This is a genomic window from Mycobacterium sp. SMC-16, from assembly GCF_046250085.1.
Lineage (GTDB): Bacteria > Actinomycetota > Actinomycetes > Mycobacteriales > Mycobacteriaceae > Mycobacterium > Mycobacterium phocaicum.
Genome location: NZ_CP176427.1, coordinates 285,033 through 400,375 on the forward strand (window position 1 = coordinate 285,033; position 115,343 = coordinate 400,375).

Genomic DNA, 115,343 nt, shown 5'->3' on the forward strand with positions numbered 1-115,343 from the left:
GCCGATTATCGATGTCCTCGAGGAGGAAAAGGCATCGACCACGCAACGTTCTGCAGCGGGGGCTGGTCAAGCGCAGGAATCCACTGAATATGGGCCGCGTTACTTGTCCGAACGGGTGGGCGGCAAACACGATGCCTAATGGCCTGCTGCTATTGATCGCGGCAGTGTCTGTTGGCGCTGCCGGATGGTCGATGATCAACCGAACGTCTGCGGCTGCGCCGGCGGTGGCGTTATCACTCGTTATGTTGATCGCGGCTCTCGGCGGGCCGGTGTGGGAGTGGGCGAAGTTCGTTGGTGGTGCAGGCCTACCGCCGAATATCAGTGCAGCACCGTTCGGCGAATCACTGGCGGTGAAGGCTTTCCTGTGGGCGTGTATTGGTAGTGCCGTATCGACGTTTCTGATTCCTCGAGTACCGGATGCATTTCGTCAGTCCGCGGTTGATTGGCGTCCCTCGCAGCGTATGACGACCATTACGTTGGCGGCACTGGCGGTGACGTTTGTGCTATTTGTTGTTGGCAGCGGCCCCAGCTTCTTCAATCGTCAGTTGTACCTTGAGCATGATGGCAACCTATTTCTGCTGCGAGCTACGTTTCCGGTGGGAATCACCTTGGGCCTGGTATCACTGGTGCAGTCGACGGCCGAACGTCGCCGCGGAGTGCGTATCGCAATTTACTGTATGTCGATTGTCTGGTTCATTGGCTTGGCCGGTATTGGCAGCCGTTCTTCCCTGGCTTTTCCGCTGCTGGGCGTGGTACTTCTCATCGGTCGAAGTATCAAATCGCGCCGCATCCGTCCGGCGTCTCTGGCACTCGCTGCCGCATTGATTGCATTGTCGATTTTCACTTTTGGGGTCGTATTGAAAGCCCGAGAAGTCCCGCACGGATTGTTGAACCTGCCAACGTTGGCCGCAACATTTGTACACGATTCATCGACCTCCGCCGTTTCGCTGCTGACGCCGGTGAAACAACTATTGGCGTCAATATTCGTGTCATATCCGTTGGCTGAGCAGTCGGTCATTTACGACGTCGGCCTGCCGGTGCTGATTGCGAACGCCAATATCCTTCCGGGCACCAGTCAGCCAATGGAACTTGAGCGCTATTGGCCGTATGAATGGGCGCCGTTGTCATTTGCGGGAAGTTGGTATGGCGCAACGGGTGCACTCGGGCAATTTGCACTATTCGCCGTTTTTGGTTGGGTGTGTTGTTATACCTCCTACAACCTCCAGCGCAGTAGGTTTCGTGCTATGGAATACGTGCCACTGGCGCTGGCCCTATTAATTGCTGTCCTATCAATTGAGTATTCATCGCGGGGGGTATGGCGGACGTTCTCGCTGGCTGAATTCGGAATGATTGCATCATTCCTAGTGCGTGATCGTGTCGTGGGTTCTGCGCTAGACGTCGGCAACGTCAGCGGCCGTGTGGCCGCTGACGGTTTCGTGGGTCTACGATGACCTTTGCCTTCAGGTCTTCCATCTGCGCCTGATCGTGCGCCGGTCGGCCCGCGATGTTCTTCACATGCCTGCGAGGTGCCGTACCGTTCCGCGAGAATAGTGAACCGCCGAAAAGTTCGCTCGCCCATTGCAGGACAGGCACTTTCGCGTAGCTACATGCTCTCGCACACGGTGTTTCGCGAAAAATCTTGGGGTTTGGTCAGGGTGAGTCAGTCGCGGGTTCGTCAGCGTCGACTTTCTGCGGCGCTGGCGCGACCGTTTGCGAAGCGGACTCGACCGTTTGCGAAGCGGACTCAACTGGCGGCGGACTGGAACTGACGGTCTGGGGGGCGGGCTCGACAGTCTGGGATGGGGAAGTGGCCGCCTGGGACGTGAAGGCGTCCTCGCATCCTTCAACGGGCTGCTTGAACCACTCGGGATGCTGCTCTTTCGCTTGGCGACAGTCCTCTGGGTGTTGTTGACGCCATCTGACGGTTTCGTCGTGCTTCTTTGCGGCGTTACCCTCTGGGCTTGCGGCTGAGCGCCCGGGATTGCCGGCTGTCGCGACCTTTTCCTCGCAGTACAGAGACAAATAGATCCTTGCTGTCTTCGCTTCTTTCCGCCACGAAGTAACGATGCACTTTTTCATGTCGGCGGGGTCGCCGATAATGGTCGAATAGACAGGATGCATCTTCCACTTGTTGATCTGCGCGGACGCATCCCCATAAGTCAGCCCGACGAGCGGGTCTCCGGCTGAAGCGATTCCACCATTGTTGAGCGAGGCTGCGGAAGCTGCCAGCAGCACTCCAAGTGTCGCCGCGAAGCGTCCAAATGGAAGTGTCATAGCGCCACCTTCGGGCTCATAACGGATACGACCACCTGATGCCTGCCGGGCACGGCCGATGTGCATCAATAGTTGTCGGCCGAGGCTCGAGCATGAGCCGATGCTACGTTCCCGCAACGGCCCAGGGACGCGAATCGCCAAAATATTTGTCGGCGACGTCAATACCGCCAGTTCATCGACGAGGCCGTATCCACCGCAAGCGCAAGTCCCTCAAGCCTCACGTGAGCAGCGTGCACGCTGCGGTGGCCGTGAGTTACTGGATCGAAGCCCAAACGGGTTGGAGCATTAAGGAATTCGTAGATACCCTGCGCCGCTACCTTGCCGTCCAGGTTCAAGCCGGCACGCAGGTCCTGACTGCCATCATCGATGTCTGGATCTGGCAGCAATCGGCGACCGTACAGTGGACGTCTCAGCTACCGCAGCACTCAGGACGATTAGCTTGCGTTGTCGCGCTTCTTTATGTAGATGAACAGCATCGGCTGGAAGGCGGCTGGTAGATGTTTGTCGAGCCATCGAACGCTTCGGTATACGATCGGGCTCCCGAAATGATATGCGGGTTCTGAGGAACCGTACGTGATGAACACCTCAGAGGAATGGCCGAACGCTTTCCGCAATGTCGAGCGAGTGTTCAGTTGGTAGCGCGTTGGAAAGACGTCTTGAGGTTTACGTCCAGGTTGCACCGATGCCAGCATTCGCGTGTGCAACCCGTTCGGAACTGATCTGGCCGCGAGTGCAATGTGTCCGAACTTGTTGGGTGTAATCGCCGCGATCAGTCCACCGGGCTTGAGGACTCGAAGCAATTCATGAGCAGTAGCCTGTGGATCGTCGACGTGTTCGAACACCCAACGCGCGACGATCAGGTCAAATCGAGCGTCCGGGTATGGAAGCGGCGCACCAGGTTCGATGACGGTGGCGGCGTCCAGGAAGGGGTTTTCGAGGATTGCTTCATCGATGTCGCACCCGTCTAGGTGCGCGCATTTCCCCTGCAGGTTCGACAGGTTACGGCGAAAGTCAACATCATCGTCCTGCAGCGGCTCGCCTCGGCCAGCCCCGAAATCGAGGACGATATCGCTTGACCGAAGGGCTGAAGTAATTTGGGTATAAAAGCTAACCATGCCATCGACATGGCTGAATCCGCTTACATTGGATTCGGGGTAAAACCGGTGAAGCAATTCGCGGCTGTTCACCTTACTCATGGTACGTATGCGACTCCCCGAATTGCCCGGCACGCGAATATTGGCTATCGACATTCCGGCACACTGACGTCAGGCGTAACCTTGTCCACCAGCGGCTGAATCGGAACCCGTGCGGCGCCGGGGGATGTCGGCTCGGTTAGGTGAAAGGTGAGGACCCCAGACTGCTTGGGAGGGATGACTACTTGAAGTTCGAACACTGGATGCCCGCGCTCGACGCCTGCGAAGACCGGCGCCAATTGGCCGTTCGCGAATGCGGTCTCCAACTTGGAACCTTTTGTCGCTATCAGTTTGATAGAAGTCAGCATTGAGCCCCTTGGCATCGTCAGCTTGACGTTAGAGCTCAGACCTCCAACGCCTGCAACGTAATCCGGTAATTCCGTGTCGGGGGCGTCATTTGTCAATTTGAGTGTTACGGTGGAGTTTCGCGTGGGCCCTCCGCATTGATCGGCCGTGTAGGTGATCTCTCTCTTCAGGTAGTAGTCCATCTTGTTGCCGGCCAGGTTGTTGGCAACGAACTCAGCGTAGGGTGCTGCGTCATCGGGAATCTGGTGTGCCAGGGGCGTCTGCTCTAGGAGTGCCTGAGAGATCTCGGAGGAACTCCAGACTGCGATCCGCCGTTCGCCCACCGCTTTTCCGAGAGCGGCGAGCAGCTGGTGTGGCGATTGTATGGAAGAAGTCATCTTCTTCACGATTTCGGCGGCGATGTCCTGCAGGTACTGCTTGCGCGCGCTCTGGTCCAAAGGAAAGCGGCTGTAGGCGGTCGACTCCGTCAACTGGACCACGTTGTCTTTCGTTATTTCTTCGCCGTCAGGCATCGTGACGTGGCCGATGGCGCCGAGGATGTAACTCAATGCGACGGGGTCAATCGCGATTGCGCCGTCAACGTTCGATCCCGACTTCTGTGCCCACATCGACCGCCAAATCTGCGCCGCGTATGGAAAGTGCGAGCTCATATTGCTATTGCGGATGTCAGTGCCGGCATTGGCCCACGCATATTCGGCCGAGTACTCGGGCCCTAGGTCGACTGGCTGGAATAGGCCGGAAAGATCGTTGTCAGGGCCGAGTGTGCTGACGCTTGGTGCGCCGTCGTCGAAGTGCAAGATGCCAAAACCGCCTGTAATGCCGCCCGTGCCACGGGCCTCAGCGTTCGTCTGGAATCCCATGAAATAGGTGGTAGGACCATCTGCGCCCATCATCGCCGGTGCTATACGTGCAGCGAGCGCGGCGGTATCCAGAATCCTCGCAACCGTGGAGATTTGACTTTGTAGTTTGTCTCGGGCGTCGGCGACTTCGGAGAGATATGCGGGCTTGGTGACTGCCTTTGCCTCCGCGTCAAATCGTTTGGCTTCCAACGATAATCTGGCAAGCGTGGGCTCTTCGTTCCGCAGCGTGTGTACGTCCAGACGACTGCCTGCAAATAGCTTGTCCGGTGCCAGGGCCAGCCCGATGTGTGAGGCGGGTGTCAACACGTCATTGGCAAATCCGAGGATGACTTTCGACATCTGCTGGCCGGTTTCGAAAGGGCTGCCCAACCACGGCAGTTTGGCGGCCAACGCCCACGGAATGGACTCTGTGGCATCGCTGGCTTTCCGGGCGTGAGCCTGTACGGCGTTGGCATGCTGCACAGCTGCGTCGGCATGCCCCTTCGACAGGGCGTCTTTAGCCTGCATTGCTTCCGACCGCGCTTGCTGCAAATTCTGTTTTGCCGAGAAGGCTTCCACTGCCAACCAGCTCACGAGGCCCAACAACAAGCCGAGTGTCAACACCGTCAAGACGACCGAGCGGCGATGTCGCTGCAACCATTTCCTGTGGTTGGGGGTTTCCGGGGCGTCAGCCACCGCGGAGTCAGCGTTGTCCGGCACTCATTGGCACTTTCCTCAGCGGGGCGCAGGCGAACAGTCGCAGGAGGTATTTAGGGTGAATCACCGTTATCTGGCGTCCCCGCTGCGTCTAGCAGCCTCGTGTCAGGGAAAGAGTGACCGTGCCGTAGGGCCCGACTTTCAATCCCGCGCCGAGGAAGCACGCCGAGAAATTGATGTTCTGCGTCAGCCGCTTCCACGGATCCTGCAGGAAACCGGGGATGATCGAGAGCGGGGTAAATGTCCCCACCAGGATGGGTGCCCCTGGGCTCGGGTTCGACCCGGGTCCAATCCACCACCACGGATCGTTCTGCCACCACGTGTTGAGGGGTGCGAACGCCAGCGGTGACTGGGCGATGTTGTCCAGGATGTGTGTCACTGGCGCGAGCGGCGCCGGCGCGGAGATATCCGCTTGCGCTACCGGAGTCAGGACGGCGGCCCCAGCGACCGCGCAAGCGGCAGCGCCGACCTGCAGCTTGGTCTTGGTGTTCGAAACATGCATCGCGAGAACAGACATGGTCCGAGCCTTCCGCCGATGAGATCGATCCTCATAGGAGTGTGACAGAATTGGCGGTGCACGTCAATAACTTATTGACGCGGGTGTGGACAATTTCTGACCAGGTCTGGCGGGGCTAACGGCGCGGCCGGAGGGCGTGCACGCGGCCGGGTCAGACCGCGTGCACACCCGTCACAGTTGTCACTCCTGTGCGGCAGGCGCCTCGGGCTCGGCCTCGCCGACGGCCTCGGCAGGCGCCGCAACCTCCGCGGTCGAATCCGCCTCAGCCGACGCCTCAACCGCAACCTCCGGCGCATCCGACGGCGGCAACTGCGACGCCAGGTGCCCGGCGAGTTCGCCGAGGGTCGGGTAGTCGAAGATCGCCGTCGGACTGATGTCGAACTTGCCGCCGAATTGACCGAACAACCGGTTGCGGAGCTCGACCGCCATCAGCGAGTCGGTGCCCAGATCGAGGAACCGGCTTGTCGCCGCGGGCGGCTGCGCCAGGCGCAGGAAGCCCTGCACCTCCTTCTGCAGGAATTCGGTGATGAACCCGGCGCGCTGGGCGTCGGGAATCTCCTGCAGTTGGCGGAGCAGCTCGCTGTCGCCGGTCGCTGCCGCGTCGCTGGTCGGCAACACCTGGTCGAGCAGCGGCGGACGGATGCCGCCGAGCATCTTGGCGGCCCGTTGCCAATTGGCCTTGAGGACCGTCGCCTGCGCGGCGCCGTGCCGGATCACCTCGCCGAGGGCGGCCAGGGCCGCCGACGGCTCAAGCGGCATCATGCCCTGCGCGCTGAGGTTCGCGGTGGCCGCCTGCGAGCTGGCCATGCCGCCCCGGCCCCACGGACCGAAATTCACGGCCGTAGCCGGCAGACCCAGCGCCCGGCGGTGCGCGACGAGGCCGTCGAGCAGCGCGTTGGCCGTGGCGTAGTTGCCCTGCGCCGGTGAACCGAGCACTGCCGAAGCCGACGAGTAGACGATGAAGAAGTCGAGATCGTCGTCCTGCGTCAACTTGTGCAGGTGCAGCGCGCCATAGGCCTTGGGGCCCAGTGTCTTCCGGAAGCGCTCCAGATCCTGCTGGGGGAGCAGCGCGTCGTCGAGCACACCCGCCAGGTGCGCCACACCGGCCAGCGGTGGCAGTTCCGTGCGAATCCGGTCGAGCAACGCCGTAACCGAGGCCTCGTCGCCGACATCGCCGGAGAAGACGTGCACCCGGCAGTGGAAGCGCTCCATCATCGCGTCGATGGCGCGCTGCGCCTCGCCATCGGGCTCGCGGCGGCTCGTCAGCACGATGTCGCCGGCACCCAGCTGGGCCAGGTACGCCGCGGTGTGCAGACCGAGCGCGCCGAGACCGCCGGTGACCAGGTAGGTCCGATCGCCGTGCGGCTGTAGCGGTTTCGGCATCTGCACCACGATCTTGCCGATGTGCCGGGCCTGCTGCATGCGGCGGAACGCGGTCTTGGCCTCGGTCAGCGGGTAGACCTCGGCAGGCACCGGAGTCCACTCACCCTTGGCCAGTCCGTCGGCGACCTCTTCCATGAGCCGCTGGATGTGCGCCGGATCGGTCATCATCGTGACGTCGAGCGCGACGATCTCGTAGTTGATGTCCGGCCGGACCTCAGCCATGCGCTCGGGGGTCCAGATGTCGCGCTTGGCGATCTCGGCGAACCGGCCGCCCTGGGCGGTCGCGCGCACCGTGGCCTCGACGAAGCCCTCGTTGGTGAGGCTGTTGAGCACCACGTCGACGCCCTCGCCGTTGGTGTCGGCGAGAATCTGATCCGCGAAATCGGTTGTGCGCGAGTCGTAGACGTGCTCCACACCCATCTTGCGTAGCGTCGCGCGCTTGTAGGTGCTGGCGGTGGCGAAGACGATCGCGCCCTTCTGGCGCGCCATCTGCACCGCGGCCAACCCGACACCACCGCTGGCGGCGTGGATCAGCACGCGGTCGCCCGGCTTGAGCTGCGCCCAGTCGAACGCCAACCGGACCGTCAGTGCAGCCGCCGGCAGGGTCGCCGCATCGACGGGGCTGATGCCCTCGGGGACCACGGCGAGCAACTGCTCCGGCACGTTGAGCCGGCTGGAGAAGGCGCCCTGCATGGAGCCGAAGACGCGCTGCCCGACCTCGAATCGGGTGACCTCCGAACCCAATTCGGTGATGACACCACACAGGTCGCCACCGATGGGTCCCGGATCGCCGGGGTAGAGACCCAGCACGTTGAGCACATCGCGGAAGTTGAGGCCGGCGGCCTCGATCCGGACCTGCACCTCGTGCGGCGCCGGCGGCGTCACGTCTTTCTCGGTCAGCCGCAGGTTGTCGATCGCGCCGCGCTCGGTGGGGGCCAGCACGTAGTCGTCGGACCGTGGCATCGGCAGGTGGCCGCTGCGCGCCCAGTGCATGAGCCGCGGCACGAGGAACTTTCCTTGCCGCAGCGCGAATTCCGACTCGGTCACCGGAGTGCCCAGCACACCGGTCAGCCAGTTGGTGGCGTTGTCGTCGGCGCCGTCGAGGTCGACGAGCTTCAGCCGCAGCGTCGGCTGCTCGTTGATGACGGTGCGTCCCAGGCCCCACAGCGCGGCCTGCACGGGGTCGACGGGCTCGCCGGGTTCGGTGGCCACCGCGCGCTCGGTGACGATCCAGAGGCCGCCCGTGAGGTTCAGCTTCTCCTCGGCGAGCGCGGTCTTTATCGCGCTGAGCACGGTGCCGACCTCGGTCTCCAGGCGTGCCGCGACGTCGGCGTCCTCGTAGCCTGAAGCGCGCCAGACGATTCCGGTGACGGGTGCGCCGCTTTCGGCGGCCGTGGTGATCGCCTGCTGCCAGGCGGCGGCGTCCAGCGTCTGGTCGAGCTTGACGGCGCCGGGGAGGCCGGCGGCCAACTCGTCGAAGCCGGCCACCAGCCAGGTGCCCGCGGGCTTGGCCTCGGCCTCGTCCGCCGCGGCCGGCGCGGCACCTTCCTGCCAGCCCAGCGTGTAGAGCAGGCGGGTGGTGTCGCCACCGAGTCCGCGCAGCAGCGCCTCACGGGGTGCCCGCTTCACGGTGAACTCGGTGATACCGCCGAGACGTTTGCCGTCGCGATCGAGGAAGTCGATGTCGAAGACCTGCGTCTCGTTGGTCAGCTCACTGGTGTGCCAGCGGGCCCGGGCGTAGAAGCGCCGTGGCATCTTCTCGCGCAACTCGACCTGGCCGTACCGCAGCGGCAGGAACAGGTCGTGCATGCCGTGCTCGGCGGCCAGCAGCGCCGGGAAGGCCGGGAAGGCCACACCGGTGCAGAGGTCCAGCAGGACGGGATGGATGGGCTCGGTGCTGAGGTGCTCGGCGAGCTCGTCACCGACCGACACGTCACCGATGGCCATGCCGTCACGCACCCACAGCGACTTGAGCGACGTGGACCACGTTGGGCCCCAGGCCAATTCCATGTCGTTGAAGGTCTCGAACAGCTGCTGCGGACGCAGCCGCTCCATGCGCTCGACGACGTCCTCCATCGAACCCGGGATGTTGTCCGCCGCATCTTCTTCAGAGGCGCCGGCGAGCAGGGTGCCGTCGGCGTTGAGCGACCACTCGGCCTCCCGGACGCCGTTCGGCCGGCTGTGGACCTGGAACTTCCAGCCTTCGCCGTCATCGAGGGTCCGGATGGTCAGCTGTGTCTCGCGAGACGCCTTGTCGGGCAGGATGATCGGCTCGTAGAAGAAAACTTCCTTCACCCGCGCCGGCGCTCCGACCGACGCCAGGGCCATGGCCGCGTACGTCGCGCCCGGCACCACGACGGTGCCGTAGATGACGTGATGCGACAGCCACGGCTGCGTCTTGACCGACAGCACATTGCTGTAGATCGTGTCGCCGGTGGCCAGATCCTTGGCACTGCCCAGGATTCCGGACGTGGCGGCGGCCCCGCCGGAGCTCATTCCCACGACGTTGGCGGTCTTGGGCCAGAAGCGGCGCCGCTGGAACGGGTACGTCGGCAGCTCGACACGGTGTCCGCGGTTCTTGACCGAGAAGTCCGGCCGGTGCCCGCAGATGTACGTCGTGGCAAGCGCTTCGGTGATCTGCCGCTGCGCGTTGGCGCCCTTGCGCAGGGACACGATGGCCCGCGGGGTCTCGGCGCCCTCGGGCCAGCACTGCAGCGCGGCCGCAGTCAGGATCGGCTGCGGACCGATCTCCATCAGCACCGAGCACCCCAGCGCCGCCACGGTCTTGACGCTCTCGGTGAACTGCACGGGCTGACGGGAATGCCGCCGCCAGTACAGCGCGTCGATCGGCGTCTCGGCGTTGAGGACGGCGCCGGTGCGGTTGCAGATCAGCGGCAGCGTGGGCGTCGCGAACTGGAACTGCGTTGCGAAGGACTCGAATTCGTCGAGCACCGGGTCCAGCAGCTCCGAGTGGAACGCGTGGCTGGTCTCGAGCCAGGTGCAGCGCGTGGCGTCCTCGCTGCAGGCGGTGACGATCTGCTCCAGATCCTCGGCCGGGCCCGACAGCACGGTGTTGCGGCCGTTGTACGCACCGACCGACACTCGCGGGTACGCCTCGGCGGCGCGTTCCACGTATTCGGGATCGGCGAACACCGCCACCATGCGACCACCGGCCGGCAGGCTGGCGAACAGCCGGCCGCGCTCGGCGATCAGCCGGGCGCCGTCCTCGAGGCTGAACACGCCGGCCACACAGGCCGCCGCGTACTGACCGACGCTGTGGCCCAGCACCGCGTCGGGCTCGATGCCCCACGACTGCCACAACCGGGCCAGGCCCATCTCGACGGCGAAGATCGCGGGTTGCGCGAACGCGGTGTTGCGCAGCGTCTCTGCCGCTTCCCGATCGTTGCCGAACATGACCTCCAGCAGCGGGCGCGGCAGGATCGGATCGACCGCCTGCGCGCACCGGCGCACCACGTCGGCGAAAACGGGTTCGGTGTCGAACAATTCGCGGGCCATGCCCGGGTACTGGCTGCCCTGGCCGGGGAAGAACCACGCGGTGGTCGGCGGGTCGGTGCACTCGCCCTTGAGCACGCCCGGCCGCAGCTTGTTCGCCACCAGGTCTTCCAGCAGGTTCTTGGCGTCGTGGACGGTGTTGGCGACCACCGCGGCGCGGTGCTCGAAGTGCGAACGTCCCGAGCCGGCGGTGAAGCACACGTCGGCGATCGAGGCGTCGGGGTGTGCTTCGAGCCAGTCGCGGTACTTCTGCGCCAGGGCCGTCAGGCCCTGGGCCGAGCGGGCCGACAGCGGCAGCACGCTGATCGGTTCGGCGGCAGGGGTTTCCGGAGTGACGTCGTCGGCGGCATCCTCGTCAGACACCACGACCGGCGCCTCTTCCAACAGCACGTGTGCGTTGGTGCCGGTGAACCCGAAGGAGCTCACGCCGGCGCGACGCGGACGGCCGTCGGTGTGCCACGGGGTGGGCTTGTCGACGACCTGGACGGGCAGCGAGTCCCAGGGGATGTGCGGCGACGGCTTGTTGAAATGCAGCGTCTGCGGGAGCATCTCGTGCTCGAGCGACAACACCACCTTGACCAGACCGGCGACGCCGGCCGCGGACTCGAGGTGTCCGATGTTGGTCTTCGCGGTGCCCATGAGCAGCGGCCGGTTCGCATCCCGGCCCGCGCCGTACGCGGCCGCCGCGGCCTGCACCTCGATCGGGTCGCCGAGCGGCGTGCCGGTGCCGTGCGCTTCCAGGTAGTCGACGTCGCCGCCGCTGAGGCCGGCCCGGGCCAGCGCGGTGTTGATGAGTCGTTGCTGCGCACCACCATTGGGGACGGTGAGGCCGCTGGACGCGCCGTCCTGGTTGACCGCGGTGCTCCGGATGACGGCGGCGATGCGGTCACCGTCGCGCTGCGCGTCGCTGAGCCGCTTGAGGACCAGGACGCCGCAGCCTTCACCGCGGACGTAGCCGTCGGCACTGGCATCGAACGTCTTGCAGCGGCCGTCGGGCGCCAGCATCCGCGCGCGGGACGCCGCGACGATGGACGCCGGGCTCAGCAGCACGTTGACGCCACCGGCCAGCGCCATGTCGCAGTCGCCCGCGTGCAGCGCCTGCACGGCCTGGTGGACCGCGACCAGCGACGAGCTGCAGGCGGTGTCGACCGCCATGGCCGGCCCTTCCAGGCCCAGCGTGAACGACACACGACCGGCGATGGCGTTGAGCGCGTTACCGGTGATGAAGTGCGGTTCGAGATTCTCGACCGAACCGCCCGAGAGCAGATGCGAGTATTCGTTGGCGCCGACGCCGATGAACACGCCGGTTCGGCTGCCGCGCAACGCCGCCGGGGCGTAGCCGGCCCGCTCCAGGCCCTCCCACGCGATCTCGAGCATCAGCCGCTGCTGCGGGTCGATCCACACGGCCTCGCGCGGCGAGATGCCGAAGAACTCCGGATCGAAGGTGTCGACGCTGTCGAGGTAACCACCGGAGCGCGTGTAGATCTTGCCCGGCGTCATGGCGTCGGGGTCGTAGAACTCGTCGACGTCGAAGCGGTCCTCGGGAATCTCGCTGATCGCGTCGACACCCTGAGAAAGCACCTGCCAGAACGCATCCGGATCGGGCGAACCCGGGAAACGGCACGCCACCGAGACGATGGCGATGGGCTCGTCGGCAGCGGCGAGCGACTTGAGCTCGGTGACGGCCTTGGTGCCGGCCTTCTCGCTGAGGTTGAGGATGTCGCTGAGCAGGTAGTCCGCGACGTCGGTGAGGCGCGGGTGGTCCATGGCGAGGGTCGCCGGAAGTTCCTTGCCGACACCCTGTTCCAGGCGGCGACGCAGTTCGACAGCCATCAGGGAGTCCATGCCGAGGTCGAAGAACCCGGTCTCCTCGCGGATCTCGGAGGCCTCGATGCGCGTCACCTCGGCGACGGCGTCCCGCAGGTATTCCAGGACCAGCTTCTTGCGCTGCTGCACCGGCGCGGCGATGAGCTGCTCGACCAGTCGCGTGTTGCCGGACGCACCGACAGCACCTGCGGCGCCGGCGGATTCGGGTACCTCGCGGGCGACCTCGGCCAGCAGGGCCCGGGACCCGGCCTGCGAGTAAATGGGCAGGAACTTGGCCCAATCCATGCGCGCCACAACGGCTTCCGCGGGGTCGCCACCGGACACCATGACGTCGGCCATGCCGGTCAGGGCATCAGCGGGGGAGAGGGTGCGGACACCGCGGCGCTCCAGCTGAGCGCGGGCGTCCGGGTCGGCCATACCGGCGGACCAGGGCCCGAAGTTGACGCTCATGCCGGGCACACCCTGCTCACGCAGGCGCCAGGTCAGGCCGTCGAGGAACGCGTTGGCCGCGCTGTATGCCGTTTGGCCGTAGCTGCCCCACACCGCCGAGATCGACGACGTCGACAGGAAGAAGTCGAGGTTCTGGTCGGCGACCGCCTCGCTGAGGTACCAAGCACCCCAGACCTTTCCGGAGAACACCCGCTCCAGTTCGGCCTCTTCCAGCGTGGCCAGCGGCGTCGTGCTGTTCTCGCCGGCGGCGTGCACGACACCGGCCAGCGGCGGCAGTTCGGAACGCAGGGTCGACATCAGGCGGGCGACGTCGTGCGGATTGGCGACATCGGCGGTGATGACCCGGGTCTCGCAGCCGTGCTGCTCGCGCAGCGCGTCGATGCGCTGCTGAACTGCCTCATTCGGCGTGCGGCGGCTGGTCAGCACCAGGTTCCGGGCGCCGTGCTGGGCCAGGTAGCCGGCGATCTCCAGGCCGAGCGAGCCCAGGCCGCCGGTCACCAGATACGTGGCGTCAGTGCGCAATTCCAGTTGCGTCGGGTTCGGCTGCCCGGTGCGGCGGACCAACCGCGGCACGTACACACCTTCGGCGCGCAGCGCGATCTGGTCCTCACCGCGCGGCGCGGCGATCACCTGGGTCAGCAACCGCGACCATTCGTCGCTGCCGGCATCGGAGAGGTCGGCCAGACCGCCCCACACCTGCGGGTACTCCAGCGCAGCCGAGCGGCCGAAGCCCCACAGGCCGGTCTGCTCGGGTGCGACGGCATCCGTGCCGGTAACCCGTTGTGCGCCACGGGTGATCACCCAGATCGGCGCCCGCAGCTCGGCGGCGGCCGCGGCGCGGAACAGGCGCTGCGTGCCGCTGAGGACGCGGTGCTGGACCCGCAGCAACGATTGCATCGTTGCCCGGGCCGTGCTGTCACTGTCGAGCCCGGCGACGTGCAGGATGCGCAGCGCCGGCTCCTCCTCGACGGCCGCGCGCAGGTCGGCCTCCAGCTGTTGCTCGTCGGCGTCGGACCCCGGCAACCCGAGCACGCGGTGCCGGTGGCCGAGCCGGGTCAGGGCCTCGGTCAGCGGCGCGAGCACCGTCGCGTCCGCACCGATGAGGACCCACGCCGAGCCTTCTCCGACTTCAGCGGACGTCGCGGCGGTCGACTTGTCCCAGCGGATCTCGTAGCGGGCGTCCGATACGGACTGCGCGGTGCGCTGCCGGTTATGTTGTGCCGCAAGCTTGTTCAGTACCGCGGTGGTCGACTCGTCGGTGCCACCCAGCAGGGTGGCGAGCTCGTCGATGCGGCCGTCTTCGAGTAGCCGGACGGCTTCTGTCGTCGCCCCGCCCATGTGCGACGTGGCGGACGGTGCGACGCGCTCGTCGCGGAACCAGTAGGCCTTGCGCTGGAACGGGTACGTCGGTAGATCGACCTTGTGCGCCGAGCCGGGCCGGACGGCTGCGAAGTCCGGCAGGTGGCCGGCGGTGTAGGTGGTGGCCAGCGCCTCGGTGATCTGCCGGTGGTCAGCGCCCTTGCGGCGCAACGACGCAATGGCCCGCGGCGCGGTCGCCGGGTCGGGCCAGGCGCGCAGAGCCGCCGCGGTCAGGATCGGCTGCGGGCCGACCTCGAGCAGCACCGCGCAACCGAGCTTCGCGAGCGTCTCGACGCCCTTGGAGAACTCGACGGGCTGACGTGCGTGCCGGCGCCAGTACTGGCCGTCGAGCTTGGCGGTGCGCCCCAGGGTGTCACCGGTGCGGTTGCACACCAGGATGCGCTGCGGCGCGTTGAACGTGAATTGGTTTGCGTACGACTCGAATTCGTCGAGTGCCGGGTCCAGCAGCGCCGAGTGGAAGGCGTGGCTGGTCTCCAGCCAGTCGCACCGCACACCGTCGCCCGTCAGCCCGGCGACAGCGCGTTCCAGGTCGGCGCCCGGACCGGACAACACGGTGTTGGCGCCGTTGTACGCGGCGACCGACAGGCTCGGGTATTCGTCGGTCAGCCGCTCGACGCGCTCGGGTGCGGCGAAGATCGCGGCCATCCGGCCGCCCGCGGGCAGGTTCCCGAAGAGGCGTCCGCGCTCGGCGAGCAGGCGCATGCCGTCTTCGAGGCTGAACACGCCCGCGACGCACGCCGCGGTGTACTGGCCGACGCTGTGGCCGAGCATCACGTCGGGCTCGAAACCCCACGACTGCCAGAGGCGCGCCAGGCCCATCTCGACGGCGAAGATCGCAGGCTGGGCGTAGCTGGTGAGCCGCAGCGTCTCATCCGGACCTTCGAAAATGACGTCCAGCAACGGCTTTTCGAGCACATCGGCGACCGCGGCAGCGCACTGCTTCACCGTCTCGGCGAACGCCGGCTCGGTCTCGAACAGCTCCTTGGCCATGCCGGCGAACTGGCTGCCCTGACCGGGGAACAGCCAGGCGGTCTTCGGCTTGTCCGCGGACGTGCCGCGCACCAGGCCCGGTGCCGGACGGTCGTCGGCCAGCGCGCCGAGCAATTCCCGCGCGGACTCCAGGGAATTCACCACGAGCGCGGCGCGGTGCTCGAAGTGGGCGCGGCCCGCGCCCGCCGTGATGCAGACGTCCGAGAGGGTGGCCTCGGGGTGCGCGGTCAGCCAGGTGCGGTAGTCCTCGGCCGACTGCAGCAGCGCGGCCGGGGTTCGGGCCGACAGCGGCAGCACCATGAAGCGCCGGTCGTCAGGCTCCTCGGCCGGTGCCTGCGCCGGCGCGGCGGCGGGTGCTTCCTCAAGCAGGACATGGGCATTGGTGCCGGAGAAGCCGAACGAGCTGATGCCCGCGACGCGCGGCCGGTCGCCGCGTTCCCAGGTGGTGGCCTCGTCGACGACCTTCACCGGGATGCGGTCCCACGGGATGTGCGGCGACGGGTTCTTGAAGTGCAGGTGCTTGGGCAGTTCCTGATGCTCGAGCGACAGGATGACCTTGATGATGCCGGCGACGCCCGCGGCGGCCTCCAGGTGCCCGATGTTCGTCTTCACCGAGCCGATCAGCAGCGGGTTGTCGGCGTCGTGCCCGGTGCCGTAGGCCGCGGCCGCGGCCTGCACCTCGATCGGGTCACCCAGCGACGTGCCGGTGCCGTGCGCCTCCAAGTAGCCGACGTCGGCAGGCGACAGGCCCGCGCGCTCCAGCGCTTCGGCGATAACACGTTGCTGCGCAACACCATTGGGGACGGTCAGGCCACCCGAGGCGCCGTCCTGGTTGATGGCGCTGCCGCGGATGACGGCCCGGATCCGGTCGCCGTCGCGCACCGCGTCTTCCAGTCGCTTCACGACGATGACGCCACAGCCCTCGCCGCGCACATAGCCGTCGGCGGAGGCGTCGAACGTCTTGCACTTGCCGTCCGGGGCCAGCATGCGCGACTGCGAGAAGGTGATCATGGTCGCCGGGCTCAGGATGACGTTGGCGCCACCGGCCAGCGCGAGATCGCACTCACCGAGCTGCAGCGCCTGGCACGCCTGGTGGACGGCCACCAGCGACGAACTGCAGGCGGTGTCGACGGTGACGGCCGGACCCTGCAGGCCCAGCCGGTAGCTGATGCGGCCGGCTGCCGCGGCGCCTGAGGTACCGATGGCCATGTAGGCCTCGATCTCCGGGTAGGTCAGCTCGCCCGAGGCCATGCCCAGGTAGTCGTGCGTTGCCAGACCGATGAACACGCCCGTCTGCGTGTTGGCCAGGGCGGACGGCGCCGTGCCTGAGTGTTCGACGGCGCGCCACGCCATCTCCAGCAGCAACCGCTGCTGCGGGTCCATCATCTTGGCTTCGCGGGTGGACACCCCGAAGAAGGGAGCGTCGAACCCGACGGCGTCATCGAGGAAGCCGGCGCGGCGCGTGATGATCTTGCCGCGGGCGTCCGGGTCGGCATCGAAGAACTCGTCGACGTCCCACCGGTCTTGTGGCACCTCGGATACGGCGTCCCGGCCTTCGCGCAGCATCTCCCAGAAGGATTCGGCGTCGGTGGCTCCGGGGAAGCGGGCGGCGTACCCGACGATCGCGAAGCTGGACGTTTCCGGACCTTCGATCGTTGCCATGAAAAAGCTGTCCTCCGCGTTTTGCCGGTGACGTCCGATCCCGCGCAGGAGACCGTGTTCAGCGCCAGAATTTATGTTGCGAACGGCCGGCCTCGACGATTGGTCGGCAGATCTACTTGACGGCCGGCTCAGTCATGAATGGCCAGTTGATCTTCCGAACGGCCACGGCCAGCTCATCTTCTGCGGGCCAGTATTACATGTAGGTTGCTGAAGCACGAGGATTATGTGCGCCGGTGGTGGTTGGTCAGCGCGGACCGCCCCACCAGGCGTAACGGCGCCGGCAAAGGTTGCCGGGGTATGTTGATGGCGCCAACAGTGTTGCCGGGCCTCTGTGTGCCCAAACCTGGGAGGAAAGTAATTGCGAATCGGGAAGATCACGATCGGAAAGATCGATGATTGGACGCCGATCCCAGGTGTTCTGACCTCCTGGCACCCCACCGAGGCGGCTCGCGAAGTGGCCCGGCGGGCACCTGTGAGTTCGGTGCCGGTCAGCTACATGCAGGGCCAGCACATCCGCGGTGTCGTCGAGCGCACGGGCTCGGGCCTGGAGTACTCCCGGCAGATCATCGCGACGTGCGAAGTCCCTGGTCAGTGCGACATCGCGGCCATGAACGAAGCGCTGAACTCCTATCTGCGCAGGCACGACACCTACCGCAGCTGGTTCGAGTACACCGGCGACGGCGACATCCTCCGGCACACCCTCACCGACCCCGATGACCTCGAGTTCGAGCCCGTCAACCACGGTGAACTGGCGGTCGAGGACGTCCGCAAGCACCTCGTGGACATCCCGACACCGCTCGAGTGGGGCTGCTTCTCCTTCGGCATCGTCCAGAGCGAAGACAGCTTCAACTTCTACGCGGCCATCGACCACGTCCACGGCGACGCGGCGCTCATCGGCATCACGATGCTGGAGGCTCATGGCCGGTACACAGCATTGACAACAGGTGGCTCAGCGTTTGCTCTGCCCGACGCCGGCAGCTTCGACGAATGGTGCGTCCAGGAGCACGAGCGCACCTCGGCGCTGACCGTCGACTCTCCCGAGGTGCAGGCCTGGATCGAGTTTGCTGAGAACAACAACAACAGCATGCCGGAGTTCCCGTTGCCGTTGGGGAACGCCATGGAGCCGTCGGTCGGCGACATGGTCGGCGAATCGCTCATGGACCCCGAGCAGACGGCACGGTTCGAGTCTGCCTGTGAGGCGGCCGGTGCCCGCTTCGTCGGCGGCCTGTTCGCCTGCATGGCCCAGGTCGAGCACGAATTGACCGGTGCTGCAACGTATTACGGGCTCACCCCGCGTGACACCCGGCGCACGTCGGACAACTTCATGACGCAGGGCTGGTTCACCGGACTGGTGCCCATCACCGTGCCGATCGCCGCGGCGACCTTCAACGAAGCCGCCTGGGCGGCGCAGGAGTCGTTCGACGGCAACCTCAACATGGCGCGGGTTCCGTACTACCGCGTCCTGGAGCTCGCACCGTGGCTGGACTGGCCGCGGCCCAACTTCCCGGTGTCGAACTTCCTGCACGGCGGCGCGGCGCCACTCAACACCATCCTGGCCGCCACCGAGATGGGATACGCCAACAACATCGGCATCTACTCCGATGGCCGGTACTCCTACCAGCTGACCATCTACGTCTTCCGCTACGAGGGCGGCACGGTCATGGAGGTCATGTACCCGGACAACCCCATCGCCAAAAAGTCCGTGACCCGGTACCTGGAGGCGATGAAGTCGGTCTGCACGCGGATCGCCGACGGCGGGAACTGGTGACCTGACTTGCGACGGCTAGCCGATTTTGTGGTGCGGTGGCCTTGGGCGGTGATCGGCCTGTGGATCACGCTGGCGGTGGCCCTGCCCCTGGCTGTCCCCAGTCTCAACGAGATGGCCCAGAAGCATCCGCTGGCGATGCTGCCCGCCGATGCGCCGTCGAACGTCGCCGCCCGGCACATGACCGAGGCCTTCAAGGAACCCGGTACCGACGACCTGCTGCTCGTGGTCCTGATCAACGACCGCGGCCTGGATCGCAACGACGAAGCCACCTACCGCAAGTTGGTGGACGCCCTGCGCGACGACCCGCACGACGTCGTCATGATGCAGGACTTCATCAGCACCCCGCCGCTGCGCAACTTCATGACCAGCAAGGACAAGAAGGCCTGGGTGTTGCCCGTCGGCCTGGCCGGCGCGCTGGGCACGCCGCAGTCGTACGCCGCCTACAACCGGGTGGCCGACATCGTGCGGCACAGCACCGCCGGCAGCCCGCTGAAGATCCACCTGTCCGGCCCCGCGGCCACCGTCGCCGACCTCACCGTTGCCGGTGAGAAGGACCGGATGCCCATCGAGATCGCCATCGCGGTCCTGGTGCTCCTCGTGCTGCTGGTCGTCTACCGAAATCCCGTGACCATGATGTTGCCGCTCGCGGGCATCGGCATGTCGTTGGTGATCGCGCAGGCGACGGTCGCCGGGTTGTCGCAGCTGACCGGGCTGGGGGTGTCGAACCAGGCCATAATCCTGTTGAGCGCCATGATCTTCGGCGCAGGCACCGACTACGCGGTGTTCCTGATCAGCCGCTACCACGACTATGTGCGGCAGGGCCTGGGATCCACCGACGCCGTCCGGCGCGCGCTGGGTTCCGTCGGCAAGGTCATCACGGCGTCGGCCGCGACCGTCGGCGTCACCTTCCTCGGCATCAGCTTCGCCAAGATGGGCGTCTTCTCCACGGTTGGCGTCTCGTCGGCCATCGGCATCCTGGTGGCGTTCCTCGCCGCGGTCACGCTGCTGCCCGCGATCATCACGCTCGTCGGGCCGCGGGGCTGGATCAAGCCGCGCAACGAGATCACCGCGCAGCTGTGGCGCCGGTCCGGCGCGCGCATCGTCCGCCGACCGAAGCTGCACTTGGTGGCCAGCCTGCTCGTGCTGCTCCTGCTGGCCAGCGCCGCGGGCTTCGCGAAGTTCAACTACGACGACCGCAAGGCCGTCGCAGCGTCGGCCCCGAGCTCCATCGGGTACGCCGCGCTCGAGAGCCACTTCAACGTCAACCAGTCGGTGCCGTCCTACGTCCTCGTCCAATCGCCGCGCGACCTGCGCTCCCCGCAGGCCCTCGCGGACCTCGAGCAGATGGCGTCGCGCATCAGCCAGTTGCCGGACGTCGCCATGGTCAGCGGCATCACCCGTCCCCTCGGCGAAGTGCCGCCGGAGTTCCGCGCCACCTTCCAGGCCGGCCTGGTCGGTGACCGGCTGACAGAAGGCGCGGGCATGATCGGCCAGCGCACCAACGACATCAACCGGCTGGCCAAGGGCGCCGACACGCTCGCGACCAACCTCGCCGACGTACGCGGCCAGGTCGGCCAGATCGCCACGCAACTCCAGACGACGCTCGACGCCTTCACCGCGATCCGCAGTCAGTACGGCGGCAACAAGCTGGTGCAGAACGTGGAAGTCGCGGCCAAGCTCGTCAACAGCGTGAGCAAGCTGGGCAACACCCTGGGGCTGAATTACACGGCGGCCAAAGACATGTTCGGCTGGGTCGGCCCCGTGCTGGCGGCGCTGCAGAACAACGCGGTGTGCGACCTCGACCTGTCGTGCGCCGAAACCCGCGGCCACTTCCAGCGTCTGGAAGAAGCGCGCCAGGACGGCACCATCGACGAGATCAACAAGCTCGCCGGGCAGCTGCAGACGATGCAGGACCAGAAGACGCTCAACGCGTCGGTGCAGCAACTCCAGAGTGCGATGACCAACCTGACCAAGGTGATGCGCACCATGGGGATGGACAGTCCCGCGGGCGCGCAGGCCAATCTGACCAAGCTCCGCCAGGGTGCCGATCGGTCGGCGAGCGGCAGCCGCGAAGTCGCCAACGGGGTCGACGAGGTCGTCGAACAGATCCAACTGATGCGGTCGGGCCTCGACCAGGCCGGCGCCTTCCTGCTGTCGATGAAACAGAACGCGGGCGGCCCGACCCAGGCGGGCTTCAACATCCCGCCCGAGGTGCTGCAGCTCGAGGCCTTCAAGTCGGCGTCCAAGATGTTCATCTCGCCCGACGGGCACTCGGTGCGCTACCTCGTGCTCACCAAACTCGACCCGTTCAGCGCCGCGGCGATGGACCAGGTCAACACCATCCGCGACACCGCCCGCGGCGCCCAGCCGAACACGTCGCTGTCGGATGCCACGGTGTCGATGGGCGGCTATCCCGTGGCGCTCAAGGACACCCGCGACTACTACCAGAACGACATCCGGTTCATCATCATCGTCACCGTCGCGGTGGTGCTGCTGATTCTGATGCTGTTGCTGCGGTCGCTGATCGCGCCGCTGTATCTGGTTGGCTCCGTGGTGCTTTCGTACTTCGCGGCGCTCGGCATCGGCGTCGTGGTGTTCCAGTACCTGTTCCACCAGCCGCTGCACTGGACCGTTCCACCACTGGCTTTCGTGGTGCTCGTCGCGGTCGGCGCCGACTACAACATGCTGTTCGTCTCGCGCATGCGTGACGAATCGCCACACGGCATGCGGTACGGCATCATCCGCACGCTGTCGTCGACCGGCGGCGTCATCACCGCGGCCGGCCTGATCTTCGCGGCCTCCATGTGGGGTCTGCTGTTCTCCAGCATCGGTACCGTGATCCAGGGCGGCTTCGTCATCGGCGCCGGCATCCTGCTGGACACCTTCCTGGTGCGGACCATCACCGTGCCTGCCATGGCCACGCTCGTCGGAGAAGCGAACTGGTGGCCGTCCCGCCCGAAACCGCAGGGGAGCAACGTATGAACAAGCGACTTGCCAGCTCGTTGGCGATTGCCACCACGCTGTTGACGGTCGGTGCTTCCGGGCCCCTCGCCGACTGGATCGCGACGGCCGACGAGCCCTGGACCGGTCCCGGTTCCAGCTCTGACGCCGGCTCCGGCGGCCCGCTCGTGCCGGCCATCCCGCCGATCGGCACCCCCGGCCGTGGGTACGCGCTCGGCGGCGCGCACGTCATGGGCATCCCGTACGACGAGTACATCCGTCGCACCGGCGCCGACTGGTTCCCCGGTCTCAATCGAGAAATCGTCGACTACCCCGCCGGCCAGGTACAGGGCCACGTGCTCAGCGTCATCCCGGGCATCGACGAGCTACATCAGAAGATGCCCGAGATCGGCTTGAACGGACCCAGCATCGGTGAGTCCGTCGAGGTCGGTAAGAACAACGTCATCAACCGCGTTCAGGCCGGCGGCCCCGGCACGGTGATCGGCCTGTCCGAAGGCGCCATGGTCGTGCACGCCGTGCAGGACCGGCTCGCGTACGACCCGGCCGCGCCGCCACCGAACGAGCTGTCGTTCGCCACCTACGGTGACCCGCTCGCCATCAACCCGTGGACGCAGAGCTTCCTGCGGCAGACCTACCCCGTCGGCAGCACCGTCCCCGCGCTCGACTTCCTGATGCCGCCGGTGGTCGACAGTCAGTACGACACTTACCAATTCATCTCCGCGTACGACAGCATCGCCGACTGGCCGGACCGCCCGGACAACCTGATGGCGCTCGCGAACGCCGTCGTCGGCCTGGCCACCGGCCACACCGCGGTGGCGTTCACCAACCCGAAGAACGTGCCGCCGCAGAACATCATCAAGACCGTCAACTCCCGCGGCGCGACGACCACGACGTACATGATCCCCGAGCAGCACCTGCCGCTCGTCGTGCCGTTCAAGTACCTCGGCATGTCCGAAGCGGACATGAATCACCTCGACGCCGTGATGAAACCCATGGTGGATGCCGGATATTCGCGCAACGACGACCCGGCGACCGCACCGGTCACCGTTGATCCCGTCAACGGCTACGACCCCGCCGCCGCCACCGCCCCGGCGACGCAGGCCGCCTTCGGTGGCGCCGCCGACCCGGTGTCACAGCTGATGTCGGGTATCAACTACGTGCTGAGCCACGGGCCGAGCGCGCACTAGATCCCCAGCGCACCCGCCGCGACCAGTACGACACCCACCACCGCCAGCAGGCCGGCGACTTCGTGCCGCTGCCGGGCGCGAATCCAGTTGTGCAGGTTGCTCATTGCGGTGCGCGTGCGTTGCGGGGCGATCAGGTAGGCCAGCAGGGGTATCTCGACCAACGAGAACGCCACGACGTTGAAGGTCACCAGCGCACCCATCCGAACCCCGGCCTCGAGGTGTGCGGCGGCGATCACGGCCAGCGCCGCGAGATAGTCGACCGAGGGCAGCGCGATGCCCAGGCCCGCGACGCCGGCGACCCACAGCGACCGGCCGGTGAGCAGCCGGGTCAGCCAGGCCGGGACGGTCCGCTCGCGCCCCTTCGTGACGGCCAGCAGCACGGCCGCAACCAACGCCAGTACGCCGATCACGATCTGGACCGTCGGCAGATTGAAATGTGCTGAGGCCCAAGCGGGTAGCCGCGACTCGAGGAAGAACAGCACCACCGCGCCGACGGAGAGGCCCATCAGGAAACCGCCGCACAGGAACGCGGCCAGCTGCAGGTGCGGGCGCGGGCGGTTCAGCATGACGACGGACATGCCGATGCGGAACGGCTCCAGGCTGACCGCGACCGCCATCACCAGCAGGGTGATCCACATAGGGGGTGCGGGCTAGCCGTCCAACCGGACGAACTGCCCTTGCCGGTACTGCTCGGCACAAGCCGACCGGCGCATCTTGCCGCTCGTGGTGGTCGGGATGGACCCGGCTTCCACCAGCACGACGTCGGCGACCTGCAACCCGTGCGCCCGCGAAATCGCCGCGACCACATCGTTTTTCAGCCCATCGAGCTCAGCGGCGTCGGCGCGCGACTTGAGTTCGATGATGGTGACCAGCTGGTCGGTGTGGTCGTCGGTCACGGCGATCGCCGCCACCCGGCCGCGGCTGATCTTCTGCACCGTCGCTTCGATGTCGTCGGAGTAGTGGTTGCGGCCGCGCACGATCAGCATGTCCTTGATGCGGCCGACGATGAACAGGTCGCCGTCGGAGAGGAAGCCCTGGTCCCCGGTTCGGAGCCAGCCCGTCTCGGGCGTGCCCTCGGGGGCGTCCACCAGGGTCGCGCCGAAGGCGGACCCGGTCTGCTCGGGCTTGCGCCAATACCCGGCGGAGACGTTGTCGCCACGGACCCAGATTTCGCCGACGACGCCGTCGGGGCACGGCTGGCAGGTGTCGGCGTCGACGATCTCCAGCAGCGGCGACGGCGCCCGGCCGTACCGCATGAGCGGCGTCCCACCCGCTTTGCGCAACGCGATTCCCTGCGTGAGTTCGTCTGCGGCGAACTCGACGACCTCTGGCGGCCGGCCGTGCGCACCGCTGGCCACGTAGAGCGTCGCCTCGGCCAGGCCGTACGACGGCACCATCATCTCGGGCCGGAAGCCGACGGAGGCGAAGCGTTCGTCGAACTTGATCAGGGTGGGTGGGTGGATGCGTTCGGCGCCGTTGTTGATGCCGATGACGCCGCTGAGATCGAGCTCGGCCATCTCCTCGTCGGTGACGCGGCGCGTCGCGAGGTCGAACGCGAAGTTCGGGGCTGCCGACCATGCGGGGTTGTTCCGCGACAGCGCCTGCAGCCAGCGGACCGGGCGCGTGAGGAAGGCGATCGGGCTCATGAGGTCGCCCTTGTGGCCGGAGAAGATCGGGACCGCGATCCCGAGCACCAGGCCCATGTCGTGGTAGAAGGGCAGCCACGAGACCAGCGTCGACCCCGGCGGCAGCTCTCCACCGTGCTGCGACAGCAGGTCGGCCAGCAACTGCTCGACGTTCACCCGCAGGTTCCGGTGCGAGATCATCACGCCGGCCGGCAGCCGCGTCGACCCGGAGGTGTACTGCAGGTAAGCGATGTCGGGACCCGGCGGGACCTCTTCGTCGAAGTCGCGGTCGGCGTCCAGGTCGAGGGTGTCGACGGCGATCACGGCGACCATGGAGGCGCCGTCGTCCACGTTCTGCGCGGCGATGTCGAACGCGGCCGCGGTGGTCAGCACGACCGTCGGCGACGTGTCGGTGATGACGGCGCTGACCCGCTCGTCATGCGAGCCGGGTAGCGGGACCGACAGCGGCACCGCGATGAAACCCGCCTGCATGGCGCCCAGGAACCCGACGATGTAGGCCAGCCCTTGTGGCGCGATGATCAGCGCGCGGTCGCCGGGAACGCCGTGCATGCGGAGCTCGTGTGCCACGTTGAGCGTGCGCCGGTACAGCTGGGCCCAGGTCAGGCTCTCGGTGACGCCGTCCCAGTCGTGGTCGTAGTCGGTAAAGGTGTAGGCCACGTCGTCGGGAGTCAGGCCGGCGCGCTCGCGCAGCACGGACAGGATCGACGCATCGGGCATGGCGCCAGGTTACTCAACTCACATGTGACCGGTGGTACCTGGTTTGCCGGTCAGGTGCTGCATGCGATGCGCGGTGCTATGACGAGTGTGCAGGTTTGGCCCGCAAAACCGTGAAATCTCAATCCGAACATGCACATTCGTCGTAGCAACGCGGTCCGGATGGTTGTGGAGACCGGCAGCGCCAGGGGGCGACAGCGCCTGCCCTGTGGATAACCACTGGTCGAAGAATCGGATCTGTCGGTGGTCACAGCGATGCTCGCCGCATGAACAGACCGTTTCTCGGCAGCGCCGCCGTGCAGACCGGACTCCTGACCAGACAAGCGCTCCGCACCGGCTACCGTGCCGTCTACCGGGGTGTCTACCTTGCGAACGAGGTGGCATTGACGGCGAGGCTGCGCGCCGAGGCGGCGTGGTTGTTCGCCGGGCCGGATGCGGTGGTGTGCGGATTGTCAGCGGCGGCCGTCTACGGGACCGAATGGCTCGACGCGGACGCGCCGGCAGAGGTCGTGCGGTCCAACCGGCACTCGCCGGCCGGACTCACGGTGCATTCATATGCGCTCGCTCCCGACGACGTCTGCATGGCCGGCGGCATGCGGGTGACATCTGCGGCGCGGACGGCATTCGACCTGGGCCGGCTCCTACCCGAAAACCAGGCGATACCGACGCTGGATGCATTGTTGAACGTGACCGGCTTGGACCCGGCACACGTGTGGGCGCTGGCCGAAGCCAATCGGGGTATTCGGGGTGTGGATCGACTGCGGATTGCGCTGGGACAGGCCGACGGCGGTTCTGAGTCTCCGTTGCAGACGCAGACCCGGCTGTTGCTGCGCCGCACGGGCATTCCAGGACTGCGAACGCAGATCCCGTTCTACGACGAGTGGGGATTGGTCTGCACTCGGGCGGCATTGGGTTGGCCGCGGTGGCAGGTAGCCGTCGAGTGTGACGAGGACGCCGATATGCCGGGATATCGCGAATGGGTGCACAGCCACACCGCCGAGCTCGAATCGCGGGGATGGAGCGTCATCTGGGTGACGAAGTCGACGGCGGAGGGTCGAGGAAGCCCCGGAACCGTGGTGCTGCGGGCACAGGAGAAGTTGTGGGCCGCCCAGCGGAGGCGAGCGAGCCGAGCGGTGCGTGTCCCCCGATCGGGGGACGCCGATTTCGTCCGGTCGAGAGCCCGATCAGCGGACTGACCTGGGCCGTCGTTTCCGCGAAGGTTGTTTCAACGCCAAAACGGCCCACAACCTTCAGGAGACGATATGACCACCACGACCGTGACCACCCGCTCCCGCTTCACCCGCCGTATCGCGGCCGCCGCCGCCCTGGTGGTAGCGCCGGCGCTGGCGTTCGGTCTCTCACCCGCAGCCCACGCAGAGACGGGCACGCAGCATTTCAAGGAGTGCGACATCACCCACAAGGACGACAAGATCTGGGACGGCGTGAAGCCGCCGGCGCACGGCGTGGGAGAGCACTCGCCGACGCACCCCGGTCACAACTTGCAGGTCCAGTGGCCGGGCAATGACTCGACCCGGGGCTTCGCTGTGCACCCGGGCAAGCAGGACATCAAGGCGGTCCAGGATCTGCTGGTGGTGCCGACGGTCCGGGAGACCGGGATCGAATGCCCCAACCTGCTGCGCTCGGACGCCCCGAACTACTTCAAGGACGCCTACGACTCGATCCACTTCGGGAGCTCGCCGGACTGGGCCCTCGGCATCAACTCGAAGGACGGCCGCGGATACGACCAGCTGCACATCCATCTCACCCGGCTCTACGGCGCCGCCCGCGAAGACATCGACCGGGCCGTCAAGGCCGGCAAGGTCAGCAAGGACGAGCACAAGTGGGTCGACCAGGTCATCGAGGTCACCGACCACGACAAGACCTTCGTCCAGACCAGCAAGCACGCGTACCGGGCATGGAACGCGAACAGCATCGACACCAACTTCTTCGCCAAGCTGCAGGACAACGTCATCACGCCGCTGGTGAAGCAGGGCAACAAGCAGGCCGACATGGCCCACGAGACCATGCTGGTCACGCTCAACCACGAGGGCAATGGGCTCATCGTCCTGGCCAGCGACACCAACAGCGGCATCCACGGTGTCAATCAGATCGAAGGAATCATGGACAAGAGGTAGGGCCCGCGTCGAAAAGGCGGCCATCCGAGATCGTCTCGGGTGGCCGCTCTTTCGCGTTCGGGCCGTTACGATCCGACCATGTCGCTGCCCGATGGTTCGGTCTTCGCCGGATTCACCGTGGTCAGGAAACTGGGCGCCGGCGGTATGGGCGAGGTCTACCTGGTGCAGCACCCGCGGCTGCCCCGCACCGACGCACTGAAGGTCCTGCCGGCGTCGTTGTCGGCCGACGCCGAATACCGGCGCCGTTTCGAGCGTGAGGCCGATGCAGCCGCGACGTTGTGGCACCAGCACATCGTCGGGGTTCACGACCGCGGCGAATACGACGGGCGACTGTGGATCTCGATGGACTACGTCGACGGTTCAGATGCCGGAAACGTGCTCCGGACGCAGTGCCCCGGCGGCATGCCGCGGGACCAGGTGCTCGCGATCGTCAGCGCGATAGCCGACGCGCTGGACCATGCGCACAGCCGCGGCCTGCTGCACCGTGACGTCAAGCCCGCGAACATCCTGCTGGGCTCCGGAGGCCCGGGCCGTGGCCGGGTGCTGCTGGCCGATTTCGGGATCGCCCGACGTGTGGACGATTTCGACGCATTGACGTCGACCAACATGACGCTCGGCACACCGAACTACGCGGCGCCGGAGCAGTTGCTCGGTGAGAAGCTGGATGGCCGCTCCGATCAATACGCCTTGGCCGCCACCGCTTTTCAGCTGCTGACCGGCCGGCCACCGGGTGGCGATTCGACGCCTGTGGTGCTCATCAGTCAACGCGTGAGCGGGGTAGTGCCGCGGCTGGCGGAGCTCCGCCCGGATCTCGCCGACCTGGACCCCGTGATGGCGATCGCGATGGCCCGCCGGCCTGCCGACCGCTTCGCGTCGTGTTCGGATTTCGCCGCGGCGCTGGCACGCGGGGCGGCGGCGACGCTGCCTCCGGTCGCTGCGGCCCCTGCGGTACCCGGTGCGCCGACGCAGCGGTCGGCGCCGCCCGTCGCGCCCATGGGCCTTGTGCGCCAACCGGATCCGCCGACGGCGGCACGATCCGGCATGAGCCCGACGGCCTGGGCACTGACCGGAGTGGGCATCCTGCTGGTGGTGGCGCTGGTCTTCGTCGGCGTGATGCTGATGCGCGGGCATGACGGACGCAGCGGCCCAACGACTTCGGCGGAGGCCACGACGACCGCGCCCGAGACGACGGGTGTGACCGTGACGTCGGTCGAGTCCACCGAGCCGGAGACGTCCACCTCGCTGGTGCCCACCACAGCACGAATGGTGCTGCCCGACGCCGACACCCACGGCTTCACCACCTACAACGGCGCCGCCCGGTGCACCGGAGCCGACGAGGCCGCGATGATCCTGCGTACCGCCCAGTCGGCCGTCGTGATCTGCCGCAGCAGCGTCGGGGTGCTGTATTACCTGGGCTATCGGCTGTCCGATGACGCGACGATCCGACTGGGAACCGTGAACGAGTCCGGCGACGGCTTCGTCGCGTTCAACGATCCCGATTCGGCGGAGTACCACGTCTCGTCGTCAGGCCTGGAAATCGTGCAGAACGGCAAGACACTGGCGTCCGAGCCCGCGGTGGAGTCTGCTCGGTGAGCACCTGACGCGGTGCGCGTATGTCAGGATGGCCGGGTGAAAGGCATCATCCTGGCAGGGGGCGCGGGCACGCGACTACACCCCGTCACCGCCGGGGTGTCCAAGCAGCTCATCCCGGTCTATGACAAGCCGATGATCTATTACCCGTTGTCCACGTTGATGCTGGCGGGGATCACCGACATCCTGGTCATCACGACGCCGCTCGACGCGCCGAGTTTCGAGCGGCTGCTCGGCGACGGATCGCAGTATGGCGTCTCGATCAGCTACGCCCAGCAGCCCTCGCCGGACGGACTGGCGCAGGCCTTCACCATCGGCGCGGACTTCCTCGGCGGCGACAGTGTGGCGCTCGTCCTCGGCGACAACCTGCTGTACGGCCCGGGCCTGGGCACGCAGCTGCAGCGGTTCAACAGCGTCGACGGCGGCGCGATCTTCGGCTACTGGGTCGCCGAACCCTCGGCCTACGGCGTCATCGAATTCGACGATGCCGGGCAGGCGGTTTCGCTCGAGGAGAAGCCGGCGGTGCCCAAGAGCAATTACGCCGTGCCGGGTCTGTACTTCTACAGCAACGACGTGGTGTCGATCGCGCGTGAGCTGAAGCCCAGTGCCCGCGGCGAGTACGAGATCACCGATATCAACCGAACGTACCTGGCGCAGAACCGGTTACGGGTGCAGGTGCTGCCTCGCGGCACGGCATGGCTCGACACCGGGACGTTCGACCAGATGACGGACGCCGCCGAGTTCGTGCGGACCATCGAACGCCGTACCGGTCTGAAGATCGGCGTGCCCGAGGAAATCGCTTGGCGGCGTGGCTATCTCAGCGGTGACGAGCTGCGGGCACGCGCCGAGCCGTTGGTGAAGTCCGGCTACGGCACGTACCTGCTGGACCTGCTGGACAGGGGATACTGATGGCACGCCTGCTGGTCACCGGGGGCGCGGGGTTCATCGGGGCCAACTTCGTCCGCTACGTCCTGGACCACACCGACCATCACGTGACGGTGCTGGACAAGCTGACCTACGCGGGCAACCGGGAATCCCTTGCGGGCCTGCCCGAACAGCGGATGACGTTCGTCCTGGGGGATATCGCCGACGCCGCGTTGGTCGACGAGCTGATGGCGACGACCGACGTCGTGGTGCATTTCGCCGCAGAATCGCACAACGACAACTCTCTGCGTGACCCGGAACCGTTCCTGCACACCAACGTGGTCGGGACGTTCACGCTGCTGGAGTCGGTGCGCAAGCACGGCACCCGGCTGCACCACATCTCGACCGACGAGGTCTACGGTGACCTCGAACTCGAAGACTCCGCCAAGTTCACCGAACGCACGGCCTACAACCCGTCGTCGCCGTACTCGTCGACCAAGGCCGGCAGTGACCTGCTGGTGCGGGCGTGGGTGCGCTCGTTCGGCGTCCGCGCCACAATCTCCAACTGTTCCAACAACTATGGGTCCTATCAGCACGTCGAGAAGTTCATCCCCCGGCAGATCACCAACGTGCTGTGCGGCATCCGGCCGAAGCTCTACGGCGCCGGCCGCAATGTGCGCGACTGGATTCACGTGGACGATCACTCGTCCGCCGTGCTGACGATCATCGAGCGGGGCCGCCTCGGCGAGACGTACCTGATCGGTGCCAACGGCGAAAAGGACAACAAGACCGTCATCGAGATGATCCTGACGCAGATGGGGCAGCCGGCCGACGCCTACGACCACGTCGCCGACCGAGCCGGTCACGACCTGCGCTACGCCATCGACTCGACCAAGCTGCGCACCGAACTCGGTTGGCGGCCAAAGTATGTCGACTTCGCCGACGGGTTGAGTGCCACCATCGCCTGGTACCGCGACAACGAAGCCTGGTGGCGTCCGGTCAAGGATGCCACCGAGGCGCGCTACGCCAACCAGGGTCAGTGAGCGGTGGGCAACCCGTGACCGAATACGGAAAACCGTTGTCCGCCAATGCCACACCGATTCCCGGCCTGACCATCTGGGACCTGCCGGTGCATGGCGACAACCGCGGCTGGTTCAAGGAGAACTGGCAGCGCGAGAAGATGACGGCGCTCGGACTGCCGGATTTCGGGCCCGTGCAGAACAACATTTCGTTCAACGACGCGGCGGGCACCACCCGCGGCATCCACGCCGAACCGTGGGACAAGTTCGTCTCGGTGGCGACCGGCCGGATCTTCGGTGCCTGGGTCGACCTGCGCGACGGCCCGACGTTCGGGGCGGTGTTTACCGCCGAGCTGGATCCGTCGCGGGCGGTGTTCGTGCCCCGTGGGGTCGGCAACGCGTTTCAGACCCTGGCGCCCGACACCGCGTACGTCTACCTGGTCAACGACCACTATTCGCCTGACGCGCAGTATGTTTCGGTGAACCTGGCCGACGAGACGCTGGCCATCGACTGGCCGATTCCGCTCGAGCGCGCCGAGCTCTCGGCCAAGGACCGGACGCATCCGCGGCTGGCGGACATCCAACCGGTCGCACCGCGAAAGACGTTGGTATTAGGCGCCAATGGCCAAGTCGGCCGGGCCCTGCGCGCTGAATACGGTGACGACCCCAGCTTCGAGTTCGTCAACCGCGAGCAGGTGGACCTGTCCGGTGACCTCGAGTCGGGGTTGCGGTGGCAGGACTACGACACCGTCATCAACGCCGCCGCGTACACCGCCGTGGATGCGGCCGAAACCCCGGCCGGGCGAGCCGACGCTTGGGCCGTCAACGTCACCGCCGTTGCGGCGCTGGCCCGTATCGCGACGGCCCGCGGCCTCACTCTGGTGCACATCTCCAGCGACTACGTCTTCGACGGAACCTCCGACTCCCCGTACCGGGAGGACGACCCGATCGCCCCGCTCGGGGTGTACGGCCAGACCAAGGCCGCCGGCGACCAGATCGTCGCGACGGTGCCGCGGCACTACATCCTGCGGACGTCGTGGGTGATCGGGGACGGCCGCAACTTCGTCCGGACCATGGCGTCGCTGGCCGAGCGCGGCGTGGACCCGTCCGTGGTCGACGACCAGGTCGGGCGGCTGACGTTCACTTCCGAGCTGGCTCGGGCGATCCGGCACCTGACCACAACCGGCGCCCCCTATGGGACGTACAACGTCACCGGCTCGGGTCCGGCGACGTCATGGGCGGACATCGCCCGCCGGGTTTTCGAGCTCACCGGCCACGATCCGGCGCGGGTCACGGGCGTCAGCACCGAGGCCTATTTCGCCTCGGCGACCAGCGCGGTGGCCCCCCGGCCGCGCAACAGCGTGCTCGACAACCAGAAGCTGGAATCAGCGGGATTCATATCCGAGGCGGTCGAAGACTCGCTGGCGCGCTACCTGAGCCACTAGCAGCGCGTTCCCGCCAAGCGGACGCTTGCTCGGGTGTCTCGGGGAGTGCCGTGTGAAGATGGACGGACTATGAGCTCTACAGATCTCAGCCCGGCATCCCTGCGCGCGGCGTTCGGCCACTTCCCGATCGGCGTCGTCGCCATCGCAGCCCACGTCAACGGCGAGAAGGTCGGCCTGGCCGCCAGCACCTTCGTGCCCGTGTCGCTGGAGCCGCCGCTGGTGTCGTTCTGTGTGCAGAACACGTCGACCACCTGGCCGAAGCTCAAGGACCTGCCGGCCCTGGGCATCAGCGTGCTGGGCCAGCAGCACGACGCCGCGGCGCGCACCCTGGCAGCCAAGACCGGCGACCGGTTCGCGGGCATGGAAACCGAGTTGCGCGACAACGGCGCACTGTTCATCCACGGCACCAGCGTGTGGCTGGAGACGTCGATCGATCAGCTGGTCCCCGCCGGCGATCACACCATCGTGGTGCTGGCGATCAGCGACATCGTCATCAACCCCGATGTCGAGCCGATGGTGTTCCACCGCAGCGCGTTCCGCCGCCTGGAGGCCTGAGTCAGGGCTTGGCGGCCAGCTCCTGCCGATACTTCGCGACCCGCGCCTCGAGTTCGGCGGCATCGTCAGGCCGCCCTTCCTTACGGGCCAGTTCGGCGCGCAAGGAAAGCTCGCGGATGGCGGTCCGAATGTCGTTGACGCTGTGCGTTTCTGATTGGCCCATCTGGCTGCCTTTCGTCACGGATTGGCTGCCCTTCCGAGCCTACGCTGAAACCTAGCGCCGGAAGAGCTTGTTCCCCAACCAGACGATCGGGTCGTACTTGCGGTCGGCGACGCGCTCCTTCATCGGGATCAGCGCGTTGTCGGTGATCTTGATGTGCTCGGGGCAGACCTCGGTGCAGCACTTGGTGATGTTGCAGTAGCCCAGGCCGAACTCGTCCTGCGCCATGTCCTTGCGGTCCAGGGTGTCGAGCGGGTGCATGTCCAGCTCGGCCACCCGCATCAGGAAGCGCGGCCCGGCGAACGCCTGCTTGTTCTCCTCGTGATCGCGCACCACGTGGCAGGTGTTCTGGCACAGGAAGCACTCGATGCACTTGCGGAACTCCTGCGACCGCTCGACATCCTCCTGCTGCATCCGGTACTCGCCGGGCTTGAGGTCCTTCGGCGGCGCGAAAGACGGGATCTGGCGCGCCTTTTCGTAGTTGAACGACACATCGGTCACCAGGTCGCGCATGATCGGGAACGCCCGCAGCGGCGTGATGGTGACGGTCTCGGCCGGATCGAACGTCGACATCCGCGTCATGCACATCAGCCGGGGACGGCCGTTGACCTCCGCCGAACACGAGCCGCACTTGCCGGCCTTGCAGTTCCACCGCACCGCGAGGTCCGGGGCCTGCGTGGCCTGGATGCGGTGGATGATGTCGAGCACCACCTCACCGTCGTTGACCTCGACCTTGAAGTCGTCGAGACCGCCGCCGGTGTCGTCCCCGCGCCAGACCCGCAGATTGGCTTGGTAGCTGTTGCTCATCGCTAGCTCCGTTCCGGATGGGCGGCCAGTTCGGCGTCGGTGTAGTACTTCTCGAGCTCGGACAGCTCGAAGCAGGCGAGCAGTTCGGCGGGCATGGGCACCTGCTGCTCGGGGGTGACGGTGACGTTCGGAACAAGGGAGTCGCCGGCCCCGTCCATTTGGGCGCTGCACACCAGCAGGATGTTGCGCCAGTCGGCGCTCATCTCCGGGTAGTCGTCACGGGTGTGGCCGCCGCGGCTCTCGGTGCGGGCCAGGGCGGCCTTGGCGACACACTCGCTGACGAGCAGCATGTTGCGCATGTCGATGGCCAGGTGCCAACCGGGGTTGAACTGCCGGTGGCCCTCGACGGTGACGTTGTGCATCCGGCGCTTGAGGTCGTCGAGCTTGAGCAGCGCCTGCTCGATTTCTTCCTTGGTGCGGATGATGCCGACCAGGTCGTTCATCGACTGCTGCAACTCGGTGTGCAGGGTGTACGGGTTCTCGGCGCCGACGTGCTCGTCGAACGGCTCCAGCGCCTCCCGCGCGGCGGTGGTCAGCGCCTCATCGGAGACGACGGGCCGCGCGGGCAATGACTTGACGTACTGCGCGGCCCCGAGGCCCGCCCGTCGGCCGAACACCAGCAGGTCGCTCAGGGAGTTACCGCCGAGCCGGTTGGAGCCGTGCATACCGCCCGAGCACTCGCCCGCGGCGAACAGGCCGGGCGTCCGGGCCGCGCCGGTGTCGGGGTCGACCTCGATGCCACCCATGACGTAGTGGCAGGTCGGACCGACCTCCATTTCGTCCTTGGTGATGTCGACCTCGGCCAGCTCCATGAACTGGTGGTACATCGACGGCAGGCGCTTCTTGATCTCCTCGGTCGGGATGCGCGAGGCGATGTCGAGGTAGACGCCACCGTGCGGGGTGCCGCGACCGGCCTTGACCTCGGAGTTGATGGCGCGCGCCACCTCGTCGCGCGGCAGCAGGTCAGGGGTGCGCCGGGCGGAGTCGTTGTCCTTGAGCCACTGGTCGGCTTCTTCCTCGGTCTCGGCGTACTGGCCTTTGAACACCGAGGGGATGTAGTCGAACATGAACCGCTTGCCCTCGGAGTTCTTGAGCACTCCGCCGTCGCCGCGCACACCCTCGGTGACGAGGATGCCCTTCACCGACGGCGGCCAGACCATGCCGGTCGGGTGGAACTGGATGAACTCCATGTTGATCAGCGTCGCGCCGGCCCGCAGTGCGAGGGCGTGCCCGTCGCCGGTGTACTCCCAGGAGTTCGACGACACCTTGAACGACTTACCGATGCCGCCGGTGGCCAGCACCACGGCGGGCGCTTCGAACAGCACGAACCGGCCCGACTCGCGCCAGTAGCCGAACGCGCCGGCGATGCGGTCCCCGTCCTTCACCAGCTCGGTGATGGTGCACTCGTGGAAGACCTTGATGCGGGCCTCGTAGTCACCCGTCTCGGCGAAATCCTCCTGCTGCAGCGAGACGATCTTCTGCTGCATGGTGCGGATGATCTCCAGGCCGGTGCGGTCACCGACGTGCGCCAGCCGCGGGTAGGTGTGGCCACCGAAGTTGCGCTGGCTGATGCGGCCGTCCTTGGTGCGGTCGAACAGCGCGCCGTAGGTCTCCAGCTCCCACACCCGGTCCGGTGCTTCCCGGGCGTGCAGCTCGGCCATGCGCCAGTTGTTGAGGAACTTGCCGCCGCGCATGGTGTCACCGAAGTGCACCTGCCAGCTGTCCTTGGAGTTCGCGTTGCGCATCGAGGCGGCGCAGCCGCCTTCGGCCATGACGGTGTGGGCCTTGCCGAACAACGACTTACACACCACCGCGACCCGCAGGCCCTGCTCCCGGGCCTCGATGACCGCACGCAACCCCGCCCCGCCGGCTCCGATTACGACGACGTCGTATTCGTGCCGTTCGAGTTCAGCCATGAAATAACTCCAAATTGTCGTGAATAGCGTTGAAAATCAGAACGTTTCGTTGACCACGAAGCTCATCCCACAAACCTGAGGTCGCCCCACCACCCGGCCGACACCGCCATCACGTAGAAGTCCGTGAACATCAGGGTGCCGAGGGTGATCCACGCGTACAGCTTGTGGCGGGTGTTGAGCTTGCTGACCTGGGTCCAGATCCAGTAGCGCACAGGGTGTTTAGAGAAGTGCTTGAGCCGGCCGCCGGTGACGTGCCGGCAGGAGTGGCAGGAGACCGTGTAGACCCACAGCATGATGACGTTGCCCAGCAGGATGATGTTGCCGAGCCCGAAGCCGAAACCGCTGGGCGAGTGGAACGCGACGATGGCGTCGTAGGTGTTGATCACCGAGATGATGACCGCGATGTAGAAGAAGTAGCGGTGCGTGTTCTGGATGATCAGCGGGAACCGCGTCTCACCGGTGTACTTGGCATGCGGCTCGGCGACGGCGCAGGCGGTGGGGGACTGCCACACCGTGCGGTAGTAGGCGCCGCGGTAGTAGTAGCACGTCAGCCGGAACAGCAGCAGGAACGGCAGGGACAGCGCCGCAAAGGGAATCAGTGACAGCGGTCCGTCGGCCGGCAGGATCTGGGGCCAGAACTCGCTGGCCGCACCGCACTTGACGCTCAGGCACGGCGAGTAGAACGGCGTCAGGTAGTGGTAGTCCGCGACGTAGAAGTGGTCCCGCTGGAAGGCGCGCACCGTCGCGTAGATGACGAACGCGGCGAACCCCAGGTCGATGAGAATCGGGGATTTGAGCCAGTTATCGGTCCGCAGGGTGCGCTGCGGTATCTGCGCACGCGTGGGGGAGAAGACGCCGGTCCCGGGACGGTTGGCGGCGGGTGCGCTCACGAAGACAGCCTCGATTTCGGTTGGGGGCAGGGTCTACCTATGAAGTTGTGGGTATGGGCCGGTGATGGGCACGACGGACCGCCGTGCCCATGTCGGTCAGCCGCCGACGCCACCGTCGTGGTCGTGCCAGAACTCGCTGGAGTAGTCGTGATCAGGGATCACGATCTTTTCCTTGGCCGGGCCCTGCTGCTTGATGCCGCGGCTGAATTCCAGCTCTTCGATGTCGATGTCCAGCCGCTCGATGTCGACGGCCAGGCGCTCGGCGTCATTCGCGATGCGGCGGGTGGCGGGGGAGTCCCCGTATTTGGCGGCCAGCGAGCTGACGGACCGACGCAAATTGCCGATCAACTCGTGCAGTTCGGTGAGCTCAGTGGTGGTGGACATCGGGCGACCTCCTTGGGCTGAAGGGTGTCATAAATCACAGTACGACACCGGATGCTAGTCAGATCCGGAGATGAAAGTGAGACAGGTCACGTTTGTGGGGACGGTGTCGGCATGTCGTCGCAGTGGTGGTCGGTACGGTATGACCATGTCCGACGCGGTTCTGGCGCAGCGCGCCGAAGCACTATTGGCCCTGCACCAGCCGGGGAACCCGGTCGTCCTGCCGACCGTGTGGGACGCCTGGTCGGCGAAGCTGGCGGTGTCCGCCGGGTTCGTCGCGCTGACGGTCGGTAGCCACCCCGTCGCCGACTCGGTCGGCAAGCCCGACGGTGAGGGCATGTCGTTCGACGACCTCACCACGCGCGTCAGCCAGATCACCGCGGCCGTCGACGTGCCGGTGTCCGTCGACATCGAATCCGGTTACGGCGAGGCCCCGAGCCGTCTGATCTCCGGACTGCTGGCCGCGGGCGCCGTCGGCCTGAACATCGAGGACACCGTGCACAAGGACGGGGGCCGCATCCGCGACGCGCAGGAGCACGCCGACCTGGTCGGTGAATTGCGCAGGGCGGCAGACGCTTCCGGCGTCCACGTGGTGATCAACGCCCGCACCGACCTGTTCCTGCGCCAGATCGGCGACGAAGCCGACCGGTACGAGCGCGCTGTCCAGCGACTGAAGCTGTGTGCCGATGCCGGGGCCGACTCGCTGTATCCGGTGGGCCGCCACGACGACGACACCTACCGCCGCCTGGCCGCCGACCTGCCGTTGCCCATCAACGCCATCGCGATCCCCGAGTCCGACGACCCCGCGTCGTTCGGTCCGTTGGGGGTCGGCCGCATCAGCTTCGGGCCGTTCCTGCAGCGGGCTCTGGGCACGGTGGCCGCCGACATGCTGGCGCGGTGGCAGTGAGCGACTCCGAGCACGAGCGCGGTGCCGACGAGAACTACGGATTGTGGTGGGCCGCCGGCGTTGCCGCCGCGATCCTGCTGATCATCCTCATCTATCAGGTGGTCCAGACCTCCGAGGAGTCCGAGCAGCCGTCGGGTCCCGTCGGTGACTCCACCGTGCTGACGACGTATCCGACCACCAAGCGGACGACGACCCGAACCACCACCACGACGACCACCACAACCACGACGACGACAACGACGACGACGGAAAGCACGTCGGAGACGTCGACGACGGACGAGACGTCGACGACCACCAGCACGTACACGCCGTCGAGCACCTCCGGTTACGGGACGACGACCACCACGACGACGATCTACAACCCGTACACGACGGCGACCACGGCCCCGCCCGCCGGCGTCGGATAGCTTTCCGCAGGTCTGTGACCCGGACCACTCACTTCACGGGCGTTTGCCGAGGCCTGTGAGAAGAGCGTGACGGTCGATTCACACGCGGCAACACAATTCGCAATATCGGCTCCCTACCTTTTGGGGCATGGACGCGAAGAACCTTGTGGTCGTGGGCCACGGAATGGTCGGCCACCGCCTCGTCGAGGCGCTGCGCTCGCGGGATGCCGCGGGCCAATGGCGCATCACAGTGCTGTCCGAAGAAGCGGACGCCGCGTATGACCGGGTGGGGCTCACGGGTTACACCGAGCACTGGGACCGGTCGAAGCTGGCGCTGCCGGGCAACGGGTATGACGGCGACGGGCTCGTGGACCTCGTGCTGGCCGACAAGGTCGGCGGTATCGACCGCGCCACCAAGACGGTGGTGACTGAGTCGGGCCGCGGCATCGCGTACGACAAACTGGTGTTGGCCACGGGCTCTTACGCTTTCGTGCCGCCGGTGCCTGGTCACCAGCTCGACGGCTGCTTCGTCTACCGCACCCTGGACGACCTCGACGGCATCCGCGCCGCCATGCAGCGATCGGCCGACCACGGCAACAACACCGGTGTCGTCATCGGTGGTGGTCTGCTGGGCCTGGAAGCGGCGAATGCATTGCGCCAGTTCGGCATGCAGGCCCACATCGTCGAGCGGGCGCCCCGTCCGATGAACCAGCAGCTCGACGACGCCGGCGGTGCGCTGCTGGCCCGCATGATCGGCAAGCTGGGCATCTCGGTGCACCTGGATGTCGGCACCGACGCCATCGAGCCGCTCGACGAGGGCATCCGCGTGCTGCTCAGCGACGGCACCCTGATCGACGCCGGCCTGGTCATCTTCGCCGCCGGTGTGCGTCCGCGCGACGAGCTGGCCCGTGACGCCGGCCTGGAGCTGGCCGAGCGCGGCGGCGTCCTGACGGACCTGTCCTGTGTGACAAGCGATCCCGACATCTACGCAATCGGTGAGGTCGCGGCGGTCGAGGGCCGGTGCTACGGCCTGGTCGGCCCCGGTTACACCACCGCCGAGGTGGTCGCCGACCGCCTGCTCGGTGGCGCTGCCGAATTCCCCGAGGCCGACATGTCGACCAAGCTGAAGCTACTCGGCGTCGACGTCGCGAGTTTCGGTGACGCGCAGGGCGTTACGCCCGACTGCCTGCAGGTCGTGGTCAACGACCCGGTGAAGCAGACCTACGCCAAGCTGGTGCTGTCCGACGATGCCCAGACCCTGCTGGGTGGCATCCTGGTCGGCGACGCGTCGGCGTACGGTGTGCTGCGCCCGATGGTCGGTGAGGCGCTGCCCGGCGACCCGCTGGCGCTCATCGCCCCGGCCGGCTCCGGTGACGGCGCAAGCGCTCTCGGTGTGGGCGCCCTGCCCGACGCCGCCCAGATCTGCTCCTGCAACAACGTCACCAAGGGCGACCTGTGCGGTGCGATCGAAGGCGGTTGCTCCGACGTCGCCGGCCTGAAGGCCTGCACCAAGGCCGGAACGTCCTGCGGCTCTTGTGTTCCGCTGCTCAAGCAGCTGCTGGAAGCGCAGGGCGTCGAGCAGTCCAAGGCACTGTGCGAGCACTTCCCGCAGTCGCGGGCCGAGCTCTTCGAGATCATCTCGGCCACCGAGATCCGGAAGTTCTCCGGCCTGATCGAGAAGTTCGGCACCGGAAAGGGTTGCGACATCTGCAAACCCGCCATCGCCTCGATCCTGGCGTCGACCAGCAGCGGCCACATCCTCGACGGCGAACAGGCCGCCCTGCAGGACTCCAACGACCACTTCCTGGCCAACATCCAGAAGAACGGCAGCTACTCGGTGGTGCCGCGCGTCCCGGGCGGTGACATCACGCCGGAGCAGTTGATCCTGATCGGCGAGATCGCCAGGGACTTCGGGCTTTACACCAAGATCACCGGTGGCCAGCGAATCGACATGTTCGGTGCCCGGGTGGACCAGCTGCCGGAAATCTGGCGGCGGCTGGTCGACGGCGGCATGGAGTCCGGGCAGGCGTACGGCAAGTCGCTGCGCACCGTCAAGAGCTGCGTCGGTAGCGACTGGTGCCGCTACGGCCAGCAGGATTCGGTGCAGATGGCCATCGATCTGGAGCTGCGCTACCGCGGCCTGCGGTCGCCGCACAAGATCAAGATGGGTGTCTCCGGCTGCGCCCGGGAATGCGCCGAGGCCCGCGGCAAGGACGTCGGCGTCATCGCCACCGAGACCGGCTGGAACCTGTACGTCGGCGGCAACGGCGGTATGACGCCCGCCCACGCGCAGCTGCTGGCCGGCGACCTCGACGACGAGACCCTCGTCCGCTACATCGACCGGTTCCTGATGTTCTACATCCGCACCGCGGACCGGCTGCAGCGCACCGCCCCCTGGGTCGACCAGATGGGCCTCGACCACGTCCGCGACGTCGTGTGCAACGACTCTCTCGGTCTGGCAAGCGAATTCGAAGCCGCCATGGAACGGCACGTCGACGGCTACTCCTGCGAGTGGAAGGGCGTGCTGGACGACCGCGCGAAGCTGTCGCAGTTCGTCTCGTTCGTCAACGCCCCCGATGTCGCCGACCCGACCATCGAGTTCACCGAACGCAACGGCCGCAAGGTGCCGATCGGCATGCCCACCGTCCCGCCCGCCAAGAGTTGATCAGGAGGACACGATGACGCTCAACGACCTTTCCGAAGTTACGCAGTACCAGGACCGTTCGGAGTGGACCGCGGTCTGCTCGTACCACCGGCTGGTGCCGGGGCGCGGCGCCGGTGTCCTGCTGCCGGACGGCACGCAGGCGGCTCTGTTCCGCCTGCACGACGGCTCGCTGTACGCCGTCGGCAACATCGACCCGTTCTCCGGTGCTGCCGTGATGTCCCGTGGACTCGTCGGTGACCGCGCGGGCCGGGCCTGCGTGCAGAGCCCCATCAAGAAGCAGGCCTTCGCGCTGGATGACGGTGTCTGCCTTGATGATCCTTCGGTGAGCCTGCCCGTCTACCCGATCCGGGTGTGGGCCGGGCTGGTCGAGATCGGCCCGCTGGGCGTCGACGTGGCGGCATAAGTATCGAATGTTGGCTTGTGTTCGAGGATTCGCGAGATTCTCGAACACAAGCCAACATTCGTCAGCAAGTCGATACGAGCTTGTGCACAGCGGACATCTTCATCACCAGGCGACGATCGTTTGGCAGCCGACGAAAGCCGAATTGCTCGTAGTACGGCACGAGGCGTTCGCTCTCCGCGTCGACGACCAAGAGCTGGAAGGATGCCTGGGCGTGAACAGTGGCTGCGACGTCAAAGACCTGCTGTACTACCTGCTTTCCGACTCCATTCCCCTGGAGGTTGGAGCGCACACCCATTTGGGCGAGCAATAGCCCTGTTGCCTGGCCGTTGGCATCCCCTGATTGGCGCAGTCTCGACGAAGTTCCTTCGAGACTGACGATGATGTGCTTGAGGGCGAAGAACGCCACAATATCCCCGTTGTCGGAGACGCATAGGTGGGTACGAACTCGCCCGGCGTTTTGCTCGTCTAAGGCATTCGCGCCAAACCACTTGTCAACTGAAAGCAGACCGGTTGTGAACGTCGACACGTTGTGGCGTCCGGCTAGAAGCTCTACGCGCGACCATGCTGGTGTCGTCAACGCAGCGCTTCAACCGCCCGCGCAACGATCTCGTCCTCATCCTTGTCGAGTTCGTCAAGGATCGCTGGGTTCATGACCACAACATTGGGGTGCAAGACACGTTCATTGACAGCAACTTCGGCTCGGAAATATTCGGCCATCGCTTCGTCTGGAATGGCCTTGCGGAACGCGCCGGGCTCGTAGTGGTCCATCCATGGACGCTGGGAGTGTGTCAGATTCCAGAGCTCGGTGCTTGACCAGTCTTTGTACCGGTCCCACACGGCGTCGAGAAACGCGCGCGCATCACGCGGCACGGTGGTGAAGTTGCACTCCGTACTGGCCGGAGCAATCACAGAATCTGCGAAGGCTGAGTATGCCTTTAAGACTCGGTACACCACAGGCCCGTTATCAAAAGCCTCCACCGACGCAGAAAAGAGCCGATGACCGGTTGAAGCCAGATAGTTGGCCTGCGCCAGATACAGCAATTTCTGGAGCTTAAGTTGCGTCACGTCGGGCTTGGGTCGGGCGGCATCGAGCGTGAGGATGTAGCGCGCGACTTGCGTCGCGTCCAGGTCATATGAAAATTCTGGCTTCGCTATTGCATCGGCCACGGCTGCACCTCCTTCTCGGCCGTCGTATCGATTGTACTCAGCGGCTCTGACAGCGGCTCCCGGTTATTCATGCGTGTGTCGGCCGGCCGCTCATCGCGAGCAGCTGTTGTCCTCGATGGTCTGCAATACCCAGTACGCCGTGAACTCGAAGATCAGCGCGATCTCCGCGATCAGCACCGCATGATTGAAGCCGTCGAGGACCAGGTGCAGCACCACGGCGGTCACCAAGGTGGCGGCCATCAGCAGTGAGATCGCCTGGTATGCGCCACGGTAACGACTTCCACAAGCCGGCGCGGTGCCGAACGCCGAGCTGAACACCGTCAGCACGATCGCGGCGAACATGACGGCCGCGGCGATGCTGTGGGCGTTGATCCGGAACCAGTCGGGCGCCACGATCAGCACCGCCACGCCGGTCCCGAGCACCGCACGCTGCAGCCACTTCGCGGCGGCACCCAGCATGGTGCCGGCCGGGCTGGGCCGGAACAACAACCACGACGCGGCGCGTGAACCGGCAAGCACCACCGCGACCGTCCAGGCGTTGAAGAGCACGGCCGATCCGGTCGTGACGGCCACGGGATCAGCTGTGCCGCACTGCAGTACGGGCCGCGTCGTGGGGACGACGGCGATCACGAAGGCCAGCACGCCGGCCAGGTTGAGCAGGGTGTTCTCGGTATCGCTGGCACCCTGGTAAACGATGAGCATGGCACCGATGGCGAACAGCACTCCGATGAACACGGCATGCGCGGTGGTGAAGTAGTAGGCGCTGATCGAGGTCTGCCAGCACGTGGCGTTCGCGCGCTCGACGGCGAGCGCCGCGCCCAACAGGACGGCCATGACCACCATGCCGCCACGGAGAAACCGGTAGGTGTCCAGCGCTACGTCGTTGCCCGTCCGCTTGGCCATGTCTCCAGTATGGGCCGCGATATCCCCCACGAATGGGCGGTACCCGTTGAGTTTCGGCGGAAAACCTACGCAGCCAGTGACAACCGGGCTGTCCGGAACCGGTGCGCCACCAGCTTTGCGACGCCCGGGTGCCGGCCCAGCGGGTCGGTCACCACGTCGGCGCCGCACGTGTACAGCCGGTCCTGAAAGAGGCCGTCGGCCAACAGGTACGACGCCACGGCCACCCGCTCGGCACCGCGCCGACGCAACCGGGCCACGACATCGCCCACCCAGTACGTGCCACTGATCGCGAACGCGAGCTCGACACGGCTGCCCAGCGTCGCGGACAGCATGGCGCACGTCCGGCGCAGGTCGCCGGCGGCGCGCGGGTCCGAGGTCCCGGCAGCGGCCAGCACCACGGAATCCGATGGACGCCAGCCCGATTCGATCAGCCGGTCGGCAAGGACGCGGACCATTGCGGTCGAGGGCCCGAGCGCCGGTGTCACCGTGACATCCCGGTGGCCGCTTTCGGCGATACCGGCGGGGATGTCCTGGTGGACGTGGTACCCCGACGACAAGAAGGCCGGAACGACCACGGCCGGGCCGTGCGGCAGCCCCGACAGCACCTCGGCCGGTGTGGGTCCGAGGACGTCCACGAACGCGGTGTGCACGCGACGGTCCAGCAACTGGCTGACCTGCTCTGCCAGGTCACCGATCATCGCGACACCTGAACCCTTGCGGGTGCCGTGCGCGACCAGGACGGGGTTCACAGCGCACCCACCGAGTAGTCGTCGACCGCGAGCCGGTAGCCGCGTTTCACCACTGTCGCGACGATCTCCTTGTCGCCCAAGGTGGTTCGCAGGCGCAGCACCGCTGTCTCGACGGCATGGGTGTCCGAACCGCTACCCGGCAGCGCGGCCAGCAGTTCCTGCCGTGACACCACCGCGCCGGGCCGCAGCGCCAGCGCACGCACGATGGACATCCCGGCCGGAGACAGATCTTTGACCACACCGTCGACCACGACGCAGGTGCCCCGGATCTCGAGATCGTGGCCGGCAGCCCGCAGCTTCCGGGTCTGCAACACCGGCAGCTCGTCGGCGATGTGGCGAGCCAGCGCGCCCAGGCGCATGCGCTCGGGGGCGGAGGTCGGCACACCCAGCCGAGCCAGCGGCCGCGCCGTCACCGGGCCGACGCACATGGCGTGCACCTGGCTCCGGAACGCTTCCAGCACTTGATCATTGATGCCGAGTTCGGTCGCGCGCATGAGGGTCGCCGCCACCGCGGGCGCCGAGGTGAAGCTGACGGCGTCGAGCCGGCGCTCCGCGATATCGCTGACCAGTGAGTCGAAAGCACCGCCGGACGGCACCGGCTGCCACCGGTAAACCCTGATCGGGACGACGTCGGCGCCGGCGCGGCGCAGTTCGTCGAGAAACTCGGGAAACGGGTCCCACTCATCCGTGGCACCGTGCAGCTGAACGGCGATCCGCATGCCGGAAATGCCACCCTGCAACAGGTAGCCCAGCACCTCGCGCGACGACTCGGAGTCGGGTGACCACTCCTCGGGCAGGCCGGCTGCCCGCAGCGCGCCGGTGGCCTTGGGGCCGCGCGACACGATGCGGGCGCGGCTGAGCGCCTCGGTCAGCTCGCCCGATACGCCCCAGTCGTCGGCGGCGGACATCCAGCCGCGGAATCCGATGCCGGTCGTGGCGATCAGGACGTCGGGCGGCACTTCGAGCAGCGCCTGGGTATTGGTGCGGAGCTCGTCATCGTCGGGCAGCGGCACCATCGAGATGGCAGGGGCGGCAATCACCGTCGCGCCACGGCGGCGCAGCAGGGTGCACAGCTCATCGGCACGTCGTGCGGAGGTCACCGCCACCCGAAATCCGGTGAGCGGGGCCCGTTCGGGATCACTCATGCGTTCAGTGAAGGGACAACGTGTTTCCGGCTGGTTACCCAGCCATTGCTCAGCGGTGTCGCCAACCCGGAAATGGTGACGTTTGCGTCACATGCCGCGCTGAGCTGGGCATTTGCGATCCAAAACCTCACAAGCCCTCACCAGACGTCGCCCTCACGCCAGTCGCAGGTGATATCGGCGGTGGTGTCGACCTCCACCGAGACCGGCAGCACGAACAGCGAATGATCGTCTTCGGGCGTGCGATTGAGACCGGCCGGCGCCAGCACGGACGTCGTACCCCGCCACGGCAACCAGCCGCGCGCGGTGTAGATCGGGCGTCCCGCATCCGAGGAACTCAGCGCGCCGATCTCGTAGGCACCGCGGATCACCTGCTCGACGGCATCCAGGACCGCCGTGGCCAGCCCCTGGCCCCGCCAGTCCTCGCGGACCGCAACGGCTTCCACGTAGCCGCAGCGCAGTGCGGTGTTGCGGTACATGAGCCGGCGCTGCACGACGGCGCCGTGCGCGATGATCGCGCCGTGGCGGCAGATCAACGCGTGCATGCCACCCAGTGAGTGCTCCCAGTCGGCATCCGAGAAATCGCCGTCGTAGGCGTCGATGACCATCTGCCGCGCACCCTCGCGGGTCTCGGCATCGAGATCAGCGGTGTGGACCAGTCGCGCCGTGTGAACGTTGTGTACGCGGGTGAGATCCGTGGGGTGCACCCCCTCGTTCTACCAGGATTGCGCAGCCCGCGCTGGTGCCTGTGCGGGTTCAGGCGCCGAACGGTTGACGCGGCCTGGACCAGTGCATGCGCACGTGCTGTCCGGGCCGGATCTGCCCCACCTTGTCGATGTCGTGGTCGGCGACGACACCGATCACCGGGTAGCCACCGGTGACCGGATGGTCAGGTCCGAGGATCACCGGTAAACCGTTGGGCGGCACCTGAATTGCGCCCCTTGTCGCGCCCTCGCTGGGCAGCTGACGGTCGGGCCAGCGGTGTTGCAGTGGCCGCCCGTTCAGCCGCATGCCGACGCGGTCGCTGCGATCGGTGACGATCCACTCCGTGTGCACCAGGGCATCGGGGTCGACGAACCAGTCGTCACGCGGACCGGGGACCACCAGCAGTTCCAACAGGTCCTCTGCGATGGCCGCCACGGGCGCCTGATCCAGCTCAGGGAACTCGGCGGTGTGCTCACCGATGGTCAGCATGTCTCCGACCTGCAGCGGCCGCGGGCCGATCGCGGACATCACGTCGTAGCTGCAGGATCCGAGCACGCGGTCCACTTTGAAACCGCCGCGGACCGCCACATAGCTGCGCATGCCGGTGTGGGGTGCACCCAGCGAGATGACGTCACCGTCATGGGCGTAGTGGATGCTGTTGGTGCCGAAGAGCTTTCCGTTCGCAGACGGGTCGGCGTCGGCGCCCGTGACGGCAACCGCCACGCCCTCTTTCCCGCCACCGTGGACCCGGGCGGAGAAACCGCCGAACGTCACCTCGATGGTGGCGCGATCGTTCGGGTTGGCCACCAGCCGGTTGGCCAGCGCGTGCGAGCGGCGATCGGCGGCGCCCGAGCGGCTGACGCCCATGTGGGCCAGGCCGGGCCGGCCCAGATCCTCGACCAGCGCGAGCGGGCCGGTCTTCAGGATTTCGAGTGTTGCGGTCATGGTCGCGCTCCTAACCGATCGCCCGGAATTGCACGTGCATACCCGGAATCAGCAACGCCGGCTGCTCCCGCTCGAGGTCCCACAGCGTGGCGTCGGTGCGGCCGATCAACTGCCAGCCGCCCGGGGTCTCCCGCGGGTACACGCCGGCGAACTCTCCGGCCAGCGCGACCGAGCCGGCCGGGACCCGGGTGCGCGGTTCACTGCGCCGCGGCACCTGCAGTCGCTCGTCGCCACCGACCAGATAGGCGAATCCGGGCGTGAAGCCGCCGAACGCGACGCGCCACAGCGATCCGGTGTGGGCGGCGATAACCTCGTCGGGAGCCAGCCCGATCAGCTTGGCGACTTCCTCGAGGTCCATCCCGTCGTACACGACGTCGATGGTCACGTCGGGTTGCTGCGGGGCGCTGGCCTCGGAGTTGTCGAGCTCCTTGAGGTGCAGCTTCGACAGCCGCTGTGCGGTCGGAATCTGATATCGCGGTGCGGCGAGCTTGATCAAAATGGTCCGGGACGCCGGGACGATGTCGAGCACGCCGGGCAAACCCGCGGTGCGCAGCGTGTCGGTCCACGCCAGCACCTCGGCGGTGCTGTTGAATTCCAGGAGCAGCGCCTGGTCGCCGTAGTCGCGGATACTGCCGAGCGTTGGCGATGTTGCCGTGTCAACGTCTTGAACTGTGACCGTCATCACCCTAACCTACCCGCGGGTAGCCGCTAATTAACGCGTCCTTAAGCACTCGCCAGAAGAGCCTTAACGAGCGCTCAGACAGCAAATTCGTACGTCGGTTCATGGCGCTTGATGTAGCTGATCACCCGGTACGTCACCGGCAGGAAGATCACCTCGACGGCGGTCTTGTACAGCCAGCCCTGTCCGGTGTAGATGACGAAGTCGTGGACGGTGCTGATGCCGATGGCGTTGGCGGCGATGGCGCAGAACACCAGCGTGTCACCGAGTTGCCCGGCGAACGTCGAGCCCACCAGCCGCGCCCACAGGTGCTTCTCCTTGGTGCGCTCCTTGATGGCCACCACGACCCACGCGTTGATGGTCTGCCCCACGATGAAGCCGGCGAGCCCGGCGATGATCAGCTGCGTGTACGAGTGCACGACGTTCTCGAAGTGCGCCTGGTTCGGGTAGAAGTCGGCGGCCGGCAGATAGATCGTCGCCCAGAAGGTCAGGGCGGCAAGGATGTTCATGGCGAAGCCGAGATAGATCGCGCGCCGCGCGGCCTTGAAGCCGTACACCTCCGACAGCACATCGCCGATGATGTAGGTGAGCGGAAAGACGATGAAGCCGCCGTCGGTGATGATCGGACCGAAGGCCACACCCTTGGTGGCGGTGACATTGGAGATGATCACCAGCGCCGTGAACACCGCGATCAGGACCGGATAGTAGGCCGATCCGACCTGCGCGAAGCGGGCGTGCTGTTCGGGGCGCTCGGCGACGGTCACGTCGAACATCTTGGCAGGCAGGGCAGCGAGTGCAACCTCAGGCCAGCGCCGCGGTCAGCAAGGGCGGCAGCTGATCGGCCACGGCGGGGTAGGACAGCACCGAGGCGAACGTGATCGCCGCGGACAGGTCCTTGTTGGGGAAGACGATCCGGTTGGCCTTGGCCTGGCTCAATTGTGCGACCGTCGGGTCGGCCAGCACCGCGGGCCGCTGTTCGTCGGCATCGAGCGTCCAGATCAGTACGTCCGCGTCGCGGAGCGCCGTGGCGATCTGGTCGCGGGGCACGAAAGCGTGTTGCCCCTTGGTGAACGAATCCAGGCCGCCCGGGATCGAAATGCCCATCTCGGTCAGGAAGTCGGTGCGCCAGCCCGCCGGTGTGATCTCGATGCCGTCCGCGGTCGGAAGACCGTTGACGATCAACATCTTTCGGCCGTTGAGTCTCGGGTTGGCCTGGCCTGCGCCGGTGAACTTCGCATCGACGCCGTCGATGAGCCGCTTCATGTCGTCGGCCTTGAAGACGGCCTGGCCGATGACGGTGGCCTGCTCTTTCCAGGGTTCGAAGAAGGCGTCCTGGCCGGACTGGGCGATTGTCGGGGCAATCGCCGACAGCTTCTTGTAGGTGTCGGCGTCCAGTCCGGCGTTGGTGGCGATGATGAGATCGGGCTTCAGTGCGGAGATTTTGTCCACCTGGATGCCGTCGTTGAGGTTCAGGACGGCAGGCTGGGCCGGCCCCAGCGCAGGCTGGGCCCACGGCCACACCGCGAATGGCTGGTTTCCGAACCATTCGGTCACGGCGATCGGCACGACGCCGACGGCAAGGAGTTCGTCCTGCCCGGTGAGGCCGGCGCACACCACGCTCTTCGGTGGTGCCGGAACCCGTGTGGAGCCGAACGCGTGATTGATCGTGACCGACCCGTCGCCGGCGACGGTGCCCGAGGCCGGCGGCTTGGAGCACGCGGCGACGACCGCGGCGCCGGCCGCACCGGCGGCCAGTGCCAGGAAGCTGCGGCGCGAACGGATCGGGTGCACGTCGTGAGTCTCGCATCTGCCCCGGGGAAAGGCGCTGCCAACACGCAAACGCACGCGGCGGTGCTCGTGTGCGCCGTGACGCGGTGCCGTTTGCGCCGGTGTCCCGGACGTGGTTTGCCGACAACGTAAATATCGGTGGCGGGCGAGTGGTGAGATGATCGGCGACGCGCAGCATACCTTGGGTATGTACTTTCTTGGACTATTAGCTGAGTGCCAGCGCGTCACCGACGGGATCAATTGCGTCGTGCTGGGCAATTACGTGTAGTGATGGTCAATAATGCCTGGTAAACGCTTACGTGTTACCCGCGTTTCCCGTGGGGCGGACGTTTCAGGCGGTACGTAAGAGCAGGCCTATGAGATTAGCGAGAACTGCCCAATGTCAGTCGTTTGACGTATCGTCCGGCCACCTTCGCCCGTGCTCTAATGGGGGTGGACGTCGTTCTTTGGCGGACAAGAGGGATTTGCTGGGAGGTTGCTATGACGATGGATTCCAGTGGACTGCGCACCCCGCGCCGACATACTCGGGCCGAGATACGTCAGGGGCTCGGTCCGAAGCGGCCGGAGCGCGTCGTGACTCGGCATCTCCCCGAACTGCTCGTCGGTATGCGGTGGTTGTTCGACACGGCCCAACCGGACGGCGCGATGGTGAGCGCGGGCGGTCAGGTCATGCGGTCCGGCCGACGGACATTGCGGTTCCGGCCGATGGACTGGCAGGGCCACGCGGTGATCGAAATCGTCGGCCCTGCCGCCGCCGGTGACCCGACGCCCCGGGCCGAGTTGGAGGCGTACGTCCAGGCCCTCGACGACATGGGTGAAGACGTGGTGGCCAGCTGGATCGGCCGCCGCGGCCAGGTGCGCAGCATCGCGTTGGCCCGTCCTGTCCATCCGACGCTTCGCGCCGCCGTCGATCGTTATGTGGCCGGCTGCGCCGAGCACCCTGGTCAGCAGTGCGCGTGTGGCCGTCGGGCCCGCGACTGCAGTGTGTCGTTGCGCGCGGTGGAGCGGGCGGTGGGGCGTCATCAAGTGGAGTTCGATGCGCTTTCGGGGCCGTGGCCCGACGCGCTCGACCCGTCGGGGGAACTGGGTATGGTCGCCGCCGGGCTGGTGCCCCAGCTCGCCGAGCAGATTGTCGCCCCGAGCGCGGTCTGACCGTTTCGCCGGTATTACGGCCATAGGTCGTTAAAGCTTCATTTCCCGTTCGGTTATCGCAATGCCCGAACAATCTTTACTATTCCGTTACGGACACTGCGGGGGCAGTGCCGGGCATTAATTGACGGAAGCGTCTTATATGGCGGTCGGGAGGTGTCGTTGCGATGACTGCGCGTGTGATCACCGGTCAGTTGTTGGCGGCTCTGGCGGTGGCTGTTCTAGGCATTTCTGCCCCCGCGTCGGCTGATGTCGGAACGGGCCAGATGGCGGCGTGCGCCGAACGGGGCAACCCGCTCGACTGCGTGCCGACGAATGCCGCTGCCAACGCCGCGGAGCTCGCCTATCTGACCGAGCTGCACGGCCGGATGCAGAGCAGCGATGCCGATCTGCTCAAGACCGGGCGCTTGACCTGCAACATGTTCGTGTACGCCGGTCAGCCGACGGGCGATGCCGTGAACGACATCTCCAAGTCCCTGAAGGTGAACAAGGCCTCCGCCACTTTTGTGATGGACATGGCGATGGTGCACCTGTGCCCCGGCCTGAACATCGGCGCGGACGGAGTGCCCCGCCCCCGCTATTGACATGGCACCTGAATTCACGCTGAACCCGCGTGAAATCGGTGTAGGTAAGCGGGCCAGTCCCAGGTATTCAGGAATTCGTTTGCGGCGGCGTAGCCGTTGTCATAAAGCCGCTTCCGATCGGCCTGGGAAATGTCGAAATTCAGATACCCGATGCCGGCCGCGTCGACCACTATCGTGCGCGCCGCGACCGATGGCTGTCGGAGATAAGTCTGGTCGTGACCGAGCAATGCGGTGTTGATGAGATTCTCCAGGAGGCGCGGAGCGCCGGGCAGATCGATCACCGGCGCCAGCCCTGGGCTCGGGTCGCCGTCACCCTGAGCCGGTCGCTGGGCCGTCACGGTGATGCCGAAGCTGGGCCAGCGCGGGACCTTGCCGTCGGTGCGGTCCAGCGAGTACATCGGGAAATTCGACAGCAGTCCGCCGTCGATCAGCGTCGACGTCGTGCCCGAGGCGCTGGTGATGGTGACGGGGCGGAAGAAGAACGGGATGGCCATGGACGCGCTGACCGCGTCCGCGACGGACTGCTCGTCGGGGTCGAGGCCGTACATCCGGCGGTAGTCCCACGGCAGCCGGACGAGTGTGCCGCGGGTGATGTCGGCGACCGTGACGACCAGGCGATAGCGCTGCTCCGGCGGCAGCTCGCGGTCGTCGAACGCCAGATCGCCGAAGGTACGCACGCCCAGGTTCCGCAGCTCGCCGTCGACCCAGTCGTGAATGGCGTCGCCCCGGTACATCCCCTGGCCGTGGAAGGCGGTCCAGTACTTGCCCAGCACCGGGATTCGGGTGGTGCCAACGGGATCCAGGAATGTGCGGTAGGGCAGGGACATCGCCAGCTCCCGGAGCTGGTCACCACTGAGTTGGCATCCGGCCGGCTGACGCCGGTTCGCGGCGGCGATGACGGCGCCCACCAGGGAGCCGGCCGATGTGCCGGAGACCCGGCCGACGTGGTAACCCGCGTCGCCGAGCGCGACGACGGAGCCGACCAATCCGATGGCCTTGACGCCGCCTCCCGACAGCACCAGATCGGCGGTCTTGACCGGGACCGCGGGGGAGTCGTCGGGCCTGTGCGCCATTGGTGACGATGCTAGGGGAACGCCCACGGTTCGCATTGAACCGCAACGGATTGTGACGGTCGGTGCGGCCCTGGCGGCGGTGTGGCGCGCGTTACCGGCGCACTCAGCCGATTCTTAGGCGCAGACTAAGCCGCCCTCAGTACCCGTCCCTAATGTTGCTGGCACATCGAAGGATTCACCGGAGAGGGGGTGACGAATGGAGCATCGGTACTGTGACCGCATGTTGGCGGCACGCGCACTGGTAATAGCAATGTCCACGGTCCTTCTCGTCCCCACCGCGGTGGCATCCGCAGACGACGATGCGCCCCCGCCGGGGCCGCCGCCGGTCTCGTTCACCATGACCTCCGGGGCGCCCATCCGTGACGGCGCCACCTACGGCGTCGGCACGGTGATCGTCGCGCACTTCGCCGCGCCGGTCGACGAGGCTGCCGCCGCGCGGGATCTGGTGGTGACGGCGAACCCGCCGGTGACCGGGTCCTGGCACTGGGTGAACAACACGACCGCGCACTGGCGTCCGCCGCAGTACTGGGCACCGGGCACCGTGGTGTCGGTGGCCGGAGGCCCGACGTTCACCATCGGCGCCTCCCATGTGTCGATCGCCGACGACGCGACCAAGAAGGTCAGCGTGTACGACGGTGGCGCGCTGGTGAAGACGATGCCGACCTCGATGGGGCGCGGCGGCACCGAAACCGTCAACGGCAAGACGCTGAGCTTCTGGACCCAACCGGGGGTTTACACCGTGCTCGACAAGAGCAATCCGGTCGTCATGGATTCGTCGACGTACGGTCTGCCGATCAACAACCACCTCGGGTACAAGGAGACCATCCCGTACGCCGTGCGCGTCAGTACCGATGGCGTGTACCTGCATCAGCTCGACGCGACGGTGTGGGCCCAGGGCAACACCAACACCAGTCACGGCTGCCTGAACCTGAACCACGACAACGCGCAGTGGTTCTACAACTTCTCCGTGCCGGGCGACGTGGTCGAGGTGCGGAACACCGGCGGCAAGCCCCTGCAGTTGTGGCAGAACGGCGACTGGAGTGTGCCGTGGGACCAATGGTGATAACGATGCGATCAATCTTGAATCTCGGTCGCGTCGATGTGACGCACACCACAGTGCATTAGGTACACTGGTCAGTGTCACGGCAAAAGGCCTAGTCACGACCGGTACTTAGCCGATAAAATTAGATAGCTGGAAATATCAGTTTGAGGTCAGGAGTGGTCGTGGGAGCAGTAGCGCATTTGCCGAACCAGTTCGAGTCGGCACAGCCGCCGGCGGCGGACGCATCGTTGATGGAGTTGCTGTCGACGTGTTCGGGCATCATCGAGTCGACCTTCGCCGACCGCATCCGCGAACTCGGTGGCACGGAGGCCGAAATCCACCAGCTGGCCGGTTCGGCGGCCTACGCGGTGTTCGCGTGGTCCACGGGCCGCGGCTTCGGCGCCTGACTCCGTAGCCCGGTAGCGCCCGCGCGGCGCTGCCAGGGGCTCGGCCGGCCCCGCCATTCCAACCCCTACTCACGCTTGTGCCCGCCTCGGTGCGACAACCTCGTCGCACCGAGGCGGGCATTTTGCGTCCACGGGGCGGGTGGGCCGCGTGTGCTGCGTCGCGCCCACAATCGGTACGCCCCCGCGATGTGTGGACGCGGAGTGCGTGAGTTCAATCGTGACGGCAATCTGACGCCGGCGATTGAACCCAGGGACCGCTGGGGTTCTGGAAAGGTCCCTGGCTTCAACCGGGACCACGCCGGCGCTCGGTGATTGAAACGGCGTACCCCGCCATGCATGTGACGGGTCGCGTGCGCCGAGCACGTGGTCGGAATTCCCTGGCGCAGTTGAGATTGCGTTGATGCAGAAGGTCGAGGCCTACGCGCAGACGAAAACGCCGCGCTGAGAGACGATCTCAGCGCGGCGCTTTCGGTTACGACGGGTCAGACGGTCGCGTCGACCTTCTCGGCGGGGGTCGGCCACGGTACCGGCTTCGGCCGCTGACGCACGATCTGCGGCCACCAGAACCACTTGCCCATGAGGGCGGCGATCGACGGCATCATGAACGACCGGACGACCAGAGTGTCGAACAGCAGGCCCAGGCCGATCGTGGTGCCCACCTGGCCGATGATGCGCAGCTCGCTGATGATCATCGACGACATGGTGAAGGCGAAGACCAGGCCGGCGTTGGTGACCACCGAGCCGGTGCTGCCCATGGCGCGGATGATGCCGGTGTTGAGGCCTGCCTGGATCTCCTCCTTGAACCGGGCCACCAGGAGCAGGTTGTAGTCCGCACCGACGGCCAGCAGGATGATCACCGACATCGGTATCACCATCCAGTGCAGTGGCAGGCCGATCAGGTACTGCCAGATGAGGATCGACATACCCAGCGACGCACCCAGGGATATCGCCACCGTCGCCACGATCACCGCGGCGGCCACCACGGCTCGCGTGATGATCAGCATGATGACGAAAATCAGTGCGAGAGCAGAGATTCCGGCGATCATCAGGTCGTAGTCCGAACCCTCGGCCATATCGCGGAACGTCGCTGCGCTACCGGCCAGGTAGATCTTGGAGCCCTCCAGCGGGGTGCCCTTGATCGCCTCCTTGGCGGCCAGCTTGATCGAGTCGATGTGCGAGATGCCTTCGGGCGTAAGCGGATTGCCCTCGTGCTGCACGATGAACCGCACCGACTTGCCGTCGGGCGAGATGAAGTTCTTCATGCCGCGCTTGAAGTCCGCACTGTCGAAGGCCTCCGGCGGCAGGTAGAACGAGTCGTCGTTCTTCGACTTGTCGAAGGCCTCACCCATGGCGCTGGAGTTCTTCTGGCCCTCGGCCTGCTGATCCAGCTGCCCCTTCTGGGTGGCGTACATCATCTGCATGTACTTCTTCATGTTCTTCATGGTCTCGATCTGCGGGGGCATGACCTGAACCATCTGCTTCGTCAGCGCGGACATCTTGTCCATGTCGGGGATGACGGTCTGGAAGTCGTCCGTCATGGTGTCGATGCCGTCGAGGGTGTCGAACACCGACCGCATCGACCAGCAGACCGGGATGTCGTAGCAGTGCGGTTCCCAGTACAGGTAGTTGCGGATCGGCCGGAAGAAGTCGTCGAAATCGGAGATGTGGTTACGCAGATCTTCGATGTCGTACAACATGCCGTGCATCTTGCCGACCATGCTGTCCATGACGGTCGACATCTGGACCGTGATGGCCTGCATCTTGGTCATGGTGTCGATGCTCACCTGAATGTCGTTGACCTGCTTGAGCATGTTGGCCATCATGTCCTGCTGGTACTTCTGGTTCATCACCTGCGTGGTGCTCTGCATGCCCAGCTGGAACGGGATGGTCGAGTGCTCGATGGGCGTGCCCTCGGGCCGGGTGATGGCCTGCACCTGAGCGATACCGGGAACGGCCACAACGGCTTTCGCGATCTTGTTGATCACGAGGAAGTCCGCCGGGTTACGCAGGTCGTGGTCGGTCTGGACCAGCAGCAGATCAGGGTTCATGCGGGCCGGCGAGAAGTGCCGGGTGGCGGCCGCATAGCCCTCGTTGGACGTGAGGTCCGCGGGCATGTACTGGCGATCGTCGTAGCTCGTCTTGTAGCCGGGGATCGCCAGCAGGCCGACCAGTGCCACCGCGATGGTGGCGACCAGGATCGGGCCCGGCCAGCGCGTGATCGCCGCGCCGATCTTGCGCCAGCCGCGCACGCGCATCGCGCGCTTCGGCTCGAGCGTCTTGCCCCACTTGGTGACCACGGTGATGAGGGCCGGGCCGAGCGACAGCGCGGCCAACACCACGGTGACCATGCCGATGGCCAGCGGGATGCCCAGCGTCTGGAAGTACGGCAGCCGCGTGAAGTGCAGGCAGTACGTCGCGCCGGCGATCGTCAGACCCGAACCGAGAATGACGTGCGCCGTGCCGTGATACATGTCGTAGTAGGCGTCGTCTTTGTCCATCCCCGCGGTGCGCGCCTCCTGATACCGCCCGATCAGGAAGATGGCGTAGTCGGTGGCCGCAGCGATGGCCAGCATCGGCAACAGGTTGGTGGCGAACGTCGAGAGGCCGATGACCTTGTAGTAACCGAGCACGGCGACCAGGCCGCGCGCCGCGCCCACCAGCACCATCACGATGAACAGCTCGATCAGCACCGTGACGATCGACCGGTACACCAGCAGCAGCATGATGATGATGACCGCGAACGAAACGGCCTCCATGATCTTCAAACTGCGGTCGCCGGCGACGTTCATGTCGGACGCCTGGGCGGCCGCGCCGGTGACGTAGCTCTTGACGCCCGGGGGAGCGGGGATGCTCTTGAGGATCTTGTCGACGGTCTCGACGGACTCGTTGGCGAGCGATTCGCCCTGGTTACCGCGCAGGTAGACCTGCACGTAGGCGGACTTGCCGTCCGCGCTCTGGGAGCCCGACGCGGTCAGCGGGTCGCTCCAGAAGTCCTGCACGTGCTCGACGTGCGCGGTGTCGGCCTGGAGCTTGGCGACCATCTGGTCGTAATACGCGTGGGCGGCGGCGTCGAGCGGCTCCTGCCCTTCCAGCACCACCATGGCCGAGCTGTCGGAGTCGAATTCCTTGAAGTCGGAACCGACCTGCTTCATCGCGATCATCGAGGGCGCGTCGTGCGGCGACATCGAGACCGATCGCATCTTGCCGACCTCATCGAGCCCCGGCACGATCGTGCTGAGCATGACGACGATGCCGATCCAGGCCAGGATGACCGGGATCGCGAGCGTGCGGATCAGACGGGGGATCAGCGGCCGGTGCGGCGGCTGCCCGGCCTTGGGGAACGAGTCCGTCGGAGTGTCGAGGCTGTGGTTGCTCATGCAGATTTCACCAGGCAGAAGGTCTGGGCGTGGACGCCCGTGGAGGTTCGGGTGTCTTTGAGTTCGTCGTCGACGTGGACGGTGCAGGTGATGGAGTCACCGTCGCCCTGGGCGACGATGTTGGGGGAGGCCGCCGGTGCGGTGGTGGACAGGACGAGTTTCCAGGGCAGCATCGCGTGATCGACGCGCTGGGGTTTGGCGTCCAGGTCGAGGTAGTTGATGTCGGCGTAGGCGCCGGGTTCGCCGGTGATCTCGTAGGTGACGACCTTGGGTTTGAACGGTTTGGCGTCGTCGGCGAAGTTGCGCGGGGTGACGATGACGGGGTTCTGGCCGAAGTAGGTGCGCACGCGCTGCACGGTGAAACCGGCGACGAGGGCCACGGCGAGGATCAGCAACGGGATCCACGCCTTCTTGAGCGCATTGCCGATCACGCGGCGATCTCCTTGGTCATGCTGACCTCCCCGTCCTTCGATTGCTCGACATACCTCGGCGGACCCTGTGACCTGGGACGCTGCGTACCGTTTGTGCGGCGCCCACAGGTGTGTCACATTTCAATCTGCCGATCGGCAGACTCAGCGTATCCACCAAGGTAAACTTAGACAAGTTAAGCGAATTGATTGATGCAGGTCGGTGCCCACATCGGGGCCTTGCCTGTGACGCACGTGACGTCGCTGCGACAGCGGTGACCGCGGCTACACGACGACCGCCAGGGGTGGTCGGCGAACAGGGAGCGAGGATTGGCCAAATCGGTGGGGCCACGCGGATCGGCGCGTGCGCGGGTGATCGACGCCGCCCTGGCGTTGTTTGCGGACCACGGCGTGAACGGCACATCGCTGCAGATGATCGCCGATCATCTCGGGGTCAGCAAGGCTTCCGTGTACTACCAGTTCCACTCGAAGGACGACATCGTCCTGGCCGTGATCCGGCCGGTGTTCGCAGACCTCGATCAGCTGGCCACCGCGATCGAGGCCGAGGGGAGCGGGCCGGCCCGCCAGGAAGCCGCGATCGCCGGGTTCGTCGAGCTCGCGGTTCGGCACCGGCGGGTGACGGCGGTGTTCTATCGCGACCCGGCCATCGACACCCTGGTGAACTCGCACGAAGAGTGCAGCGCCATCAACCAGCGCCTGCGCCGGGTGCTCGGAATGGACGGCGCAGATACCGAAACCCGGGTGACCATGTCGCTGGTCACCTCGGGCGTCTACGGCAGCGCGATGGATCCCGACCTACAGGACATCCCCGACGGCGAACTCCACCGCATCTTGTTGCAGTCCGCGCGGCGGCTGCTTCCGGCGGTGGAGCCGGACGCTATTCGGCGATGAAGACCGGGATCAGGCGGTCGGTCTTGGTCTGGTATTCGGCGTAGGGCGGGTAGGCCTCGACGGCCCGGTCCCACCACTCCTGCCGTTCGTCACCCTCGAGCTCACGTGTCGTCAGCTCCATGACCTTGTCGCCATCCTGCGCTGTGATCTGCGGGTTGGCCTTGACGTTGTGGTACCACGACGGGTGCTCGGGGGCACCGCCCTTGGAGGCCACCAGGGCGTAACGACCGTTGTGCTCGACGCGCATCAGCGGCACGAGACGCTTCTTGCCGGACTTGGCTCCGGTGGTGGTGAACAGGACCACCGGCCGATCGAGGATCTGCACACCATCGGTGGTGCCCTGCGCCAGAATCTGTTCGGTCTGCTTGCGCACCCAGTCGGTGGGGCTCAGTTCATGTTCGGTCACGTCGATTCCCAACGGATTGAGGAAGCCGGGTTATTCCGGTCGAGCCCAATTCTTCCCGTTCGGCGGCCATCCGGGGGAGCGCTCGGCCGAAATCTTGTGCTGCCGGCAGGTACAGACCTAGTTGACGAATCGTCGGGCGCGCGTGGGTGCCGACGAGGTGGCCCGCGCCTGCCGGAATCCGATCAGCCCGCCGGCGGCGGTGAGGGTGATGATGCCGGCGAATCCGGGGACGGCGACCGCCGCGACCTCGCGGAGGCCGGCGGCCCGCAGGTAGTCCGGATAGCCCGGCCGGAAGTCCTTCGAGGCGACGAGAAGCGTCTCGGCGGCGAAGACGTCCCGGGGCCGGACCGGCGGGACCGGCTTGTCGGGGGTGCCCGGAGCGCCCGGCGAGATGTCCCGCGGCATCGAATCAGTGCTTTCGCCAAAGGTTTTCGGCAGCTGGGGAGCGTTCAGCTGCAGGGCCCGGTTGTCCGGTGGCAACGCGATGGCGGGCATACCCGGCGTGTACTGGAGGAACGGCAGGTTGGAGGCGGCCGTCGCCAAATCCCGGACGGTGGTCTCGATGGGGTTGATCAGGGCGTCGGCGAAGACGGGCAGTGCGGCGAGACCCGGGATCGGCACCGCTTCGACGACCGTCGGGATCGTGGTCTTGACGAGGTCCAGCGCGGTCAGCGGAACCTGGGCCACGGCCAGCGGGAGCTGCGCCAGCGGGGGTTTCGGCGTGGCCGCGGCAGTGGGGCCCGGGGTGGTCACCGTCGAGTCCGGCGTCACGGCAGCCGACGGCTGCGGCGCTGTGCTCTTGACGGGGGTAGGTGCGCTGAATGTCGGTGCGGCGCCGGGGATGAGCGCAGGGACGCCCTGGCTGGGTTTGACGCCCGGAACGAGGCCGGTCAGCGGTGCACCGCCGATGATGCTGGTCGGGTGCTGGATGATGCGGGTGAACTGGCCGACCATGCCCCCGAGGGTGGTCTGCAGGTTCGGTGACGAACTGCCCGTGGTCGAGCCGGTGGTGGTCGACGATCCGGTGGTCGTGGAGCCGGTGGTGGTGCTGCCGCCGGTGGTGGTCGACGTGTCCGAGCCCGTGGTCGTGCCACCGGTCGTCGTACCCGTCGTGGTTCCTGTGGTGCCCGAGGTGCCAGTGGTCGAGCCGCCCGAGGTGCCTGTGCTGGAACTGCCGGTGTCGGTGTCGGCCAACGCCACGACGGCTTCGGGGCCCAGCACCAGCAAGCCTGCTGTGACGAGGCTGGAGGCGGCGAGGAGCCGCGCGTGGGGCATCACGCGGAGATCACCTCCCCTTTTCTGACCAAAGTGCAGTATGTCACACCCGTCTGACCATTAGCTATGAACAACGGAAGGCCTACTCCGGCGTCAATTGATGGGGGCTTGGTCGGGGCTCGCCGGCGGGTGGAGCCGGCCGCGGCGCACCTTGAAAACGGCCGGAAATCGACCAGATATTGACGCCTCTTCCCAATTGTGTCGCAAGGTGTTAATGAGGCAAATGTGACTACTGGTGTTATTGAGTTGAAGCTCCGGTAAGAAAAAGAGACAGAATTTCAGTCCGGTCTCAGAGATCAAGATAGCGACTCGCATAGGGTTCGAACGGTTATCGCTCCGTGTTGTATTTGTGACTTTTGTAGCCCACCGTTACCCAAGTGAAATCAGTGCCCAGTGTGGCGCCGAGCACTCAGGAACAGGGAGCGTGCTGATGACCGCAACTACTGAAGTGACGTACCGCAGACCGGTGGCCGCCCGCCCGGGCCGGCCGAAGACCGGAAGGACACAGGTCGGCTCGGTGGATGTCATCGCGACATCAGCCGCGGTGCTGCGACCTGTCGTGGTGGCCGGGGCCATCGTGGCCGCCGCCCTCATGTGGGGACCGCGCGCCCAGGCCGACGTCGTCCATGACGCGCTCAATGATGTCGGTATCGGCAACAACGGGCCCGTCAGCAGCGCCATCGCCGAGGTGGGTACCTCGATCTGCCCGCTGCTGGTGCAGCCGGGCAGCCAGATGGCCAGCACGGCAACGCAGATGAGCGGCAACGGCGGCATCGCGCCGCCGCTGGCCGGGTTCGCCACGCAGGTCGCGATCCAGACGCAGTGCCCCGCCTTCATGACGGCGCTGGCCAACGGGAACATCCCGGCCCTGATGAACGGTGGCCTGCCGGTGACACCGCCGGGGCTGCCTTCCGTCGGGGTGCCGAACCTGTCGGGCGTCACCGGCGCGGTGCCGGGCACGCTGGGCGCCGCTACAACCCCTGTGTCGAGCGTCCTGGGGGCGGCAACGGCTCCGGTACCCGGCACGTTGGGTGCGGCGACGGCACCGCTGCCCGGCACGTTGGGTGCAGTGACGGCACCGTTGCCGGGCACGCTCGGGGCCGCGACGGCTCCGGTTCCCGGTGCGCTGGGCGCGGCGACTGCGCCGTTGACTGCGACGCCGGGCCTGACTGCACCTTCGGTCGCGGTGCCCGCACCGGGTCTGCTGGCGCCCACGGCGCAGGCGCCACTGCAGTTGGCGTCCTCGCCGCTGGTCCCGGCGATTCCCGGTTACTGAGGTCTGACCCCGCCGGCGGGATGCCGGCGGGAATGCATTGAGGGCTGTGGCTTTTCGAAGCCACAGCCCTCAATGTTGTTGCGCTACTTGTCAGCTGTCGTGGCTGCTGCTGCTGCTCGAGGCGTGCGACGCGCCGCCGCCCTCGGGGGCACGGTGCTTGCCGCCGGTCGAACCCGCGGGCACGGAGACCGAACCGCGGGCGCCGTCGGGAGCGCTGTGCTTGCCGCTCTTGGCGGGCTTGTCGGCCTTCGTCGACTTGCCCGACTCCGCCTTCGTCGACTTGTCGGCACCGGCCTTGTCGTCAGACTTGCTGCTGGACTTGGTGTCCGGCTTGTCGGAGCTCTTGGTCTCGGAGTCCTTGGCGCCCGAGTCCTTGGCGTCGGTGGTCTTGGTGCTCGAGTCCTTGGCGTCGGTGGTCTTCGTCTCGGTGGTGGCCTTGGTGTCGGCGTCCTTGGTCGCGGCCTTCTCGTCGGTTTTGCCGGCGGGCGTGCTGGTGTCCTTGGCGTCGGTCTGGCCGGCCGTGGTGGCGCCGGTGCTCTCGGTCGTCTTCCCCGAGTCGGTGGCGGTGGGCGTCGTGCCGGTTTCGGGCGACGTCGCACCGGTGGCCTTCGGCGTGTCCGTCTCCGTGGCGGCGGCGGGCTTGGCCGTCAGCGACAGCGTCTGGGTGGTCGGCAGCGTCGTCGCCGAGGCCAGCGTCTTCAGCGACGTGGTGGCGGCCAACGGCGTTGCGGCCAGCGGGAATCCGGACAGGATCGCGCCCGGCAGGGCCTGCAGTCCGGCGATGAGGGCACCCGGCAGGGTGCTGATCCCCTTGATGATGGTGGCGGGCAGCGTGCTGAGGTTCTGCAACGCGGCGATCGCGGTGTTGATCGCGGTGGTGATGAGCACCGGGATTTTCGCGGTCGTGCCGTTGAAGAAGGTGGCGTTGATCGCGTTGATGCCCTTGATGATGGCGTTCGGCGCCGCGATCAGGGTGTTGACGATCGGCAGCAGCGTCTGGTTGTAGATCGCCTTGTTGATGTTGTTGAGGCCGGTGATGATCGCGTTCGGGCCCTGGATCAACTGCGCGACGAACGGCCCGACGGTCTGGGCGTAGATGGCGGCGTTGAGCGTGTTGATGGCCTTGATGAACTCATTGGGGCCGGCGATGAGGTTGTTCAGGAAGGTCTGGTACGCCGTGAACGGCAGTGAGACCAGCTGGAGCAGATCCTCCGGGAAGGCCGTCAGGTAGTACTTCTCCGCATAGGTGGACACGGTGGCCACGGCGGAATGTGCCGCTTGCACGGAGTGCGGCGCGGGCAACGGTGCGGCGGCTCCTACCGAGGCGACGACGCACACCGAGCACATTCCGGCAACGAGAGACGAGGGCAGTGCGTTGTGCCGAACAGCGATTTGCATGATGGACCCCGGATTCAGTGAGGCAGAGCGGAATTAGGCGGTCTGAAAGTAGCGGAAACCGCCAGGTGCCTCTAGCTGAGCAAAATCGCCCATCGGCCGCCTGACCAGGCGATACGTGCACAATTTCCCTGCCCGGGTAAATAAATCAAGCTGAAGTTTTCCAAGAATTCATCCACGGACCGGCGGCTGTGATGTCCAGACGATTTGCCAGGGGTGCGGTGTGGGCGCTCGCCGAACCGGTCGCGGTGTGATGTGGTGGTGACGATGTCCGACTTCACATTCCGTGCGGCACGGCTGGCGGTTGCGACCCTGACGGGTGCGGGGCTGGCACTGGCCGGAAGCTGGCCGGCCGCGGCCGATCCCGCGACGGACGCTCAGGGGTTCGTCGACTCGACGGCGCGCTGCCCGACCGGCGATACCGCGGTGGCCTTCGGCAGCACCGCCTCGTCGCGGGTCGCGATCTGCAAGAGCGCCGGGGGTGCCTATCAGTATCGCGGCGTCCGGATCAGCGACGGCGCGAAGCTGATCGTCGCCGCCGGCGCGGACGGCCAGGGCGGCTACACCGCGACGAGCGACGGCATCACCTATACCGTCAGCGCGAAATCGCTTGACATCAGCGCGGGTTCGCAGCCCATCCGGTCCGAGCCCATGACCTTCTTCCGCAGCGGCGGGCCGTTGTCCGGAACCGCGGCTGCGCCTGCGCCCGCTGCTGGACCGGTGGGCACGCCGTCGACACCGGTCACCGGAGCTCCCGCGCCCGTACCGACCACGCCGCTGCCGCCACCCTTGCCGGCAGAGGTCGGCGGGGCCCGTCAGGGCGGGCACTGACAGCAGGCGACGGGTCGGCGGTCAGGCCGTCTGGGTGTCCCCGGGCTTGGGAGGATGGATACCGCAGCTGCATGCGCTTATCGACGGGCACGTGCATTGCATGCCCCACTCGACGATCGCGCGCGCGAGGTGCAGTTCGGCGATCTTGGCGTCGATCTCGTCGAGCTTGGTCTGAGCCAGCGCGCGGGTGGCGCTGCGGCCGGGGGCATCGTCGGCGAACAGCAGCTGGATCTCATCGAGAGAGAATCCGGCGGTCTTGCATACCCGGATGACGTTGAGGCGATCGATGACGGTGTCGTCGTAGCGGCGCTGGCCACCGACGCGGGCCGGTGCCGGGATGAGGCCGATCTGCTCGTAGTACCGCAGGGTCGTCGCGGCGACGTCGGTGCGCGCCGACACTTCGCCGATGGTGAACGTGGCCATGACACTCCTGATTCGGCCTTGACTTGAAGCCAACTCTAAGTCGTTGACTGTACGCATGGCTACCAACACACAGCGATCAGATATCAGTGAACTGAGCCGGACCCGCTACGCGCTGCTCCGGAGCTACCGGCGCGACGGCCGGCCGGTCGATACCCCGATCTGGTTCGCCGTCGAGCCGGATTCGATCGTGTTCCGGACCAAGCGCGGTCCGAAAACCGCACGGATGCGGGCACATCCGCGAGTCGAACTGACGGCGTGTGATTACCGCGGCCGAAAACTAAGCGGCGCAACCCTATTCACGGGCACGGCGACGATTCTCGAGGGTGTCGCCGCGACCGATGCCAACCGCGTGTTGCACCGGCGCTACGGGTGGCAGTGGAATCTGGTGCCGCTGATCAGGATTCCGGGCGTGACCCAGGTGCACGCCGGGCTGCCGTGGCGCGAGAAGTGGCACAAGGCGCGGAACCGTGATGTCTGGGACGACAGCGCCATCGTGCGCATCGACTTCAGCTCTTGACGTTCGACGTCAAACAAAAGCACGGTGCCGACACCAGATTGGTGTCGGCACCGTGTTTGGAGGTTGTAGATGGTCAGAAAGCCGGCGTCGCCAGATGCGTCTTACGACGGTGGTGGAGCAGGGCACTCAGCCAGCGGAGATCGATCAACATGTTCAGTTCCTGTCTTACGCGGACTTCTTGGTGAGGAACGGCAGCAACCGACGGCGCTCGTACATGCTGTCCGAGAAGTGGTGCAGCGCTTCGGAGACGGAGGTTGCGGTCGGGAAGGCGGACTCTGCGCCGCAGGCCAGCAGCGCGGTCGAAACCGGCTGGGATGCGATGAGAGACCACTCGTTACCTGCTGCGATGCAGCTGTCGTTGACCTTGTCGAGCAGTTCGACGCAGGACACTGCGAACGAGGTGACCCCGCTCAGGTCCAGGATGAACGGCTTCTCGGGAAGGACGCAGCGCCGTGCCTGCGCTGCAACCAGGTCCACATCGGTTTCGTCGATGACTCCGGTGACGGTGAGTACCGTCGCCAGTTGGCGGCACTGGGCGCGCACCTCGGCGTCGCCGCAGGCGACCGCCGGATTGCCATAGCGGAAAGCGGTGGTCGGAGCTGAGTCGCTGGTGACCGTAGCCATGTGATGCCTCCCTTCGATGTTGCCGAACGCCCGACAGCTGTGTCGTTTCTCCGGCTCGAGATCGAAGTTATGTGGCCAAGTTAAGGTACCGGGGAGTAAGTCCTAAATCATCGCTAAGAAGTGTGATAGCTCCAGCTAGCAAACATGGTCTCAGCGGGGTAACGGTCACCGACGGCGGCCCTGATGGCCCTGATACCCCACCCACGGCGAATAGTCGGCGATGAGAGGCTCCCGCGGCGGCCGCAATTCCTCCGGCACGTGCTGCAAATTGATCCGGATGCGGTACCAGATCGAGCTGGGCCCGCGCATGCCGTCGACCAGAACATCTATGGCTTCCAGGGCAGACGCCGCCTCCGGATGCTTCGATCGCCACTCGTCGAGGGCGGCCATCGCCTCGTCGCGCGTCTTCGTGCGGGCAATCTCGATGAGCGGCATCTGTGACGCCCGCCGGCCGTCGGCGGCCGCGCCGCCCCCGGGTTTCTCCGCCTTGGGCATCGGGCCCAGTTCTTCGGCCAGTGCCAGCAACCCCTCCAGGCCACCCGCGGCGTCGTCCATCCCGGCCCACGGGTCGCCGAATCGCGCGTACCGGGCGGGCACCGTCGCCACCGTGAATTCCTCGGGACGGCAGCCCGGGACCTCGTCCCAGAACAGCGGTGTCGAGACCCGGGCGTCGGGCCGTGACCGTACCGAGTAGGCCGATGCCACCGTCCGGTCCTTGGCGTTCTGGTTGAAGTCGACGAAGACGCCCTGGCGTTCCTCTTTCCACCAGCGGCTGGTCGCCAACTCCGGTGCGCGCCGCTCCACCTCGCGGGCCACGGTCTGGGCGGCCAGCCGCACCTGCGTGTACGGCCAGTTCCGCTCGATCCGGGCGTAGATGTGGAAACCCCGCGAGCCGGACGTCTTGGGCCAGGCCGTCAGCCCGTAGTCGGTGAGCACGTCCCGCACCACGATGGCGACGTCGACGATCTGCGGCCACTCGACACCCGGCATCGGATCGAGGTCCACGCGCAGTTCATCCGGATGTTCCAGGTCGTCGGCCCGGACCGGATGTGGATTGAAGTCGATGCAGCCCAGGCTCACCGCCCACACCAGCCCGGCGGCCTCGTCGATGACGGCTTCCTTCGCGGAGGTGCCCGAGGCGTACTTCAGCTCGGCGACGTCGATCCAGTCCGGGCGTTTCTCCGGCGCCCGCTTCTGAAATATCGCCTCCTGGGCAATGCCTTTCACGAACCGCTTCAGGATCATGGGCCGTCGTGCCACGCCGCGCAGCGCGCCGTCGGCGACGGCGAGGTAGTAGTTGACCAGGTCCAGCTTGGTCACGCCCGGTTCGGGAAAGATCACCTTGTCCGGGTTGCTCACGACAACCTCGCGCCCGCCCACCTCGAGGGACCGCGAGTCACCCATGAAGTCATCGTAATTGGCGCGAGAGTTCCGGCCGCGTTACCCGTGGTGTCACCTATGGTTGGCTCATGGCGAAGCTGACTGACCTCCCGTCGCAGGTGGCAAACAAGGTTCAGGAAACTTTGGAGAAGTCGGTCGGGAAATACGTCGACCGCGGCGCCGCCGAACTGCACTACGCCAAGAAGATGTTCGAGGCGGGCGCGCTCAAACTCGAGTCGCCGCAGCACATCGCGGCGATGCTGGCCGACATTGCCCGCTGGGGTGAGATCGGCATGGTCCCGGCGCTCAACGCGCGGCGTACCCCGCACCGCACGGCCGTCATCGACGACGACGGTGACATCACCTTCCAGGAGTTCGACGACGCCGTGAACGCGACGGCCAACGCGTTGCGCGCCAAGGGGGTTCAGGCCGGGGAAGGTGTGGCGATCCTGGCCCGCAACCACCGGTGGTTCCTGATCGCGGTGTACGGCGCGGCGCGGGTGGGCGCGCGCATCATCCTGATGAACACCGAATTCTCGGGTCCGCAGATCAAAGAGGTCTCCGAGCGCGAGGGCGCGCAGCTCATCATCTACGACGACGAATACGCCGACGCCGTCGCGCTGTCCGAGCCACCCTTGGGCAAGCTGCGGGCACTGGGGCACAACCCGGACAAGCCGGAACCGTCGGACAGCACCGACGAATCGCTGGCAGAGGTCATCGCCCGGACCAGCAGCCTGGCGCCGCCGAAGGCCGCCAAATCGGCGTCCATCATCATCTTGACCAGCGGCACCACGGGAACTCCCAAGGGCGCCAACCGAAGTGCCCCGCCGTCGCTGGCCCCGGTGGGTGGCGTGCTGTCGTCGGTGCCGTTCAAATCCGGTGAGGTGACCAGCCTGCCCGCGCCGATGTTCCACGCGCTGGGGTACCTGCACTCGACCATCGCCATGCTGCTCGGCAGCACGCTGGTGCTGCGGCGCCGGTTCAAGCCGGCCACCGTGCTCGCCGACATCGAGCGGCACCGGGTCACCGCCATGGTGGTGGTGCCGGTGATGTTGTCGCGCATCCTCGACGAGCTGGACAAGGCGTCACCGAAGCCGAACCTGTCGAGCCTGCGGATCGTCTTCGTGTCGGGTTCGCAGTTGGGATCCGAACTGGCGACACGGGCGCTCAAGGATCTGGGCCCGGTGATCTACAACCTGTACGGGTCGACCGAGATCTCGTTCGCCACCATCGCCCGTCCGCAGGACCTGTCGATCAACCCGGCGACGGTCGGCCCGGTGGTCAAGGGCGTCCGCGTGAAGATCTTCGACGACAACGGCAAGGAACTGCCGCAGGGCAGCGTCGGGCGCATCTTCGTCGGCACCACTTTCCCGTTCGAGGGGTACACCGGCGGCGGTGGCAAGGAGATCATCGACGGCATGCTGTCGTCGGGCGACGTCGGCTACTTCGACGAGCGCGGATTGCTGTACGTCAGTGGCCGTGACGACGAGATGATCGTCTCCGGCGGCGAGAACGTCTTCCCCGCCGAGGTCGAGGACCTGATCAGCGGACACCCCGAGGTGGTGGAGGCGACCGCGATCGGTGTCGACGACAAGGACTTCGGCGCGCGGCTGCGGGCCTTCGTGGTCAGAACCGAGGGGGCGACGGTCAGCGAGGACGACATCAAGTCCTACGTGCGAGATCACTTGGCGCGCTACAAGGTTCCGCGCGAGGTCGTGTTCCTCGACGAGCTGCCGCGTAACCCCACGGGCAAGATCCTCAAGCGCGCGCTACGGGAGATGGACCTCTAGTACCCGTTGACGTACCAGGACAGGCAGGCCGGCCTGCCGCGGCACGCGATGATGGCGCCGGCGTCGGGAGCCGCGCCGCGCACCCTGGGCGTATTGCGATCGGGCAGGTTGCAGTTCACGACGTAGGGGTTCCACGGGACGATGCCGTTGACGCACGGATCGCCGGTTGCCTGCAGCGTGACGGTCGGGCTGCGCAGGGCCGTCGGCAGGATCGTGAACGCGAGCGCAACGGCTGCTATCAAGACCGGCCGCAGGATGCGTGACGCGCGTGTGGCCGGCTCTGTTGTGGTCATGACCATCACCACCAAACATGTTTCCGCCTACGTCAACGGTACACCTGGCCGACCAGCCTCGGACAATAGGGAAAACCCCCATTTCTGCACTGAAATGAGGGTTTCCCGGCCGTTGGTGGGCAGCGGTTACGGGTCGCGGGGCAGGCCCAGCAGCCGCTCGGCGATGATGTTCAGCTGCACCTCGGAGGTGCCGCCGTAGATGGTCGTCGCGCGGCCGGCCAACAGGTATTCGTCCCACCGGCCGGAGGGTTGTTGCGGGTCACCGACAACCGCGTCGCTGCCGAACGACGCGACCCCGAATTCGGCATAGCCCTGGCCGGTCTTCATGGACAACAGCTTGGATATCGCGGCGGCCGGCATCGGGTCGCCACCGGCGAGGGTCAGCAGCGTCGAGCGCATGTTGAGCAGCTTCGCGGCGTGGCCCTCGGCGATCAGCTTGCCGGCCTCGTGGCGCTGCAGTTCGTCGAATTCGCCGTCCCGCAGGAACTCCACGAACTGATCGAGGCTGGCCAGGAACGGCGGCTCGCTGCTGCCGATCGATACCCGCTCGTTGGTCAGGGTGTTGCGGCTGACCTCCCAGCCGCGGTTCACCTCGCCGAGCACCATGTCGTCGGGGACGAAGACGTCGTCGATGAAGACGGTGTTGAACATCGCGTTGCCGGTGAGCTCGCGCAGCGGTTTCACCTCGACGCCGGGGCTCTTCATGTCGAGCAGGAAATACGTGATGCCTTGATGTTTCGGCGCGTTGGGGTCGGTCCGGGCCAGGAGCGCACCCCACGCGGAGAACTGGGCTCCCGTCGTCCAGATCTTCTGGCCGGTGATGCGCCAGCCGCCGTCGACCTTGACGGCCTTGGTGGTCAGGCTGGCGAGGTCGCTGCCGGCACCGGGCTCGGAGAACAGCTGGCACCAGATCATGTCGCCGCGGAACGTCGGCGGCAGGAAGTCCTGCTGCTGCTTGTGGGTGCCGAACGCGACGATCGACGGGATGATCCACGCCGCGATGCCCATCTGTGGCCTGCGCACCTTTCCGGTGCTGAACTCCTGAGCGATGATGATCTGCTCGATCGGCTCTGCGGCCCGGCCCCAGGGCGTCGGCAGGTGCGGCTGCACCCAGCCGCCTTCGGCGATCGCGGCGTTGCGCTCCGGTCCGCTCGGAAGTGCTTTCAGCGCAGCCACTTCCGCCCGGATCTCGGCGCGCAGCTTCTCGGTGTCCGGGTCCAGGTCGATGTCGATGGACCGCATGCCGGACGTCGTGGCGAGGTCCACGACCTGGCGCGGGTGGTCCGCGGCCCGGCCGAATCCGGCGACCAGCGCGATGGCGTGCCGGTAGTACACGTTGGTGTCGTGTTCCCAGGTGAAGCCGATGCCGCCGTGCACCTGGATGCAGTCCTGCGCACAGTGCTGCGCGGCGACGGGCGCCAGGGTCGCGGCCACCGCGGCGGCGAACAGGTAGTCGGATTCGGCGTCACCGGACGCGTGCTCGTCGAGCGCGCGGGCGGCATCCCAGACGGCGCCCGTGGCCCGCTCGGTCTCGGCAATCATGTTGGCGCACTTGTGCTTGATGGCCTGGAACTGACCGATGGGGCGGCCGAACTGCTCCCGGATCTTGGCGTACGCGGCGGCGGTGTCGGTGGCCCACCGCGCGACGCCGACACATGCGGCCGACAGCAGCGTCGTGATCAGGGCCCGGGCGTGCGACTGGTCCAGGCCGGTGAGGATGCGGTCGGCGGCGACCGGTACGGCGTCGGCGCGGACGTGGGCGACGGGGTGCAGCGGGTCGACGCTCTGGACCGGGTCGATCTGCAGGCTCGCGGTGTCGAGGGCCACCCACCGGCCGTCGATGGGCACCACCAGGAGCTCGGCTTGCGCGGCCGCGGGGACGGCGCGGATCTCACCGCTGACGACGAGTCCGTCGCCCTGGGTGGTGGCGGTCAGGCCCGAGTTCAAGGCGTACGCGGCGATGATCTCGCCGGAGGCCAGGCCGGGCAGCAGGGCCGACTTGGGGTCGTGCGCGGCGATCAGCGCACTGGCGATGGCCGACGGGACGAACGGGCCGGGGACGGCGCCGTAGCCGAACTCGGCCAGGGTGATCGCGAGTTCGAGGATGCCGAAGCCTTGTCCGCCAACGGCTTCCGACAGGTGCAGGCCCTGCAGGCCTTGGTCGGCGGCCGCGGCCCAATACGGCGGCGGGTTGCTGATCGGGGTCTCGAGGGCCTCGTGCAAGACCTCGGACGGCGCGACCCGCGCCACCAGGGATCGGACCGAATCGGCCAGATCGTTGTGCTCGGACGTGATCGCGATGGGCATCGTTGCCTCCTGTGACCGGCTGTGGGCTGTGCAGGGCGCACCCAACCAAATAACTGGTCGGTTGGTTCCGAGAGTAACCCACTTGACGGGTGTTTAGAGGTTCACTTCGTTCACTACGTTGGCCAGCTGCTGTCCAGCGGCGAGTCGCTCGCAGTTACCGACCGCTTCGGCCAGGTAGCGGTGCATGGTGTCGGCGGTGTACCACGTGGTGTGCGGGCTGACGACGACGTTGTCGAGCTTGAGCAGTGGATTGGCGGCGTCGACGGGCTCGGTGGCGAAGACGTCGAGGCCCGCGGCCTGTAGGGGTCCGTGCTGTAGTGCGGAGACCAGCGCGGGTTCGTCGATGACGGCGCCGCGTGAGGTGTTGACCAGGACCGCACCGGGTTTCATGAGGCCCAGCGCCTCGGCGTCGAGCAGCCCTTCGGTGTGTTCGGTGAGCGGCAGGTGCAGCGAGACGACGTCGCTGGCGGCGAGCAGGTCGGGGAGCGTCCGCCAGCCGGGGTGGCCCTGCGCGCCAAGGGTATTGGTGTGCACGACGGTGGCGCCCATGGCGGTGACGATGGTCTCGACCCGCTTGGCGATGTTGCCGTACCCGATGAGGCCGACGGTGCAGCTGCCGATGTCCCGGACCGTTTCGCCGAGTGTCGGGTCGGTGGGCCAGCCGGCGCCGGCGCGCGTGGCGCGGTCGAGTTCCGGCAGCCGTCGCAACGCGGCCAGCATCAGCATGACGGCGCCCTCGGCGACCGACGGCGCGTTGGCGCCCGGCATGTTGGCGACCGCGATGCCGAGCCGCGTCGCGGCGGCGACGTCGATGGTGTTGACGCCCGCTCCCATCTTGTGGACCAGCTTGAGGCGCCCGCCCGATTCCAGATCCGCGGCGCTGACCGGCCGCAGGACGTGCCACAGCACCTCGGCGTCCGGCAGCTCCCGGTAGAACGTCGTGTCGTCGTCCGCCGCGCAGAACCGCACATCGACCAGATCCTGCAGCGGAGCAAGGAATTCGATGACCCGCGGGCCGGGCGTGAAATGCGCCAACACCCGCACGGGCCGGCTCACCGCCACCGCTTGGCGATCCATTTGGCGATCAGATCGGCCTGCTCGCTGCGGGCGCCCGGGGTGGTGAAGTAGTGGTCGGAGTCGATGGCGTGCAGCGTCTTGTCGGTGGTGGCCAGCGCGTCGTAGATGCGTTGCGCGTCAGAGGGATACACGCCCGAATCCTGTTCGGCGTTGATCACCAGCGCCGGGTTGTCGATGAGGGCCAGGTGCGGCTCGGCCCGGGTCTGGGCGTGCCGCAGGCTCCACATCGTCAGCCAGCTGCGCAGTGTGCAGGCCGCGGCAATGCCGTTGGCCGAGCGGTTGGCCTGCACGGGGGATCCTGCATAGCACTGATTGGCGGGGCGCTTGGTGGGTTCGAGCGTGGGGTCGATCATGCGCAGGTCGGCCCAGGTGCGCATGACGGTGAACGGGCGGTCCCGGAAGCCCGCGGCACGGACGCGCGCATATTCGGCCTCCACCCAGTCGGTGATCGCGTGGTTGCGGGCGACCTGCGCGTCGCGGTACCGCTGGACGAATTCCGGCGAGAAGGGCGGGCCGTTGTGCTCGGCGAACGGGTCGAGATCGGGATCGGTTGCCAGTGCGTCGGTTTCATCGGTCACCGAGCCGTCCATCCAATTGGTCAGCACATCCGGTCGGCCCGGGTGGGCGGCGCTGGAGACGTAGCCGTCCGCCGGGAGCAGGTCGTAGACACCGGCCGCCGGGCGCATCCCTTCCAGCGGCGTGATATTTGGTGACAGCGCCTGGGCCTGGTAGGCGGCCATCAGGGAGCCGCCCCCCGAATTGCCCAGCAGAATAACGGTTTCCACACCGGCGACCTCGCGCAGCCAGCGCACCCCGACGCCGATGTCCACGAGCGCGTGATCGAGCAGAAAGCTGGATTCGTAACCGCGGAATCGGGTGTTCCAGCCGAGGAACCCGATACCGCGGGTTGCCATGTAGTCGGCGAGATAGTGCTCGGCGAAATCGATCTGGTAGTGCGTGGCGATCATCGCCACCTTGGGCTTCCGGCCCATGCCGCGGTAGTAGATGCCCTGGCAGGGGTGACCACCAGACCCGGCACGCAGCGCGGTCGGCGAGTCCATCCCGATGAACTCTCGGGTGACTCCCGCGGCAGACGAACTTCCAGGTCTATTCATGTACGCGGATTCCCCTCGTGGTAGATGGTCCGGTAGAAGATGTTGGCCAGGGTGGTGACGCAGGCGTCGTCGTCTGCGGTGGTGGCGCCATCACCTGACAATTGGGTATAGCAGAACTGGTTCAGCATCGATACCAATGCCACGGCAACTAGCCGTGGATTGTCATCCGGGCAGAAGCCTTGCTGCTGAGCGTGTTTGACCATCGACACGATCAGTGAGATCGGTAGCTCGCAGATTTCGGACCAATACTGCGCGAAATCGTCGTTGATCATTGCCAACTGGGAAATGGCGATGACCTCGGCAAGCCGGTGCCGGTAGGTCTCCCAGTGCGCGGCGGCGGCCTGGTGGGAGCGCTCCCAGTTGGTCAGCTCGGCGCTGATGGCCGGCAGGGCCCGCTCCCGGGCTTCGTCGCGGAAGCGTTGCGCCCATTCATGGACCATCGCCTCCTTGGAGTCGTAGTAGTTGTAGAACGACGCCGTGGACCGGCCGGCCTCGGCTGCGATGTCCGAAATGGTGGTCGCCAGAATGCCTTTGCGGGCAATGACGGCGCGGGCGGCGCTGTCGATCGCCGCTTGCGTCTGGCGCCCCCGCACGGTGGGCAGCTGCTCGCGGGGCGCGACAGTCACAGTGGCGTCCTTTCGAGGTGTCATTGATCAAACCTGAACCTGATGTTAGATTCAGATTAGGTGATTGACCAGACCCTGTCGTCAGGAGTGGCACGATGATCAAGCCCGACAACCGCAACGCCGAATTCGAGCTGGGCGGCATCAACCACGTCGCCCTGGTCTGTGCGGACATGGCGCGGACCGTCGACTTCTACTCGGGCGTGCTGGGCATGCCGCTGGTGAAGTCGCTGGACCTGCCAGGCGGCATGGGGCAGCACTTCTTCTTCGACGCCGGCAACGGCGACTGCGTGGCGTTCTTCTGGTTCGCCCAGGCTCCCGACGGAGCGCCCGGTATCTCGCAACCGGCGGCATTGCCCGGTATCGGGGAGTTCATGAGCGCCGTCGGGTCGTTGAACCACTTGGCCTTTCACGTACCCGCTGAGAAGTTCGACGAGTACCGCAAGCGGCTCAAGGAAAAGGGCGTGCGGGTCGGGCCGGTGCTGAACCACGACGAGAGCCCCATGCAGGCGTCGCCGACGGTGCACCCCGGCGTGTACGTCCGGTCGTTCTACTTCCAGGACCCTGACGGCATCACGCTGGAGTTCGCCTGCTGGACCAAGGAATTCACCGAGGCCGACACCGTGACGGAGCCGCGTACCGCGGCCGACCGGCGGCCCGCGGTGGCTTCTGTCTGACGGCTGGAATGCCGGGTTTGTCTCGAGCGTGCAATCAGACCGCTTGAATCTGCCGCGAAATCGACGATCTGGTGGCACGGTCGCGAGCCTCCGCGTGCTGGGCACTTGACAAGCAAATGTCTTGCGGACGTCGACCCTGCGCTGACGCTCACAAAGCTCGAGTGATGGGGACCCGGGCTGCAGGATCAACGTGAGACTGTCATTGATTCCGCGGCTACGGCGCAAAAAGCTGAGTGCGCGAGACCATGAGTGCAGGATCAATACCCGCCACGCTCGGCGCCAACCTATTTCGTCGCTTCGACGAAGTAACCGCGCGGGACGTCGGGCACATCCATCGGCACCGCGGGGGCGAACCAACGGCCCCACTCGTTGCCCGGCACAGCCACGTCGGTGACCACCGCCGACCAGCCGTGGCGCTCTGCGAGCTCACCCGGCTGGTCGGTGCCGAACAACCACGGCGCGCCGTTGCGTGCCATCGACTGGCGTACCGCCGCAAGCAGTTGCGCGTCGAGCAGCGTCTTGCCGACGATGTCGTACAGCAGCACCGAACCGGCCGCCGACAGCGCGTCGACCCGCTGGAAGACCGTGCCGACAGCGGCCTCATCGAGGTATTGCAGTAGTCCTTCGATCAACCAGACTGTCGGCTTCCGGTCGTCAAAACCGTTGCACTGCAGTGCTTCTGTCCAGTCGCCGGTGAGATCGACGCCGACGGCCACCCGGGTGCACAACGGATCTTCGCCCTCCAGCGCCGCGGCCTTGGCGGCGATCACCTCGGGCTGGTCCAATTCGTACACCGTGGTGCCGTCCGGCCAGGACAGCCGGTAGGCGCGGGCATCCATACCCGCGGCGAGAATCACGACCTGACGGACGGACCGGGTGGCGCGCAGCAGGGCCTCGTCCCAGAACCGGGTGCGCACCACGATCTGCCGGGTCGGGCGGTCCCCGGCTTCGGCGACGGCTTCGGCGAGCAGCCGGCGGCCCGTCTCCCCGGCAAGGCGGTCGGCGAACGGATCGGTGAAAAGGCGGTCAGGGCGGCGTGATTCGTCGGCGCGGATGGCGGCGACCAGAAGGCCGGTGTTCGCGACGGCCTGTGCTCCTTGGTGCATGTCCCCATGGTGCCGGTCTGATGCGCGCGACGCTTGGATATTTTTGCCCGTTGACTGATTACCCCGGCAGCCCCACATGGCTGGGCAGCGCGCTGCGCCGCTGGGCATATTGGGTCGGCGTGACCGAGGTGAAGCCGCGGAACTCGCGCACGAAGTGCGGTTGATCGAAGTACCCGAGAGTGGCCGCGACGTCGGCGCCGTCGCGGCTGCCGGCATCGAGCAGGCGCAGAGCCGCCTGGAGCCGCCGCACGCGCAGATAGGCCTTCGGGGTGAGTCCGATCTCGTTGCGGAACGTCGCGATCAAGCGCTTGGGGGACAGGCCCGTCAGCTCGACGGCCTCGGAAACCCGGAGTGACGGTTGGTGTTCGGCGGTGTGCAGAACCGGCATGAGGGTGTGGGAAATCGGCCGCAACCGGGCGAGGAGGAAGTCCTGCACGATCTCGATGCGTCGCGGCCAGTCTGGTGTCCCGATCAGTTGCTCGCGCAGCAGGGCGGCGTCGGCGCCCCAGAGATCGGTCAGGTTGACGCAGGAATTCTCCAAGTCCGCCAACGGAATTCCGAAGAAGGGCAGTGCGCCGCCGGGCCGGAAATGAATGGTGAGCACCGCTTCGCCCGGATCGATCCGGGTGACGTACGACAGCGTGCCCGGTCCGGTGAGGAATGCCGGCTCCACCGGCATCCGGGTGGCGCCGTCGGCGGAGAAGAAGTCGACGCGATCCCGGCCGCCCACGTCGATCACCACGGTTGCGGCTCCGCGCGGCAGTGCTCGGCTCCGATCGGTGGCCACGCCACCGTGCGCCCAGTAGCCGAAGAAGTCGATGTGCTGGTGCAGCGGCGACCGGGGCCGGCGCAGCCGGGGTCCGTTCACCGGCGGACGGCCCGCTTGCCGAGCGTGTCCAGCAACAACGCCAGATGATCGATCAATTCGTCTGGGGTGAAGGTGATTTCGCCCGACAGCCAGGCGCTCAGCGTCTGTCCGACGCCGCCCACCGCGAAATGGGTGCTGGCCCGGCGACGGTCGCCGGCGGGCAACTGCAGGGCATCGCCTGCATGCTGGCCGAGCAGCATGGCGAAGAAGACGGTCGATTCGTTGCGCTTGCGTGCCACCACTTCGTTGGACAGTTGGGCGCTGAACAGCAGCCGCCCGACCCTGGGGTCGTCGGCGATGGCGTGCACGATGTTGGCCATACCGGCGCGGCTCTGCTCGTCGAGCGGCGCGGCAGCGACCGCGGCCTGCGTCGTGGTGGCGAGGTCGGCTATCACGTGGTCGAACACCGCCTCGACGAAAACGTCCTTGTCGGAGAAGCTTTCGTAGAAGTAGCGCATCGCCACGCCGGCTCCGCCGCAGATGGTCCGCACCGTGAGTTCCGGTGCCGGCGGCGCGGCTCCCAATATCTCCAGTCCGGCGTCGATCAGCCGGGCCCGTCGTTGGGCCAGGCGTTCTGCCGCGTCGATCCCGCGGTACGGGCGTACCTGAGGCACCCCGCCATCTTGACACCTGCACCGCGCCCCGGGCAATATCAGGAATCAATCGTTCTCACTTTTGCTAGGAGGACCAATGACGGTCGATCTCGTCGAGATGCCGGTCAACGCCTGCGCGCCCGGCCGCCGGGTGCGGCGCGACGTCCAGTACGCCGACGGGCTGATCGGTGCGGCACTGCTGGCGGGCCCGGCCAACGTGATCATGCAGCTGGCCCGGCCGGGCGTCGGCTACGGCGTCGTCGAGAGCCGGGTGGAAGGTGGCCGGACCGACCTGCACCCGATCAAGCGCGCCCGGACCACATTCACGTACCTCGCGGTCGCGATCCTCGGCTCCGACGAACAGAAGGCGGCGTACCGCAGCGCGGTGAACACGGCGCACCGGCAGGTGTACTCCACCGCGGACAGCCCGGTGAAGTACAGCGCCATGGACAAGAACCTGCAGCTCTGGGTTGCCGCCTGTCTGTTCAAAGGCGCACTCGACGTGTACCGCCTGGTGGTCGGCGAGCTGGACGACGAGACTGCCGAGGAGTTCTACCGGCAGGGCATGACGATGGGCACCACATTGCAGGTGACGCCCGAGATGTGGCCGGCCGACCGCGCCGCCTTCGACAAGTACTGGCAAGAGTCGCTGGACCAGGTGCACATCGACGACACGGTGCGCGAGTACCTGTTTCCGATTGCGGCGGCGCGGTTGAAGGGGCTGCAGCTCCCTGGCCTGCTGCAACGCCGGTCCGAGGCGCTTGCGCTGCTGATCACGACGGGTTTCCTGCCGCAGCGCTTCCGCGACGAGATGCAGCTGCCGTGGGATGCCAAGCGGCAGAAGCGCTTCAACTCGCTGATGAAACTCGTCAAGGCGGTCAACCGCGTGCTGCCCGGGCCGCTGCGGCGGTTCCCCTTCAACTGGATGCTCATGGATCTGAACTGGCGCATCCGCACGGGGCGTCCGCTGGTCTGAGTCTCGTCCCAGTCGGCGTCCACGTTGTCGGCGTACCCTCGCGCGGGTGCGGACCGACAATGACAGCTGGGACATCAATACGAGTGTTGGATCGACTGCGGTGATGGTTGCCGCGGCGCGAGCATTGGAAGCGGCGAAGCCCAATCCGCTTGCCGTGGACCAATATGCCGAGGTGTTCACCCGCGCCGTCGGTGGCGTCTGGGCCGACGTGTTGGACGGTGAGGCGCCGGAACATCCGTTGGCGACGCCCGAATTCGGCGAACCGTTCATCAACTTTCAGGCGTCGCGGACCAAGTACTTCGACACCTACTTCCAGCGCGCCGCGGCGGCCGGCGTGCGCCAGATCGTGGTGCTGGCCGCAGGGCTCGACTCGCGCGCCTACCGCCTGGACTGGCCCGACGGCACCGTCATCTACGAGCTCGATCAACCGCAGGTACTCGAGTTCAAGCGGGAAGTGTTGGCCGGCAACGAAGCCGAACCGAAGGTCCAGCGCCGGGAGATCGCCGTCGACCTGCGCGATGACTGGCGGACGGCACTCACGGCTGCCGGTTTCGATCCCGCCCGCCCGTCGGCGTGGATCGCCGAGGGGCTGCTGATCTATCTGCCCGCGACGGCACAGGACGACTTGTTCACCGGTATCGATGCCCTGGCGGCACCCGGCAGCTGGGTGGCGGTCGAAGAGGGCAAGCCCGTGCCGGCTGAGGTGTTCGCGGCCAAGCGTGCCGCCGGGGATGACATGGCGGAAGGCTTCTTCAAGCTGATCTACAACGAGCAGATCGCCCCCGCGGCGGACTGGTTCGGCGCGCGCGGCTGGAGCGCGGAGGCCACAGGGCTGGCCGACTACTTCCGGTCGGTGGGCCGTCCGGTGCCGACGAATCCGGAAGCGGCGACCATGATCGCATCGAACACCCTGGTCACTGCCGTTAAGGAGTGAGCGTCGTCACCTGCTCCGACGGAGGGGTGCGTCTCGACAACTTAAGTTATGCAATGCTAACTTCGCAGGGGTTAGCTTAGGCATACTTAAGGAGATATGCGGGGACTCTAATATCCCGCGAACATCAACATGGGCACTGACACATTTGCGGTATCCGCCGCGGCGCACTTCCAGCAAGGCGCGCCCGCGCGGCGGCACAGTGCCCGTTCCTCGGCCCGTCGGGAACCAACCCGTTCCGGATGCCGACTCCTTCTTAGGACGGCCGCCAGATGAGCGGTGGTTCGTCCTCTGGCGTGTCGACGACGGAAAGGACCCACGTGCGACCGAGCACCGCGGGCAGTAACACAGTGGTCGCCGATGTCGATGCGGCGCAGCGGGTATCGCGGGTCGACCGTGATGTGCTGACCCGGTTCGCCACCGGCTGCCTGGCGCTCGGCCTGAGCGTCGACGGTCGCCGTCGCCCGGCTGACCTCGACGCGGCCCTGGGTGGCTTCCTGACGTTGACGCGCATCGCCGGCGAGCACTGCGACGCCTGGACCGGGTTGGCCGCCGCTGGTGCGACAACGCCCGACGTGGTGGAGGCGATCTGGCGGACGGTGGCTTCGGCCGGCGTGTTGCAGCGGGCGCTCGAACTCGCCGACGGCGACCTGGGCTTCACCTACGACAGTGGTCTGTACCTGCAGTTCCGCGCCGCCGACCGGGACGGCTTCCAACTCGCTTACGCCGCAACACTCGCCGGCGCCGGGGCGTACGAAGAGGCCGATCAGCTGGTGGGCGAGCTGCTCGACCGCAAGCCGGGCTGGCTGCCGGCGCGCTGGGTGCGAGTGGCCATGCACCACCGCACCCGCCGTTGGTCCGACGTGGTCCGGCAGCTGACCCCGATCGTCAACGACCCCAACCTGGATCCGAACTACGCGCACGCCGCGCGGGTCGCGCTGGGTATCGCCCTGGCACACCTGGGGATGTTCGCGCCGGCGCTGTCGCACCTCGAGGACCCCGAGGGACCGGTCGCGGTCGCCGCCGTGGACGGCACGTTCGTCAAGGCGTTGTCGCTGCGGGCGCAGGGCGAGGACGACGAAGCCACCGACGTGCTGGCCGAGCTGTACGCCGCCCACCCCGACAACACCGCCGCCGAGCATGCGTTGACCGACACCAGCTTCGGTATCGATCCGACGACCGCGGCCCGGATCGAGGCCCGGCACAACCCCTGGGATCCCGAGACCGAGCCGACCGAGGCCGACTTCTTCGACCCGGATGCCAAGTCGCGCAAGGCCCATCTGCTCGTCGAAGCGGAGGCCGAGCTGGCCGAGTTCATCGGCCTGGAAGAGGTCAAGTACCAGGTGGCCCGGCTGAAAAGCTCTGTGGCCATGTCGATTCGGCGCCAGGAGCGCGGCCTGGCCGTGGCCCAGCGCACCAATCACCTGGTCTTCGCCGGACCTCCCGGAACGGGTAAGACGACCATCGCCCGCGTCGTCGCCAAGATCTACTGCGGCCTCGGCCTGCTGCGCAAAGAGACGGTGCGCGAGGTGCATCGTGCCGACCTGATCGGCCAGCACATCGGTGAAACCGAAGCCAAGACCAACGCGATCATCGACAGCGCGCTCGACGGCGTGCTGTTCCTCGACGAGGCCTACGCGCTGGTGTCCACCGGCGCCAAGAACGACTTCGGTCTGGTCGCCATCGACACTCTGCTGGCCCGCATGGAGAACGACCGCAGCCGTCTGGTCGTGATCATCGCCGGCTACCGCAAAGACCTGGACATGTTCCTGGACACCAACGAAGGTTTGCGCTCGCGGTTCACCCGCAGCATCGACTTCCCGTCCTACTCGGCGACCGAACTCACCGAGATCGCCATGCGCATGGCCGAAAAGCGCGACAGCGTCTTCGAACCCGCGGCGCAGCAGGAGATGGAGCAGCTGTTCGGCCACCTCGCGACGGCGACGACGCCCGACGCGGCGGGTGTCGCGCGCCGCAGCCTGGACATCGCGGGTAACGGCCGCTTCGTCCGCAACCTCGTGGAGCGCTCCGAAGAAGAACGTGAGTACCGGCTGGATCACCTTGCCGCGCACGACTTCACCGACGATGAACTCATGACGATCACCGCGAGTGACGTCAGCAACTCGGCCGCGCCGCTGCTGCGGGGCCTCGGACTGGTGGTGCCCCAGTGACCGACCGTAAGAGCTTCAGTTCGCGTACCCCGGTCAACGAGAACCCGGATCAGATCCACTACCGCCGCGGATTCGTCACGCGGCACCAGGTGTCGGGTTGGCGATTCCTCATGCGGCGCATCGCATCTGGTGTGGCCATGCACGACACCCGGATGCTGGTCGACCCGTTGCGAACCCAGAGCCGCTCCGTTCTGGTCGGTGGCCTGGTGCTCGTCACCGCGCTGGCGGGCTGCTTCGTCTTCTCCCTGATCCGGCCCGCCGGCGTCGCGGGTAACGACGTGATCCTGGCCGACCGGGAGACGTCCGCGCTGTACGCCCGGGTGGGCGACCAACTGCACCCCGTCCTGAATCTGACCTCGGCCCGGCTCATCGCCGGGCGCCCGGACAACCCCACCATGGTCCCGAGCGCGGAGCTGGACAAGTTCGCGCGCGGCAGTCTCATCGGCATCCCTGGTGCCCCGGAACGTATGGTGCCCAACACCTCTCGTGATGCCGACTGGACCGTGTGCGACGCGGCCACCGGCGAGGTCGTCGGTGTCACCGTGATCACCGGTCCGCTGACCGAAGGCGGCTCCCGCGCGGGCGCGCTCGGTCCCCACGACGCGGTGCTGGTGCGCAACGATGGCGTCGGCTCGGCCGGTGTCAACGGGGGCAGCTGGCTGCTGTGGGACGGCAGGCGCAGCGCCGTCGACCTGAACAACCGGGCGGTGACGGCCGCACTCGGCTTGGGCGCCAACGGAACTGCCCTGCCCACGCCCCGCGCAGTCGCCGACGGCCTGTTCAACGCGATCCCGGAGTCGGCCCCGCTGGCCGCGCCGCCGATCGTCAACGCGGGCCAGCCCACGCCGTACCCCATGCCGGTCGCGGCCCCTGTCGGCGCCGTGGTCACCGCGGTCACCACGGAGGCCGCCACCGATAACGCCGTGCGCTACTACGCGGTGCTCGATGATGGCCTGCAACCGATTTCACAGGTTGTCGCGGCGATCCTGCGCAACACCGACTCGTACGGTCTGGAGCAGCCACCGCGCCTGTCGGCCGACCAGGTCGCCCGCATCCCGGTCTCCACGGCGATCAACACCGCGGCATACCCGGAGCGCCCGCTGGCCGTCGTCGATGCCACCAAGGCGCCGCTGACGTGTGCTCGCTGGACCAAACACGATGGCGCCACGACCAATTCGCTCACCCTACTGGCGGGAGCCACGCTGCCGCTGCCCGCCGACGAGCACACCGTGGCCCTGGCCGGACCGGCCGGCACCGCGCAGCGCGTCGCGGTGACCCCGGGCATCGGGTACTACGTCCAGGCCACCGGCCAGGGCGGTACCCCGGCGCTGTCCGGCTACTGGATCAGCGACACCGGCGTCCGCTACGGCATCTCCACCGAAGGCGATGCCAGCAATGCCAACCGGAAAACCCCTGCCGCGCTGGGACTCACCGCAGCACCGCTGCCGGTGCCGTGGTCGATCCTCAGCCAGTTCGCGCCCGGCCCGACGTTGTCGCGGAGTGACGCGTTGCAGATCCCGGCGCTCGTGCCCACCCGGACGAGCCCGGCAGTCGAAATCGCCGTGAGGGAGAACCCGTGAGCCGTCTGATCTTCGAAGCGCGGCGCCGGCTGCCCGTCCCGGCAACCCGTGCGAGCGTCATCACCATCGAGCCGCCGCCGGAGCTGCCGCGGCTGGTGCCGCCGTCGTTGCTGCGCCGGGTGCTGCCCTACCTCATCGTCATCCTGATCGTCGGCATGGTCGTGGCCCTGGTGGCCACCGGCATGCGCGTCATCTCGCCGCAGACGCTGTTCTTCCCGTTCGTGCTCCTGTTGGCCGCCACCGCGTTCTACCGCGGCTCGGACAACAAGACCCGGACCGAGGAGGTCGACGCCGAGCGCGCCGACTACCTGCGCTACCTGTCGGTGGTTCGGGACAACGTGCGCGCCCAGGCTGCCGAGCAGCGTGCCGCGCGCGAGTGGTCCCACCCCGCGCCCGACCAGCTGGCCGCCATCGCGGGTACCCGCCGCCAGTGGGAGCGCGACCCGCACGACGCCGACTACCTGGTGGTGCGTGCAGGCTTGCACGACGCCCGCCTGGAGACGGTGCTGCAGGTCAAGGACACCGCGGCCGAGATCGATCTGGAGCCGGTGTCGCACAGCGCATTACGCGGACTGCTCGATGTGCAGCGGACGGTGCCCGCGGTGCCCGGCGGCATCGACCTGGCCAAGGTCTCGCGCATCACCGTGCTCGGCGATGCCGATGAGGTGCGGGGCGCGCTGCGGGCCTGGATCGCGCAAGCGGTGACGTGGCACGACCCGGCCCTGCTCGGGGTCGGCCTGGCCGCGGCGGACGCCGAGGCGCTGGAATCGGAGTCGTGGTCGTGGCTGAAGTGGCTGCCGCACAGCGATATTCCGGGCCAGATCGACGGTGTCGGCCCGGCGCGCTACCTCGCCGCCGGCGTCGCCGAGCTCGCCACCCTGCTGGCCGGTGAACTCAGTGACCGGCAGCCGTTCGGCGCCGCGGACACCACACCGCTGCGGCACCTGCTGATCGTCGTGGACGACCCGGACGCCGACCTCGGTGAGCTGCTGCCGCGGGCCGGCCTGGCCGGTGTCACGGTGCTGCAGCGCGGCACGGAACAGCCGGAGTACCCGGACCCCGACCGCCCCGTGCTGCGCGTGGCCAACGGCCGTATCGAGCGGTGGGCGGCGGCCGGCTGGCAGCCGTATTTCGATGTCGCCGATGACTTCTCGCCGCATGCCGCGGCACACCTGGCCCGCGGTCTCGCGCGCTGGGACTCCAACCCGAACCGGGCCCGGAGCACCGGTGCCGGACTGGCCACCTTCGGCACCCTGCTGGGCATCCCGGATGCGGCCGCGCTGGACGTCGCCGGTCTGTGGGCGCCGCGCTCGCGCGCCGAAGAGCTCCGGGTGCCCATCGGTGTCACCGCCACCGGTGAGCCGCTGATGTTCGACCTGAAGGACGAGGCCGAAGGCGGCATGGGCCCGCACGGCCTGATGATCGGTATGACGGGCTCAGGCAAGTCGCAGACCCTGATGTCGATCCTGTTGTCGCTGTTGACGACTCACTCGGCCGAGCGCCTCATCGTCATCTACGCCGACTTCAAGGGCGAGGCCGGCGCCGACATCTTCCGGGACTTCCCGCAGGTCGTCGCCGTCATCTCGAACATGGCAGAGAAGCGCTCGCTGGCTGACCGGTTCGCGGACACCCTCCGCGGTGAGGTGGCCCGGCGTGAGCAGCTGCTGATGGAGGCCGGCCGCCGCGTGCAGGGCAGCGCCTTCAACTCGGTCCTCGAGTACGAGGCGGCGCAGGCTGCCGGGCACGACCTGCCGCCGATCCCGACGCTGCTGGTGGTCGCCGACGAGTTCTCCCTCATGCTCGCCGACCATCCCGAGTATGCCGAGCTGTTCGATTACGTTGCCCGTAAGGGCCGTTCGTTCCGCATCCACATCCTGTTCGCATCGCAGACGCTGGACGTGGGCCGGATCAAGGACATCGACAAAAACACCTCCTACCGCATCGGTCTGAAGGTCGCGAGCCCGTCGATCAGCCGGCAGATCATCGGCGTCGAGGACGCGTACCACATCGAGGCCGGTCCGGAGCACAAGGGCGAGGGCTTCCTGGTCCCCACGCCGGGCGCGGTGCCGGTCAAGTTCCGCAGCACCTACGTGGACGGCATCTATGACCCGCCACGCACCGAGAAAGCGGTTGTCGTGCATGCGGTTCCGCAGCCACAGCTGTTTCCGGCGGGCCACGTCACCCCGGCTCCCGACACCGTGATCGTCACCGATACGGCGCCGGATCTGCGTCCGCCCCGTAAGCTTGTCGCCACCATCGGCGAGCAGCTGGCGCAGTACGGCCCGCAGGCACCGCGCCTCTGGCTGGCCCCGCTGGACGAGCCGATCGCGCTGCCGGAGCTGTTGGCCGGCACCGAGATTCCCGCCGGCCACGGCCGGTGGCCGCTGGGCGAGATCGACCGGCCGTTCCAGATGCGCCGCGATCCGCTGGTCTTCGACGCCACGTCGGCGGCGGCCAACCTCGTCATCCACGGTGGACCGAAGTCCGGGAAATCGACTGCACTGCAGACGTTCGTCCTGTCGGCGGCCGCGACGCACTCGCCGCGTGCGGTCACGTTCTACTGCCTCGACTACGGCGGCGGCGGGCTGCGCTCGCTCAAGCCGCTGGCCCATGTCGGCAGTGTCGCCTCGCCGCTGGAGCCCGAGCGCATCCGTCGCACCTTCGGTGAACTGGAGCAGCTGCTGGCGTCCCGCCAGGCCCGCGCCGCCGCCGGTGACGGCGATCTGCGCGACGACGGCTACGGCGACGTGTTCCTGGTGATCGACAACCTGTATGCGTTCAGCCGGGACAACACCGACATGTTCAACACCCGTAACCCGTTGCTGTCCAAGGTGACCGAACTGGTCAACACCGGTATGGCCTACGGCATCCACGTGGTCATCACGACGCCGAACTGGCTCGAGGTGCCGCTGGCGATGCGCGATGGCCTGGGTCTGCGGCTCGAGCTCAAGCTGGCCGACTCGCGCGACAGCAATGTGCGGTCCACGGGAACCCCGGGCGTGACGGCACTGACTCGCCCCGCCGATGGCGTCCCCGCCGACCAGCCGGGCCGCGGCCTGACCATGGCAGCCGAGCACTTCCTGTTCGCCGAACCGGATCTCGGTGCGATCGCCGCCATCAACGCCCGGTACCCCGGGCAGACGGCGCCGCCCGTGCGCCTGCTGCCGACGGACCTGGCCCCGGAAACCCTTGCGCCCCTGTATCACAGCCCCGAGACGGTCGTCATCGGTCAGCGCGAGCAGGACCTGGCACCGGTCACGGTCGACTTCGCGGCCAACCCGCTGCTGATGGTGCTGGGCGATGCCAAGTCCGGCAAGACCACGTTGCTGCGGCACCTGATCCGCACGGTGCGGGACAACTCGACGCCGGAGTCGGTGGCGTTCACCGTGATCGACCGCAGGCTGCACCTGGTGGACGAGCCGTTGTTCCCGGACAACGAGTACACGCCCAACGTCGACAGGGTCACCCCGGCGATGCTCGGTCTGGCGGCACTGCTCGAAAAGCGCAGGCCCCCAGCTGGTCTGACGGCCGCCGAACTCAGCGGGTGGACCTACCGGAACGGTCAGGGCAACCACCTGCACTACCTGATCATCGACGACGTCGACCAGATCCCGGACGCCCCGGCGGTCAGTGGTCCGTTCGTCGGCCAGCGGCCCTGGACGGCACTGCTGGGGCTGCTGTCCCAGGCGTCCGAGCTGGGTCTGCGCGTGATCGTCACCGCCCGGGCCGCCGGCTCCGCCCATGCGGTGATGACGGCTCCGTTGCTGCGCAGGCTCAACGAGCTGCAGGCCACCACCGTCATGCTGTCCGGCAACCCGCAGGACAGCGGCCGCATCCGCGGCCACCGGTTCAACCGGCTGCCTGCCGGTCGGGCCATGGTGCTCGGCGACAGCGACGAGGCCACGTACGTCCAGTTGATCAATCCGCTGGTGGCCGACCCGATCACGGGCCGGCCCACCGGAACACAACGAGGGGAGTTCCACTGATGACCTTGCGCGTCGTTCCCGAAGGACTGACCGCAGCCGGTGCCGCCGTCGAGGCGCTCACCGCTCGGCTCGCCGCCGCCCACGCCGCGGCCGCGCCCGCGGTCACCGCGGTGATCCCGCCTGCCGCGGACCCGGTTTCGCTGCAGACGGCGATCAGCCTGAGCGCCCACGGCGCCGAGCACGAGGCGGTCGCGGCACAGGGCGTCACCGAACTGGGCCGTGCCGGTGGCGGTGTCACCGAAGCCGGCATCAGCTACGCGACGGGCGACGCCGAAGCCGCCGCCACGTACGTGACGGTCCTGGGCTGACATGACCGCCCCCATGGGGATAGGCCTGCCAACCGCCCCCATCTGGGCGGCGCTGCCGCCCGAAGTCCATTCGACGCTGCTGTCCAGTGGACCCGGTCCGGGCTCCCTGCTGGCCGCGGCGGCTGCCTGGCAGTCGCTGAGCACCGAATATGCCTCGGCCGCAGCCGAACTCACCGCATTGTTGGGTGAGGTCCAGGCGGGGGCGTGGGAGGGTCCGAGCGCCGAGCAGTACCTCGCCTCCCACGCGCCGTATCTGACCTGGCTGGCCCAGGCCAGCGCCAACAGTGCGGCCAACGCGGTCCAGCACGAGACGGCCGCGGCCGCCTACAGCACCGCTCTGGCTGCGATGCCGACGCTTCCCGAACTGGCTCTCAACCACGTCGTGAACGCGGCTCTGGTCGCGACGAATTTCTTCGGTATCAACACTATTCCGATCGCGTTGAACGAAGCCGACTACGCCCGCATGTGGCTGCAGGCCGCGACCGTGATGGGTACGTACCAGGCGGTGTCGGGCGCTGCGGTGGCGGCGGCCCCGACGACCACGCCGGCACCGATGATGCTGGCGGCGGGCGTCGGCGAGGCGGGCACCGCGTCGGCGAGCGCGACGCAGGCCGGTGCCCAGCTGCAGGCCGCGGATGCCGGTACCTCGCTGGATGCCTCGAACGCGATCACCGACTATCTGTACAACTACATCAAGACGCTGCCCGGTGGCGATCTGATCTGGAAGTTCCTGCAGGATCCGCTGGGCCAGATCCAGCAGATGATCTTCGACTTCCTGACCAACCCTTCGCAAGCGTTGACCACCTGGGGCCCTTTGCTTTTCGCGCTGGGCTATCAGGCGTTCTTCCAGCCCGTCGGCTGGGGCACCTGGGGCGCGATGCTGTCGGCACCGTTGTGGGGGCCGGCACTGATCGCCGTCGGTCTGTCCAGCCTGGGCCTGCTGGCGCTGCTGGAGCCCGACTACGTGCCGGATCCCGAAGTCGCAGATGCATTTCCGCCGCCGCCGCAGTTGCAGGCTGCCGACCACCAGATGCCGGTCGTCAGCGTCGCCCCGACGGTGCCGGCCACCCCGGCCTCCCCGGCAAGCGCGCCTGCGCCCGCACCGACTTCGGTCGCGGCCCCCGCCCCGGCGGCGCCGGCACCGTTGATGGCGTACGCGGTGGCGGTCGACGATCCGGGCCCGGGCTTCACCCCGACCCTGCGGGACGGCGCCACCGCGCCGGCGCCGGCATCCGGGATCGCTGCCGCTGCCGCGGCGGCAGCCGCAGCGGCCGCGACCGAGCGGCGGCGTGCCCGTCGCCGTCGTGCGGCGAAAGAGCGTGGTGTCCGCGACGAGTACATGGACATGAACTCCGAGGTCGATCCGGACTTCGGGGACGACGCCGGCGCGGACAGAGCGCCACGCGCCGATGTGCTCGCCTCGGCCCGCGGCGCCGGCCCGATCGGGTTCAGCGGCACGCTGACCCGCCAGGACCAGCAGGCGACAGGCCTGAACCGCCTGACCGGCAACGGTTTCGAGGGCGGTGTCACCGAACCCATGCTGCCCGGCAGCTGGGACACGGAAGGCGGTGCCAACCGCTGAGCCTGCGGACCAAGAGATTTGACCACCAACAGAATTCGGACGAACCCCGAGAGGAATCACCATGAGCATGCTCGACGCACACATCCCCCAGCTGATCGCTTCCGAGTCGACCTTCTCCGCCAAGGCCGCACTGATGCGCAGCACCATCGGCCAGGCCGAGCAGGCCGCGCAGTCGGCCCAGGGCTTCCACCAGGGTGACTCGGCGGCTGCCTTCCAGGCTGCACACGTCCGCTTCATGGCGGTCGCTGCCAAGGTCAACGCCCTGCTGGACATCGCACAGGCCAACCTGGGCGACGCGGCCGGCACCTACGTCGCGCAGGACACCGCCGCGGCCGGCACCTACACCTCGGTCTAGCCGCCGCACCCCGACCCAGACACCGAGCAGCGAGGAGATCCCATGTCCCAGATCATGTACAACTACCCGGCGATGCTGGCCCACTCCGGCGAGATGACCGCCTACGCGGGTGCCCTGCACGCCGTCGGCCTCGACATCGCCAGCGAGCAGGCCGCCCTGGCCGGCGCCTGGCAGGGTGACACCGGAACCAGCTACCAGGCGTGGCAGGCCCAGTGGAACACCGCGATGGAAGAACTCGTCCACGCCTACCGCGCGATGGCGAGCACCCACGAGACCAACACGCTCTCGATGAGTGCGCGCGACAGCGCCGAAGGCGCCAAGTGGGTTTAGGTCCAACGGTTCCGGCGCGTTCCGTGTCGCATGACACGGAGCGCGCCGGAGTCCCGGTCTCCGCGGTCGAACTCACCGCGGAGCAAGCCTGGTTCCTCGCGGACCGTCTGGGCGCCGGGGGCTTTCCGTGGGTGCTGGCCATCACGCAGCCCTACAGCGACCCCGCCGCCAAGAACGGCTTCGATGCCGACCAGGTCACCGCGCTGACGCGGATGGGGGTGCTGTCCGCAGACGGCTCCGTGCATCCCGCTGTCGCGCAATGGATTCGGGCCGTGTGCCGGCCCCGGCGCTGGCTGGAACTGCGATGGGTGTCCGGATCGGGCGCCATGCTGCGCGGGATTCTCGTGCGCAGCGGCGACCTGACGGTCGCGGTCCTGCGCAGTGAGCACCTGATGACCTGCACCGCGCTGACCGTCGCGTCCCCCGATGCGCTGGTGCCGGTGCTCACGGCAGGCTTGTCCGGCCGCCCGCCCGCCCGGTTCGACGAATTCGCCATGCCCGCGCACATCGGTGCCAAGGCCGACGAACGGCTGCGCCGCGGCGACTCGCTGGACGACGTGATGGACCACCTCGGCATCCCGCCTTCGGCGCATGCCGTCGTGCGGGCCGCGTTCGCGCCCGGGCGCAGCTACGTGGAGATCGTCGCGGGCGATCATCGCGACGGTCACCGGATCAGCACCGACGTGGGCGTCAGCATCGTCGACACCGCCGCGGGCCGCGTCGTCGTGGCGCCGGTGAAAGCCGCTGACGGCACCTGGATTTCAAACTTCACCCCGGGCACCGACCTCGCCGTCACCGCTGCGGTGCAGCGGTTGACCGCGACACTGCCCGACGGTCCCTGGTTCCCCACGGCGAACCTGACCCGAGACTTCGAGACCTCGACTGGAGAACGGAAAGAACATGTCCCCCAACACGTCTGGTAGTACTGCGATGCCGATTGTGCGGGTCGCGGTGCTCGCCGCGGGCGACGAGCAGGGTGGTCGCGGGCGACTCACCGACGTCGCCCTGCCGGCGGGCCTGCCCCTGCGCGAGATCGTGCCCGCGGTGCGCCGCATCATCGCACCAGAGGCCGCCTCCGGCGCCGAGCTGTCACTCGCCCCGCTGGGCGGTGCGGCGTACAGCCTCGACGCGACCCTCGACACGGTCGGTGTGGTCGACGGTGACCTGCTGGCGTTGCAGCCGGTACCTGCCGGTCCGCCGGCGCCGCGCATCGTCGAGGACATCGCCGATGCCGCCGCCATCTTCTCCGCAGCCCGCGAAAACCCTTGGGGCAATGCGCATATCCGGCGTCTCGCGGCGTGGGCCGTCGTGGCCTTGACGGTGCTCGCCACCGTGCTGGCGACGCTGGTGCGGGTCCGCACCGGTCAGCCGGCCGGGCTGTTCACCGTGGTCGGTTTGGCGGTGCTGACAGTCGCGGTGGCCCTGCTGACCCGGCCCGCCATGCCGCGGCTTGCGACAGCCCTGAGCCTGGCGGCGCTGCTGCCCGTCGGCGCGGCCTTCGCGCTGGCGGTCCCCGGCCCGTCCGGCCCGGCCACCTTGCTGCTGGGCGCGGCAGCGGTCGCGGCCTGGTCGATCGTCAGCATCACCGTCGGCGGACAGGCCATCGCGGCCTTCACCGCCACGACCGTGCTCGGCATCGCGGGCGTGATCGTCGGTGGCGCCGCTTCGCTCTGGCAACTGAACAACACCGTGATCGGCGCTGTGCTCATCGTTTTCGCGCTGCTCGTCATGGTCCAGGCCGCGCAGTTGTCGACGCTGTGGGCGCGTTTCCCGGTGCCGAACATCCCGGCGCCGGGTGACCCGACGCCGTCGGCCCTGCCGCGGTCGGTGCTCGCGGATCTGCCGCGCCGAGTCCGGGTGTGCGACGCGCACCAGACCGGCTTCCTCGCCGGTGCGGTGCTGACCCTGACCGCCGGTTCGGTGGTCCTGGTGGCGGGGGCGCACCCGTCGCCGTGGGCGTGGTACGTGGTCGTGGCCGCCGCGTTGGCGACGGCGCTGCGGGCCCGCATCTGGGACTCGGTGCCGTGCAAGGTGTGGCTGCTGAGCCAGCCGTATCTGCTTGCGGCCGTGCTGCTCACGCTGTTCGCCGGCGGCGGCCACTACGCCAACGCCTGGTGGTCGCTGGGTGTGCTCGCTGCGCTCGTGACGGTCGGTGTGGTGGCTGCCCTGAATCCCCAGGTGGCCGACCCACAGACCTACTCGCTGCCGATGCGTCGCCTCGTCGGCTTCGCGGCAACGGCATTGGACGCTTCACTGATCCCGGTGCTGGCCTACCTGGTGGGTCTGTTCGCCTGGGTCATCAACCGGTGATGGTGCGCATCCGGCGCGGAATCTCCGTCCTGACAGCCGCTTTCGCCGCCACCGCCGCAGTGGTGCCGACGGCACTGGTACCGGCCGCCGGTGCCATCGTGCCGCCGCACGTCGACGAGCATGCGGCGCCGCCGTCGGGCAGCGTTGGCCCTGTCGCGGCGATGGGGCAGCGCGGACAGTGCGTCACCGCCGGCGTGCTGCCCGGCACCGATCCGGGCGCACCGGGTCCGGGTCATACCCTGCTCAACGTGCCGGGCGCCTGGGCCTTCAGCCGCGGCGACGGACAGACGGTGGCGGTCATCGACACCGGCGTACATCCCGGTCCGCGGTTGCCCAACGTGCAGGCGGGCGGTGATTTCGTGGAGAACACCGACGGACTGACCGATTGCGACGGCCACGGCACCCTGGTCGCCGGCCTGATCGCCGGTCAGCCGGGCGCCGACGGGTTCTCCGGCGTCGCGCCGGGTGCCCGCATCCTTGCCATCCGTCAGACGTCCGAGCGCTACGCCCCGCGCGGCAACGGGGGAGACCCGGCAGCGGCACACGCGACCATCGCGGTCGCGACGCTGGCCCGCGCCGTCGTGCATGCCGCCGACCTGGGCGCCAAGGTCATCGCCATCACGGCGGTCACGTGCCTGCCCGCCGACCGGCCCGTCGACCAGACCGAACTGGGCGCGGCACTGAAATACGCTGCGCAGGAGAAGGATGCGGTGATCGTCGCCGCCGCAGGCAACGATCGGGCCGGCCTCGCCGGTGGCCCATCCTGCGAGGCGAACCCCCTGGACAACCCCGGCAACGCGGCCGACCCGCGCAACTGGGCCGGGGTGAAGTCGGTGTCCATCCCGTCGTGGTGGCAGCCGTACGTGCTGTCGGTCGGATCGCTCGACGCCGCCGGACAACCGTCGGACTTCACCACGCCCGGGCCCTGGGTCGGCATCGCGGCACCAGGTGAGAACCTCGCGTCGACCGGGGCGAACGGTTTGGCCAACGCACTGCCCAACGAGCGTGGCGACCTGTTCCCGTTGCGCAGCAGCAGCTACGCCGCGGCCTACGTCGCCGGTGTTGCCGCCTTGGTACGCAGTCGATTTCCCGCACTGAACGCGGCCGACGTGACGCACCGGCTGACCGCCACCGCGCACGGCGCCGCGCGGTCGCCGTCGAATCTCGTGGGTGCCGGCGTCGTGGACCCGGTTGCGGCCCTGACGTGGGATCTGCCGGCGACAACCCCGGCGCCGAAATCCGTTGCGGTGGCCATGCCGCCCGAACCGGCGCCCAAGGACACCACGCCCCGGACCATCGCGTTCACCGGTGCGGCAGTGCTGGCGATCGCCGCGCTGATCGCCCTGGTCGCGTACCGAAGAAAGGACGGCGCCCGATGACGGCCCGAATCACGTTGGCATTGCTGGCGATCATCCCGGCGGCCATGACGTACCCGTGGCACACGACGCCGCAGAAGTGGATCCTGGGCATCGCGGTCGCCGTGGTGCTGCTGGTGTTCGCCTGGTGGCGCGGACTGTTCTTCACCACCATGGTGTCCCGTCGCTTCGCGGTGTGGCGCCGGAACCGTCGCGGCGCCACACGGCCGGCGGCCGGTCAGGTCACCGTGGTGCTGGAAGCCGACGAATTTCCTTACGACGCACTGCCTCTCGTCGCTTCCTACGTGGACCGCTACGGCGTGCGGTGTGACTCGGTGCGCGTCACGGAGCGGCGGCTCGACGGCACGCGCAGCGCGTGGGTCAGCGTCACGGTGGCGGCTGCGTCGAATCTTGCTGCGCTGCAGGCGCGGTCGTCGGAGCTGCCGCTCGCGGACACGGCGGAGAAGGTGGCCCGCCGGCTTGCCGACCAGCTTCGCGAGGCCGGCGTCCCCGTCATGGTTACCGAGGATGCGGCTGCCCCCATGTCGGCCGACGCGCGCGAGAAGTGGCGCGCCGTCGTCGACGGCGACGGCTACCTGACCGCCTACGGGTTGCCCGCCGATCAGCGACTGCCGGAATGCCTGGGCGAGCTGGCGGCGACAACCGAACTGTGGACGGTGCTCGAGTTCGCCCCTGGCGCAACCATTTCCGCGGCCTGCGCGGTGCGCACGGCCAACGCTCCCGCCGCGGCGGCAGTCGCGGGTCTGGCGCGCGAGTCGGGCCGGCAGGGACCGCTGCTCGCGGCGATGGCCCCGGCGTCGGCCGGCGGCCTCGGCACGCGCCCGGGTGTGCTGACCGCGGAGCTGCTCGAGGAGCTGTCCGGACTCGGCGCCGGCACCGCCGTTGAGTCTGCGGCTGGGGCGCAGACGGCCGAGTAGGGAGGGCCGTACCCGCAGGGTCAACGGGGGGCGGTGTTGAGTCTGCGACCAGGGCCTGAAAGGCCGAGTAGGGAGGGCCCTGCCCGCAGGGTCAGCGGGCGGGGCGTACCCGGCCGTCCTGACGCTCGCTGCTGTCGAACATGAACGGGCTCATGAACTTGGTCATGCGGCGCAGATAGTCGGGCTGGCTGACGTGCAGGATGTGATTGCCGGGGAACCAGTGGAACGCGCAGCGATCCCAGTGTTCCCACAGCATTTCGGCCTGCTGCGGCGGCGCCAGGCGGTCGCCCAGACCGGCGATGATCAGCCGTCGATCCTTCGGCACCAGCGGCTTGTAGTTCAGCGGTGAGTGGTAAAGCCCGGCTGTGGCGATCAGGTCCTCGTCGGTGTGGGCCAGCCGGTTGCTCAGCTTGACCAGCAGGTTGGCCGGGAACCATTCGTCGACCGTGCGGTCCGGTGTCACCACCGGAACGTTCGGGATGACGGCCTGGATGCGGTCGTCGACCGAGGCGATCAGCGACGACGTGTAGCCGCCCAGCGACATCCCGGTCAGGGCAACGCGATCGACGCCGGTGTGCTCCAGATGGTCGAGCACGGAACGGAAGTCGTGCACCGCCTGCGCCATGGCCTCGGCGAAGCCGGGGACGCCGTCCATGAAGAAGCCGTAGCCGCTGTAGGGAGAGCCCTTCTCGGCCCGCGGCCCGTGGAACGGGAGGGTGTAGAGCAGGACGTCATACCCGGACCGGAAGAACCACGGCAGCGAGAAGAACAAGCCGTTGAACAGGTAGGGCGAGCCCATGAACCCGTGGATCACGCACAGCGTGGGGCGCGGACCGTCGTCGTGCCGCCAGTGCTGCGCATGCACGACGTTGTTGCGGGTGTAGCCACTTCGACGGTCCCGTAGGCCGGGATACACGGCGTCGTAACTGCTCTGGAACCAGATGTTCTCCACCCGGCCGCGCGCCACCCACTGCGCGACCTGGCCGGCGGGACGAGTGGACACCCGCGGCGGACGGCTGGGTGCAGGGAAGCACTGTTGCGGGTCCTTGGTGGTCGCGAGCTCGGCGTAGAACCGCAGGGCGTCGGGGTCGTCGCCGGCGCGGCTGCGCACCGCCGATGCCGCCATTCGCGGAATCATGCCGGCGCCGATCACCGAGGCCAGCGCCGTGCGAAGGCCCAGGTCAGCCACCGCTGAGGAGTCGACGATCAGCTTCTGTTGCCAGGTCAGGTCGGCCCGGCGCGGCAGTCCGCGTGCGGTGGCATCCGCACCCGGCACGTCGGGGACCGGGACGGGCGGGTTGAACGCATCGCCGTGCGGACTGTTCACGTTCGGATGCTAACCCCGATTCTCGGCGCCCGTCCGCCGATCGTCGATATCGAACAGCCTGGCGGCGTTGTGGTACAGCACTTTTCGCAGCCAGTCGTCGTCTGGGGCGACCTTGGCCAGGACGTTCAGCGACTCGGCATACGGGTACGGGATATTGGGGAAATCGCTGCCGAACAGGATTCGGTCACCGAACTCACCCAGGCGCGGCAATTCAGCAGGCGGGAACGGCATGGTCTCCTCGATGAACGGGGTGAACGCCATGGTGGTGTCCAGGTGGACGCTGTCGAATCGTTCGCAGAGGTCCAGGAATTCGCTGTACTCGGGCATACCCAGGTGCGCGATGATCAGCTTCAGGTTCGGGTGGCGGTCCAGAACCGTGCGGACGTGGTCGGGGCCGGTATGGCTACCGGGCGCCGGACCGGAACCGCAGTGGATGATCACCGGGACGCCGGCGTCGGCGATGGTGCCCCACACGTCGTCGAGCAGCGGGTCGGCCGGGCTGTAGTCCCCGACCTGCACGTGCGCCTTGAAGACCCGGGTACCGCCGGCGATGGCGTCGGCGACGTAGTCAGGTGCGCCGGGCTCGGGGTAGAACGTCGCGGTCGAGAGACAATCGGGAGTCTCGGCGGCGAACTGCGCGGCCCACTGGTTCAGCCAGGCCGCCATATCGGGCTTGTGTGGATAGACCAGCGAGGTGAACGCCAGCACCCCGAAACCGCGCAGCGTCTCCAGCCGGTGCTGCTCCTCGGTGCGGTACGTGATCGGCCACGTGCGGCCCGTCAGCGGCCCGGCGCTGTCGAAGTACTTCCACACCTTGTCCATCACGTTCTTGGGCATGAAATGGGTGTGCACATCGATCAGGCCGGGAAGGCCCAGCGACTGCCAGAGGTCGCGTACTGACTCGTCCATCACCCATCAGAATGTCAGGCACGTATCAGGCGCCGGCGGCAGGATGGGGATGTGTGGAATCCAGACACCTACCTCGCCTTCGCTGACCACCGCGGCCGGCCCTTCTACGACCTGCTCGCGCGGGTCGGTGCCCAAAGTCCCCGACGGGTGGCGGACGTCGGCTGCGGCCCCGGCAATCTGACCGTCACGCTGTCGGAGCGGTGGCCCGACGCGGTCATCGAAGCGGTGGACAACTCACCGGAGATGGTCGAGGCGGCACGCGCCCGCGGTGTCGATGCCCGGGTGGTCGCCGCCGCCGACTGGTCGCCCGCGCCGGACACCGACGTGATGGTGAGTAACGCTGTGCTGCAATGGGTTCCGGAGCACCGCGAACTGTTGCGCCGGTGGGTCACGCAACTACCGAAGGGCGCCTGGCTGGCGTTCCAGGTACCCGGCAACTTCGACTCGCCGTCACACCAGGCGGTGCGGGAGGTGGCTCGGTATCCGGAGTTCGCCGAAGCGCTGGCCGACATCCGGTTCCGCGAGACCAACGTCGTCGACGACCCGGCGGGATACGCCGCGCTGCTGACCGCCGCCGGCTGCACCGTCGACGCCTGGGAGACCACGTATCTGCACCAGTTGACCGGAGACACCCCGGTGCTGGACTGGATCACCGGTACCGCGCTGACGGACGTCCGCTCCCGGCTCACCGACGACGCCTGGGAGCGGTACCGCCAGGCGATCATCCCGCTGCTGGCGCAGGCCTATCCACCCCAGCCCGACGGGACGACGTTCTTCCCGTTCCGCCGGATTTTCGTGGTCGCCCAGACGTGAATCAGTGGAGCTGCTGGTACTGGTGCTGAATCGGGGTCCCGGGCTGGGGCGCGCTGTTCTGGTGCGCGACGATCTGGTGCACTGCGCTCGAGCCGGTGTTCGGTGCGGCATGGGCGGACGTCGCCAGGCCGATCGCGATCAGTCCGGGCGCGACGGTCAGGCCGACGACGATGATGAAGTAGCTGACCCAGCGGGTGACGATGCTCATCTGAATTCTCCTGCTGCTGTGGGCTTTTGATGTCGGGTCCGGAGTGATCCGGTGTTGACTCAAGAGTCCCGCAGCAGGCCCGCGGTGTCTGTCCACCAGCCGGGCCCTCAACAGGATGAATTCCGTGTCCCCCAATCGGGGGACGCGGGCGTTCTCGTGATGGGCGCCGCGCACCGGAGCTGATCACAGGAGAGCCCCGGAAGGCGCAGAAGTCCCTGGATGCAATGTGGTCGGCGGTCTGCCGATGGTTACTGCACTCAGGGACTTTTGACGACCCGAAAAAGTGCCTGGCTTCAGTCGTGACCGCCGCCAGCTCTCGGCGACTGAAGCCAGGGATATCTCCGGTCCCTGGTCAGCGGATGCTGTTGAGCGCCCCCAGCACCTGAGCCACCAGTTTGTCGATGTCGGCGCCCGTGGTGTCGACGACGAGGTCGGGGTTCTCCGGCGGCTCGTAGGGGGCGTCCACGCCGGTCAGGCCGCGCAGCTCACCGGCCTTGGCCCGGGCGTACAGGCCCTTGGGGTCGCGGCGCTCGCACTCGCTGCGCGGGGTGGACACGTAGACCTCGATGAACGGCAACTTGGCGACGGTGCTCAGCTCGCGTGCGGTGTCGCGGTCCGACTTCAGCGGCGACACCAGCGACGCCAGTGCCACCACACCCGAGTCGGCCAACAGGCGTGCCAGGTGGCCCACCCGGCGGATGTTCTCGGCCCGGTCTCCCGCGGAGAACCCCAGGTCGTCGGACAGCCCGTGCCGGATGTTGTCGCCGTCGAGCAGGTAGGCCACCTGCCCACTTTCGACCAGCGCCCGCTCGACCGCGACGGCCAGCGTCGACTTACCCGACGCCGGCAGCCCGGTGAACCAGATGGTCGCGCCCCGCTGCCCGGTCCGTGCCCACCGGTAGGACCGGTCCAATGACGAATGGTGCCAACGGATGTCGCTGCGCGAGTGGGTGCCGAGCTTCACCTCGCGCGGCTCGGTGATGGTGCCGGCGCCGACGGTGTCGTTGGACGTCTCGTCGATCAGGATGAAGGCGCCGCTCTCCCGGTTGTCGCGGTACGGGTCGGCGATGACGGTCGAGCTGGTGCGCAGTGTGACGGCGCCGATGTCGTTGAGTACCAACTCGACCGGCTGATCGATGTCGTCCAGCGTCTCGGGATCGAGCCGCGTGTGCAGCGCCTGCACCGTGGCGCGGACGGTGCGGGTGCCCTGCTTGAGTGCCAGACGGTCACCGGCGCGCAGCGGGGTCTCGGCGAACCAGCACACCGTGGCGTCGAGCTCGCGGGCCAGCACCGGGATCGACGCGTTCTCGGCACTGCTGACCAGCACGTCGCCGCGGCCGACATCGATGTCGTCGGCCAGCTCGATCGAAACCGACAGTGGGGCAACGGCTGTGGTGCGGTCGTCGTCGAGGGTGTCCACGGCGGTGACGGTCGAGCTGGTACCCGCAGGCAGGCTCAGCACGGTGTCGCCGACCTGCAGGGTGCCCGCGGTCAGCCGGCCGGTGTAGCGGCGGCGCTGTTCCGCGGTGGGTCGGGACACCCACTGGATGGGCAGCCGCAGCTTGGCCGGTTCGGGTTGCGGCGCACTGAGTTCGATGCCCTCGAGGTACTCCAGTAGTGTCGGCCCCTCGTACCACGGGGTGTTCTCCGAACGGTGCACGACGTTGTCGCCGAGCTTGGCCGCGAGCGGGATCACGGTGAGGTCCACCGCACCCAGTCGGGCGGCAACCTTACCGAGCTCGTCGTGTACCGCATCGAAGCGCGCCTGGTCGAAGTCGACCAGATCGATCTTGTTGACCGCGGCCACGAAGTGCTTGATACCCAACAGCTTTGCGATCCGCGCGTGGCGCAGGGTCTGGCGCAGCACACCGGCGCGGGCGTCGACCAGCAGGATGGCCACGTGCGCGTTGGAGGCGCCGGTGAACATGTTGCGGGTGTAGCGCTCATGGCCCGGGGTGTCGGCCAGGATGTAGCTGCGGGACTCGGTGGAGAAGAAGCGGTAGGCCACATCGATGGTGATGCCCTGTTCGCGTTCGGCGCGCAGGCCGTCGGACAGGGCCGCCAGGTCGGCCACCCCGTCGTCGTCGGTGACGGCGTCCAGGTGGTCCAGCGGCAGGCTGTCGGTGTCGTGCAGCAGCCGGCCGATCAGGGTGCTCTTGCCGTCGTCGACTGAGCCCGCGGTGGCAATGCGCAGAAGTTGCCTGGTGCTCATCAGAGGTAGCCCTCTCGCTTACGGTCTTCCATCGCCGCCACCGACGTGCGGTCGTCGGCGCGGGTCTCGCCGCGTTCCGACACGGTGGCAGCGGAGATCTCGGCGATGACGCTCGCGATGTCGACGGCCTTCGAGCGCACCGCACCGGTGATGGTCAGGTCGCCGACGGTGCGGTAGCGCACCCACTCCACCGCGGCCGATTCGCCAGGACCCGGCTGGGTGTACTCCGACACGGCGAGCAGGATGCCATCGCGTTCGAACACCTCGCGCTCATGCGCGAAGTAAATCGACGGCAGCTCAAGGTTTTCCAGCTCGATGTAGCGCCAGATGTCCAGTTCGGTCCAGTTGGACAACGGGAACACGCGCACCTGTTCGCCCTTGCGGATGCGGCCGTTGTAGAGCGACCAGGGCTCGGGCCGCTGGGCGCGCGGGTCCCACTGGCCGAACTCGTCGCGGAAGCTCAGGATGCGTTCTTTGGCGCGGGCGCGTTCCTCGTCGCGGCGGGCGCCGCCGAACGCTGCGTCGAAGCCGCCGGCCTCCAAGGCATCGAGCAGGGTGCGGGTCTGCTGCCTGTTGCGCGACGCCCCCGGACCCGGGTCGGCCACCCGGCCGGTGTCGATGCTCTCCTGCACCGACCCGACGAGCAGCTTGTGCCCGACGCCGGTGGTGCGGCGATCCCGGAAGTCGATGACCTCGGGGAAGTTGTGGCCGGTGTCGACATGCAGTACCGGGAACGGCAATGGTCCGGGCCGGAAAGCCTTCTCGGCCAACCGAAGTAGCACTATCGAGTCCTTGCCCGCGGAGAACAGCAGGACCGGGCGCTCCAGCTCGGCCACGACCTCGCGGATGATGTGCACGGCTTCGGCTTCGAGCAGCCGGAGCTCGTCGACGTGAATACTCATACCGGCAGCCCTTCCTTTTCGGCTTCGGCGCGGTAGCGCTCCACCCATTCGTCCGAACGCTGATCGGCCTGACGCTCCAGCACCGGCGTCGGTGCCAACCTGCGGTCCTGACCGAGCGCCTCGAGCACATCGCCGACGACCTCGGTCAGGTTGCGCCACAACACCGGATACGGCACTTCGATCCGGTTGACGTTCTCGTCGAGGAACCACTTCTGCCAGCCCTCCTCCTGGGCCCGCAGCATCCGCACGACGTGTGCGATGGCGCCGGCGTGGTACTCGGCGCGGGCGTCGCGCACCGGGTCCGGACGGCCCCGCCACACGCGGGTCTGCACCGCGCGCCAGAACGAAACCGCTTGTGACACCACGTCGGGCCGGTGAATGTGGATGAGCACCGGATCGGAGCCGATGACGTCGCGGATGGCGGCCAGCAGTCCGTCACCGGAGCGGTCCGGCAGGCCCTGGGCCCGGCGCTGCAACTGCGCGGTCTGGTTCCACATGAGCTTGCCGCCCCAGATGCCGTTGGGCGTGCGTCCGGCGGTCTGGATGTAGTCGCGCCAGATGGTGGCCGGGGCCAGCTCGGGCCTGCCGTCGATCAGCGGGTCCAGCAGCCGCAGGATCGATTCGTCTTCCGTGTCGGCGAACCATTCGCGCGGCTGCGGGGACATGCTGGTGTGTGGCAGGTACTGGAAGAACTCCTGGGGTTCGCCGGCCACACCGGTGGCGCGCAGCGACTCGACGAGAAGCGTGCTGCCGCTGCGCTGTGATGCGAGGACCAGATAGGCCGTCCGTGCTGTCATGGCGCAAGAGCCTAGCCTGCGCTGAAATCCCTTGCAGAAGGGGATTTTTCGCACAATGAGTATTAGTCTTGCGACGTCGAATCCGGGTTGATTCCGCGGTCGGAGGCCACCGCTGAGCGGCTCGTCGCAGGGCGTCCGTGGATGCTCAGATATGTCCGGGTATAGCGGTCGGAGATCTGCGTCCCGGTGAAGTCCGACGGTATGACATCGCCCGTCTGCTGCCGCCAGGTGTTGAGCTTGAGCGCCAATTGTGCTGCCACTGCATGGTATTCGGGTTGCACGTCGAGCAGGAGATTGTGCCGCTCGGTGGGGTCGGCGTGCAGGTCATAGAGTTCGCGGGCCGGGCGTGGGTCACTGATGGCCGGCTGCACGGCCCGGCCGGGCGGGCTGTCGGCGATGTCCCATGGCAGGTCCAGCAGCGGGCGCGAAGCATAGTTCTCGATGTAACTGAAGTCTTTTGTTCGCACTGCGCGAATAGGGTCGAACGAGTCGTGATAGGTCTTCGCGGTGTAGACCTCCTCGCGTACCGCGGACCCCGCCTCGCTGCGCGTCAGAGCCTGCGCGTGCGAAAAACCCTCCACCTCAACTGGAACGGGCACCCCGAGCAACTCCAACAGCGTCGGCAGCAGGTCCACCCCGCTGAAGAGTTCGTCGTACACGTGTGGCTCGATCCCGGCGTCGCGTGGTGGCCGCACGACCATCGCGATGCCCGTGCCGGCGTCGTACAGCGTCGACTTCGCCCGTGGCAGGGCCGGTCCGTGATCGGTGAGGAACACCACCCACGTGTTGCGGTCCAGCCCACGGGCTTCCAGCGCGTCCAGCAGCTGCCCCACCGCCGCATCGGCGACCGCGATGGACCCGTAGAACTCCGCCAGGTCTTCCCGTACGGAGTCGGTGTCAGGCAGGTAATCGGGGACGGTGACGGTCTCGCCGGCGGCGGGTTCGTAGCGTTCCCGCGGGTACGGCCGGTGCGTCTCGAAGAATCCAGTGGTGAGCAGGAACGGCTTCTGTGGTGGTTCCTCGAGCCACCGCAGGGCCTGCTCGACGACGTATTCACAGTAGGAGTTCGAGACGTCGTATTCGTCGAACCCCAGCCGGGACGGGAACGACGTCTCGTGCTGCATACCGAACAGTGCGGTGTGCCAACCGGATTCGGAGAGCAGCTGGGGAAGCGTCTGCACGCCGGCGTGGTACTCCCAGCCGTGGTGCGCCAGCCCGACGAGCCCGTTGCTCTGCGGGTAGCGCCCGGTGAAGATCGAACCGCGCGACGGCGAGCACAGCGGGGCGGTGGCGTGTGCCCGGGTGAACAGGGTGCCTTCGGCGGCCAGCTGGTCCAGCCGGGGACTGCGGACGTCGCGGTGGCCGTACGCCCCGAGGTAGCGCCCGAGGTCGTGCCAGTGCACGAACAGCACGTTCTGGCCCGGCGTGTGGGGCATGGGTCGGCTACCTCCTGGCGGTCATGGTCACGAAATCAGCCATGAAACCGCGAATTGCCTTACTCTTCAACGGTTTCGTGCGTCATGATTCGTGCCCGCCTCACCGCCACGCGAAAACCGGCTGCTCCAGTTCGTCGACGGGGTCCGGCCGGCCCTCCAGTCCGAGCCAGCGCATCTGAAGCAGGACCGCACCCGTGGGCGCGTGGATGAGGTCGTTGCCCAGCGGAATCTGGACCACCGGACGGTCACTCTCGGGAATCGAGATGAACCGCGGCGAGTCCGGCCGCTGCAACTGGTGCAGCCCGACGCGGTACACGGCCAGCACCTCGTCGGGCGACGGCTGCGGGTCGAGCCGGCCGCCGCCCCACATCACCACCGGTGTGATGACGTATCCGGAGCGCGTCGCGTAGTCGTCGAGCAGGCCCAGCACCGACTCGTCGGGCAACTTGATGCCGACCTCCTCGTGCAGTTCGCGCAGCGCGGCATCCACGACGGTCTCGCCGGGATCGAGGCGCCCGCCGGGCAGTGCCCACTGCGCGGCATGCGAGTTCAGCCGGGACGTCCGGCGGCACAGCAGGAACGCGGCGCCGCCGGCGACGTCGACCATGCGGCCGTCAAGATTCTGGTCGGGCAGCGGTCGCCCGCCGATCCATTCGTCGACCGGGGCCGGATCGATGCGATCTTCGCCGCGCTCCGAGTCCACCAGCACGATGGCCACCGCGGCGTGCCGCTTGCTCGGGTCGTCGGCCACCCGGCGGCGATGACCGGCCAGGTGCGTCCCGATCTGCGCGCGCAGGGTTTCGTCGTACGGGATCGTCATCGGGCCGACGCTACGCCCCGGCGGAGTCAGGTGGTGGGGGGCATCCCACAGGCCATATACACGTATTTGTTGGGGACGTCGAAGGTGAAGGCCCGGGCCGGCAGCGCGGCCAGCAGGTCGGCGGGCAGCGGCGTCTTGTAGCGCAGCGACATCGAGCCCTCGAAGCTCGGGTCGACGGCGGAGAGGTCGGGGGCGTCCAGCAGCAGACCGGACTCGTCCAGCTCGGCGCGCACCATGGTGCCGTCGGGCTCGTCCCACATGTGGTTGACGGTCTTGGCGCCCTTCTTCGGCACCGACGACAGCGTCCCGATGAGCCGCTTTTCGGTGATCACCAGGGCGCCGACGAGGCTGCGGAGGGTGCCTTTGGCGACCTTGCCGGGTACGTGGCCGGAGAACCGGAACGTCACCGGGACGAACTCGGCCACGTGCAGCAGCCCTTCGGCCTGGAGCTGCTCGCGGATGTCATCGGGCAGGTTGCCGATGCCGAGCAGCTTGCGCAGCAGAACAGCCATGCCCTCAGCGTAGGCCCCGAGTGTGGATGCACCACAAAAACGGCGCCGAGTGTGACTGTGGTGTCACACCCGGCGCCGTCTGCTGTCAGTTCTGTGCGGGCAGGACGTGCTCGCCGGTCTTGTCCGTCGCCAGGCACAGCGAGCAGATGTAGCCGCCCTCGGCCGAGGCCAGCATGTCCGGCCGCTCGTACTCGTGGTGGCACTTCTGGCACAGCAGGTGCGCGTCGGACGGGTTGCCGTACTCGTCGTACATCGGCAGGTCGATGCCGTCGTCGGTGCGGCGCAGGTAGTACTTGCCCTTGGTCGCGATGGCGATGATGGGCGGCAGCACCACGCCGAGGCCGATCGCCACCAGCGGCGAGTAGGGCGTGAGAGCCGAGCCGAGCCCACCGAAGAACGCGATCACCGACAGGCCCGCCGCGATCAGCATGGAGCCGAAGCCCACCGGATTGAAGGCGTACAGCATGCCGCGACGGAACTCGGGCTCCTTGGGCGACAGCTTCAGCAGGTACTTGTTGAAGACGATGTCGCTCGCCACGACCACAACCCAGGCCATGCCGCAGTTGGCGTAGAAACCCAGGATGGTGCTGAGGAAGTCGAACATGTTGGCTTCCATCAGGATCAGCGCGATCAGTAGGTTCACGCCGAGGAACACCAGGCGGCCGGGGTAGTGGTTGGTGACGCGGGTGTAGGAGTTGGTCCAGGCCAGCGAGCCCGAGTAGGCGTTGGTGACGTTGATCTTGATCTGGCTGATCACCACGAGCACCACGGCCAAGGTCATGGCGAGCCAGCCCGGCAGGAAGTTCTCGTAGATCGACAGGAACTGGTGCACCGGCTGATTGGCGATGCCCGCGCTGTCGGCGACATTGGCGATCAGGTAGACGGCGAGGAACAGGCCGACGACCTGCTTGATCGCGCCGAAGAACACCCAGCCCGGGCCGGCCAGGAACATCCAGGTCCACCAGGAGCGCTTGTTCTCAGGCGTCTTCGGCGGCATGAACCGCAGGTAGTCGTTCTGCTCGGCGATCTGCGCGATCAGTGACAGACACACGCCGGCGGCCAGCAGAGTCGAGCCCATGTCGAAGCCCTGGATGTGGTCTTTGCCCTGGTAGGCGAAGAACTGGCCGACTGATTCGGGATGGCTGATCAGCAGATAGACGAACGGTGCGACCATCAGGATCAGCCACAGCGGGGTCGTCCAGACCTGCAGCGTCGAGAGCACCTTCATGCCGTAGATGACCAGCGGGAAGATGATGAGCGTCGACACCGCGTAGCCGAGCCACAACGGCAGTCCCAGGCCCAATTTGAGGCCCTGGGCCATGATCGACCCCTCCAACGCGAAGAAGATGAAGGTGAACGTCGCGAAGATGACGTTCGTGACCACCGAGCCGTAGTAACCGAAGCCGCTGCCGCGGGTCACCAGGTCGAGGTCGATGTTGTACCGGGCCGAGTAGTACGCCACCGGAAACCCGGTCAGCAGGATGACGACCGCGAAGATCGCGATGCCCGCCAGCGCGTTGGTGGTGCCGTACGAGATGCCGATGTTCGCGCCGATCGCGAAATCGGCCAGGTAGGCGATGCCGCCCAGTGCCGAGATACCGACCACGCGCGTCGACCATTTCCGGTAACTGCGTGGCGCGAAGCGGAGGGTGTAGTCCTCCAGGGTTTCTCGCGTCGCGGTCAACCGGTCCTGATCATCCGGTGCCACTGCAGGCGACAGCTGCTCCTGGCTGAGGTCTTGGGTCATGGTTAGCGAAGCTATGGTCAGTTTGTTTCGTGCCCGTGACAGTTATGTTCCGGGCGGTAGCGAATTTCTGGCGCGCGAGCGTACCCCGAAAGGAGACCGGTGACGAACCGCAACCGCTGGCTGTTGGGAGCCGCGGCCGCGATCGGTTACGCCCTGCTGTGGGTGGGCTGGGTCGCACAGTGGTCCTGGGTGACGACGCTCGACACGTCGCTGCTCGCGCCCGCCCACCGGTACGGCGTCGCACACCCCGGCTGGGTGGTGGGCTGGCGCTGGCTGTCGTTCGTTTTCGGCCCGTGGACCTTTCAGATCACCGCTGTGGTGGTCGCCTTCGTCGCGCTCGCCCGGCGGCAGCGGCGCACCGCGCTCTTCCTCTTGGTCGGGGTCGTGTCGTCGGGTCTGGTCACCGAGGTCGCCAAGGACATCGCGCAACGGGCGCGGCCATTGACCGCGCTGGCGCACGAACCGTCGTGGTCCTTCCCGTCGGGACACGCGCTCGGCACCATGGCCGGTGCACTCGGATTGTGTGCGGTGTTCCGGATGGCTCAGGTGGCGCGCGCCCGGCTGATCGAGGTGCTCTGCGCGGTGATCGTGGTGTTCGTCGGGGTGAGCCGCGTGGTGCTCAACGTGCACAACCCGACCGATGTGCTCGCGGGTTGGTTGCTGGGCAGCCTGTGGTTCCTGGTGTGCCTACCACTATTGAGTCACAGCGGGTCTCGAAGCCGAAGCGTTATCGTGCCCAAACCTTGACCCGCCCTGGCTTGACCTTCCAGAGGGCGGTTCTCGACCATGGACGGGTGCGCCGACTGTTCGCTTTGCTGTGTGCTGCCGCGCTGGCGGTGGCACTGGCGCCCGTCGGCAATGCGGTGGTCACGCCCTGGTTCGCCAACTCGGTTGGATCGGCCACGCAGGTGATTTCGGTTGTGGGCGTTGGTGGTTCGTCGGCCAAGATGGACGTGTACCAGCGTGGGCCCGCGGGGTGGGACGCCGTTGCTGTCGGTATCCCGGCGCATGTCGGCTCCAGGGGCATGGTCCCGCAGAGTCATGACGGCAACCTGCAGACCCCGATGGGCATCTTCACGTTGCCGTTCGCGTTCGGGACCGCCGCCAATCCCGGGACGGGTCTGCAGTACGTCCAGACCACACCCGATCACTGGTGGGACGGCGACATGAAGAGCCCCACCTACAACACCATGCAGGTGTGCAAGAAGGCGCAGTGCCGCTTCGACACCGATCCCGCAAGTGGCACCGAGAATCTCGACATCACGGCCTACAAGTACGCCGTCGTGATGGGCGTCAACCCGCAACGGACGCCCGGTAACGGTGGCGCGTTCTTCGTCCACATCGGTGACGGCCCGACGGCGGGGTGCGTGGCGATCGATGAAGGCACCCTGGTGAAAATCATGCGATGGCTGCAACCGGGAGCGCTGATCGCCGTTGCCAAGTAATCAGATATGAAGGGCAGCAACGGGTTTAACCGCGGAACCGGACTGAACGCCGGCCCGTTTTCTTCCACAGCGCGGACACAGCGGACGAAAAGCAATCTGCGAGAACGTAGTTCGCACGTGTCCCGAGCTGCGGTAACGCGTTCGCGCGTTAGGGTGGTTGGGTTATGAGCCACCAGCTGGGGTTGTCGATCGGGACGACCAACCTGGTCGCAGCGCGCGTCGGTGAACCACCCATGGTGCGGCGCGCGGTGTTGCGCCTGTTCCGTGACCGCGCGCCCGAGATCGGGTTGTCCGCGGATACCGTCGACGACGGCGTGACGCTGCGCGGTTTCGTCGAACGCGTCGGCGATCCGGTTCCGATGGTGGCGACCGACGGCACGGCATATCACGCCGACCAGTTGGTGGCCGAGGCGCTGGACGCCCTCATCGAGGCAGCCGGCGGCGAGCCACCGACGGGGCAGCTGGCGATTTCCGTTCCTGCGCACTGGGATACCGCGACGCTGCGGGCCATGCGGACCGTGATGCGGTCCAACCCCAGTCTGGCGCCCAACGGGGTCCCGGCGCGGCTGGTGTCCGATGCGGTGGCGGCCCTGACCGCACTGCACGCCAATCCGGGTCTGCCTGCCACCGGTACTGCCGCGCTGCTCGATTTCGGTGGTGGCGGCACCAGTATCACGATCGCCGCGGCGGACGCGTCGTTCGAGCCCATCGAGACCGTGCGGTACGCAGAGTTCTCCGGCGAGGCCGTCGATCAGGCCCTGCTGTCGCACGTGCTCGACCGGGTCGGTGGCACCGGCGGAGTGGACACCGCGGGCACTGCCGCTGTGAGTTCGCTGGAGAAACTCCGTGAATCCTGCTGTGCGGCAAAGGAACAACTGTCAGGGTCCGAAACGGCGACGGTGCCGGTGGATATTCCGGGTCACCAGGGTGACGTCGAGGTCACCCGCGCCGAGTTGTCCGATCTGCTCGACGAACCGCTGACCGGCGTACTGGCAGAGCTCGACGAGCTGTTGCAGCGCAACGACATTGCGTGGCGGTCCGTCAGCTCGGTGGTCGCGGTCGGTGGCGGCGCCCGCATTCCGATGATCAGCGCGCGGCTGGCCGAACACCTCGAGGCGCGTGGCGCCGCGGGCGTGCTGGTGACGACCCCGCAGCCGGCGCTGGATGCCGCCGTGGGCGCGGCGCTGTTCGCGGTGTACGGCGCCGACTCGGCAGCCAAGACCGGCATGGCTCCCGCCGTGCTGCTGACCGGGACCGCGCCGACCGCTGCGGTCGACGGCGGGTCGGCCACCGAACCCGCCCCGGTCTCCGACCTCGACGTGCTCACCGACACCGCCGCCGCCCGCGTGGTGAAGGCCACCGGCCCGTCACTGGCCTGGTCCGAGGACTCCGACGGGGGCGGCGATCTGCTGCCCTACACCGGCGAGGACGTCTTCGGTGACACCACGACCACCCGCGCCATCGCGCAGTATGTGCCGCCGGCCGGAGTGGTGGCCCCCGAGCCGTCCAAGGCCTGGCAGCGACTCCCGCTGGTGGTGTTCGGCGTCGCGATCTTCGCCGTCATCGCGGCCGTGGGCGGCGTGACCATCGCGCTGACCGGCGACCGCAAACCCGCGGCGCCGTCGACCACACCGCCGCCGCCGGCGACGAGCGAATCACCAACGCCACCACCGTCGCCGGCCGAACCGCCGCCACCCAGCACCGTCACCGTCACCAACGAGGTGCCCGCGCCGCCGCCCCCGCAGCCGAGCCCGACGTACCAGCCGCCGGTCACCCACGCACCGGCGCCGCCGCACACCACCACGACGCACGCCCAGACGACGACTCCGCCCCCGGCGACCACCACCGCCACCACGACCGAGCCGCCACCGCCGCCTCCGCCGCCACCCACGACGGAGACGCCGACGTCCACGACGCCGACCATGACCACGAGCTATATCCGGCTGCCGTTCGTCCCGGTGCCGATCCCGATTCAGGTGCCCAAGGGCCCGGACCAGCCGGTGGAATCCCAGCCGCCGGCCAATCCGTACTACCCCGGACAGCAGCAGTACCCGTACGGGCAGTACCCACAGCAATATCCGCAGCAATACCCCTATTGACGGGTGGAATTGCAAACGAACTGGCTGATTTAAACCCAAAAATGCCTATTGACGTGGGCGTCACAACATCATTGTGAACTCGAAATTAACTTGATCGCATACCACAGATGCGGCAATCTTGTTCTATGAATTCGACAAGAACACGCGTCGGGTTGGCGGCCGCTGCGGCCATGGTTGCGCTGGGCACTCTGGGGGCGATCTCCGCTGGAGTGACCGATGGCGGCACCGTCGCCGGCTCGGACCACGCTCCGATCAACACCGTTTTCAACAGCCCTGAGGTCCCCGATTTCAACAACGGTGCCACGCAGACCTGGTCTCCGGCGGCATCAACGGCGTCAACGATGAGCGCAGCGCCGGGAGTTAAGGCAGGATAGGGCCCCATGAAGACTGCATGGGGTGTTGCTGCGGCAACTTCGCTGGGTGCTGTGGCTTTGATCTGCAGTGGTGTGGCTTCCGCCGGTAGCGCACCCAATGTGGTCGGCCAGAAGTTCAGTGACGCGCGATCGGCACTGGCCAACGCTGGTTTCAAGCCGTTGGTGTCGACGACTGTGGGCGACCAGCTCCAGTGGCCGAACTGCGTGGTGACCAACCAGGTCGCCCGCACGGTCTCGGCGCCGGCCAACAGTGGCGGTTCGAGCAGCAGCCAGGTTTTGCTGTCGCTGAACTGTGAGGCCGCGTTCGCGACCCCCGGCAGCCCTGGCAACTCGCTGGGCAGCCCGGCGGGCTCGCAGGCCTACGCGTCGGCATCGGCGTCGGCCGCAGCGGCTTCCGCGTCGGCGTCCGCCGCAGCTGAGGCGGCTGCGGCTGCCGATGCGGGCCAGGTCTGGGAGGGCCAGAACTCCGGACGCTGAGCCGGAACCGGTTGTTACTGGGCGGTTTCGGTTTTCGGCGGTGTCGAATACCCGGCTGTCCGCAGGTCTGGGTATTCGGTATTGCTGATCTTGGCTTTTTGGTCGGGATTCGCTGGCTGACGCCGATATCTGGCTGGCATCAGGTTTTGCTGACCGCTGATTCGTGGTTGCCCGCCGACGATGAGAATGCCGCTCTTGCAGGTGATTTCAAGCGTGTCGCAAGTTGCGCCAAGTCTGTCTGAGCGGCTTGTATATGGCACTGTGCCGGAAATGGATCGTCGAAACATGATGCGCGCATCGGGGCTGGGCCTGCTGGCCGCCGCCGCGATGCCGTCCCCCGCCGCTCTCGCGGATTCCCAACCGGGCAGCTCGCCCACTCCGCCGCTGGCTCCCCAGCCGGCTGCGCAAACACAGTCCTACATCTTCCACGACGAGTTCGACGGCCCTGCCGGTTCGCGGCCCGACCCGGCCAAATGGAACATCTCCCCGCAGCGCGAGACCATCAAGAACCCGGTGTTCTGGGACCGCCCGGAGAACATGGGCCAGTACCGCGACGACCGGGAACACGTCTTCCTGGACGGCAAGGGCAACCTCGTCATCCGCGCCACGCGCGACGGAAACGGGAAATACACCAGTGGCAAGGTCTTCGGCACCTTCTGGGGTGGCATCAACAGCACCTGGGAAGCCCGGATCAAGTTCAACTGCCTGACCAACGGTTGCTGGCCGGCCTGGTGGCTGTCCAACGACCACCCCGTCGTCGGCGGTGAGATCGACCTCGCCGAGTGGTACGGCAACGGTGAATGGCCGTCGGGCACCACGGTGCACGCGCGGTCGGACGGCACGTCGTTCGACACGCACCCGCACCCGATCGACGGTGGCTGGCACACCTGGCGTGTCACCTGGAACGACGGCGGTATGTCGTTCTGGCAGGACTACGCCGAGGGCATGCAGCCCTACTTCTACGTGCCTGCCAACTCGCTGGACGACTGGCCGTTCAACCTGCCCGGCTACTCGGTGTTCCCGGTCCTGAACCTGGCGGTGTCCGGTTCCGGTGGCGGCGACCCGAAGGGTGGCAGCTACCCGGCCGAGATGCTCGTCGACTACGTGCGAGTCTGGTAAACCTCCAACAACTGTCAATGGGCCCCGCTTCGGCGGGGCCCATTCTCATTGGGGCCCGCGCCCGCGGAACGTCGTGCCGGCCCGCTCCAGCAGCCCGCGCACCCGGGTGATGCCGTAGCCGGTCTCCTCGGCGAGCTGGCGGATGCTCTCGCCGTTCTCGTACCGGATGCGGAGTTCCTTGCCGATGCGTTCGGCCGTCGTCGGGTCCAGCCGGACGTGCTTGGTCACGGGCGGCACGTCGATCGCCCCACCGGCATAGCCCTTGTGCACCTGGCCGCGCGGCGTGACGTCGGCGGCCGACTCGTCGCCCCACGCGGTCCAGCCCGGCTGCGGATGCCGCGCGAACAGTTCCAGGTACGGACCGGGGGAGCAGGCCTCGATGAACCCGTACTGCTCGTCGGGCTTGCGGGAATGCTCGCGCTTGCGGGTCTCGATCATGTTGACCTGGCTGCGCGCGTGCGGCAGCGTGCGCATGCTGCCGCGTACCCCGAACAGGATGATCTCGGTGACGTTGCGGAAGTAGAAGCCGACACCGCGGCCGTCGGGCCCGCCGTCCTTGCGTCGCTTGGCCCAGATGACGTTGGAGACGTAGCGGTAGCCCCATGCCTCCATGACGCGCAGCCCCTCGGGCAGGAGCGCGTTGGGCACCCACAGGTACAGGTGCGAGTCGCGCGCGGCGACGGTGGACACCGGGATGTCGCAGATGGCGTCGAGGTCGAGGGTGGAGTAGCGGTCCAGGCGCCGGTGCTCGGGCGCGACCTTGCCGGTTCGGTTGGTGAAACGCCAAGGGGGATCGGCCAATACGGTCTTCCAGCCGCCGTCTACGGTGGGCAGCGGCGGCGGCGCGGCGATATCGCGCAGGGGGGCGGCCTTCGACTCGGCGCCGGCCTGGTCGCTGCGTTTCGCCACGGTGTCACTCCTACCTTCGAATTAGATCTTTTCGAACGGAGAAGATCTTCACGGAATCGTAGGCGATGGCACCGACAGGTCAGGCCTCCCAGAGGCCGATGTCGTCCGCGGGTTCCTGTTCGCCCCGATCCGGGGCGTGGTCGGCCCAGGTGCGGGCGCAGATCGCGACGGCCAGCAACGGGCAGCCGCCACTGTCACCGCGCTGCATCCGCGGCCGCAGCTTCTCGGTGTTGGTGGTGGTCGTGGTGGCCAGGATGCGACGGGCGCGCTCGTCGTCCATGCCGGCCTCGATGCCGAGCCGGTAGCCCAGGGTGCGCAGGTCGGTCTGGGTGCGGGTGATGATGACGGCGACGTCGATCAGCGCCGCGTCGTACAGCGCGCGGTAGGCGCTCAGGTCGCGATCGAGGTTGCCGTCCTTGGCGTTCCATTCCACGTCGAGGGCCAGCCGGTCGACGAAGTTGTCGACCTTGTAGCCCTCGTTGAAGACCTCGGTGTCTTCCAGCGTGGGGTGCGATTCACCGGCCGGCTTGTGCGGCATCTTGCGCAGTTCCAGGCGGATTCGCGTGTCGACGCGCGCCTCACGCCAGCCTTTGTTGCGGAAGGCGGTGTTGAGCCGGGCCGCGAGCTCGGTTTCCTGGCCGCCGGGCTGGACGAGATCGTCGGTGCGGAGCTGGAATTCGTGTAGCGCGGTGAGGAGCTCGTCGAACCGCTGCGGGTTGGTGGCGGACAGGATCGCCGCGGCGTTGCGGGTTTCGATGAACTCGTATCGGTCGCGGATGTGCGCCGGCAGCACGCGGGTGTACGAGTCCGTCAGATCCACGGGGCGACGGTAGCAGTGGACACGATGTGCGGTGGTATCGCGAGCCGGGCCCTACGCCGAACGTGGCCGTTGTTGGGGCGACCCGCGGCGAGGCATCACGACAGACGCCACGTTCGACGGAGCACCAGGCGGACGGGTGCTGGTCAGAGTCCCTCAGTTCGTCGGTTCATCGCTCGGAATAGATCGCGGGAGTCGGCCGTTGCATCGTGCGTCCATCAAAACTAAACTGATCGTACAGTTCAGTTGAGCCTCAAAGAGGGGTCACATCATGAGCGTTTGGTTCATCACCGGAGCGTCCCGCGGATTCGGCCTGGAGATCGCCCGCGAAGCGGTGTCCCGCGGTCACGACGTCGTCGCCACCGCCCGCGATGCCGCCGCCATCACCGCGGCCCTGTCCGACGCCGGCGAACATCTGCTGGCCGTCACGTTGGATGTCACCGATGAGACGCAGGCGCGTGCCGCCGCTCAAGCCGCGGTCGAGCGGTTCGGCCGCATCGATGTGCTGATCAACAACGCCGGTCGCGGCCTGTTGGGCGCGGTGGAAGAAGCCAGCGACGCCGAGGTGCGCGCGGTGTACGAGACCAACGTCTTCGGTCTGCTCACCGTGACCCGGGCCGTGACGCCGGTGCTGCGGGCGCAACGGTCCGGCACCGTCGTCAACATCTCCTCGCTCGGCGGCTTCGTCGGCTCGCCGGGGTGGGGCGTCTACGCATCGACCAAGTTCGCCGTCGAGGCGCTCTCGGAAGCGCTGCATGCCGAACTGAAACCGCTTGGCGTGCATGCGATGGTGGTCGAGCCCGGCTACTTCCGCACCGACTTCCTCGACTCGTCGAGCCTGCAGACGCAGCAGCACGTCATCGACGACTACGCCGACGGTCCCGCCGGTCAGATGCGCATCGCCGCCGGCGAGCGCAACCACGACCAGCCCGGCGATCCGGTGAAGGCGGCAAACGCGATCATCGACGTCGTCGAGTCGGAACAGCCTCCGGTCCGTCTGCAACTGGGTAAAGACACGATCGCCGCGGTCGAGGCCAAGATCGCCCACGTGCAGGCCGAAATGGCGCAGTGGCGCGCCGTCGCGGAATCCACGGACCATGACGATGTTGCCTGAGACCCGTTCCGGGGCGGACGAAACCACCTTCGTCCGCCCCACCGGCGCGCGCAGCGACCGCATCCACCAGGCCATCCTGGACGCGACATCGGAACTGCTCGATGAGGGCGGCTTCCCCGCTGCGACGGTCGACGCGATCGCCGCCCGGTCCGGCGCCAGCAAGGCCACCATCTACAAGCACTGGCCGTCGCGGACCGCGGTGGCCGCCGAGTCGTTCGGCGCCATGATGGCCCAGGCTCTACCGTTGCCCGATACCGGTAGTGCGGCAGGTGATCTCACTGAACAGGTCGTGCGTGTGTCGGCGTTCTATGCGAGTGCGCGCGGCGCGGTTTTCGCCCAGCTTCTCGCCGCCTGCGTCGACGATCCCGCCGGCGCAATGTATTTCCGCGACTACTTCCTCAGCGGCCGGCGTGCGGCGATCACCACGCTGTGGCAGCGGGCCGTGGATCGAGGCGAGGTCGACGCGCGCCTGGATGTCAACGACGTCATCGACATTCTGTTCGGGCCCTTGATCTTTCGCCGCATGACGGGTCACTGTGCGCTGACCGAGGAACATGCCCGCCGATTGGCCGAGACTGCGCTCCGCGGGCTGTCGATGTCTTAACCGCGGCCGCACCGAGAGCGCAGCACCGTCTCCAGCTGTTCGGCGGTGAGTGCCCAGCCGTTGTGGAAGTTGTCGCGCTCGTGAGCCGGAAGCAGCGAGTGCTCGATCTCCATCAGCGTCTCGCCCTCGCCGTGGGGTTCGAAGGTGACGTTGACGACGCTGGCCATCGTCGGGTCGGGCCAGTTCGAATTGCTCCACGTGAAACGCAGCAGGCGCGGGCGGTCGATCTCCAGGAAGTGCCCGATGATCAGCACGATGGTGCCGGTGGCGTCGTGATCGACGTCGAATTGCAGCTTGCCGCCGACGCGCGGCTCGACGGTGATGGCGACGCACCGGGACGGGCGTGGGCACATCCAGTCCGCCAGCGACTCGACATCGAGCCACTCGCCGAACACCACGTCGGGTACTGCCGGCATCACGCGCTGCACGCGCACGGTCACAGGTTCTGTCATTGGCCATTTCCTTTGCGACGCAACCGGTCTGCGAGAGCATCCGCCCGCACCGACCAGAAGTTGGACTGCTCGTTGATCCACTGCTGCGCCATGGTCAACCCCTCGGGGCGCAGGGACACCCACCGTTCCCGGCCGCGGACATCGCGTTGCACCAGGCCGGCCGATTCCAGCACGCCGATATGCCGGGAGACGCCGGCGAACGTCATCGGCAGCGGCGCAGCGAGGTCGGTGATGCGCGCATCGCCTTGGCGCAGCGTCTCCAGTAGCCGGCGGCGCGTCGGATCGGCCAGGGCGGCGTAAGCCCGGTCCAGCACCTGATCTTCAACCATCTTGTTGACTATAGCGACGGATCATGCTCTGCTGGAACACAGAC

At 67.2% G+C, this 115,343-nt stretch carries 101 protein-coding genes and 1 pseudogene (1 of these 102 only partly in view); 48 read left to right on the forward strand and 54 right to left on the reverse strand.

Annotation, left to right across the window (positions count from 1 at the left end; translation table 11 throughout):
* Both ACJEIK_RS01300 and ACJEIK_RS01305 read left to right on the forward strand, forming a co-directional pair.
* On the forward strand, window positions 1-139 hold the 3' end of the coding sequence (locus tag ACJEIK_RS01300) for a hypothetical protein (RefSeq protein ID WP_162563510.1). The gene continues 1,121 nt to the left of window position 1, outside the view; 139 of the gene's 1,260 nt are visible here — the last part of the coding sequence; its start codon lies beyond the left edge, outside the window; it ends in the stop codon at window positions 137-139.
* Entirely contained in the window at window positions 132-1,451 is a 1,320-nt protein-coding gene (locus ACJEIK_RS01305; RefSeq protein ID WP_162563511.1) for a hypothetical protein, read from the forward strand. The genes ACJEIK_RS01300 and ACJEIK_RS01305 overlap by 8 nt, the downstream gene beginning before the upstream one ends.
* A 199-nt stretch (window positions 1,452-1,650) precedes the next feature.
* Here the strand turns inward: ACJEIK_RS01305 and ACJEIK_RS01310 are convergent, their stop codons facing one another.
* From ACJEIK_RS01310 to ACJEIK_RS01335, 6 genes are all read right to left on the reverse strand, one after another.
* On the reverse strand, window positions 1,651-2,274 hold the full coding sequence (locus ACJEIK_RS01310; protein WP_162563556.1) for a hypothetical protein: 624 nt from the start codon (window positions 2,272-2,274) through the stop codon (window positions 1,651-1,653).
* A 158-nt stretch (window positions 2,275-2,432) separates the two neighbouring features.
* The gene (locus tag ACJEIK_RS01315; RefSeq protein ID WP_162563557.1) at window positions 2,433-2,660 is read right to left on the reverse strand and encodes a hypothetical protein; all 228 of its coding nucleotides are present in this window, start codon (window positions 2,658-2,660) and stop codon (window positions 2,433-2,435) included.
* A 48-nt stretch (window positions 2,661-2,708) separates the two neighbouring features.
* On the reverse strand, window positions 2,709-3,461 hold the full coding sequence (locus tag ACJEIK_RS01320; RefSeq protein WP_082762267.1) for a methyltransferase domain-containing protein: 753 nt from the start codon (window positions 3,459-3,461) through the stop codon (window positions 2,709-2,711).
* 53 nt (window positions 3,462-3,514) lie between these two features.
* On the reverse strand, window positions 3,515-5,332 hold the full coding sequence (locus ACJEIK_RS01325; protein ID WP_324609727.1) for a DUF4012 domain-containing protein: 1,818 nt from the start codon (window positions 5,330-5,332) through the stop codon (window positions 3,515-3,517).
* Window positions 5,333-5,420: 88 nt separating this feature from the next.
* Entirely contained in the window at window positions 5,421-5,846 is a 426-nt protein-coding gene (locus tag ACJEIK_RS01330; protein WP_409430903.1) for a hypothetical protein, read from the reverse strand.
* Window positions 5,847-6,026: 180 nt separating this feature from the next.
* Window positions 6,027-17,051, reverse strand: coding sequence for a type I polyketide synthase (locus tag ACJEIK_RS01335; protein ID WP_409430904.1), 11,025 nt, complete (start codon window positions 17,049-17,051; stop codon window positions 6,027-6,029).
* Between the two features lie 358 nt (window positions 17,052-17,409).
* Between ACJEIK_RS01335 and ACJEIK_RS01340 the strand changes: the two genes are divergently transcribed.
* Genes ACJEIK_RS01340 through pe form a run of 3 tightly spaced genes read left to right on the forward strand, consistent with a single transcriptional unit; the run spans window position 17,410 to window position 22,967 of the window.
* Window positions 17,410-18,819, forward strand: coding sequence for a condensation domain-containing protein (locus ACJEIK_RS01340; RefSeq protein WP_133425844.1), 1,410 nt, complete (start codon window positions 17,410-17,412; stop codon window positions 18,817-18,819).
* 6 nt (window positions 18,820-18,825) lie between these two features.
* Window positions 18,826-21,801, forward strand: a complete 2,976-nt coding sequence (locus ACJEIK_RS01345) for an RND family transporter (RefSeq protein WP_133425845.1) — start codon at window positions 18,826-18,828, stop codon at window positions 21,799-21,801.
* Window positions 21,798-22,967 (forward strand): acyltransferase PE, encoded by a 1,170-nt coding sequence (gene pe / locus ACJEIK_RS01350; protein WP_135356778.1) that lies wholly within the window; start codon window positions 21,798-21,800, stop codon window positions 22,965-22,967. Before ACJEIK_RS01345 ends, pe begins: the two co-directional genes overlap by 4 nt.
* On the opposite strand, the gene ACJEIK_RS01355 is transcribed toward pe, so the two are convergent.
* Entirely contained in the window at window positions 22,964-23,605 is a 642-nt protein-coding gene (locus tag ACJEIK_RS01355) for a GAP family protein (RefSeq protein ID WP_409430905.1), read from the reverse strand. The two genes, pe and ACJEIK_RS01355, sit on opposite strands and share 4 nt — an antisense overlap.
* A 12-nt stretch (window positions 23,606-23,617) precedes the next feature.
* Window positions 23,618-25,330, reverse strand: coding sequence for an AMP-binding protein (locus tag ACJEIK_RS01360; protein ID WP_409430906.1), 1,713 nt, complete (start codon window positions 25,328-25,330; stop codon window positions 23,618-23,620).
* A gap of 263 nt (window positions 25,331-25,593) precedes the next feature.
* On the opposite strand from ACJEIK_RS01360, the gene ACJEIK_RS01365 reads away from it, so the two are divergent.
* The 7 genes from ACJEIK_RS01365 to ACJEIK_RS01395 all read left to right on the forward strand — a co-directional run bounded on the left by ACJEIK_RS01365 (window position 25,594) and on the right by ACJEIK_RS01395 (window position 32,935).
* Window positions 25,594-26,523 (forward strand): hypothetical protein, encoded by a 930-nt coding sequence (locus tag ACJEIK_RS01365; RefSeq protein ID WP_064859851.1) that lies wholly within the window; start codon window positions 25,594-25,596, stop codon window positions 26,521-26,523.
* Between the two features lie 66 nt (window positions 26,524-26,589).
* Entirely contained in the window at window positions 26,590-27,462 is an 873-nt protein-coding gene (locus ACJEIK_RS01370; protein ID WP_133425851.1) for a CDP-diacylglycerol diphosphatase, read from the forward strand.
* Window positions 27,463-27,540: 78 nt separating this feature from the next.
* A complete protein-coding gene (locus ACJEIK_RS01375) occupies window positions 27,541-29,055 on the forward strand; it encodes a serine/threonine-protein kinase (RefSeq protein WP_409430907.1) in 1,515 nt (504 codons plus the stop codon).
* A 36-nt stretch (window positions 29,056-29,091) separates the two neighbouring features.
* The gene (gene rfbA / locus ACJEIK_RS01380) at window positions 29,092-29,961 is read left to right on the forward strand and encodes a glucose-1-phosphate thymidylyltransferase RfbA (protein ID WP_409430908.1); all 870 of its coding nucleotides are present in this window, start codon (window positions 29,092-29,094) and stop codon (window positions 29,959-29,961) included.
* A complete protein-coding gene (rfbB, locus tag ACJEIK_RS01385) occupies window positions 29,961-30,959 on the forward strand; it encodes a dTDP-glucose 4,6-dehydratase (RefSeq protein ID WP_409430909.1) in 999 nt (332 codons plus the stop codon). Before rfbA ends, rfbB begins: the two co-directional genes overlap by 1 nt.
* A gap of 14 nt (window positions 30,960-30,973) precedes the next feature.
* Window positions 30,974-32,380 (forward strand): dTDP-4-dehydrorhamnose reductase, encoded by a 1,407-nt coding sequence (gene rfbD, locus ACJEIK_RS01390; RefSeq protein ID WP_135356773.1) that lies wholly within the window; start codon window positions 30,974-30,976, stop codon window positions 32,378-32,380.
* A gap of 69 nt (window positions 32,381-32,449) precedes the next feature.
* Window positions 32,450-32,935: a flavin reductase family protein gene (locus ACJEIK_RS01395; protein WP_020103512.1), complete on the forward strand. Its 486-nt coding sequence runs from the start codon at window positions 32,450-32,452 to the stop codon at window positions 32,933-32,935.
* Between the two features lies 1 nt (window position 32,936).
* On the opposite strand, the gene ACJEIK_RS01400 is transcribed toward ACJEIK_RS01395, so the two are convergent.
* From ACJEIK_RS01400 to ACJEIK_RS01420, 5 genes are all read right to left on the reverse strand, one after another.
* Window positions 32,937-33,098: a hypothetical protein gene (locus ACJEIK_RS01400; protein ID WP_204158310.1), complete on the reverse strand. Its 162-nt coding sequence runs from the start codon at window positions 33,096-33,098 to the stop codon at window positions 32,937-32,939.
* Between the two features lie 51 nt (window positions 33,099-33,149).
* A complete protein-coding gene (locus ACJEIK_RS01405) occupies window positions 33,150-33,902 on the reverse strand; it encodes a succinate dehydrogenase/fumarate reductase iron-sulfur subunit (RefSeq protein WP_029121197.1) in 753 nt (250 codons plus the stop codon).
* A gap of 2 nt (window positions 33,903-33,904) precedes the next feature.
* The gene (locus ACJEIK_RS01410; RefSeq protein ID WP_133425853.1) at window positions 33,905-35,818 is read right to left on the reverse strand and encodes a fumarate reductase/succinate dehydrogenase flavoprotein subunit; all 1,914 of its coding nucleotides are present in this window, start codon (window positions 35,816-35,818) and stop codon (window positions 33,905-33,907) included.
* Window positions 35,819-35,880: 62 nt separating this feature from the next.
* Window positions 35,881-36,708, reverse strand: a complete 828-nt coding sequence (locus ACJEIK_RS01415; RefSeq protein ID WP_133425854.1) for a hypothetical protein — start codon at window positions 36,706-36,708, stop codon at window positions 35,881-35,883.
* Window positions 36,709-36,804: 96 nt separating this feature from the next.
* Complete coding sequence (locus ACJEIK_RS01420; protein ID WP_409430910.1) at window positions 36,805-37,092, reverse strand: hypothetical protein; 288 nt, start codon at window positions 37,090-37,092, stop codon at window positions 36,805-36,807.
* Window positions 37,093-37,237: 145 nt separating this feature from the next.
* On the opposite strand from ACJEIK_RS01420, the gene ACJEIK_RS01425 reads away from it, so the two are divergent.
* The 4 genes from ACJEIK_RS01425 (at window position 37,238) to nirD (ending at window position 41,450) form a co-directional block, all read left to right on the forward strand.
* Window positions 37,238-37,996, forward strand: a complete 759-nt coding sequence (locus ACJEIK_RS01425) for an isocitrate lyase/phosphoenolpyruvate mutase family protein (RefSeq protein WP_064859868.1) — start codon at window positions 37,238-37,240, stop codon at window positions 37,994-37,996.
* A complete protein-coding gene (locus ACJEIK_RS01430; protein ID WP_409430911.1) occupies window positions 37,987-38,403 on the forward strand; it encodes a hypothetical protein in 417 nt (138 codons plus the stop codon). The genes ACJEIK_RS01425 and ACJEIK_RS01430 overlap by 10 nt, the downstream gene beginning before the upstream one ends.
* A 127-nt stretch (window positions 38,404-38,530) precedes the next feature.
* Window positions 38,531-41,047, forward strand: coding sequence for a nitrite reductase large subunit NirB (gene nirB, locus ACJEIK_RS01435; RefSeq protein WP_138247713.1), 2,517 nt, complete (start codon window positions 38,531-38,533; stop codon window positions 41,045-41,047).
* Between the two features lie 13 nt (window positions 41,048-41,060).
* A complete protein-coding gene (gene nirD / locus ACJEIK_RS01440; protein ID WP_061001460.1) occupies window positions 41,061-41,450 on the forward strand; it encodes a nitrite reductase small subunit NirD in 390 nt (129 codons plus the stop codon).
* 61 nt (window positions 41,451-41,511) lie between these two features.
* Here the strand turns inward: nirD and ACJEIK_RS01445 are convergent, their stop codons facing one another.
* From ACJEIK_RS01445 to ACJEIK_RS01490, 10 genes are all read right to left on the reverse strand, one after another.
* Window positions 41,512-41,976: a GNAT family N-acetyltransferase gene (locus ACJEIK_RS01445; RefSeq protein ID WP_162563372.1), complete on the reverse strand. Its 465-nt coding sequence runs from the start codon at window positions 41,974-41,976 to the stop codon at window positions 41,512-41,514.
* Window positions 41,977-42,023: 47 nt separating this feature from the next.
* Entirely contained in the window at window positions 42,024-42,617 is a 594-nt protein-coding gene (locus ACJEIK_RS01450; RefSeq protein ID WP_061001462.1) for a Panacea domain-containing protein, read from the reverse strand.
* Window positions 42,618-42,707: 90 nt separating this feature from the next.
* Complete coding sequence (locus ACJEIK_RS01455; RefSeq protein ID WP_409430912.1) at window positions 42,708-43,520, reverse strand: hypothetical protein; 813 nt, start codon at window positions 43,518-43,520, stop codon at window positions 42,708-42,710.
* Between the two features lie 65 nt (window positions 43,521-43,585).
* On the reverse strand, window positions 43,586-44,269 hold the full coding sequence (locus tag ACJEIK_RS01460; protein ID WP_293015110.1) for a sirohydrochlorin chelatase: 684 nt from the start codon (window positions 44,267-44,269) through the stop codon (window positions 43,586-43,588).
* Entirely contained in the window at window positions 44,266-45,414 is a 1,149-nt protein-coding gene (locus tag ACJEIK_RS01465; protein WP_293015107.1) for a uroporphyrinogen-III synthase, read from the reverse strand. The genes ACJEIK_RS01460 and ACJEIK_RS01465 overlap by 4 nt, the downstream gene beginning before the upstream one ends.
* Before the next feature lie 137 nt (window positions 45,415-45,551).
* Window positions 45,552-46,118, reverse strand: coding sequence for a GNAT family N-acetyltransferase (locus tag ACJEIK_RS01470; protein ID WP_409430913.1), 567 nt, complete (start codon window positions 46,116-46,118; stop codon window positions 45,552-45,554).
* A 49-nt stretch (window positions 46,119-46,167) separates the two neighbouring features.
* The gene (locus ACJEIK_RS01475) at window positions 46,168-47,061 is read right to left on the reverse strand and encodes a 5-oxoprolinase/urea amidolyase family protein (RefSeq protein ID WP_064859863.1); all 894 of its coding nucleotides are present in this window, start codon (window positions 47,059-47,061) and stop codon (window positions 46,168-46,170) included.
* A gap of 10 nt (window positions 47,062-47,071) precedes the next feature.
* A complete protein-coding gene (locus ACJEIK_RS01480; protein WP_064859864.1) occupies window positions 47,072-47,743 on the reverse strand; it encodes a 5-oxoprolinase subunit B family protein in 672 nt (223 codons plus the stop codon).
* A 74-nt stretch (window positions 47,744-47,817) separates the two neighbouring features.
* Window positions 47,818-48,513 (reverse strand): queuosine precursor transporter, encoded by a 696-nt coding sequence (locus ACJEIK_RS01485; protein ID WP_064859865.1) that lies wholly within the window; start codon window positions 48,511-48,513, stop codon window positions 47,818-47,820.
* Between the two features lie 28 nt (window positions 48,514-48,541).
* Window positions 48,542-49,531, reverse strand: coding sequence for an ABC transporter substrate-binding protein (locus ACJEIK_RS01490; RefSeq protein ID WP_064859866.1), 990 nt, complete (start codon window positions 49,529-49,531; stop codon window positions 48,542-48,544).
* 570 nt (window positions 49,532-50,101) lie between these two features.
* Between ACJEIK_RS01490 and ACJEIK_RS01495 the strand changes: the two genes are divergently transcribed.
* Window positions 50,102-50,680: a hypothetical protein gene (locus ACJEIK_RS01495; RefSeq protein ID WP_061001471.1), complete on the forward strand. Its 579-nt coding sequence runs from the start codon at window positions 50,102-50,104 to the stop codon at window positions 50,678-50,680.
* A 176-nt stretch (window positions 50,681-50,856) separates the two neighbouring features.
* A complete protein-coding gene (locus ACJEIK_RS01500) occupies window positions 50,857-51,261 on the forward strand; it encodes a DUF732 domain-containing protein (RefSeq protein WP_162563373.1) in 405 nt (134 codons plus the stop codon).
* A gap of 14 nt (window positions 51,262-51,275) precedes the next feature.
* Here the strand turns inward: ACJEIK_RS01500 and ACJEIK_RS01505 are convergent, their stop codons facing one another.
* Complete coding sequence (locus ACJEIK_RS01505; protein ID WP_064859867.1) at window positions 51,276-52,334, reverse strand: patatin-like phospholipase family protein; 1,059 nt, start codon at window positions 52,332-52,334, stop codon at window positions 51,276-51,278.
* A 277-nt stretch (window positions 52,335-52,611) separates the two neighbouring features.
* Between ACJEIK_RS01505 and ACJEIK_RS01510 the strand changes: the two are divergent.
* A pseudogene (locus ACJEIK_RS01510) lies at window positions 52,612-53,397 on the forward strand (L,D-transpeptidase); the annotation flags it as partial.
* A gap of 161 nt (window positions 53,398-53,558) precedes the next feature.
* Window positions 53,559-53,783 carry a hypothetical protein gene (locus tag ACJEIK_RS01515; RefSeq protein ID WP_131808801.1) on the forward strand — a complete coding sequence of 75 codons (225 nt, stop codon included), beginning with the start codon at window positions 53,559-53,561 and terminating at the stop codon, window positions 53,781-53,783.
* 482 nt (window positions 53,784-54,265) lie between these two features.
* Here ACJEIK_RS01515 and ACJEIK_RS01520 read toward each other — a convergent pair whose 3' ends face one another.
* Complete coding sequence (locus ACJEIK_RS01520; RefSeq protein ID WP_409430914.1) at window positions 54,266-57,160, reverse strand: RND family transporter; 2,895 nt, start codon at window positions 57,158-57,160, stop codon at window positions 54,266-54,268.
* Window positions 57,157-57,591 carry an MmpS family transport accessory protein gene (locus ACJEIK_RS01525; RefSeq protein WP_064860213.1) on the reverse strand — a complete coding sequence of 145 codons (435 nt, stop codon included), beginning with the start codon at window positions 57,589-57,591 and terminating at the stop codon, window positions 57,157-57,159. The genes ACJEIK_RS01520 and ACJEIK_RS01525 overlap by 4 nt, the downstream gene beginning before the upstream one ends.
* A gap of 306 nt (window positions 57,592-57,897) precedes the next feature.
* Between ACJEIK_RS01525 and ACJEIK_RS01530 the strand changes: the two genes are divergently transcribed.
* Window positions 57,898-58,479 (forward strand): TetR/AcrR family transcriptional regulator, encoded by a 582-nt coding sequence (locus tag ACJEIK_RS01530; protein WP_061003181.1) that lies wholly within the window; start codon window positions 57,898-57,900, stop codon window positions 58,477-58,479.
* On the opposite strand, the gene ACJEIK_RS01535 is transcribed toward ACJEIK_RS01530, so the two are convergent.
* Together ACJEIK_RS01535 and ACJEIK_RS01540 are read right to left on the reverse strand one after the other, a co-directional pair.
* Complete coding sequence (locus ACJEIK_RS01535) at window positions 58,466-58,885, reverse strand: nitroreductase family deazaflavin-dependent oxidoreductase (protein ID WP_061003179.1); 420 nt, start codon at window positions 58,883-58,885, stop codon at window positions 58,466-58,468. The two genes, ACJEIK_RS01530 and ACJEIK_RS01535, sit on opposite strands and share 14 nt — an antisense overlap.
* A gap of 117 nt (window positions 58,886-59,002) precedes the next feature.
* A complete protein-coding gene (locus tag ACJEIK_RS01540) occupies window positions 59,003-60,163 on the reverse strand; it encodes a hypothetical protein (protein ID WP_409430915.1) in 1,161 nt (386 codons plus the stop codon).
* A gap of 427 nt (window positions 60,164-60,590) precedes the next feature.
* On the opposite strand from ACJEIK_RS01540, the gene ACJEIK_RS01545 reads away from it, so the two are divergent.
* The gene (locus ACJEIK_RS01545; RefSeq protein WP_409430916.1) at window positions 60,591-61,436 is read left to right on the forward strand and encodes a hypothetical protein; all 846 of its coding nucleotides are present in this window, start codon (window positions 60,591-60,593) and stop codon (window positions 61,434-61,436) included.
* A 90-nt stretch (window positions 61,437-61,526) separates the two neighbouring features.
* Here ACJEIK_RS01545 and ACJEIK_RS01550 read toward each other — a convergent pair whose 3' ends face one another.
* Complete coding sequence (locus ACJEIK_RS01550; RefSeq protein WP_409430917.1) at window positions 61,527-62,834, reverse strand: hypothetical protein; 1,308 nt, start codon at window positions 62,832-62,834, stop codon at window positions 61,527-61,529.
* A 264-nt stretch (window positions 62,835-63,098) separates the two neighbouring features.
* Here ACJEIK_RS01550 and ACJEIK_RS01555 point away from each other — a divergent pair, with 264 nt between their 5' ends.
* Window positions 63,099-63,662, forward strand: coding sequence for a hypothetical protein (locus ACJEIK_RS01555; RefSeq protein ID WP_064860403.1), 564 nt, complete (start codon window positions 63,099-63,101; stop codon window positions 63,660-63,662).
* A 21-nt stretch (window positions 63,663-63,683) separates the two neighbouring features.
* Here the strand turns inward: ACJEIK_RS01555 and ACJEIK_RS01560 are convergent, their stop codons facing one another.
* A complete protein-coding gene (locus tag ACJEIK_RS01560; RefSeq protein ID WP_064860398.1) occupies window positions 63,684-64,085 on the reverse strand; it encodes a MerR family transcriptional regulator in 402 nt (133 codons plus the stop codon).
* Window positions 64,086-64,140: 55 nt separating this feature from the next.
* Between ACJEIK_RS01560 and ACJEIK_RS01565 the strand changes: the two genes are divergently transcribed.
* On the forward strand, window positions 64,141-64,602 hold the full coding sequence (locus tag ACJEIK_RS01565; protein ID WP_061003171.1) for a PPOX class F420-dependent oxidoreductase: 462 nt from the start codon (window positions 64,141-64,143) through the stop codon (window positions 64,600-64,602).
* Window positions 64,603-64,767: 165 nt separating this feature from the next.
* On the opposite strand, the gene ACJEIK_RS01570 is transcribed toward ACJEIK_RS01565, so the two are convergent.
* Both ACJEIK_RS01570 and ligD read right to left on the reverse strand, forming a co-directional pair.
* The gene (locus ACJEIK_RS01570) at window positions 64,768-65,226 is read right to left on the reverse strand and encodes an STAS domain-containing protein (RefSeq protein ID WP_064860397.1); all 459 of its coding nucleotides are present in this window, start codon (window positions 65,224-65,226) and stop codon (window positions 64,768-64,770) included.
* 165 nt (window positions 65,227-65,391) lie between these two features.
* Window positions 65,392-66,630, reverse strand: a complete 1,239-nt coding sequence (ligD, locus tag ACJEIK_RS01575; protein WP_226520439.1) for a non-homologous end-joining DNA ligase — start codon at window positions 66,628-66,630, stop codon at window positions 65,392-65,394.
* A 65-nt stretch (window positions 66,631-66,695) separates the two neighbouring features.
* Here ligD and fadD2 point away from each other — a divergent pair, with 65 nt between their 5' ends.
* A complete protein-coding gene (fadD2, locus tag ACJEIK_RS01580) occupies window positions 66,696-68,396 on the forward strand; it encodes a long-chain-fatty-acid--CoA ligase FadD2 (protein ID WP_409430918.1) in 1,701 nt (566 codons plus the stop codon).
* Here fadD2 and ACJEIK_RS01585 read toward each other — a convergent pair.
* From ACJEIK_RS01585 to ACJEIK_RS01605, 5 genes are all read right to left on the reverse strand, one after another.
* Complete coding sequence (locus ACJEIK_RS01585) at window positions 68,393-68,689, reverse strand: hypothetical protein (protein ID WP_407665115.1); 297 nt, start codon at window positions 68,687-68,689, stop codon at window positions 68,393-68,395. The genes fadD2 and ACJEIK_RS01585 overlap by 4 nt on opposite strands.
* A gap of 126 nt (window positions 68,690-68,815) precedes the next feature.
* Window positions 68,816-70,996: an acyl-CoA dehydrogenase gene (locus tag ACJEIK_RS01590; protein ID WP_267324521.1), complete on the reverse strand. Its 2,181-nt coding sequence runs from the start codon at window positions 70,994-70,996 to the stop codon at window positions 68,816-68,818.
* Between the two features lie 93 nt (window positions 70,997-71,089).
* A complete protein-coding gene (locus tag ACJEIK_RS01595) occupies window positions 71,090-72,073 on the reverse strand; it encodes a 2-hydroxyacid dehydrogenase (protein WP_267324522.1) in 984 nt (327 codons plus the stop codon).
* Window positions 72,049-73,188: an alpha/beta hydrolase gene (locus ACJEIK_RS01600; protein ID WP_267324523.1), complete on the reverse strand. Its 1,140-nt coding sequence runs from the start codon at window positions 73,186-73,188 to the stop codon at window positions 72,049-72,051. The genes ACJEIK_RS01595 and ACJEIK_RS01600 overlap by 25 nt, the downstream gene beginning before the upstream one ends.
* Window positions 73,185-73,814 carry a TetR/AcrR family transcriptional regulator gene (locus ACJEIK_RS01605; RefSeq protein WP_226520444.1) on the reverse strand — a complete coding sequence of 210 codons (630 nt, stop codon included), beginning with the start codon at window positions 73,812-73,814 and terminating at the stop codon, window positions 73,185-73,187. Before ACJEIK_RS01605 ends, ACJEIK_RS01600 begins: the two co-directional genes overlap by 4 nt.
* A gap of 95 nt (window positions 73,815-73,909) precedes the next feature.
* Here ACJEIK_RS01605 and ACJEIK_RS01610 point away from each other — a divergent pair, with 95 nt between their 5' ends.
* On the forward strand, window positions 73,910-74,488 hold the full coding sequence (locus ACJEIK_RS01610) for a VOC family protein (protein ID WP_061003154.1): 579 nt from the start codon (window positions 73,910-73,912) through the stop codon (window positions 74,486-74,488).
* 284 nt (window positions 74,489-74,772) lie between these two features.
* Here ACJEIK_RS01610 and ACJEIK_RS01615 read toward each other — a convergent pair whose 3' ends face one another.
* Genes ACJEIK_RS01615 through ACJEIK_RS01625 form a run of 3 tightly spaced genes read right to left on the reverse strand, consistent with a single transcriptional unit; the run spans window position 74,773 to window position 77,076 of the window.
* Window positions 74,773-75,594 carry an SAM-dependent methyltransferase gene (locus ACJEIK_RS01615; RefSeq protein WP_409430919.1) on the reverse strand — a complete coding sequence of 274 codons (822 nt, stop codon included), beginning with the start codon at window positions 75,592-75,594 and terminating at the stop codon, window positions 74,773-74,775.
* Window positions 75,595-75,652: 58 nt separating this feature from the next.
* Window positions 75,653-76,462, reverse strand: a complete 810-nt coding sequence (locus ACJEIK_RS01620; protein ID WP_409430920.1) for a helix-turn-helix domain-containing protein — start codon at window positions 76,460-76,462, stop codon at window positions 75,653-75,655.
* Window positions 76,459-77,076 (reverse strand): TetR/AcrR family transcriptional regulator, encoded by a 618-nt coding sequence (locus tag ACJEIK_RS01625; RefSeq protein ID WP_293012237.1) that lies wholly within the window; start codon window positions 77,074-77,076, stop codon window positions 76,459-76,461. Before ACJEIK_RS01625 ends, ACJEIK_RS01620 begins: the two co-directional genes overlap by 4 nt.
* Before the next feature lie 76 nt (window positions 77,077-77,152).
* Here ACJEIK_RS01625 and ACJEIK_RS01630 point away from each other — a divergent pair, with 76 nt between their 5' ends.
* From ACJEIK_RS01630 to eccE, 13 genes are all read left to right on the forward strand, one after another.
* A complete protein-coding gene (locus ACJEIK_RS01630; protein WP_409430921.1) occupies window positions 77,153-78,031 on the forward strand; it encodes an oxygenase MpaB family protein in 879 nt (292 codons plus the stop codon).
* 46 nt (window positions 78,032-78,077) lie between these two features.
* The gene (locus ACJEIK_RS01635; RefSeq protein WP_409430922.1) at window positions 78,078-78,965 is read left to right on the forward strand and encodes a class I SAM-dependent methyltransferase; all 888 of its coding nucleotides are present in this window, start codon (window positions 78,078-78,080) and stop codon (window positions 78,963-78,965) included.
* A 347-nt stretch (window positions 78,966-79,312) separates the two neighbouring features.
* On the forward strand, window positions 79,313-81,133 hold the full coding sequence (eccA, locus tag ACJEIK_RS01640; RefSeq protein WP_409431788.1) for a type VII secretion AAA-ATPase EccA: 1,821 nt from the start codon (window positions 79,313-79,315) through the stop codon (window positions 81,131-81,133).
* Window positions 81,130-82,713 (forward strand): type VII secretion protein EccB, encoded by a 1,584-nt coding sequence (eccB, locus tag ACJEIK_RS01645; protein ID WP_061010351.1) that lies wholly within the window; start codon window positions 81,130-81,132, stop codon window positions 82,711-82,713. The genes eccA and eccB overlap by 4 nt, the downstream gene beginning before the upstream one ends.
* Entirely contained in the window at window positions 82,710-86,699 is a 3,990-nt protein-coding gene (gene eccCa / locus ACJEIK_RS01650) for a type VII secretion protein EccCa (RefSeq protein WP_409430923.1), read from the forward strand. Before eccB ends, eccCa begins: the two co-directional genes overlap by 4 nt.
* Window positions 86,699-87,007: a PE family protein gene (locus ACJEIK_RS01655; RefSeq protein ID WP_064860575.1), complete on the forward strand. Its 309-nt coding sequence runs from the start codon at window positions 86,699-86,701 to the stop codon at window positions 87,005-87,007. Before eccCa ends, ACJEIK_RS01655 begins: the two co-directional genes overlap by 1 nt.
* 1 nt (window position 87,008) lies before the next feature.
* Window positions 87,009-88,589: a PPE family protein gene (locus tag ACJEIK_RS01660; protein ID WP_409430924.1), complete on the forward strand. Its 1,581-nt coding sequence runs from the start codon at window positions 87,009-87,011 to the stop codon at window positions 88,587-88,589.
* A 61-nt stretch (window positions 88,590-88,650) separates the two neighbouring features.
* On the forward strand, window positions 88,651-88,944 hold the full coding sequence (locus ACJEIK_RS01665; protein ID WP_061010344.1) for a WXG100 family type VII secretion target: 294 nt from the start codon (window positions 88,651-88,653) through the stop codon (window positions 88,942-88,944).
* Between the two features lie 42 nt (window positions 88,945-88,986).
* The gene (locus ACJEIK_RS01670) at window positions 88,987-89,274 is read left to right on the forward strand and encodes a WXG100 family type VII secretion target (protein WP_064860576.1); all 288 of its coding nucleotides are present in this window, start codon (window positions 88,987-88,989) and stop codon (window positions 89,272-89,274) included.
* Between the two features lie 23 nt (window positions 89,275-89,297).
* Window positions 89,298-90,197 (forward strand): ESX secretion-associated protein EspG, encoded by a 900-nt coding sequence (locus ACJEIK_RS01675; RefSeq protein WP_064860577.1) that lies wholly within the window; start codon window positions 89,298-89,300, stop codon window positions 90,195-90,197.
* Window positions 90,198-90,204: 7 nt separating this feature from the next.
* Window positions 90,205-91,584, forward strand: a complete 1,380-nt coding sequence (gene eccD, locus ACJEIK_RS01680) for a type VII secretion integral membrane protein EccD (RefSeq protein ID WP_409430925.1) — start codon at window positions 90,205-90,207, stop codon at window positions 91,582-91,584.
* The gene (gene mycP / locus ACJEIK_RS01685; protein WP_409430926.1) at window positions 91,584-92,963 is read left to right on the forward strand and encodes a type VII secretion-associated serine protease mycosin; all 1,380 of its coding nucleotides are present in this window, start codon (window positions 91,584-91,586) and stop codon (window positions 92,961-92,963) included. Before eccD ends, mycP begins: the two co-directional genes overlap by 1 nt.
* A complete protein-coding gene (gene eccE, locus ACJEIK_RS01690) occupies window positions 92,960-93,877 on the forward strand; it encodes a type VII secretion protein EccE (protein ID WP_409430927.1) in 918 nt (305 codons plus the stop codon). Before mycP ends, eccE begins: the two co-directional genes overlap by 4 nt.
* 91 nt (window positions 93,878-93,968) lie before the next feature.
* Here the strand turns inward: eccE and ACJEIK_RS01695 are convergent, their stop codons facing one another.
* Together ACJEIK_RS01695 and ACJEIK_RS01700 are read right to left on the reverse strand one after the other, a co-directional pair.
* Window positions 93,969-95,204 carry a S9 family peptidase gene (locus ACJEIK_RS01695; RefSeq protein WP_064860581.1) on the reverse strand — a complete coding sequence of 412 codons (1,236 nt, stop codon included), beginning with the start codon at window positions 95,202-95,204 and terminating at the stop codon, window positions 93,969-93,971.
* Between the two features lie 9 nt (window positions 95,205-95,213).
* Window positions 95,214-96,113: an amidohydrolase family protein gene (locus tag ACJEIK_RS01700; RefSeq protein ID WP_064860582.1), complete on the reverse strand. Its 900-nt coding sequence runs from the start codon at window positions 96,111-96,113 to the stop codon at window positions 95,214-95,216.
* A gap of 51 nt (window positions 96,114-96,164) precedes the next feature.
* Between ACJEIK_RS01700 and ACJEIK_RS01705 the strand changes: the two genes are divergently transcribed.
* A complete protein-coding gene (locus tag ACJEIK_RS01705; protein WP_409430928.1) occupies window positions 96,165-96,926 on the forward strand; it encodes a trans-aconitate 2-methyltransferase in 762 nt (253 codons plus the stop codon).
* A gap of 1 nt (window position 96,927) precedes the next feature.
* Here ACJEIK_RS01705 and ACJEIK_RS01710 read toward each other — a convergent pair whose 3' ends face one another.
* From ACJEIK_RS01710 to ACJEIK_RS01745, 8 genes are all read right to left on the reverse strand, one after another.
* Complete coding sequence (locus tag ACJEIK_RS01710) at window positions 96,928-97,134, reverse strand: hypothetical protein (protein ID WP_061001053.1); 207 nt, start codon at window positions 97,132-97,134, stop codon at window positions 96,928-96,930.
* Window positions 97,135-97,486: 352 nt separating this feature from the next.
* Window positions 97,487-99,346, reverse strand: a complete 1,860-nt coding sequence (gene cysC, locus ACJEIK_RS01715) for an adenylyl-sulfate kinase (protein ID WP_409430929.1) — start codon at window positions 99,344-99,346, stop codon at window positions 97,487-97,489.
* Window positions 99,346-100,248, reverse strand: a complete 903-nt coding sequence (cysD, locus tag ACJEIK_RS01720) for a sulfate adenylyltransferase subunit CysD (RefSeq protein WP_406801669.1) — start codon at window positions 100,246-100,248, stop codon at window positions 99,346-99,348. The genes cysC and cysD overlap by 1 nt, the downstream gene beginning before the upstream one ends.
* Window positions 100,245-101,045, reverse strand: a complete 801-nt coding sequence (gene stf0 / locus ACJEIK_RS01725) for a trehalose 2-sulfotransferase (protein ID WP_061001055.1) — start codon at window positions 101,043-101,045, stop codon at window positions 100,245-100,247. The genes cysD and stf0 overlap by 4 nt, the downstream gene beginning before the upstream one ends.
* A 62-nt stretch (window positions 101,046-101,107) precedes the next feature.
* Window positions 101,108-102,481 carry a sulfatase gene (locus ACJEIK_RS01730; protein WP_061001056.1) on the reverse strand — a complete coding sequence of 458 codons (1,374 nt, stop codon included), beginning with the start codon at window positions 102,479-102,481 and terminating at the stop codon, window positions 101,108-101,110.
* Between the two features lie 100 nt (window positions 102,482-102,581).
* Entirely contained in the window at window positions 102,582-103,301 is a 720-nt protein-coding gene (locus tag ACJEIK_RS01735; RefSeq protein ID WP_409430930.1) for an NUDIX hydrolase, read from the reverse strand.
* Between the two features lie 26 nt (window positions 103,302-103,327).
* Complete coding sequence (locus tag ACJEIK_RS01740; protein ID WP_409430931.1) at window positions 103,328-103,813, reverse strand: hypothetical protein; 486 nt, start codon at window positions 103,811-103,813, stop codon at window positions 103,328-103,330.
* An 85-nt stretch (window positions 103,814-103,898) separates the two neighbouring features.
* Window positions 103,899-105,560, reverse strand: coding sequence for a purine-cytosine permease family protein (locus ACJEIK_RS01745; RefSeq protein ID WP_064860589.1), 1,662 nt, complete (start codon window positions 105,558-105,560; stop codon window positions 103,899-103,901).
* 99 nt (window positions 105,561-105,659) lie between these two features.
* Between ACJEIK_RS01745 and ACJEIK_RS01750 the strand changes: the two genes are divergently transcribed.
* From ACJEIK_RS01750 to ACJEIK_RS01775, 6 genes are all read left to right on the forward strand, one after another.
* Entirely contained in the window at window positions 105,660-106,307 is a 648-nt protein-coding gene (locus ACJEIK_RS01750) for a phosphatase PAP2 family protein (RefSeq protein ID WP_064860590.1), read from the forward strand.
* A 47-nt stretch (window positions 106,308-106,354) separates the two neighbouring features.
* On the forward strand, window positions 106,355-107,005 hold the full coding sequence (locus tag ACJEIK_RS01755; protein ID WP_163692815.1) for a L,D-transpeptidase: 651 nt from the start codon (window positions 106,355-106,357) through the stop codon (window positions 107,003-107,005).
* A gap of 164 nt (window positions 107,006-107,169) precedes the next feature.
* Window positions 107,170-109,104 (forward strand): Hsp70 family protein, encoded by a 1,935-nt coding sequence (locus ACJEIK_RS01760; RefSeq protein ID WP_226520467.1) that lies wholly within the window; start codon window positions 107,170-107,172, stop codon window positions 109,102-109,104.
* Between the two features lie 125 nt (window positions 109,105-109,229).
* Window positions 109,230-109,478 (forward strand): hypothetical protein, encoded by a 249-nt coding sequence (locus ACJEIK_RS01765; protein ID WP_409430932.1) that lies wholly within the window; start codon window positions 109,230-109,232, stop codon window positions 109,476-109,478.
* 6 nt (window positions 109,479-109,484) lie between these two features.
* On the forward strand, window positions 109,485-109,955 hold the full coding sequence (locus ACJEIK_RS01770; RefSeq protein ID WP_237163081.1) for a PASTA domain-containing protein: 471 nt from the start codon (window positions 109,485-109,487) through the stop codon (window positions 109,953-109,955).
* Window positions 109,956-110,225: 270 nt separating this feature from the next.
* Window positions 110,226-111,074 carry a glycoside hydrolase family 16 protein gene (locus tag ACJEIK_RS01775; RefSeq protein WP_166428208.1) on the forward strand — a complete coding sequence of 283 codons (849 nt, stop codon included), beginning with the start codon at window positions 110,226-110,228 and terminating at the stop codon, window positions 111,072-111,074.
* A gap of 45 nt (window positions 111,075-111,119) precedes the next feature.
* Here the strand turns inward: ACJEIK_RS01775 and ACJEIK_RS01780 are convergent, their stop codons facing one another.
* Both ACJEIK_RS01780 and ACJEIK_RS01785 read right to left on the reverse strand, forming a co-directional pair.
* Window positions 111,120-111,983, reverse strand: coding sequence for an MT-A70 family methyltransferase (locus ACJEIK_RS01780; protein WP_020103918.1), 864 nt, complete (start codon window positions 111,981-111,983; stop codon window positions 111,120-111,122).
* A gap of 79 nt (window positions 111,984-112,062) precedes the next feature.
* The gene (locus tag ACJEIK_RS01785; RefSeq protein WP_409430933.1) at window positions 112,063-112,803 is read right to left on the reverse strand and encodes a BglII/BstYI family type II restriction endonuclease; all 741 of its coding nucleotides are present in this window, start codon (window positions 112,801-112,803) and stop codon (window positions 112,063-112,065) included.
* 268 nt (window positions 112,804-113,071) lie between these two features.
* Here ACJEIK_RS01785 and ACJEIK_RS01790 point away from each other — a divergent pair, with 268 nt between their 5' ends.
* Window positions 113,072-113,914, forward strand: coding sequence for an oxidoreductase (locus tag ACJEIK_RS01790; RefSeq protein WP_133428433.1), 843 nt, complete (start codon window positions 113,072-113,074; stop codon window positions 113,912-113,914).
* Entirely contained in the window at window positions 113,904-114,518 is a 615-nt protein-coding gene (locus ACJEIK_RS01795) for a TetR/AcrR family transcriptional regulator (RefSeq protein WP_409430934.1), read from the forward strand. The genes ACJEIK_RS01790 and ACJEIK_RS01795 overlap by 11 nt, the downstream gene beginning before the upstream one ends.
* On the opposite strand, the gene ACJEIK_RS01800 is transcribed toward ACJEIK_RS01795, so the two are convergent.
* Complete coding sequence (locus tag ACJEIK_RS01800; RefSeq protein WP_133428432.1) at window positions 114,515-114,970, reverse strand: SRPBCC domain-containing protein; 456 nt, start codon at window positions 114,968-114,970, stop codon at window positions 114,515-114,517. The two genes, ACJEIK_RS01795 and ACJEIK_RS01800, sit on opposite strands and share 4 nt — an antisense overlap.
* Window positions 114,967-115,299, reverse strand: coding sequence for an ArsR/SmtB family transcription factor (locus ACJEIK_RS01805; RefSeq protein ID WP_064860595.1), 333 nt, complete (start codon window positions 115,297-115,299; stop codon window positions 114,967-114,969). Before ACJEIK_RS01805 ends, ACJEIK_RS01800 begins: the two co-directional genes overlap by 4 nt.
* Between the last annotated feature and the right edge of the window lie 44 nt (window positions 115,300-115,343).

Coding starts and splice junctions, on each gene's coding strand:
- ACJEIK_RS01305 (WP_162563511.1), top strand. CDS start 132: ATGCCTAATGGCCTGCTGCTATTGATCGCGGCAGTGTCTGTTGGCGCT.
- ACJEIK_RS01310 (WP_162563556.1), bottom strand. CDS start 2,274: ATGACACTTCCATTTGGACGCTTCGCGGCGACACTTGGAGTGCTGCTG.
- ACJEIK_RS01330 (WP_409430903.1), bottom strand. CDS start 5,846: ATGTCTGTTCTCGCGATGCATGTTTCGAACACCAAGACCAAGCTGCAG.
- ACJEIK_RS01335 (WP_409430904.1), bottom strand. CDS start 17,051: ATGGCAACGATCGAAGGTCCGGAAACGTCCAGCTTCGCGATCGTCGGG.
- pe (WP_135356778.1), top strand. CDS start 21,798: ATGAACAAGCGACTTGCCAGCTCGTTGGCGATTGCCACCACGCTGTTG.
- ACJEIK_RS01355 (WP_409430905.1), bottom strand. CDS start 23,605: ATGTGGATCACCCTGCTGGTGATGGCGGTCGCGGTCAGCCTGGAGCCG.
- ACJEIK_RS01360 (WP_409430906.1), bottom strand. CDS start 25,330: ATGCCCGATGCGTCGATCCTGTCCGTGCTGCGCGAGCGCGCCGGCCTG.
- ACJEIK_RS01365 (WP_064859851.1), top strand. CDS start 25,594: ATGAACAGACCGTTTCTCGGCAGCGCCGCCGTGCAGACCGGACTCCTG.
- ACJEIK_RS01370 (WP_133425851.1), top strand. CDS start 26,590: ATGACCACCACGACCGTGACCACCCGCTCCCGCTTCACCCGCCGTATC.
- ACJEIK_RS01375 (WP_409430907.1), top strand. CDS start 27,541: ATGTCGCTGCCCGATGGTTCGGTCTTCGCCGGATTCACCGTGGTCAGG.
- rfbB (WP_409430909.1), top strand. CDS start 29,961: ATGGCACGCCTGCTGGTCACCGGGGGCGCGGGGTTCATCGGGGCCAAC.
- ACJEIK_RS01395 (WP_020103512.1), top strand. CDS start 32,450: ATGAGCTCTACAGATCTCAGCCCGGCATCCCTGCGCGCGGCGTTCGGC.
- ACJEIK_RS01400 (WP_204158310.1), bottom strand. CDS start 33,098: ATGGGCCAATCAGAAACGCACAGCGTCAACGACATTCGGACCGCCATC.
- ACJEIK_RS01405 (WP_029121197.1), bottom strand. CDS start 33,902: ATGAGCAACAGCTACCAAGCCAATCTGCGGGTCTGGCGCGGGGACGAC.
- ACJEIK_RS01410 (WP_133425853.1), bottom strand. CDS start 35,818: ATGGCTGAACTCGAACGGCACGAATACGACGTCGTCGTAATCGGAGCC.
- ACJEIK_RS01420 (WP_409430910.1), bottom strand. CDS start 37,092: ATGTCCACCACCACTGAGCTCACCGAACTGCACGAGTTGATCGGCAAT.
- ACJEIK_RS01425 (WP_064859868.1), top strand. CDS start 37,238: ATGTCCGACGCGGTTCTGGCGCAGCGCGCCGAAGCACTATTGGCCCTG.
- nirB (WP_138247713.1), top strand. CDS start 38,531: ATGGACGCGAAGAACCTTGTGGTCGTGGGCCACGGAATGGTCGGCCAC.
- nirD (WP_061001460.1), top strand. CDS start 41,061: ATGACGCTCAACGACCTTTCCGAAGTTACGCAGTACCAGGACCGTTCG.
- ACJEIK_RS01455 (WP_409430912.1), bottom strand. CDS start 43,520: ATGGCCAAGCGGACGGGCAACGACGTAGCGCTGGACACCTACCGGTTT.
- ACJEIK_RS01465 (WP_293015107.1), bottom strand. CDS start 45,414: ATGAGTGATCCCGAACGGGCCCCGCTCACCGGATTTCGGGTGGCGGTG.
- ACJEIK_RS01475 (WP_064859863.1), bottom strand. CDS start 47,061: ATGACCGCAACACTCGAAATCCTGAAGACCGGCCCGCTCGCGCTGGTC.
- ACJEIK_RS01480 (WP_064859864.1), bottom strand. CDS start 47,743: ATGACGGTCACAGTTCAAGACGTTGACACGGCAACATCGCCAACGCTC.
- ACJEIK_RS01485 (WP_064859865.1), bottom strand. CDS start 48,513: ATGTTCGACGTGACCGTCGCCGAGCGCCCCGAACAGCACGCCCGCTTC.
- ACJEIK_RS01505 (WP_064859867.1), bottom strand. CDS start 52,334: ATGGCGCACAGGCCCGACGACTCCCCCGCGGTCCCGGTCAAGACCGCC.
- ACJEIK_RS01520 (WP_409430914.1), bottom strand. CDS start 57,160: ATGAGCAACCACAGCCTCGACACTCCGACGGACTCGTTCCCCAAGGCC.
- ACJEIK_RS01545 (WP_409430916.1), top strand. CDS start 60,591: ATGACCGCAACTACTGAAGTGACGTACCGCAGACCGGTGGCCGCCCGC.
- ACJEIK_RS01550 (WP_409430917.1), bottom strand. CDS start 62,834: ATGCAAATCGCTGTTCGGCACAACGCACTGCCCTCGTCTCTCGTTGCC.
- ACJEIK_RS01555 (WP_064860403.1), top strand. CDS start 63,099: ATGTCCGACTTCACATTCCGTGCGGCACGGCTGGCGGTTGCGACCCTG.
- ACJEIK_RS01560 (WP_064860398.1), bottom strand. CDS start 64,085: ATGGCCACGTTCACCATCGGCGAAGTGTCGGCGCGCACCGACGTCGCC.
- ACJEIK_RS01565 (WP_061003171.1), top strand. CDS start 64,141: ATGGCTACCAACACACAGCGATCAGATATCAGTGAACTGAGCCGGACC.
- ACJEIK_RS01570 (WP_064860397.1), bottom strand. CDS start 65,226: ATGGCTACGGTCACCAGCGACTCAGCTCCGACCACCGCTTTCCGCTAT.
- ligD (WP_226520439.1), bottom strand. CDS start 66,630: ATGGGTGACTCGCGGTCCCTCGAGGTGGGCGGGCGCGAGGTTGTCGTG.
- fadD2 (WP_409430918.1), top strand. CDS start 66,696: ATGGCGAAGCTGACTGACCTCCCGTCGCAGGTGGCAAACAAGGTTCAG.
- ACJEIK_RS01585 (WP_407665115.1), bottom strand. CDS start 68,689: ATGACCACAACAGAGCCGGCCACACGCGCGTCACGCATCCTGCGGCCG.
- ACJEIK_RS01590 (WP_267324521.1), bottom strand. CDS start 70,996: ATGCCCATCGCGATCACGTCCGAGCACAACGATCTGGCCGATTCGGTC.
- ACJEIK_RS01595 (WP_267324522.1), bottom strand. CDS start 72,073: ATGGATCGCCAAGCGGTGGCGGTGAGCCGGCCCGTGCGGGTGTTGGCG.
- ACJEIK_RS01600 (WP_267324523.1), bottom strand. CDS start 73,188: ATGAATAGACCTGGAAGTTCGTCTGCCGCGGGAGTCACCCGAGAGTTC.
- ACJEIK_RS01610 (WP_061003154.1), top strand. CDS start 73,910: ATGATCAAGCCCGACAACCGCAACGCCGAATTCGAGCTGGGCGGCATC.
- ACJEIK_RS01615 (WP_409430919.1), bottom strand. CDS start 75,594: ATGCACCAAGGAGCACAGGCCGTCGCGAACACCGGCCTTCTGGTCGCC.
- ACJEIK_RS01630 (WP_409430921.1), top strand. CDS start 77,153: ATGACGGTCGATCTCGTCGAGATGCCGGTCAACGCCTGCGCGCCCGGC.
- ACJEIK_RS01655 (WP_064860575.1), top strand. CDS start 86,699: ATGACCTTGCGCGTCGTTCCCGAAGGACTGACCGCAGCCGGTGCCGCC.
- ACJEIK_RS01660 (WP_409430924.1), top strand. CDS start 87,009: ATGACCGCCCCCATGGGGATAGGCCTGCCAACCGCCCCCATCTGGGCG.
- ACJEIK_RS01665 (WP_061010344.1), top strand. CDS start 88,651: ATGAGCATGCTCGACGCACACATCCCCCAGCTGATCGCTTCCGAGTCG.
- ACJEIK_RS01670 (WP_064860576.1), top strand. CDS start 88,987: ATGTCCCAGATCATGTACAACTACCCGGCGATGCTGGCCCACTCCGGC.
- eccD (WP_409430925.1), top strand. CDS start 90,205: ATGCCGATTGTGCGGGTCGCGGTGCTCGCCGCGGGCGACGAGCAGGGT.
- mycP (WP_409430926.1), top strand. CDS start 91,584: ATGGTGCGCATCCGGCGCGGAATCTCCGTCCTGACAGCCGCTTTCGCC.
- eccE (WP_409430927.1), top strand. CDS start 92,960: ATGACGGCCCGAATCACGTTGGCATTGCTGGCGATCATCCCGGCGGCC.
- ACJEIK_RS01700 (WP_064860582.1), bottom strand. CDS start 96,113: ATGGACGAGTCAGTACGCGACCTCTGGCAGTCGCTGGGCCTTCCCGGC.
- ACJEIK_RS01710 (WP_061001053.1), bottom strand. CDS start 97,134: ATGAGCATCGTCACCCGCTGGGTCAGCTACTTCATCATCGTCGTCGGC.
- cysC (WP_409430929.1), bottom strand. CDS start 99,346: ATGAGCACCAGGCAACTTCTGCGCATTGCCACCGCGGGCTCAGTCGAC.
- cysD (WP_406801669.1), bottom strand. CDS start 100,248: ATGAGTATTCACGTCGACGAGCTCCGGCTGCTCGAAGCCGAAGCCGTG.
- stf0 (WP_061001055.1), bottom strand. CDS start 101,045: ATGACAGCACGGACGGCCTATCTGGTCCTCGCATCACAGCGCAGCGGC.
- ACJEIK_RS01730 (WP_061001056.1), bottom strand. CDS start 102,481: ATGCCCCACACGCCGGGCCAGAACGTGCTGTTCGTGCACTGGCACGAC.
- ACJEIK_RS01735 (WP_409430930.1), bottom strand. CDS start 103,301: ATGACGATCCCGTACGACGAAACCCTGCGCGCGCAGATCGGGACGCAC.
- ACJEIK_RS01740 (WP_409430931.1), bottom strand. CDS start 103,813: ATGGCTGTTCTGCTGCGCAAGCTGCTCGGCATCGGCAACCTGCCCGAT.
- ACJEIK_RS01745 (WP_064860589.1), bottom strand. CDS start 105,560: ATGACCCAAGACCTCAGCCAGGAGCAGCTGTCGCCTGCAGTGGCACCG.
- ACJEIK_RS01760 (WP_226520467.1), top strand. CDS start 107,170: ATGAGCCACCAGCTGGGGTTGTCGATCGGGACGACCAACCTGGTCGCA.
- ACJEIK_RS01765 (WP_409430932.1), top strand. CDS start 109,230: ATGAATTCGACAAGAACACGCGTCGGGTTGGCGGCCGCTGCGGCCATG.
- ACJEIK_RS01770 (WP_237163081.1), top strand. CDS start 109,485: ATGAAGACTGCATGGGGTGTTGCTGCGGCAACTTCGCTGGGTGCTGTG.
- ACJEIK_RS01775 (WP_166428208.1), top strand. CDS start 110,226: ATGGATCGTCGAAACATGATGCGCGCATCGGGGCTGGGCCTGCTGGCC.
- ACJEIK_RS01790 (WP_133428433.1), top strand. CDS start 113,072: ATGAGCGTTTGGTTCATCACCGGAGCGTCCCGCGGATTCGGCCTGGAG.
- ACJEIK_RS01795 (WP_409430934.1), top strand. CDS start 113,904: ATGTTGCCTGAGACCCGTTCCGGGGCGGACGAAACCACCTTCGTCCGC.
- ACJEIK_RS01800 (WP_133428432.1), bottom strand. CDS start 114,970: ATGACAGAACCTGTGACCGTGCGCGTGCAGCGCGTGATGCCGGCAGTA.
- ACJEIK_RS01805 (WP_064860595.1), bottom strand. CDS start 115,299: ATGGTTGAAGATCAGGTGCTGGACCGGGCTTACGCCGCCCTGGCCGAT.